The organism is Paenibacillus sp. FSL M7-0420, from assembly GCF_038002345.1.
Classification (GTDB): Bacteria; Bacillota; Bacilli; order Paenibacillales; family Paenibacillaceae; genus Paenibacillus_AQ.
On sequence record NZ_JBBOCJ010000001.1, the window covers coordinates 6,170,237 to 6,285,579 of the forward strand.

90 protein-coding genes, 1 rRNA gene, 1 pseudogene and 1 riboswitch (1 of these 93 cut by a window edge) are annotated in these 115,343 nt (G+C 54.0%); of the genes and pseudogenes, 18 read left to right on the top strand and 74 right to left on the bottom strand.

Going from position 1 to position 115,343, the window contains the following annotated elements:
• A 16S ribosomal RNA gene (locus MKX51_RS26415) occupies nucleotides 1–286 on the bottom strand (it extends 1,275 nt beyond the left edge of the window).
• Nucleotides 287–833: 547 nt separating this feature from the next.
• Nucleotides 834–1,709 carry a nucleotidyltransferase-like protein gene (locus MKX51_RS26420; protein ID WP_340994452.1) on the bottom strand — a complete coding sequence of 292 codons (876 nt, stop codon included), beginning with the start codon at nucleotides 1,707–1,709 and terminating at the stop codon, nucleotides 834–836.
• A gap of 128 nt (nucleotides 1,710–1,837) precedes the next feature.
• Here MKX51_RS26420 and MKX51_RS26425 point away from each other — a divergent pair, with 128 nt between their 5' ends.
• The gene (locus MKX51_RS26425) at nucleotides 1,838–2,203 is read left to right on the top strand and encodes a DUF2614 family zinc ribbon-containing protein (RefSeq protein ID WP_340938068.1); all 366 of its coding nucleotides are present in this window, start codon (nucleotides 1,838–1,840) and stop codon (nucleotides 2,201–2,203) included.
• Between the two features lie 126 nt (nucleotides 2,204–2,329).
• On the opposite strand, the gene MKX51_RS26430 is transcribed toward MKX51_RS26425, so the two are convergent.
• The 21 genes from MKX51_RS26430 to MKX51_RS26530 all read right to left on the bottom strand — a co-directional run bounded on the left by MKX51_RS26430 (nucleotide 2,330) and on the right by MKX51_RS26530 (nucleotide 32,284).
• On the bottom strand, nucleotides 2,330–4,051 hold the full coding sequence (locus MKX51_RS26430) for a glycosyl hydrolase family 18 protein (RefSeq protein WP_340994453.1): 1,722 nt from the start codon (nucleotides 4,049–4,051) through the stop codon (nucleotides 2,330–2,332).
• Between the two features lie 194 nt (nucleotides 4,052–4,245).
• Nucleotides 4,246–4,677 (bottom strand): peroxide-responsive transcriptional repressor PerR, encoded by a 432-nt coding sequence (perR, locus tag MKX51_RS26435; protein ID WP_340938063.1) that lies wholly within the window; start codon nucleotides 4,675–4,677, stop codon nucleotides 4,246–4,248.
• Nucleotides 4,678–4,802: 125 nt separating this feature from the next.
• A complete protein-coding gene (locus MKX51_RS26440; protein WP_340994454.1) occupies nucleotides 4,803–6,731 on the bottom strand; it encodes a DUF4097 family beta strand repeat-containing protein in 1,929 nt (642 codons plus the stop codon).
• Between the two features lie 37 nt (nucleotides 6,732–6,768).
• Complete coding sequence (locus MKX51_RS26445) at nucleotides 6,769–7,242, bottom strand: GNAT family N-acetyltransferase (protein ID WP_340994455.1); 474 nt, start codon at nucleotides 7,240–7,242, stop codon at nucleotides 6,769–6,771.
• Between the two features lie 89 nt (nucleotides 7,243–7,331).
• Nucleotides 7,332–8,777 (bottom strand): Asp-tRNA(Asn)/Glu-tRNA(Gln) amidotransferase subunit GatB, encoded by a 1,446-nt coding sequence (gene gatB, locus MKX51_RS26450; RefSeq protein WP_340994456.1) that lies wholly within the window; start codon nucleotides 8,775–8,777, stop codon nucleotides 7,332–7,334.
• 31 nt (nucleotides 8,778–8,808) lie between these two features.
• Nucleotides 8,809–10,266 (bottom strand): Asp-tRNA(Asn)/Glu-tRNA(Gln) amidotransferase subunit GatA, encoded by a 1,458-nt coding sequence (gene gatA / locus MKX51_RS26455; protein WP_340994457.1) that lies wholly within the window; start codon nucleotides 10,264–10,266, stop codon nucleotides 8,809–8,811.
• Nucleotides 10,267–10,292: 26 nt separating this feature from the next.
• Nucleotides 10,293–10,580 carry an Asp-tRNA(Asn)/Glu-tRNA(Gln) amidotransferase subunit GatC gene (gatC, locus tag MKX51_RS26460; protein ID WP_340751676.1) on the bottom strand — a complete coding sequence of 96 codons (288 nt, stop codon included), beginning with the start codon at nucleotides 10,578–10,580 and terminating at the stop codon, nucleotides 10,293–10,295.
• 174 nt (nucleotides 10,581–10,754) lie between these two features.
• A complete protein-coding gene (araA, locus tag MKX51_RS26465; protein WP_340994458.1) occupies nucleotides 10,755–12,248 on the bottom strand; it encodes an L-arabinose isomerase in 1,494 nt (497 codons plus the stop codon).
• A gap of 19 nt (nucleotides 12,249–12,267) precedes the next feature.
• A complete protein-coding gene (locus tag MKX51_RS26470) occupies nucleotides 12,268–13,317 on the bottom strand; it encodes an aldose 1-epimerase family protein (protein WP_340994459.1) in 1,050 nt (349 codons plus the stop codon).
• 34 nt (nucleotides 13,318–13,351) lie between these two features.
• Entirely contained in the window at nucleotides 13,352–14,230 is an 879-nt protein-coding gene (locus tag MKX51_RS26475) for a class II fructose-bisphosphate aldolase (RefSeq protein ID WP_340994460.1), read from the bottom strand.
• Nucleotides 14,231–14,243: 13 nt separating this feature from the next.
• Nucleotides 14,244–15,761 (bottom strand): FGGY-family carbohydrate kinase, encoded by a 1,518-nt coding sequence (locus MKX51_RS26480; RefSeq protein ID WP_340994461.1) that lies wholly within the window; start codon nucleotides 15,759–15,761, stop codon nucleotides 14,244–14,246.
• A gap of 9 nt (nucleotides 15,762–15,770) precedes the next feature.
• Nucleotides 15,771–17,840 carry a TIM-barrel domain-containing protein gene (locus MKX51_RS26485; RefSeq protein ID WP_340994462.1) on the bottom strand — a complete coding sequence of 690 codons (2,070 nt, stop codon included), beginning with the start codon at nucleotides 17,838–17,840 and terminating at the stop codon, nucleotides 15,771–15,773.
• Between the two features lie 34 nt (nucleotides 17,841–17,874).
• Entirely contained in the window at nucleotides 17,875–18,756 is an 882-nt protein-coding gene (locus MKX51_RS26490; RefSeq protein ID WP_340938047.1) for a carbohydrate ABC transporter permease, read from the bottom strand.
• 14 nt (nucleotides 18,757–18,770) lie between these two features.
• The gene (locus MKX51_RS26495) at nucleotides 18,771–19,679 is read right to left on the bottom strand and encodes an ABC transporter permease (RefSeq protein ID WP_340994463.1); all 909 of its coding nucleotides are present in this window, start codon (nucleotides 19,677–19,679) and stop codon (nucleotides 18,771–18,773) included.
• An 18-nt stretch (nucleotides 19,680–19,697) separates the two neighbouring features.
• The gene (locus MKX51_RS26500) at nucleotides 19,698–21,320 is read right to left on the bottom strand and encodes an extracellular solute-binding protein (protein ID WP_340994464.1); all 1,623 of its coding nucleotides are present in this window, start codon (nucleotides 21,318–21,320) and stop codon (nucleotides 19,698–19,700) included.
• Nucleotides 21,321–21,361: 41 nt separating this feature from the next.
• The gene (locus MKX51_RS26505) at nucleotides 21,362–24,604 is read right to left on the bottom strand and encodes a DUF6259 domain-containing protein (protein ID WP_340994465.1); all 3,243 of its coding nucleotides are present in this window, start codon (nucleotides 24,602–24,604) and stop codon (nucleotides 21,362–21,364) included.
• 36 nt (nucleotides 24,605–24,640) lie between these two features.
• Nucleotides 24,641–26,059 (bottom strand): family 43 glycosylhydrolase, encoded by a 1,419-nt coding sequence (locus MKX51_RS26510; protein ID WP_340994466.1) that lies wholly within the window; start codon nucleotides 26,057–26,059, stop codon nucleotides 24,641–24,643.
• Nucleotides 26,060–26,068: 9 nt separating this feature from the next.
• On the bottom strand, nucleotides 26,069–27,712 hold the full coding sequence (locus MKX51_RS26515) for an extracellular solute-binding protein (protein WP_340994467.1): 1,644 nt from the start codon (nucleotides 27,710–27,712) through the stop codon (nucleotides 26,069–26,071).
• A 97-nt stretch (nucleotides 27,713–27,809) separates the two neighbouring features.
• Nucleotides 27,810–29,480: a response regulator transcription factor gene (locus MKX51_RS26520; RefSeq protein ID WP_340994468.1), complete on the bottom strand. Its 1,671-nt coding sequence runs from the start codon at nucleotides 29,478–29,480 to the stop codon at nucleotides 27,810–27,812.
• Nucleotides 29,477–31,138, bottom strand: a complete 1,662-nt coding sequence (locus MKX51_RS26525) for a sensor histidine kinase (protein WP_340994469.1) — start codon at nucleotides 31,136–31,138, stop codon at nucleotides 29,477–29,479. The genes MKX51_RS26520 and MKX51_RS26525 overlap by 4 nt, the downstream gene beginning before the upstream one ends.
• Nucleotides 31,139–31,324: 186 nt before the next feature.
• Nucleotides 31,325–32,284 (bottom strand): acetylxylan esterase, encoded by a 960-nt coding sequence (locus MKX51_RS26530; protein ID WP_340994470.1) that lies wholly within the window; start codon nucleotides 32,282–32,284, stop codon nucleotides 31,325–31,327.
• A gap of 100 nt (nucleotides 32,285–32,384) precedes the next feature.
• Here MKX51_RS26530 and MKX51_RS26535 point away from each other — a divergent pair, with 100 nt between their 5' ends.
• A complete protein-coding gene (locus MKX51_RS26535) occupies nucleotides 32,385–33,248 on the top strand; it encodes a PocR ligand-binding domain-containing protein (RefSeq protein ID WP_340994471.1) in 864 nt (287 codons plus the stop codon).
• Between the two features lie 246 nt (nucleotides 33,249–33,494).
• Here the strand turns inward: MKX51_RS26535 and MKX51_RS26540 are convergent, their stop codons facing one another.
• The 11 genes from MKX51_RS26540 to MKX51_RS26590 all read right to left on the bottom strand — a co-directional run bounded on the left by MKX51_RS26540 (nucleotide 33,495) and on the right by MKX51_RS26590 (nucleotide 39,346).
• Entirely contained in the window at nucleotides 33,495–33,878 is a 384-nt protein-coding gene (locus MKX51_RS26540) for an ATPase (RefSeq protein ID WP_340994472.1), read from the bottom strand.
• Nucleotides 33,879–34,036: 158 nt separating this feature from the next.
• The gene (locus MKX51_RS26545; RefSeq protein ID WP_340994473.1) at nucleotides 34,037–34,810 is read right to left on the bottom strand and encodes an ABC transporter permease subunit; all 774 of its coding nucleotides are present in this window, start codon (nucleotides 34,808–34,810) and stop codon (nucleotides 34,037–34,039) included.
• The gene (locus MKX51_RS26550) at nucleotides 34,807–35,721 is read right to left on the bottom strand and encodes an ABC transporter ATP-binding protein (RefSeq protein ID WP_340994474.1); all 915 of its coding nucleotides are present in this window, start codon (nucleotides 35,719–35,721) and stop codon (nucleotides 34,807–34,809) included. The genes MKX51_RS26545 and MKX51_RS26550 overlap by 4 nt, the downstream gene beginning before the upstream one ends.
• Nucleotides 35,721–35,918 carry a PLD nuclease N-terminal domain-containing protein gene (locus tag MKX51_RS26555; protein ID WP_076080487.1) on the bottom strand — a complete coding sequence of 66 codons (198 nt, stop codon included), beginning with the start codon at nucleotides 35,916–35,918 and terminating at the stop codon, nucleotides 35,721–35,723. Before MKX51_RS26555 ends, MKX51_RS26550 begins: the two co-directional genes overlap by 1 nt.
• A 50-nt stretch (nucleotides 35,919–35,968) precedes the next feature.
• Nucleotides 35,969–36,196, bottom strand: a complete 228-nt coding sequence (locus tag MKX51_RS26560; protein ID WP_340938028.1) for a hypothetical protein — start codon at nucleotides 36,194–36,196, stop codon at nucleotides 35,969–35,971.
• A gap of 2 nt (nucleotides 36,197–36,198) precedes the next feature.
• Complete coding sequence (locus MKX51_RS26565) at nucleotides 36,199–36,519, bottom strand: YxlC family protein (RefSeq protein WP_340994475.1); 321 nt, start codon at nucleotides 36,517–36,519, stop codon at nucleotides 36,199–36,201.
• Nucleotides 36,509–37,051, bottom strand: coding sequence for an RNA polymerase sigma factor SigY (sigY, locus tag MKX51_RS26570; RefSeq protein ID WP_340938024.1), 543 nt, complete (start codon nucleotides 37,049–37,051; stop codon nucleotides 36,509–36,511). Before sigY ends, MKX51_RS26565 begins: the two co-directional genes overlap by 11 nt.
• 58 nt (nucleotides 37,052–37,109) lie before the next feature.
• The gene (locus MKX51_RS26575; RefSeq protein WP_036726218.1) at nucleotides 37,110–37,316 is read right to left on the bottom strand and encodes a hypothetical protein; all 207 of its coding nucleotides are present in this window, start codon (nucleotides 37,314–37,316) and stop codon (nucleotides 37,110–37,112) included.
• A gap of 217 nt (nucleotides 37,317–37,533) precedes the next feature.
• On the bottom strand, nucleotides 37,534–38,163 hold the full coding sequence (locus MKX51_RS26580) for an MBL fold metallo-hydrolase (RefSeq protein ID WP_340938021.1): 630 nt from the start codon (nucleotides 38,161–38,163) through the stop codon (nucleotides 37,534–37,536).
• Between the two features lie 5 nt (nucleotides 38,164–38,168).
• Complete coding sequence (locus MKX51_RS26585; protein ID WP_076080477.1) at nucleotides 38,169–38,735, bottom strand: thioredoxin family protein; 567 nt, start codon at nucleotides 38,733–38,735, stop codon at nucleotides 38,169–38,171.
• On the bottom strand, nucleotides 38,732–39,346 hold the full coding sequence (locus MKX51_RS26590) for a DedA family protein (protein ID WP_036726220.1): 615 nt from the start codon (nucleotides 39,344–39,346) through the stop codon (nucleotides 38,732–38,734). The genes MKX51_RS26585 and MKX51_RS26590 overlap by 4 nt, the downstream gene beginning before the upstream one ends.
• Nucleotides 39,347–39,590: 244 nt before the next feature.
• On the opposite strand from MKX51_RS26590, the pseudogene MKX51_RS26595 reads away from it, so the two are divergent.
• Together MKX51_RS26595 and MKX51_RS26600 are read left to right on the top strand one after the other, a co-directional pair.
• A pseudogene (locus MKX51_RS26595) lies at nucleotides 39,591–39,851 on the top strand (autorepressor SdpR family transcription factor); the annotation flags it as partial.
• Between the two features lie 110 nt (nucleotides 39,852–39,961).
• Nucleotides 39,962–40,615: an SdpI family protein gene (locus MKX51_RS26600; RefSeq protein ID WP_340994476.1), complete on the top strand. Its 654-nt coding sequence runs from the start codon at nucleotides 39,962–39,964 to the stop codon at nucleotides 40,613–40,615.
• 854 nt (nucleotides 40,616–41,469) lie between these two features.
• On the opposite strand, the gene MKX51_RS26605 is transcribed toward MKX51_RS26600, so the two are convergent.
• The 3 genes from MKX51_RS26605 to MKX51_RS26615 all read right to left on the bottom strand — a co-directional run bounded on the left by MKX51_RS26605 (nucleotide 41,470) and on the right by MKX51_RS26615 (nucleotide 46,682).
• Complete coding sequence (locus MKX51_RS26605) at nucleotides 41,470–44,022, bottom strand: O-antigen ligase family protein (RefSeq protein ID WP_340994477.1); 2,553 nt, start codon at nucleotides 44,020–44,022, stop codon at nucleotides 41,470–41,472.
• 758 nt (nucleotides 44,023–44,780) lie between these two features.
• Entirely contained in the window at nucleotides 44,781–45,962 is a 1,182-nt protein-coding gene (locus tag MKX51_RS26610; protein WP_445322036.1) for a class I SAM-dependent methyltransferase, read from the bottom strand.
• 57 nt (nucleotides 45,963–46,019) lie between these two features.
• The gene (locus MKX51_RS26615) at nucleotides 46,020–46,682 is read right to left on the bottom strand and encodes a DUF6483 family protein (RefSeq protein WP_340994478.1); all 663 of its coding nucleotides are present in this window, start codon (nucleotides 46,680–46,682) and stop codon (nucleotides 46,020–46,022) included.
• 238 nt (nucleotides 46,683–46,920) lie between these two features.
• Here MKX51_RS26615 and MKX51_RS26620 point away from each other — a divergent pair, with 238 nt between their 5' ends.
• Both MKX51_RS26620 and MKX51_RS26625 read left to right on the top strand, forming a co-directional pair.
• On the top strand, nucleotides 46,921–47,478 hold the full coding sequence (locus MKX51_RS26620) for an ArsR/SmtB family transcription factor (RefSeq protein WP_340994479.1): 558 nt from the start codon (nucleotides 46,921–46,923) through the stop codon (nucleotides 47,476–47,478).
• Between the two features lie 3 nt (nucleotides 47,479–47,481).
• Nucleotides 47,482–48,786, top strand: coding sequence for an MFS transporter (locus MKX51_RS26625; protein ID WP_340938008.1), 1,305 nt, complete (start codon nucleotides 47,482–47,484; stop codon nucleotides 48,784–48,786).
• Between the two features lie 85 nt (nucleotides 48,787–48,871).
• On the opposite strand, the gene MKX51_RS26630 is transcribed toward MKX51_RS26625, so the two are convergent.
• Nucleotides 48,872–49,657, bottom strand: coding sequence for an alpha/beta fold hydrolase (locus MKX51_RS26630; RefSeq protein ID WP_340994480.1), 786 nt, complete (start codon nucleotides 49,655–49,657; stop codon nucleotides 48,872–48,874).
• Nucleotides 49,658–49,724: 67 nt separating this feature from the next.
• Entirely contained in the window at nucleotides 49,725–50,252 is a 528-nt protein-coding gene (gene yyaC, locus MKX51_RS26635; protein WP_340994481.1) for a spore protease YyaC, read from the bottom strand.
• 162 nt (nucleotides 50,253–50,414) lie between these two features.
• Between yyaC and MKX51_RS26640 the strand changes: the two genes are divergently transcribed.
• Nucleotides 50,415–50,639, top strand: a complete 225-nt coding sequence (locus MKX51_RS26640) for a DUF1128 domain-containing protein (protein WP_340751658.1) — start codon at nucleotides 50,415–50,417, stop codon at nucleotides 50,637–50,639.
• A 116-nt stretch (nucleotides 50,640–50,755) separates the two neighbouring features.
• Here MKX51_RS26640 and MKX51_RS26645 read toward each other — a convergent pair whose 3' ends face one another.
• Nucleotides 50,756–51,475 carry a pirin family protein gene (locus MKX51_RS26645; RefSeq protein ID WP_340994482.1) on the bottom strand — a complete coding sequence of 240 codons (720 nt, stop codon included), beginning with the start codon at nucleotides 51,473–51,475 and terminating at the stop codon, nucleotides 50,756–50,758.
• Between the two features lie 323 nt (nucleotides 51,476–51,798).
• Between MKX51_RS26645 and MKX51_RS26650 the strand changes: the two genes are divergently transcribed.
• Both MKX51_RS26650 and MKX51_RS26655 read left to right on the top strand, forming a co-directional pair.
• Nucleotides 51,799–52,323 (top strand): YtxH domain-containing protein, encoded by a 525-nt coding sequence (locus MKX51_RS26650; protein ID WP_340994483.1) that lies wholly within the window; start codon nucleotides 51,799–51,801, stop codon nucleotides 52,321–52,323.
• Nucleotides 52,324–52,452: 129 nt separating this feature from the next.
• Complete coding sequence (locus MKX51_RS26655) at nucleotides 52,453–52,782, top strand: DUF5665 domain-containing protein (protein WP_036694977.1); 330 nt, start codon at nucleotides 52,453–52,455, stop codon at nucleotides 52,780–52,782.
• A 166-nt stretch (nucleotides 52,783–52,948) separates the two neighbouring features.
• On the opposite strand, the gene MKX51_RS26660 is transcribed toward MKX51_RS26655, so the two are convergent.
• From MKX51_RS26660 to MKX51_RS26705, 10 genes are all read right to left on the bottom strand, one after another.
• Nucleotides 52,949–53,719: a sigma-70 family RNA polymerase sigma factor gene (locus MKX51_RS26660; protein WP_036730293.1), complete on the bottom strand. Its 771-nt coding sequence runs from the start codon at nucleotides 53,717–53,719 to the stop codon at nucleotides 52,949–52,951.
• Nucleotides 53,716–54,168 (bottom strand): anti-sigma B factor RsbW, encoded by a 453-nt coding sequence (gene rsbW, locus MKX51_RS26665; RefSeq protein WP_036730295.1) that lies wholly within the window; start codon nucleotides 54,166–54,168, stop codon nucleotides 53,716–53,718. Before rsbW ends, MKX51_RS26660 begins: the two co-directional genes overlap by 4 nt.
• Before the next feature lie 18 nt (nucleotides 54,169–54,186).
• The gene (locus MKX51_RS26670; RefSeq protein WP_340937997.1) at nucleotides 54,187–54,525 is read right to left on the bottom strand and encodes an STAS domain-containing protein; all 339 of its coding nucleotides are present in this window, start codon (nucleotides 54,523–54,525) and stop codon (nucleotides 54,187–54,189) included.
• Between the two features lie 96 nt (nucleotides 54,526–54,621).
• A complete protein-coding gene (locus tag MKX51_RS26675) occupies nucleotides 54,622–56,292 on the bottom strand; it encodes a response regulator (RefSeq protein WP_340937995.1) in 1,671 nt (556 codons plus the stop codon).
• A gap of 17 nt (nucleotides 56,293–56,309) precedes the next feature.
• Nucleotides 56,310–57,179 (bottom strand): CheR family methyltransferase, encoded by an 870-nt coding sequence (locus MKX51_RS26680; protein ID WP_036730299.1) that lies wholly within the window; start codon nucleotides 57,177–57,179, stop codon nucleotides 56,310–56,312.
• A gap of 81 nt (nucleotides 57,180–57,260) precedes the next feature.
• Complete coding sequence (locus MKX51_RS26685) at nucleotides 57,261–60,929, bottom strand: response regulator (protein WP_340994484.1); 3,669 nt, start codon at nucleotides 60,927–60,929, stop codon at nucleotides 57,261–57,263.
• The gene (locus MKX51_RS26690) at nucleotides 60,926–62,098 is read right to left on the bottom strand and encodes a fused response regulator/phosphatase (protein ID WP_340937990.1); all 1,173 of its coding nucleotides are present in this window, start codon (nucleotides 62,096–62,098) and stop codon (nucleotides 60,926–60,928) included. The genes MKX51_RS26685 and MKX51_RS26690 overlap by 4 nt, the downstream gene beginning before the upstream one ends.
• Before the next feature lie 213 nt (nucleotides 62,099–62,311).
• Nucleotides 62,312–62,659, bottom strand: a complete 348-nt coding sequence (locus tag MKX51_RS26695; protein WP_076080447.1) for a general stress protein — start codon at nucleotides 62,657–62,659, stop codon at nucleotides 62,312–62,314.
• 91 nt (nucleotides 62,660–62,750) lie between these two features.
• Nucleotides 62,751–63,287, bottom strand: coding sequence for a hypothetical protein (locus tag MKX51_RS26700; RefSeq protein ID WP_340994485.1), 537 nt, complete (start codon nucleotides 63,285–63,287; stop codon nucleotides 62,751–62,753).
• Between the two features lie 67 nt (nucleotides 63,288–63,354).
• Nucleotides 63,355–63,861: a DUF948 domain-containing protein gene (locus MKX51_RS26705; protein ID WP_340994486.1), complete on the bottom strand. Its 507-nt coding sequence runs from the start codon at nucleotides 63,859–63,861 to the stop codon at nucleotides 63,355–63,357.
• A 187-nt stretch (nucleotides 63,862–64,048) separates the two neighbouring features.
• On the opposite strand from MKX51_RS26705, the gene MKX51_RS26710 reads away from it, so the two are divergent.
• On the top strand, nucleotides 64,049–64,216 hold the full coding sequence (locus MKX51_RS26710; RefSeq protein WP_036694965.1) for a DUF1328 domain-containing protein: 168 nt from the start codon (nucleotides 64,049–64,051) through the stop codon (nucleotides 64,214–64,216).
• A 322-nt stretch (nucleotides 64,217–64,538) separates the two neighbouring features.
• Nucleotides 64,539–64,943: a hypothetical protein gene (locus MKX51_RS26715; RefSeq protein WP_076080441.1), complete on the top strand. Its 405-nt coding sequence runs from the start codon at nucleotides 64,539–64,541 to the stop codon at nucleotides 64,941–64,943.
• Between the two features lie 268 nt (nucleotides 64,944–65,211).
• Here MKX51_RS26715 and MKX51_RS26720 read toward each other — a convergent pair whose 3' ends face one another.
• Both MKX51_RS26720 and MKX51_RS26725 read right to left on the bottom strand, forming a co-directional pair.
• Entirely contained in the window at nucleotides 65,212–66,309 is a 1,098-nt protein-coding gene (locus tag MKX51_RS26720; RefSeq protein WP_340994487.1) for a C40 family peptidase, read from the bottom strand.
• Nucleotides 66,310–66,521: 212 nt separating this feature from the next.
• Nucleotides 66,522–67,391: a cation diffusion facilitator family transporter gene (locus tag MKX51_RS26725; protein WP_339251314.1), complete on the bottom strand. Its 870-nt coding sequence runs from the start codon at nucleotides 67,389–67,391 to the stop codon at nucleotides 66,522–66,524.
• A 131-nt stretch (nucleotides 67,392–67,522) separates the two neighbouring features.
• Between MKX51_RS26725 and MKX51_RS26730 the strand changes: the two genes are divergently transcribed.
• Nucleotides 67,523–67,708, top strand: coding sequence for a hypothetical protein (locus MKX51_RS26730; RefSeq protein ID WP_340937983.1), 186 nt, complete (start codon nucleotides 67,523–67,525; stop codon nucleotides 67,706–67,708).
• 111 nt (nucleotides 67,709–67,819) lie between these two features.
• On the opposite strand, the gene MKX51_RS26735 is transcribed toward MKX51_RS26730, so the two are convergent.
• Nucleotides 67,820–69,445 carry an ABC-F family ATP-binding cassette domain-containing protein gene (locus MKX51_RS26735; protein WP_340994488.1) on the bottom strand — a complete coding sequence of 542 codons (1,626 nt, stop codon included), beginning with the start codon at nucleotides 69,443–69,445 and terminating at the stop codon, nucleotides 67,820–67,822.
• Between the two features lie 117 nt (nucleotides 69,446–69,562).
• The gene (locus tag MKX51_RS26740; protein WP_339251317.1) at nucleotides 69,563–70,561 is read right to left on the bottom strand and encodes an MBL fold metallo-hydrolase; all 999 of its coding nucleotides are present in this window, start codon (nucleotides 70,559–70,561) and stop codon (nucleotides 69,563–69,565) included.
• 621 nt (nucleotides 70,562–71,182) lie between these two features.
• On the opposite strand from MKX51_RS26740, the gene MKX51_RS26745 reads away from it, so the two are divergent.
• Together MKX51_RS26745 and MKX51_RS26750 are read left to right on the top strand one after the other, a co-directional pair.
• Complete coding sequence (locus MKX51_RS26745; protein WP_340994489.1) at nucleotides 71,183–72,316, top strand: virulence factor; 1,134 nt, start codon at nucleotides 71,183–71,185, stop codon at nucleotides 72,314–72,316.
• Nucleotides 72,317–72,413: 97 nt separating this feature from the next.
• A riboswitch (Lysine riboswitch) is annotated at nucleotides 72,414–72,631 on the top strand.
• A 152-nt stretch (nucleotides 72,632–72,783) separates the two neighbouring features.
• Nucleotides 72,784–74,271, top strand: coding sequence for an amino acid permease (locus tag MKX51_RS26750; RefSeq protein WP_340994491.1), 1,488 nt, complete (start codon nucleotides 72,784–72,786; stop codon nucleotides 74,269–74,271).
• Nucleotides 74,272–74,434: 163 nt separating this feature from the next.
• On the opposite strand, the gene MKX51_RS26755 is transcribed toward MKX51_RS26750, so the two are convergent.
• Nucleotides 74,435–75,085, bottom strand: coding sequence for a nitroreductase family protein (locus tag MKX51_RS26755; protein ID WP_340994492.1), 651 nt, complete (start codon nucleotides 75,083–75,085; stop codon nucleotides 74,435–74,437).
• Between the two features lie 122 nt (nucleotides 75,086–75,207).
• Here MKX51_RS26755 and MKX51_RS26760 point away from each other — a divergent pair, with 122 nt between their 5' ends.
• Together MKX51_RS26760 and MKX51_RS26765 are read left to right on the top strand one after the other, a co-directional pair.
• Complete coding sequence (locus tag MKX51_RS26760) at nucleotides 75,208–75,573, top strand: MerR family transcriptional regulator (protein WP_340994493.1); 366 nt, start codon at nucleotides 75,208–75,210, stop codon at nucleotides 75,571–75,573.
• 85 nt (nucleotides 75,574–75,658) lie between these two features.
• Nucleotides 75,659–75,976 (top strand): DUF3889 domain-containing protein, encoded by a 318-nt coding sequence (locus MKX51_RS26765; RefSeq protein ID WP_340994494.1) that lies wholly within the window; start codon nucleotides 75,659–75,661, stop codon nucleotides 75,974–75,976.
• Nucleotides 75,977–76,016: 40 nt separating this feature from the next.
• Here the strand turns inward: MKX51_RS26765 and MKX51_RS26770 are convergent, their stop codons facing one another.
• The 11 genes from MKX51_RS26770 to xylA form a co-directional block, all read right to left on the bottom strand.
• Nucleotides 76,017–77,156, bottom strand: coding sequence for a transglutaminase domain-containing protein (locus MKX51_RS26770; protein WP_340994495.1), 1,140 nt, complete (start codon nucleotides 77,154–77,156; stop codon nucleotides 76,017–76,019).
• A 288-nt stretch (nucleotides 77,157–77,444) separates the two neighbouring features.
• A complete protein-coding gene (locus MKX51_RS26775) occupies nucleotides 77,445–77,852 on the bottom strand; it encodes a hypothetical protein (RefSeq protein ID WP_340994496.1) in 408 nt (135 codons plus the stop codon).
• 11 nt (nucleotides 77,853–77,863) lie between these two features.
• On the bottom strand, nucleotides 77,864–80,017 hold the full coding sequence (locus tag MKX51_RS26780) for a deaminase domain-containing protein (RefSeq protein ID WP_340994497.1): 2,154 nt from the start codon (nucleotides 80,015–80,017) through the stop codon (nucleotides 77,864–77,866).
• A 549-nt stretch (nucleotides 80,018–80,566) separates the two neighbouring features.
• Nucleotides 80,567–82,948: a glycoside hydrolase family 95 protein gene (locus MKX51_RS26785; RefSeq protein WP_340994498.1), complete on the bottom strand. Its 2,382-nt coding sequence runs from the start codon at nucleotides 82,946–82,948 to the stop codon at nucleotides 80,567–80,569.
• 109 nt (nucleotides 82,949–83,057) lie between these two features.
• Entirely contained in the window at nucleotides 83,058–84,800 is a 1,743-nt protein-coding gene (locus MKX51_RS26790) for an ABC transporter substrate-binding protein (RefSeq protein ID WP_340994499.1), read from the bottom strand.
• Between the two features lie 188 nt (nucleotides 84,801–84,988).
• On the bottom strand, nucleotides 84,989–85,888 hold the full coding sequence (locus MKX51_RS26795) for a carbohydrate ABC transporter permease (RefSeq protein ID WP_340937964.1): 900 nt from the start codon (nucleotides 85,886–85,888) through the stop codon (nucleotides 84,989–84,991).
• Nucleotides 85,889–85,902: 14 nt separating this feature from the next.
• A complete protein-coding gene (locus MKX51_RS26800; RefSeq protein WP_081751337.1) occupies nucleotides 85,903–86,889 on the bottom strand; it encodes an ABC transporter permease in 987 nt (328 codons plus the stop codon).
• Between the two features lie 114 nt (nucleotides 86,890–87,003).
• A complete protein-coding gene (locus tag MKX51_RS26805; protein WP_340994500.1) occupies nucleotides 87,004–88,794 on the bottom strand; it encodes a cache domain-containing sensor histidine kinase in 1,791 nt (596 codons plus the stop codon).
• A 338-nt stretch (nucleotides 88,795–89,132) separates the two neighbouring features.
• Nucleotides 89,133–90,680 carry a response regulator transcription factor gene (locus MKX51_RS26810; protein WP_340994501.1) on the bottom strand — a complete coding sequence of 516 codons (1,548 nt, stop codon included), beginning with the start codon at nucleotides 90,678–90,680 and terminating at the stop codon, nucleotides 89,133–89,135.
• Between the two features lie 119 nt (nucleotides 90,681–90,799).
• On the bottom strand, nucleotides 90,800–92,296 hold the full coding sequence (gene xylB / locus MKX51_RS26815) for a xylulokinase (RefSeq protein WP_340994502.1): 1,497 nt from the start codon (nucleotides 92,294–92,296) through the stop codon (nucleotides 90,800–90,802).
• A gap of 866 nt (nucleotides 92,297–93,162) precedes the next feature.
• On the bottom strand, nucleotides 93,163–94,482 hold the full coding sequence (gene xylA, locus MKX51_RS26820) for a xylose isomerase (protein ID WP_340994503.1): 1,320 nt from the start codon (nucleotides 94,480–94,482) through the stop codon (nucleotides 93,163–93,165).
• Between the two features lie 300 nt (nucleotides 94,483–94,782).
• Between xylA and MKX51_RS26825 the strand changes: the two genes are divergently transcribed.
• Together MKX51_RS26825 and MKX51_RS26830 are read left to right on the top strand one after the other, a co-directional pair.
• Complete coding sequence (locus tag MKX51_RS26825) at nucleotides 94,783–95,943, top strand: ROK family transcriptional regulator (protein ID WP_340994504.1); 1,161 nt, start codon at nucleotides 94,783–94,785, stop codon at nucleotides 95,941–95,943.
• Nucleotides 95,944–96,085: 142 nt separating this feature from the next.
• Complete coding sequence (locus tag MKX51_RS26830; protein WP_036694925.1) at nucleotides 96,086–96,280, top strand: hypothetical protein; 195 nt, start codon at nucleotides 96,086–96,088, stop codon at nucleotides 96,278–96,280.
• Between the two features lie 173 nt (nucleotides 96,281–96,453).
• Here the strand turns inward: MKX51_RS26830 and MKX51_RS26835 are convergent, their stop codons facing one another.
• The 8 genes from MKX51_RS26835 to MKX51_RS26870 form a co-directional block, all read right to left on the bottom strand.
• Nucleotides 96,454–96,690, bottom strand: coding sequence for a glutaredoxin family protein (locus MKX51_RS26835; RefSeq protein ID WP_036694922.1), 237 nt, complete (start codon nucleotides 96,688–96,690; stop codon nucleotides 96,454–96,456).
• An 83-nt stretch (nucleotides 96,691–96,773) separates the two neighbouring features.
• Nucleotides 96,774–97,715, bottom strand: a complete 942-nt coding sequence (trxB, locus tag MKX51_RS26840) for a thioredoxin-disulfide reductase (protein WP_340937956.1) — start codon at nucleotides 97,713–97,715, stop codon at nucleotides 96,774–96,776.
• A gap of 162 nt (nucleotides 97,716–97,877) precedes the next feature.
• Complete coding sequence (locus tag MKX51_RS26845) at nucleotides 97,878–99,845, bottom strand: heavy metal translocating P-type ATPase (protein ID WP_340937954.1); 1,968 nt, start codon at nucleotides 99,843–99,845, stop codon at nucleotides 97,878–97,880.
• A 545-nt stretch (nucleotides 99,846–100,390) separates the two neighbouring features.
• On the bottom strand, nucleotides 100,391–102,922 hold the full coding sequence (locus MKX51_RS26850; protein ID WP_340994505.1) for a GH36-type glycosyl hydrolase domain-containing protein: 2,532 nt from the start codon (nucleotides 102,920–102,922) through the stop codon (nucleotides 100,391–100,393).
• Nucleotides 102,919–107,295, bottom strand: coding sequence for a glycoside hydrolase family 2 TIM barrel-domain containing protein (locus tag MKX51_RS26855; RefSeq protein ID WP_340994506.1), 4,377 nt, complete (start codon nucleotides 107,293–107,295; stop codon nucleotides 102,919–102,921). The genes MKX51_RS26850 and MKX51_RS26855 overlap by 4 nt, the downstream gene beginning before the upstream one ends.
• A 2-nt stretch (nucleotides 107,296–107,297) precedes the next feature.
• On the bottom strand, nucleotides 107,298–107,963 hold the full coding sequence (locus MKX51_RS26860) for a hypothetical protein (protein ID WP_340994507.1): 666 nt from the start codon (nucleotides 107,961–107,963) through the stop codon (nucleotides 107,298–107,300).
• A gap of 942 nt (nucleotides 107,964–108,905) precedes the next feature.
• Entirely contained in the window at nucleotides 108,906–111,179 is a 2,274-nt protein-coding gene (locus MKX51_RS26865) for a helix-turn-helix domain-containing protein (protein ID WP_340994509.1), read from the bottom strand.
• 82 nt (nucleotides 111,180–111,261) lie between these two features.
• Nucleotides 111,262–115,341, bottom strand: a complete 4,080-nt coding sequence (locus MKX51_RS26870) for an Ig-like domain-containing protein (protein ID WP_340994510.1) — start codon at nucleotides 115,339–115,341, stop codon at nucleotides 111,262–111,264.
• Between the last annotated feature and the right edge of the window lie 2 nt (nucleotides 115,342–115,343).

Genomic DNA, 115,343 nt, shown 5'->3' on the forward strand with positions numbered 1-115,343 from the left:
TTGGTGGGCCGTTACCCCACCAACTAGCTAATGCGCCGCAGGCCCATCCCCAAGCAGCAGATTGCTCCGCCTTTCATTCTCTCCTCAGGAGAAGAAAGAAATTATCCGGTATTAGCTACCGTTTCCGGTAGTTATCCCAGGCTTGAGGGCAGGTTGCCTACGTGTTACTCACCCGTCCGCCGCTAAGTTTGAAAGGAAGCAAGCTTCCTCTCACACTCCGCTCGACTTGCATGTATTAGGCACGCCGCCAGCGTTCGTCCTGAGCCAGGATCAAACTCTCCAAATTGGTATTTAGAAAGAGCGATTGCTCATTTTGAAACATCTGACGAGAATTTACATTCTCACGATGAATTTCTAAAGCGTACAAGACGCTGTGAAACTCATCACTGTTTGGATCTCACCGAAGTGATCTCCAGATACTCACTCGTTGTTCAGTTTTCAAAGATCAAACTCATCTTTCGTCGCCGTTTTTTGTCTCAGCAGCGACCTTTATAATATATCACAGCGCCCTCGTTTTAGTCAACCTTTTTTTTAATTTCTTTTTTCGGCTGATTTACGACTGCATTGCTGCGCATCGTTATGTCAGAGGGACGAGTTATAATTTATCATAAGAACTGCACCCTAGTCAACCCTAAATATTCAGCTTCCCTGCAAACCCGGGCAAATAAAATAACCCCACAAAGTGAGGCTTTAGCGTAGGTGATGACTCAGGTACTTTGCGGGGGCCCCCAAACATATAAATTCTATAAAAAAAGAGAGTAGATTCACCCTCTCCATTCTCCCGCTAATGCTATCTATATAGAGCTGTTACCGCCAGTAGGCGATATGTTATCTTAAAGGGTATAACGTATGGCATGACCATCCCCGGCATCAACTGCCCACGAGGCGATCTCCCGGATTAATGAACGGGATACCAGCTTGCGAAGCACAAGCGGCAACTCTGCCTGGAGCGGGCTGAGCCCCGAATGCTGCAGAAGCTCCTTAATGCTCCACGCCTCCTTACGGCTGCCCAGGATATGAAGCAGCATGATACAGCAATCCTCCATTTTTGACATAAGGGCAAATTCACAGGCAAGCAGGATCAGTTCGATTCTCTGGTCCAGTGTCTCTGTGCTGATAGTCAATTCTTCATATAGCTTATGGACCGGGGAGTTCAAGCTTTTCACCTGTCCCCATACTGCCGGTTCCGGGAAATACCCCGATTCACTCACTTCAATGCGCGCCCAATGATACAAGGCAATGAGTACGCAATTATAGGCATCCATGGTACAGCCTGCTTCAATATAACGCTTGGACTTAATATACATATGTAAAAAACGGGAGAATTCCATGAACAGCACCCGTTCTTTAAGCGGGCCCTCAAACTGGGTGAGCTGCTTACGCATCTCCGCCAAGATCCCCTTCGGGTCCCAGAGTACCTCTCCGGATATCAGGCTGCTAAGAAGCTCGTTGTTATCTCCGGCCATGACAGCACGTTCCAATGCAGATAGACCTACATGCACCGATTGTGTCCGCTTATCACCGGCAATGCTATGGGTTATGATGCGTTCCGTCTCCTGTTCCTCATGCAGCAGAAGGACCACCATATCAAAATCGTGCAGCAGCGCACTTTGAAACGTGGCATCTCCTCTTTGCCGCCAAGCAACGGCTCCAAGAACATTCTCCTCAAATGTCTCCCCGCTTAATAGGGTCAAATTGGACAGTTCCATACTTCCCTCCATCAAATTTGGCGATTTTGCGTCCGTCAGTTATAATCTCTATACATAAGCTTATTCTACATATTCATGCCAGTTCCTCCTGAACAACCGAACTATATTTCAGTTAGGAGATCGTACTCATGAAATTTAAATCGGCCAAAATCAATGCTTTTCGCACCTGGGGACTGCTTCTGACCATGCTTGGCATGGGTCTCATGATCATGGGAACCGCAGGTATTGTATTCTGGGGATCTGCCGGCAAAGTCGTTGCTGCTGTCGGTCTTGTCATTGGACTCGTCTCCATGATGGCCAGTCTGGCTATTTATTTCTGGGCGGGCATGCTCTCAACCAGTGCGGTTCAGGTGGAATGTCCGGAGTGTCATAAGCTGACCAAAATGCTGGGCAAAACCGACCGCTGCATGTTCTGCCACACCATCCTCACCATGGACCCTGCACAAGCTACCATTACTGCCGAGGAGCTTGAAGCCCAGCAACTGAAACACTAATCCTATCCAAGCCGTGCTTACTGACATTATGCATTTATTAAGAGACAAGGTAATGTAAGAATAGTATTGTCTGCCAAAAAAGGTGTTGTCCACTGTAGGACAACACCTTTTTATATTGAGATCATCTTATTTTATAATTCCCTTCAATGCTTCCCATGCCTCCGGACTGGCGAAGCTGCGGTTCCAGGCTGCCACACCGCCCAGCTTCAAGGACTGGGCCAGCTCTACCCTGGCTGTGAGCGAGGTGGTGTCCTCGATCCAGATTTTGCGGAGAACATCATCTTCCTTATACTCCACGTAGTTCTGTCCGGCTTCCTTATCGAATACGGGTGTCAGCTTCTTCTCGGCGATAATCTCCTTGACCGCATTCATGCTGACAGCCTTAGAGCTTACCTTGGTCTTCCCCTTCTCGGTAGCTTCCGTCCAGATCCGCGTATAGAGCGGCACTCCCAGAATCAGCTTCTCAGCCGGCACCTCATCCTCCTCGATAATCCGGTTCATAGAGGTCTTAACCCACGGTAGAGATGCTACTGATCCTGCAACCGGACTGGCTGCCCAGTGCTCGTCGTAGGCCATTACAACCAGGAAGTCGGATACGGCGGCAAGCGCCCGGCGGTCGAGGAACAGGGACCACATCTCGCTCTTGGACTTCGGCGTAACATCAATAGAGACAATCAGATTCCGGCTCTGGGCCATCGGCTTCAGTTCCCGCATGAACTGCGTTACGTTCGGTCCATCCTTGGTGTACACATTCTCGAAGTCGATATTAATCCCGTCTAAGTTATACAGGTCTGCATACTTTAGCATCTGAACAATGGCATTCATCCGATTGTCATATGTGGATAAGGCTTCAGTAGTCAAATCGGGTTCAAAGCTGTTGCTGAGCAGCCCCCATACCTCCATCCCTTGATTATGCGCCCAATCCACATAAGAGCGGTCTGCCTGGCTGCGCACATTCCCCTTCACATCAATAATGCTGAACCAGGTGGGGCTAACCACATTAATTCCAGGCAAGGCTGCGAATTTGGCGGGATTCGGCTTGCGTTCGTACACAGCTTCCCAGAACATATTAACCGGCTTATCCTTCCAGCTGCGCTGCGCACGTGTAGGTGTTTCGGGCTTTTTCTCTACAGTTCGGGTACCGTCTTCGGTAATATCATCCGCCTGGGCGTAACCCGAATAACCATTATCAAGCTGAGCGAATACCCAGTCCTTCGTGTCCGTGTTCCAGATTCGTACGACATCCCCGGGGTTCATATCAGCAAAAATCGGTGCATGCACCGAGGGTTCACTGCGCAGGGCTTTCGTTTTCCCGCCTTCTTTGCCCTTCACCTTGCCAAGCGGCACCGATTCACCTGCAGTCATTAGCAGCACTGCACCGGTATTCGTATCCTCTTCGATCTCGAAGCCGTACAGATTCTCCAGTGTATCTGCCGGAAGATAGGTCACTTTATCTTTAACCTCGGGAGCAAGGCGAAGCTGCAGAGGTTCATTGTTCAGCGCTGCGGCTGTTGATTCCTCCTGCATGTACAGTAGACTGCTGTCCGTTGAGAGAATAACTGATTTGCTTTCTTTTTCATAACGGATAGAAGAATCTACATATTCCTGCAAAAAAGGCAGCGGTAAAAGCAGCCCGTCCCCCGTACCCGATGCTGAATAGCCGGTAAGCTGTCCCTTCACAAAAATCGGCTTGTCCAGCCCCTTCCAGTCCGGGTCCACATGCTGGCGGTTCGGCAGTACATAATAAACAACCCAAAAGGCTGCGGCGGCTATGATGACAAGTCCCAATAAGCGGCGAGTAAGACTTCCACGCTTCGTGACGCGTCTTTGTCTCTGTCTTCTGTCCAAAATAGGTCCTCCAAACCATTCGTTGATTTTTAAAAGCAGGCATCACTTCTGTTAAGTATACGCCATGCAGCCGAGCTTGGTTGCGCGAATCTCTTGGAAGGTTTGTATTTTTGTAACAGCATCTTTCTCTCTCCTTACAAAAAAGCGTGCAGAATCCGCATTCGGACTCTACACGCTTATAGGTGTTATTCCATTCAGTGCTGCTTCTCGCTGCAGCCTTTGCACACACCGTACAGCTCCATACGCAATCCATGAATCTTGAAGCCCGTGGCCCGTTCGGCCTGCTGCTCTACCTCATGAAGAGTAGAATAGCTGAAATCCTCAATCTTGCCGCATTCCTGGCAGATAACATGATAATGATCAGATACATTGGCGTCGAAACGGCTGGAATTATCACCGTAGGTCAGCTCACGGACCATACCTGCTTCCATGAACATCTTAAGATTGTTATACACAGTTGCCACACTCATACTCGGAAACTGAGGCTCAAGTGCCCGGTAGATATCGTCTGCCGTAGGATGATTCATCGCTTCCATCAGATACGTTAGAATCGCATGACGCTGAGGCGTAATACGGACACCGGTTGTCTTGAGTTGCTCCAATGCATGCTGTACGCCACTACCCATCCATGCCACCGCCTTTGATTATACAACTTAATAATAATTCTAATGTAATTGTATGACTCTGCTTTCAACGTTGTCAATGACGTCATTACATTATATTCATTATTATATAATAAAAATTCCTTATTTCAATATTTGCTCACATTTAAATTGCTGTTTCCGTCTACACGCAGCTTGAATTCACCGGTTCCGATCTGGCCGGAAAGCACCTTTTTGTCAATCACGAGCCCTGGCAGGTCTGTTACGATATCTCCATATCCGCTGGAGCCCTCCACCGTATAATTACCTGTTAGCGGCAGGAACAGTTCAATATCCCCCACGGCACTGTATACATCCCAGTCTCCCCCGAAATCCCCGGAGCGGATGCTGATCCGGCCGTTCAGGGATTCGGCATGCAGCTTGGATCTTGCTCCGGATACCTCTACATTGCCATTCTTCGTGGACAGATCCAGCGTATCCCCGCTGTCATATGCCGTGATGTTGCCGACCGCCGTTGACAGCTTCAGGGCCCCTCTAACATCCCAAGCCCCCATATCGCCTCCGCTTGTCCCCAGCTCCACATTGCCCAGGACATCTCTGGCGCGCACCGCGCCGTTTAAGGTTTTACCTTTTACATTGCCGTAAATGCGGTGCAGAATCAGCTCCCCGTTCCCGGTCTCCAGCGAGATGTCGGCAATGGCTTCCACATTCTGCAGGGTAATTCCGCCATTCATCGTACGGACGTTCAGGTCGAACCGCCGGTCTTCCGGCAGGGAGATATCCAGGTTGATCCGCGGCTGGCGTTTGCCGGATTCACCGTACGCCTTACTCTGGGGTGTGATCTTGATCGTTGCTCCCTCTGTCACCTCGACAAAAGACTGGTCGGCTATAGATTCAGCCAGTACCCCGTCCAGCTGGTCCACCCATACGGTTGCGGTAATCTCGATATCCTCCACAGCAGCCCGGTGAACGAGAATGTCTCCATTAATAGCGTCAATATTGACCTTGGAGGTGTTCAGTTCGACCGGAACCATCAGCGTATCCTTCTGATAAGAGCTTCCTTCCGCTTCCCCGTAATCGACTGCCGCCACGGTCAGGTTAAGACTCACCTTGTTCCACAGATGCAGATAGTGCTCCTGCTCGGTTACGATAAACACACAGGCTGCCAGTATTACCGCAGAGAACAATCCCCGCAGATCCATCCGCGCTCTTCCGGCAGTACCGCTCTGCTTCAGACGGCGGAAAAGAATATAGATCAGCAGATACTCTACTCCCCATAATACCGGAATGATAGGCCACCATTTGAGCAGCAGCATCATATAATCTGTTCCATCACGCCAGTCCAGGAGAAGCAGGATTCCGACAGCAGCCAGCGTTACTGAGGCCGTATATCTGCCGATCCGCCGTTTCTTCCGCTCCTTGTCCTGACGCGCCATGGAGTCCCTGGCCATCTCTCTGATCCCCATAAGAAGGCCGAGGCCTATCAGCACCACGGAGGCGGCAGCACCGGCAGAGGTCTCAATGAATCCCCGAAGCCAGGGCGGCTTTTGCTGGAAAAGAAAGAGCATCGCCCCGCCGATAAGCAGCAGGAGGCCAAAAGATATCCCCGGCTCGCTGATCCTTACCCGGCGTCTTGAGGTTGTTGTACTGGACTGGATGGTCTCCAGCTCTTCAAGATCATGCTCATCAGGGAACCGCAGAATCCGGTCTGCGTTCTGAAGCGCGTCAAACACATTATAGAAGTATAACACCGGAATCAGCAGCCCCAGTAAAATCAGCAGCGGTACATTAATTTGCATCCCGATCGATGAGAAATACAGCAGTGCCACAATATCCAGCACAATAAGGAAAATGACAGAAACCCCTTTGCGGAGCAGCCCGAGATAGAGATGTCCCGTGCCGGGAAGCACTGCAGCAAGCAGGCCGGCTATAAATTTACGTTTACGCGGACGGCGTTTGGGACGGGGAGGGATGTAGGGATGGTTCAATTCTACGTCAGCTTCAGACAGCGGCAAGCCTGCCTCATTCTCTTCTTCCCGCACGGGAAGCTCCTCATGATTCTGATGGCCGGAACTCATTCTCGGTACTCCTCCTTTCTAAAATGGGATGTACTTGTCATTTCAGCCTGCCTGTCCGGTGGAATTCCAGCAGCTCTACTCCCGGAACCACCTCTTCGGACCCGGCAGGAATGAACCCGTGCTTGGTATAGAGCGTCACTGCCGGAAGGTTCAGCTTCCCCGTAGATACGATAAACTGCTCCATCTCCGCATAACGGTCAAAGATAAATTCCAACAGTCTTCCGGCCACGCCTTGGCGGAAATGGTCCGGGCTGACCATCATCCGGGTAACGGTTAGCTTGCCGGGAGACTCCTCTATGACTGCAACAGCGCCGAGCAGCTCCTCCGTCTCATCGAAGCAGCCGTAGAACTCCTCTGTAACCCGGCTGAGCATGTCCCTCGTCTCCAGCAGCGGCGGTATGTCACGAAACCCGATGATCTCCGCCTCCAGGCGGTATGCCTTATGCTGAAGGCTCCACAGCTCATCCAGTGTGAACTCATCCTGCAGATTCAGCTTCACGATTGTATCCATCCGTATATTCCCCTTATATACCGCACAGAGCCTGCCGTTGCCGACAAGCCCTGTGCCCAAGATTCTATGATCTATTACCCAAAAACAGTCTATCTGTTCAGCACTTCTGTGAGCAGAGTGTTCGCAAGCCCCGGGTTAGCCTTCCCTTTGCTTGCCTTCATGACCTGTCCTACAAGGAAGCCGATCGCTTGTTTCTTGCCTGCCTTGTAGTCTTCGACCGATTGCGGGTTGGCCGCGATCACTTCCTCCACAATCCGCTTGATCGCCCCTTCATCGCTGATCTGAACAAGGCCTTGCTCTTCTACAATTACCGCCGGCAGCTTCCCGCTCTCCAGCATTTCTTTGAATACGGTTTTGGCGATTTTGCTGCTGATGGTTCCGCCTGCGATCAGGCCGATCATCTCGCCCAGTCCCTGCGGCGTAATCTTCACCTGGGATAACTCCAGATTATTGCTGTTCAAATACCCCAGCAGATCGCCCATCATCCAGTTGGCGACAGCCTTGGCATCCTGCGTGAAGGCAAGACTGCCCTCGAAAAAGTCTGCAAGCGGCTTGGAGGAGGTAAGTACTCCGGCATCATAGGCAGTCAGACCAAACTCCGCACTGTACCGGGCCTGCCGGGCATCCGGCAGCTCAGGGATCGTGGAGCGGATCGCTTCCTTCCAGTCCTCGCCAATATGCAGCACAATCAGATCCGGGTCCGGGAAATAACGGTAATCATGGGCTTCCTCCTTGCCGCGCATGGACAAGGTCTTGCCTCCGGCTTCATCCCAGCGGCGGGTCTCCTGTACAACAGTTCCCCCGTCATCCAGAATCTCCCCCTGACGGAACTGCTCATACTCCAGCCCGCGCAGAACCCCGCGGAAGGAGTTCATATTCTTCAGCTCCGCACGGATACCGAATTCCTCCTGCCCTGCCGGCCGCAGGCTGATGTTGGCATCACAACGCATGGAGCCTTCCTCCATCTTCACATCGGACACATCGCAGTACTGCATAATGGCGCGGATCTTCTCCAGGTAAGCACGCGCTTCCTCCGGTGAACGCAGATCAGGCTCAGAGACAATCTCAATCAGCGGCGTCCCCACACGGTTGAAGTCAACGAGCGAAGCGAAGCCTCCATCCACATGAGTCAGCTTACCGGCGTCCTCTTCCAGATGAAGACGGGTGATCCCGATCCGCTTGGTCTCGCCGTTCACTTCAATATCAATCCAGCCGCCGAGGCCGATAGGCTGATCATATTGCGAGATCTGGTAGGCCTTCGGGGAATCGGGGTAAAAATAGTTTTTGCGGTCGAATTTGCTGACATCGCCGATCGTACAGTTCAGAGCCATTGCCGCTTTCATGGCATACTCCACCGCTTGGCGGTTCAGTACCGGCAGTACACCGGGGTGACCAAGACAGACCGGACAGGTGTGCGTATTAGGCGGCGCGCCGAATTCAGTAGAGCAGCCGCAGAAGATTTTGGACTTGGTATGAAGCTCCACATGAACTTCCAGCCCGATGACCGTTTCATATTTAGACATAGATAATCTCATCCCTTAAAAGTTTATGGTCAACTACTTCAAGCTACAGTTGCGGGCGGGCCTTGTGATGCTCTGTATGCTGTTCAAAGGCATGCGCAACGCGCAGTACCGTACTCTCATCAAACTCCTTGCCGATAATCTGCAAGCCGACAGGCAGGCCCTCGGCGAAGCCGCAAGGAATGCTGATGGCAGGAATACCGGCCAGACTGACAGGAATGGTCAGAATATCATTCAGATACATTGTCAGCGGATCTTCGGTCTGCGAGCCCAGCTTAAAGGCTGTGGTTGGCGCAGTCGGACCAATCACGACATCATATTTCTGGAATACTTCATCGAAATCCTGCTTAATCAAGGTGCGTACCTTCTGCGCCTTCAAATAATAAGCATCATAATATCCGGAGCTGAGCGCGTAGGTGCCGAGCATAATCCGGCGTTTGACTTCAGGACCGAAGCCTTGACTGCGGGAGTTATGGTACAGATCCAGCAATCCGCCTCCATCATCCACACGCGTCCCGTAACGGACACCGTCAAAGCGGGCCAGGTTGGAGGAAGCCTCCGAGGAGGAGAGCAGATAATAAGCGGCTACGGCATATTCGGTATGCGGAAGGGAGACCTCTTCCCATACTGCGCCAAGGCCTTCCAGTACTTTGAGCGCTGCGAGCACCGATTCACGGACCTGGGCATCCACACCTTCGCCGATGTACTCCTTCGGCACAGCAATGCGCAGACCGGAAATATCACCGGTGAGCGAGCTCAGGTAATCCGGGATGCTGACCTTCGCCGAAGTGGAGTCCTGGGCATCATAACCGGCAATTGCCTGCAGGACGTATGCGGAATCCTCCACAGTACGGGTAATCGGACCGATCTGATCCAGGGAGGAAGCAAAAGCGACAAGTCCGTAACGGGAGACCAGGCCATACGTAGGCTTGAGGCCGACCACTCCGCAATAGGAGGCTGGCTGGCGGATGGAGCCGCCTGTGTCTGAGCCGAGAGTGAAGAAGACTTCCCCGGCTGCAACCGCTGCTGCCGAGCCGCCGCTCGAACCGCCGGGAACACGTTCCAAATCCCATGGATTGCGCACAGCGCCAAAGCTGGAATTCTCATTGGAGCCGCCCATGGCGAACTCGTCCATGTTCAGCTTGCCGATCGTTACCGCATCGGCCTGGCGCAGCTTGGAGACTACTGTGGCATCATAGATTGGCTGGAAATTGGCCAGAAACTGGCTGGCACAGGTGGTGCGCAGACCTTGGGTCACGATATTATCCTTAATACCGGCAGGCAATCCGAACAGCAGCCCTCTTGCAGCACCGGTTGCCAGCTTGTCATCAAGCTCGCGCGCCTTAGCACGGGCCCCCTCTTCATTCAGTGTCAAAAAGGCATGAACCTTGCTGTCACGCTCCGCAATGACGGACAGCGATTCCTCGGTCAGCTCACTGACCGAGACCGCTTTGGTGTTCAGCATGTTATGTACTTCAGGTAATCGGTATTGAAACAGGCTCAACTTGCTTCCTCCTCTCAGGTATGGGGTTATTCCAGAACAGCGGGAACCTTGAAATGTCCTTCTTCGTCTTCAGGTGCGTTAAGCAGGGCTGCCTCCTGGGTCAGGCTCTCCTTCACCACATCGTCACGCATCACATTGCTGACCTGCAGCACATGGGTGGTCGGCGGAACGTTCTCGGTATCCAGCTCATTCAACTTCTCGGCATATTGTAAAATAGCATTCATTTGTTCGGTGAAGGTAGCCTCTTCTTCCGGGCTTAATTGCAGGCGGGCCAGCTTGGCCACATGCTGCACATCTTTGACGGTGATGCTCATAATGAATATCCCTCCTGTTTAAAGGGCTAAAGCGCCCGGATAACGTTTTTAATTATAGGGTAGACGGCCTTACAATTCAATGCGCTTGTCGATTGAGGGAGATATATGCAGCAAAAGACCCGCACCTGCTGATTGTGGCAGGAAGCGGGTCTTGACGGATGAAGCTTACTCCGTCTAATGATTCAACCGGTAATACAGGTCATTCCAGCGCAGCTCATTTTCGAGTGAGGTAAAGGTACTGGAGGCGTCGATGACGAGACACTCGATTCCTGCCATGCGCGCCCAATCCCGGAGCTGTTCACTTGTTGTATGGAAGGAAAAGGCGAAGTGATGTGCACCCCCGGCCAGAATCCAGGCTTCCGATGCACGGGTCAAGGACGGCTCCGGCTGCCAGAGGAGACGCGCTACCGGCAGATGAGGCATTCTATGTTCATTCTGTACGGCATTCACTTCATTGACGATCAGGCGGAACCGGTCGCCCATATCCACCAGTGTGGCATTGATTCCTTTGCCGCTGGCTCCGTTAAATATTAGACGCGCAGGAGCTTCCTTGCCGCCGACAAACAAGGGATGCACTTCAATCCTTGGTCTGTCCGCAGCCAGGGACGGGCAGATCTCCAGCATATGGGAACCCAGTACCAGTTCATTGCCCTTTTGCAGATGATACGTATAATCCTCCATGAAAGAAGTCCCTTGATTACCGGCCATAATCTTCATCATCCGTACCAGCGCGGCCGTCTTCCAGTCGCCTTCACCGCCGAAGCCGTAGCCTGCCGCCATCAGCCGCTGAGCCGCCAGCCCCGGCAATTGCTTCAATCCATGCAGGTCCTGGAAGCTGGTCACGAACGCTGTATACCTGCCCTCCTCCAAAAATTCGCTCAGCGCAATCTCCATCCGCGCCTGTTCACGAATGGCTTCCCGTTCAGCGCCATCGGCGCGACCCTGATCCGTAAAGTCATATAATTCGGCGTATTCATCCATCAGCGTACGCAGCTTGGCATCACTTACACTCCGAACCCGTTCAGCCAAATCGCCGGCCGGATAACCGTTGACCGTCCACCCCAGCTTAATTTGCGCCTCCACCTTATCGCCTTCCGTCACCGCGACATCACGCATATTGTCACCGAACCTGGCGATTCTCATCGTCTGGCTCCCGGTATAGCCCGCCGCCGTCTTCATCCACCCTCCGATTCTTGCACGTACCTCTTCATCCTTCCAGTGGCCTGCAATAATCTTTCTGGGCATGCGCAGGCGGGCGCCGATGAACCCGAACTCACGGTCACCGTGCGCCGCCTGGTTCAAGTTCATAAATTCCATATCAATACTGTCCCAGGGAATCTCAATATTGTATTGGGTGTGCAGATGGAGCAGCGGCTTGCGCAGCTGGGCCAGCCCCGAGATCCACATTTTGGCCGGCGAGAAGGTGTGCATCCAGGTAATCACCCCTGCGCAGGTCCCGCTGGAATTGGCTTCAAGGCAAACCCGCAGAATCGCTTCCGGGGCCGTGACGGTTTCGCGGAACTCAATCGGATACGGAAGGCCTCCTTCGCGGTTTAGCTCCTCCACCATTTTCCTGGAATTCTCTTCTACTTGCGCAAGTACATCCTCTCCGTACAAACCTTGGCTCCCTGTTACAAACCAGAATACATATGGCTTAGCTTGCAGCATATCTAATTCCTCCGTTAGTTCAGTTCGTTTTGAATTTCATTTCAATCCCGTAATGAACGACTTCTCCAGGCTCCAGCAGTTGCAGCGAATCTGCTTCGCGTTCTTCCGCTCTCCCCCGTGTCCAGCAATTGGACGGCTCAAGTCCCAGCACATGTTCACCTGCTCCGGGCATTCTCCACTGCACCAGTCGGGGCAGCGTCCGCTGATCCCACTTCAGCTCTACCGTCAGCCCTCCCGCAGATGAGGATAAGCCGGGTACAGGAAAAGAAGGGCTGCTGATTTGTGCGCAAATGTACGTTTGCCGTTCCAATGGCTCATGGTAATACACTTGTTCCTTAAAACTCTGATCCGGCGCCTGCCATTCATCTATCCGCGACATCTCCATGCTGCCGTCTCGCGGAACACTGTTACTCTCCGGCAAGATGATCCTGGTATCCTCCGCAAGCAAAGGAAAACCAAAGTTGAAATGATACAGCATCAGATGCGGGGCAGGTGTGAACCCTGTATTCTCCACAATATCGCTAAGCTGCAAGCTGTTCTCTCCAAGCCTGCTTGTAATCGTGCGGGTCAACCGCAGCTTATGTCCAAAAATAGATGTTTCCTCTACGACTCCCCGCAGGCGCAATTCATATTCATTGCCTTGCCATTCCGCCTGATACGAGGCCTGGCGTGCCGGCGTATGGTGGATTTGTCCATGCAATCCATAAGCTCCGTATTCGTCCTGGCCAGCTGCACCTGCTTGTGATAATCCGCAAGTCATCAGCAACCCGCCGGAAGCCGTGTGTAGCCAGTGATTCCCCTCATCCCTGAAATAAGCGGCATGGGGATCGCCGTTGGCGGCAGACCAGCTAACCGGAATCCCGCAAAATTCAGCCAAAGAGATATCCATTCCCTTGCCGGGATGCACCCAATAGGAGAGGCCAGAGCCGGTCCGCACACGGAACACTTCCTGACCGGCCTCCGGCCCTTCTCTCATTACAAAGGGCTGCACTCCCGCAAGCTGCTCTATCCGGCCAACTCTGGCCTCCAGCTCGCGCCGGGTCCATTCTCTGCCATAAAGTCTTGCCATACCACCATTCCTCCTGCACCCGGGAAGGCAAGCCTCAGGCTTGTCCGGCACTCCCGAAAATTCTCATCGTGCGCACAATATCCTGCTGCACTGCTTCCATAGCCCATCTGGATATGTCATGATAATAGCTTTTGTGCTGCTGCGCGCTGTTGGCCGCCAATTTTGCCTGGAGGGTATTGGCCACTTCATGCGCCATATTGGAATAATAGTTAAGCTTGCGGATGCCGCACTGTATGGAAGTTACATAGGCGGCTTCATCCAGTCCAGACCCGCCATGCATCACCAGCGGCAGGCCGGTAAGCTCTTTGATGAGCTTCAACCGCTCAAAATCCAGAACCGGTTCTGTCAGATAAACACCGTGCGCGGTCCCGTAAGCAACGGCGAGCGCATCGACATCGGTATGTGCAATAAAGGTTTGTGCCTCTTGGGGATTGGTGTAAACATCGTCCGGATCATACTCTTCTATCTCTTCCTCGTCTCCGCCGCCTTCCGGACGCAGAATCTTGCCAAGCTCAGCCTCTACTGAAACGCCGAGCGCCTTGGCGATTTTGCTGATCTCATTGGTCTGGCGGATATTCTCCTCCAGCGGCAGATGCGCACCGTCGAACATCACTGACGAGAACCCGAGCTGCATCGCCCGGATCAGAATTTCGTGATCCTGGCCGTGGTCCAGGTGTACTGCAACGGGAACCCGCGCTTGCCTCGCAGCTGCCAGTATAATAGGAGCGATCACCTCCAGCGGAACAAGCGGAATATGTACTTCCGCAAAGGACAGAATGACCGGTGAGCGCGCCTCCTCAGCCCCGGCAATGATTCCCCGGATCATCTCCAAATTAATCACATTGTACGCGCCGACGGCATAACGTTTGGCTTCGGCATCCTTCATTAACTCTTTCAGGGTCACTAATGGCATTCTTCAGCATCTCCTATGGGTTCGACATGACGTTATTCACTGCTTGATACAGCCGTTTATATTTGGCGTAATTCTCGTCATAGTGCCTGCGGTTCTCCGGGCGGGGATAGAAGGTAGTGCCCGCCTTCACCAGACAGCGGGCAGCTTCTGCATAGGAAGGGAACACTCCCAGCGCCACCCCGGCCAGAATCACCGCTCCGAGAATACCTGCCTCTTCGATATCAAGGGCGATGACGGCCCTGTTCATGATGTCCGCCTTGATTTGCAGCCACAGGGCGGACTTGGCACCGCCGCCGCAGGCTTTTAGTTCCCTGATACTCATACCCGCCTGCTCCAGGCAATCCAGATTGAGCCTCATCTCATAGGTGACGCCTTCCATCAAGGCTCTGTACAGTTCACCCTTCGTGGTGTTGAAATTCAAGCCCGCGATGACCCCAACCGCAGCCGGATTCATGTATGGAGTGCCTGAGCCGGCAAAATGCGGAAGTACCAAGATGTCCGTAGGACCTTCTCCGGCGCTCTCGCCCATAATCTCATAGACACTCCGGCCGGACTCATCTGCCGCACATTTCTCTTCATAACCGAACTGGTCCCTGTACCACTTGAGCAGGGAGCCTCCGGTGAAATTAAAGGCATAGGTGGTATAACTCCCCTGGATATAAGGAACCAGTGCCAGCTTGCTGGCAGCAAGCGCCTTGTCATTGACCCGCATTTTATGGAAGACCGGCGTGATGCACTCTACGGTACCGATGCCGTCCACCGCCGAGCCTTCTTCCGTAATTCCCGCGCCTATGGTGGCACATACCTGGTCATGTCCGCCGAGCACCAGCTGGAGGTGCACAGGCAGCCCCAGCGCCTCAGCCGCTGCGGGTGAAATCCGGCCGATCCGTGATCCAAGCTCCAGCGCCTGGGGAAATATCCCGCTCCTTAAGCCTGACGCCCGGATAATATTTTCATCCCACTCAAGCCGGTGGACATCAAAGGCCATCGTTCTGGACGCCAGTGAATAGTCGATTACCGGTCCTGCACCCAGCTTATAGAGAATAAATGATCCAAACGGCAGAAAGGTATGAAGCCGCTCATAAATGTCCGGCCGCTCTTCCCTGTACCACATCAATTTGGAGAGGGTGTACATCGGATGGGGATGAAGACCCGTCTTGCCAATGATATTCTCTTCTCCGATATGCTCCACCAAAACCTCCAGTTGCTCGCTTCCCCGCTTGTCAATATACAGCAGGCTGTTGCCAAGCACGCATCCCCCGCTGTCGAGTAGAACGGCAGCCTCCCCAAAGGAAGAAACGGACAGGCCGGCAAGCATGGCAGGCGGCCTGTCATACTTGTTCATTGCGGAACTTATCACAGCTGTAACCGCTTCCCACACCCGCTGCGGATTCAGCTCATAACAGCCGCTTTCCGGCGATTCCATGGGATATTCCCTGTATGCCTGGGCCAGCACCTCGCCCGTTGGAGCCATGATGAGGCATTTCGTGCCTGTTGACCCGATATCCAGGCCTATGAGATCGACGGCCATGTCCCCGATTCAGCCCCTCTCCCCATCCGGGACGTATTTCACACCGGCTAGATTATAGCGCTCAGAGATTTTCTTCTGATCCTCTATGCTCAGACCACCTGCTTGAGTTACCTGTATCCGGGCAAAAGGCAGGCTCTCAGTAATCACCGCATAGCTGACTGCATCATCACATAAAAGCGAGCATTCCCCTGCTTCCGCACCGTACAGAACAGGCTCTACATTAAAAACGGTGTCGTCCCGGACACACAGAACGGGCTCTGCCCAAGGAATCAGCGCGCCGCGCTTGATATATAGAGGCACTTCATCCTCTGCAACCTGGCGCGAAACCCATTGTCCGCCGCTCAGCCACTCCCCGGTCAGCCATTCGTACCAGCGTCCTTCGGGCAAGTAAATTTGACGGGTGCTGCCGTTGCCGTAGACCACAGGAGCAGCCATCAGATCGTCTCCCACCATGAACTGGTCGAAGCAATCCAGCACCTCAGGGTCAGCGGGGTAATCCATCACTAAGGGACGTATAGGCGGTACCCCCTGCTGGCGGTATCTGCCAAATGCGGCGTACAGGTACGGAATGAGACTCATCCTGATTTGCATAAGCTTTCTGCATTGCTGCGCCAGCTGCGGCCAATCCTCCAGCCATTCACCGGCATGGTTCTTGTCATGATCGAATTGTTTCCATGGCGGCGAAGGAATCATATAACAGTTAAGCACCGCCAGAGGCGAGAAAATCACAGCGCCAATCCGGCGCAGCAGCTCCTCCCTCGTAGCTGTCTGGCGGACCTCCGGCGACCAGAGGAGACCTGAGAAGGACGCTGTGGCCAGCCCCCGTACGAAGTCTTCATGGTCGTACAGGTCGCTGTACAGTACATAAGGATAGGGCGCCGCGAGCGCGTGGGAAGCGCGCACCTGTCCATAGGTCCGGCGGTCCGCTGCCTTGAACGGGGCGAGCATCGTCTGCTGATAGAGCTGGCCGAATAAGCTGTGCATCTGCTCACCGTCCGCGCCTCCCGGAAAACGGGCGAAATCAGGAAATCCCCAGTTGCCGATATAATCGCCATTGTCGCATTCATCCAGCTTGAAGCCTGACAACCCGGCCTCAATGAAGGGCTGATGGATGTCCGTGAAGGCTTTCCGGGCCTCAGCTTGCGTGAAATCCGGCACCAGACCGTCCCATACATAGCTGTCGGCCGAATAAGGCTTCAGCTCCGGGAAGACAGGGCTATCAGGATGCACATACGCATGCTCCCACAGATTGAGCCGGTACCCCATGCCATTAAGATCCTGGATCAGCTTTTTCTCATCCGGAAATCTGCTGCTGTCCCACACATAGGTACAGGAGTAGGCGTTCGTCTGCCAGCCGGGCTCCAGGCCAAACATGTCGCAGGGCATTTCATCTTCTCTGATCTGCCGGGCCAGCTGCAGGACATCCTCCTGATCCGCATGCCAGTCGGCACGGTACATCATACCCAATCCCCACATCGGCGGTAACGCCCCGCCGCCGCTGAACAGATTATAGCGGCAGACCGCGTCCTTCATATCCCCGCCGCAAAACACATAAATATCTACTCCTTGCGCCGCAGGGATGTCCACCAGCATATTGCCGCTTCCTTTTTTCACTTCCCAGTGGCCCTTCTCGGTGCCTGCCGATTCGAAGCCTTCCAGATCCTGCTTGCTGCCAACTCTCTTGCACCCTCCGCTGAAAAAGGTGGCGTACCGGGCTGTATCCACCAGAATTCCATAACCGGCAGTGCTTACATAAAAGGGAACCGGCGCATGGGAATCGCCCAGATCCGCAGAGGGGTCGGAATTCGTGCGCAGCTTCTTCTTGCTGCCGCTCTGCCTGAACGATTTAAGCTGCAGGCCGAGGCCGTATACCTCCTCTTCCGGCTCCAAGGGAATCTCCAGCAATACGGAGCCCTGGCGCGGTTGAAATTGAATGTCCTCCCTAAGAAAGGGAAGCGGATGATCTTCAAGCGCATTCAGCGCTTCGAGGCATGTGACAGGCTTCAATACTGATACCGGTGTAAATTCTTCGGGTGTTCCGAAGGTCAGCTTAAAGATTCCGCTGGCAATTTTCTGCATAATCCACTTCTCCTACTGTAAATAGTTTTTGGAACTATCCCTTCACGCTTCCCAGGACGAGACCAGACACGAAATAACGCTGTAAAAAAGGGTATACACACAAGATGGGCAACGTGGCCAGAATGATCTGCGCGCTCTTGGTCGTGCGCGGTGAGATGCTGGCCAGGAGTGCGGCATCCTCAGACCTCACATTGCTGAAATCGAAGCTGACAATAATGGAGCGCAAATAGGTGGCGAGCGGATAGTTCTCGGTCTGGTTCATGAAGATCATTCCGTCAAACCAGCTATTCCAATGCCCTACCATAGCCAGCAGCAGGATGGTCGCAAAGGCAGGCAACGACAGCGGGAAATATAACCGCCACAGGATGGTCCAGTGTCCGGCTCCATCTATGCGGAAGGACTCATCCAGTTCCCGGGGCAATCCTCTGAAGAAATTGATCATCAGAACGATGTTGAAGACCGCCAGGGCTGTCGGCAGAACCAGTACCAGCATGGTATCCAGCATGTGGAGGGATTTCACCTGCATGTACAGGGGAACAATGCCGCCGCTGAACAGGATGGTGAACATGAAAAACCATACATAAAACGTCCGCATGCTGAAATCCCTGTTCTCCCTGGAAAGGGGATAAGCCGAAATAAAGGTAACCAGCATCTGCAGGGCGCTGCCGATAAGCACCCGGATCACAGCCACGCCCAAGGATCTTAGAAATTCCGGACGGGTAGCGATAAATTTATAAGCGTCCAGTGAAAAGTCCGACGGAAAAAACCGTACCTTCCCCATCGCCACCGCCGAGGCGGAGCTGAAGGAAATGGCTAACGTATTGACAATCGGCGCAATGCAGAGGATTCCCAAGAGAATGAGAAATACTGTGTTGAATACTGCGAACACGGTGCTGCCGTTCAAACGATATTTCACCCTTGCTCCCCCTTTCAGAAAATGCGGTAATCGGCAAACTTATAAGCCATATAGTATGAAACTGAAATCAGCACTCCGGACACCAGCGATTTAAACAGTCCTACAGCAGTCGCTACACTGTACTGTGCCTGATTGAACGCCAGCCGGTAGACCAGTGTATCCAGAATATCGCCGGAATCGACAACCAGCGGATTGAGCAGCATAAATACCTGCTCAAACCCGGCGTTCAGGACATTGCCCAGACTGAGCGTAGCCAGCAGAATGATCGTGGGCCGGATGCCGGGCAGCGTAACATGCCAGATCTGCCGCCAGCGGCTGGCTCCGTCAATCATGGCCGCTTCATATAAATCGGGATTGATGGAGGTTAGCGCAGCCATATAAATAATCGTATTGAAGCCAAAGTTCTTCCACACTTCAGTAGTGACCAGTACACCGGGGAACATCCGGTTGCTGGACAGGAAGCCCACCGGCTCTCCCCCAAAGGCCTGGATGAGGCTGTTAATCACCCCCTCCAGACTGAGGACATCCAGAATGATGCCGCCGAGCACCACCCAGGATAGGAAATAAGGCAGGTACATCGCAGTTTGCAGCACCCTTTTCAACCTATGGCTGCGCATTTCGTTCAGCAACAGGGCAACCACAATGGGCACAAGCAATGAAAATACGATTTTTAAAATGGAGATATAGATCGTGTTATACATGACTTGCCCGAAGCGGGGCATGGAAATAATATATTTGAAATTGTCCATCCCGACCCACGGACCCGCAAGCCAGCCCTTGAACACGCTAAAGTTCTGGAAGGCCATGACAATCCCCATCATCGGAATATAGCAGAATAGAACGGCCAGAATAATTCCCGGTATCAAGAACAGATGGTACGGTAATTCATGTCTGAAGCGGCTCTTCAGGTGCAAAGCTCTCACAATAGGCTACCCCTTTCATCACAAGCTGGCGTTGATCTCGTCCAGAATCTGCTGGCCGCCCAGCTTGTGCCACTCGGATACGAAGGTATCGAAGGCGTCAATAGGCTCCGCACCCATGATGATCTTCGTGAAAATTTCACGTTCATAATCGCCCAGAATGCCCATCTTGTTCAGCATCGTTTCCGTGGTGCCTCCATAAGCCTGGGGAATCAGACGATCCGTGCCATAGCCCTCCACAATCGTTTTGAAGGCTTTGACCTGGTGATACTCCATATAGCCGGTCCCCTTGCCGTCCAGATAAGCTACACTCGGTTCGTATTTCCCCGTCTCGGTCAGCGCCTGATCCAGCTTGCTGGGATCGCGCTTCTCGATGGCTTCGATCAGGTATTCCAAAGATTTCACGGTGGCATCATCGGTCGTAAGGGTCCGGGCCAGAGACAAGTGCCCCTGTTCCACAATGGTCTGCCCTTTTTCGAAAGCAAAGAATTTCTTGACCTCGGGATCATTCCGGTTCGGACCATAAGCCATCTCGTTGTAATCATTCAATAATTGGACCAGGATCTCCGGATGCTTGTAATCTTTGTTCACGGCATAGTAGCTCACCACGGTTGTACCTACATTGGCGAACACATCCTGCCCGTCGGCGCTCGGGGCCGCCACTGGAGTCCAGACCATATCCGGCTGGCCCTCCAGGCCCGTACCGTACATGTATACATTCCAGCAGCGTCCATAGCTGATGCCATATTTACCGCCGCTGACCTCCTCCGTCACCTTGGTCGTATCCTTCATGCCGAACTCCGGATCAATCAGGCCGGCCTGATACATTTCTCTGAGCTTCGCTAAGGCATTCTTCATTTCAGGCTGCACACTGCCGTAGGTGATCTTGCCGTCATCTCCTTTGAGCCAGCTCTGCGGATAGGCATGATAGCCGTTGAAGAATCCGGTGGTGGAGGTAATCCCGTCGAATAGCCAGTTGCTGAATGCCAGCCCGCCGGTATCGTCGATGCCGTTGCCGTCCGGGTCCTGCTCCTTGAAGGCCTTGGCCACCGCAATCACATCGTCGATGGTCTTCGGCACAGGCAGGTTCAGCTTATCCAGCCAGTCCTGCCGCACCCACAGCAGGCTGGGTTCATAGATGACCGAGGTCGTGTAAGGCAAGGCCATGAGCTTGCCGTCGAAGGTGGCCGAATCCATCGCCAGGCCGCCGTCACCGGTGAGAATCTCTTTGGTCAAATCAGAAGCATGCTCCTCGAAAACATCAGTCAGATCCGCTGTCATCCCGGCCTTTACCATGGTCTCCAGCTGGTTGGTTGAAGCTTCGATGACGATATCCGGAATTGATCCCGAGGCAATGACGATATTCAGCTTCTCATTGTATTCATTCTGCAGAGCGGTCCATTCGTGTATGACATTCAGATTGAATTTGTCTGCATAATGCCGGTACCAGATGTTGTTCGCAAAATCATCCCCTGCGGGATACCCCCACGTGGGCAGGGAATAACGGCCTACCCGCAGGTCAATGGGTTGCTTCGGATCGGCACTGGAACTGGCAGTGTCTTTGGTATTAGTATTGGATGGTGAGCTGCAGGCTGTCAGGGCCAAAAGAACGGTGCTAATAGATAAAGCGGCAATTTTTCTCATGATTTTGCTTCCCCCTCATATTCGGTTTCTGCATGATCTCTTTATTGCACAATCAGAGCCGGCTGGCCCCAGAAGGCCCTGTCATATCCGTAGTCGCCCAAAGAATCAGTGATCAGGGTGATAATGACCGAAGTTCCGGCATATTCGGCCAGCGGGATACTGAACGGCGTCCAGGCCCCGCCCGGCATGATATCCTGCGACCACTGTACCGTTCCGTTCACCGCTATGCGGAAGCCGGCGCCCTGGGAGTCATCCGATCCGTCCTTAATGCCGGCGAATCCCTGCAGTACAGCCTGCGTGTCTGCGGGCAAATTCAAGGCATATTCAATATGCGTCTGCCCGTGCTGCGGCGGGTGGGCATCCAACCCCTGCTTCTCAATGCCGAGTACAGAGCCGCTTCCCGGGAATCCGCCGAACGGAGACTGGGCTTGCCCTTCGCTTCCATCCTCAAACACCAGGCTCGAATGATATGGAGCTCCGGGTAACGATAACGGCAGCTGCACAGGAGCAGACACGTTGTGAAGCAGATATACCGTACCCGAGGCAGGTGCTGTAATTTCGTAGTGATTGTTACCTAGACTTACAGATGAGGCTGCTCCGTAGCTGGATTGCACCACAGTTAAGGGCAGCGGGCTGTTCACCTTGAAGCTTACGCTGCGGTTGCCGCCGTAAGTTGCAACGGCTACCGTAGGTGCCACCCATACGGCAGAATCGTTGTCCACCGTTACTCCAGGATGCGTCTCCAGCCTGAGGGTTACTTCTTTGCCTGCTAATTCCGACAAATCCAGTTCCATGGCTGTAGGTGAGGCACTTCTGCTGAACTGCTCTTCACTCAGCACCGTACGGTCCCCGGGCGCTTCTGCCTTATCCCAAGCGGATACCTTGAAGGTGACACCGTCACTGCTCGCGACGTTCTGCTCGGAGCCCAGCTGTACACCGGCTTGAAAGCTCGCAGCCGCTGCTGCGGGCAGACTGATGTCAAATTCCAGCCAGGTATGCCCGCCTTGCCACTGTCCTGCATAAGGCGGATGGGCCAGAATCCGGTCGCCCCAGTGCTGCACAGTTCCTCCTCCGGGGAAGGAGTAGGAGAATCCGCCCGTGGTAGGGAACGGGGCTGCGGTCGTATGGACAGTACCGTCTCCCAGGACCTCTCCTGCTCTCACCGGTCCTTCGTAATTCAGCAGATCTATATCCCCGGACTGAAGCTTGTCGTCCATAACGATGGTGGTGTGGGTGGACCGGCTGGACAGCCGTTTTAGCGCCACATCCTCCGGCCACTCATAGACATGGAATCCCTCGGGATCGCGGACCTGGTTCAAATACAGATACGTTTTGTCCGGGTCCAGCCCGAACAGCTTCTGTTCATCATAGAGCAGCCACCCCGGAATGCTTCCGGGCAACGTATAGGTCTCTGCCCCGTACAAATAACGCATGATGTCGGTGCCCCCGCCGGAAGGGTTCCCGTCGTAGGCGGTCAGCTTCTCGCCATAGGAATCGCGCACATATTTGGCACTGCCGCCATTAGCTGTCCTGAAAGCAAACAAAGTGGGATCTGACATATTGCTGAAATCAGCTGTAGGCTGTGCACTCTGGTACCAGCCCGCTTCATCCAGCAATTGTTCCATCAGCGGGGTAGGATTGGCGATCTGGCCCAGATTGGGTCTTGTCAGCATCGGAATAGCCCCGAGCCGGTTCTGAACAACCTTATGCCAGGCCATGAAATAATCCTCCGTGATCGGATTCGCATGATCGGGATGACCGTAAATGGTCGTATATGGGGCAAAAATCGCTGAGCTGGCCGGAACCACCTGATTGATTTTGCTGTCATCCCACGTTCCGCTCGCGGAGAAAATGCCATAGGCATGGCGCTGCGCAAAGGACTCATACCGTGTCGTGATTTCGTTCAGGCTCTCCCCGCCCAAGGCGATATCCGGCAGCGCTTCTCTAAGCTCGCGGTGCAGGGCGATATTGCCTTGCATCATGTTGTTGCCGTCAATCAGGCCGTTGGCATCGTTATACATGAGCAGCGACTGGTCCAGGTGCAGCGCGTCCGGTCCGACCTCATTCACCAGGGCAGTCATCTTGTTAACGAAGAGTTCCCGCCATGCCTCCGCCGCCGGATTAATAACGGCGAATGAAATCTGTTCCGAGCCTGCGGTATACTCCCAGCGCTTCCGCTCCAGCGTGAACGGATCTTTCACCTGATAGGGCTGCATCTGTGTGTAATTCTCGTTGTTAAATGATGTTCCGAATATGTTTACATACAGCATCACGCGGAATCCCAGCGCCTGGGCGGCATCGATCCTGGCTGCGATATCCGGCTTAGGCTCATAATTGGGAAAATTCACATCATAGGGGTCCGCCCTCCAGCCAGGAACCACCAGCAGTGTCCGCTCTGCATCTACCCGCTGTGCAAGCTCCTCCAGCATCGGCTGGTCTTCCAGATCCGTCAGCACCGTGAATCCGATATCCTTGGCCCAATCCGGTGCGTTCGCGGAGGATTCAGACAACCCGAAGGCACCATCTGCCCAATCCCGGTACATCGCCGATCCGTTTGCCCAGTCACCGGCGTAGGCTTTAAGCCGCCAATCGGTGGATGCCGCCTTAGTCGTCTGCTGAAATGGAGCGGGCGCTTGCGTCTCTATCCCTACATAGAAGCTGCCGTTCTCATGCTTCACATGCAATGTTTTGAAGTACGCCGCATTGTCATCCGCATGAACCAGCAGCCCGCCATCCGCCCCCTGCACAAGAAACATCTGTGCCTCCCAGACATCGGGGTAGGTGAACTGGGAGAAGCCATAGGCGGCGTCCGGTGATTCGGCAGTGAGCCGGATCCCGCCCAGTGCGGGAATAATCAGATCATACGTATCCGGGATAATGAATCCCCATTGCACGCCCGATATGCCGGGCTGCTGAGTCTGCGCATACTGGCTGACAGTCAATGTACCATCATATTTACGGGCAACCGTCGTCTCCAGTTCAGCCAGCGAAGAACCTGAGCCCCAGGTGTGTTCATAAGTGACATGCCCCTTCTTCGCGGACACGGCGGAAGCTGCTGCATCATTCCACAGATTGTTCTGCGCCAGATGGCGGATACCGGTCAGCTTGCCTTCGTTGCCGCGGGCCAGAGTTATCGTTCCATAGGTGAAGTCGATGGCTGCTGTGCCGGAATCAATCGTCACCTTCACATTAGCTGTATCTGCAAAACTAAGACCCGGCAGACTGCCACACAAAAGGATACACGCCACACATACCATCACTGTTCTTCTGACAACATTGATCATTACCTATCCCCTCTCTTCATCCGGATTGGAATGGACCTACATTGCAAACTGCCTGGTAATGAATTCCGCACTCCCCTCACTCACGAACAGCCCCATCCCTCCTTGCTGGAAATCGTACAGCCGCGTGCTTAACGCGAGTTCTTCGTTTACATAGACTACGCATACCTGATCCTCCAGATATATGCTTAACGAGCAGGCGGTTCCGGGCAGCAATTGCAGCGGCCGCTCCATGCCGACGGCGTAGGGGACATCTCCCTTCCTCGGCCACTGGTCAACGACAATCCGGTTCCGGCCCGGCTCCAGCCGGATCATATACCCCTGCCCGAACTCCTGATCGGTCCGCAGAACAATGCCGCAGCCCCGGGTGCCGGGAGCGAACGTTACCGTTACCTCCAGCTTGCAGGGGCCGTCCGGTAATACCCCTGCATAGGCACCGGCGAAGGAATCGGCTGCCGTAACCGCGGCCGTGCTGCCGCTGAACTTCCAGCGTCCGAGCACTTCGGTGAAGGATAAAGCGCTTTCCTCACTGAACGCAGCATTCAGGGTATCCGGCGCTTTTACAAGCAGTGCACCGTCCGCGCCCTGGACTATCTCATGCACAACCAGATGCCCGCCCCATTGCCAGGTGCCCCCGTCATGCTCGCCTTCCCGTGTCGGGTTCCATCCGAATGCATAACGCCGCTCACCGTCAGTCCAGGTCTTGGCGGCATAGAATGCCCGCGTATCAAGTGCATCGTTCTCGGGCGCCAGCCAAGGCCCCTGCAGTGAGCGGCTCATCCGGTAATGCGTGACCGTACGGTCCGAGAATGTCGAGTACAGAAGGTACCACCAGTCCCCCATCCGGAACAGATCCGGGCATTCGTGAGTCGTATACAAGTAGGGAGCCCAGAACGGATCGCGTACCTCCCAGCCGGTCAAGTCCTTGGAGGCGCATAGGGCTACGCAGCCGCGGCGACCCGCGGGACCTTCCTTCAACCGGGCGGCAAGCAGCATCCAATATTCCCCCGCCTCCTCGTTCCAGAACACAAACGGATCACGCCAGTCATGCTCCTCGTAGCCCTCCGTTGGTGCATAGAAGGCATCCTCCGGCCGTTTCTCCCAATGTACAAAATCGCTGCTGACCGCATGCATCACTGCCTGCTGCGCCTTGCCCTCCGCCGGATAATGAAAATTGTTGCCGGTATAGAAAATATGATAAAGTCCGTCTTTCTTCAGCACGCATCCCGTATAGATATACAGGTCCTGCTCGGATACCCCGCCCCTCGGCAGAACCTCTCCGTATTCCTTGTAGTGAATAAAATCCTGGGTCCCCAGCAGAAACCAGGGTGTACCTTCACCGTGTCCTTCCCTGTCGCGCCAATCTTTCAGATACAGCAGCTTGAACTCGCCGTCTTCATAGAACGGGATAACGTCGGCCAGCCAGCCGTCTTCAGGCTTGTAGAATAATTTGCTCATGCTGCTCGTTCACTCTCCTCCATACGGTTCATTAATTTCTTCCAGGATCGCCTTACCGCCAAGCCGGTTCCAATCCGTTACGAATCTATCGAATTCATCAATGGAAACCGCACCCATAATAATTTTGGTGAAGGTTTCTTTCTCGAGTCTGTCCAGCATGGCCCACTTCTCTGTCATCGTAGGGGTCTGTCCGCCGAAGGCAGTCATCAGCAGCCGGTCGCCGCTATAGTGGTCCATGGTCGTCTCGAACCCGAAGTATTGATGGGCAACGGCCCAATTGTCCATATTCCCGGTTGTTAGGTAATCAAGAGTTGGCCCGTATTTGTCGGTTTCGGTGAGCGCATCCTTCAGCAGGCTTCCATCCTCGTTCCTGATGGCCTCGCGCAGTAACGACAACGACTCTGCCACATCCTCGTTGGATACACCGGATTGGACAAAGGACAGCCTGGAGGTGTTGATCCGTCCGCCGGCTTCTTCCACGGTAATGAATTCGCCTTCGCCGCGTCTTGCGCCGTGAACCACCTCTTCATGCAGGTTCAGCATTTTCACCACAGCCTCCGGGTGCTGATAGCCTTTGCGCACTACGACATATCCGCTGGCCGAGAAGCCTACACTGGCCTTGGCCGGCACGCCATCCACAGAAGGCACTGCATACGGCTTCCACTCCATTCCGGGGTTTTGCCGTACAGCATCCAGGAATACATAGGGATTCCAGTTGGCGCCGAACGTCATGCCGAGCTTGTTCGCGGAGATATCCTCCACCACCTGGTCGCTGTCCTTGACACCGAATTCCCGGTCCAGCTGTCCGCTCCTGTACATCTCCTGAAGCTTGCCAAGCGCACGCTTCATCTCCGGCTGAATGGAACCGTACATCACTTGACCGTTCCCGTCCTTGATCCAGGTCTGGGGATAAGCGTGATACGCATTGAAGAATCCGGTAACCGAGGCAATGCCGCCATACAGGTAATTATTGATGGCCAAGCCAAAGGTATCCTGCTGGTTGTTGCCGTCGGGATCTTGCCCCGTAAATGCATCGGCAATCGCAAACACCTCCTCCAGCGTTTTGGGCTCAGGCAGACCTAATTTGTCCAGCCAGTCCGTACGCACCCACAGCAGATTGGCTTCGTAGATCGGAGCATTGACGATGGGAATGGCCAGCAGTTTGCCGTTGAACGTAGCGGAAGCCAAGGCTGCACCGCCGTCTCCCATCTGCAGTTTTTTGGTGCGGCCGGAAGCGAAGCGCTCGTATACTGCCGTCAAATCCTCCAATTGATCCGCATCCGCCAGCTGTTTGAGCTGGCCTGCCGAGACGGAGAACATCTCCGGCAGACTGCCCAATGCGATCAGGACATTCAGCTTGCGGCTGTATTCGCCCGGCAAGGCGGTCCAATCGTGTATAATTTCGATGCCCAGCAGCTTGCGGTACTCCCGGTACCAGATATTATCTTCAATGCTGTCACCGCGGGGATACGTCCAGGTCTGATCGACGGGACGCGCGATGTGAAGCTGAATCGGCGGATCGTATTGTCCAAACGGGTAGGTCTCATGTTCCGCAGAGTTCAGGCTTCTGTTCGTTCCGGGACTGCTCGCGCTCAGCAGAAGCGACAGAACGATTCCATAAGACGTCAAGACTGCTAATCTCTTTCCCTTCACTTCTTATCCCCCTAATCTTGGTGGGCCGTTCGTGAAAGTTCGCCTTATTTAGCATTATTATAGGCTCGCTTCCCCTGGACCCTCTACTCGCCGATTTTCACTTTTGATTATCCGATTTGGATAAGGTATGCCGCTCTCTGTATTCCTGGGGAGTAATACCGGTCTCCTTCTTGAAAAAGCGGTAGAAGGATTGTTCCGTCATAAAGCCGACCGCTTTCGAAATGTCCTGAACAATCAGACTGCCGCCCTCCAGCAGCTTCCGGGCTTCAGCCAATCGGGAAGAAGCCACGTAATCCGGCAACGACTGGCCCGTTAAACGCTTATACAACCGGGTCAAGTAATACGGATTGTAGCCGACGACATCACCGATCCGGGTCAGTGACAGATCACCGGCCAAATGGTGCTCCACGTACAACCGGACACGGGTAATCAAATCATGCTCGCGGTAGACATGGTCATCCTGCTTTTGTTCAAAGAGCTGCATGGCCAGCGCCGACAAATAATCTTCCGCGCTCTCCCAAGAAGGGTGGGCCTCATATCTTGTAAGCTTGTCCAAATCAATGGACTCTCCGATGACCTCATGCAGTTCCCAACGGTTCATATAAGACAGCAACAAACACATGAGCGAATAGTAGATCTCCAGCTTCAGCCGGTTGTCGGTGCCACGCGCAGTGGAGGCCAAAGCTGACAGTTTGCCGAATTCGAGAAAAAAATGCTCCTGCTGTCCGTTGTCCAAATAAGCCGCCATGGCTCCCAGCTTCCCCAATTGGCTGCTAATTTCATGATTGTGCAGCTCTGCCTGCTGCGCCTCCTCTCCAGCTTCCTTGCGCTGTTCGATCAGAACAAGCTCCTTGCCCATGCCGAGTCCCCGGCCCAGCAGCGCCTTCAGGGTGCTGAACTGCCGGGGCGCCTCGTCCCAGGGGCGAAATGCTGCACCGGCCGAGAACGACAGCCGCAGCTTCAGCAGCCGCTTGCAGCTCATGGCGATCGTCTCAAGCGTCCCATGGATGAACCGGAGCGCCCGCGCCCTGTCCTCCGGAGCGTCTGCCATAGGCTGCAGCAGCCACAGCAGCTTGTTCTTCTCATAACGCAGACTGAGGCAGCGCACGGAGGGGAGCCAATATTCTTCGGCAATATTCCGGATAGCGTACAGCATCAGCTCCCTGTCTGCTACACTAAGCTCGTCCCGCCAATCGTCCACACGCCCGATCGTGAGCAGTACGCCGCGGGCGGCATCCAGCGGACACTCCAGCTCCTGGAATTTATGTGCAAGCTGGCTTACGCCCGGGCTATCCCCCTGCATCAGCTCCAGCAAATAATCGCCCAGCAGCAGCGGACGGACAAGCTGTAGCTGCCGGTGCGCGCGCTCAATCAGCTCCTCTGCTTCCACCGCCGCATCCAATTGCGCAGCGGCCTGCTCCACAGCGTGAAGAATCGCTTCCTCGCCTTCTGTCTTCAACAGGTAGTCCACCCCGCCGCCACGCATGACTTGCTGTATATAATCAAATTCGTTATATCCGCTCAAAAAAATAATTTTGCACCACGGCCAGTGACGTCTGATTTCCTGCTGCAGCTCCAGCCCGTCCATTCCCGGCATACGGATATCGGACAATACAATATCGAACTTCATCTTTCCGAGCTGCTCCAGTGCCTCCGCAGCGGAATACGCACCGTATACCTCCAGCTCCAGCTTGTCCCAATGACCGAACAGATCAAGCAGGTTCCGTACAATCCACCGTTCATTATCGACAATCAGCAGTCTGATCATGGCTGTCTCCCTTCTTCCCGTCTTATCATTAGCAGCACCTTCAATCCGCCCAGCCCGCTGCGTGACACCTCAATTCCGAACGCCGGACCATAGTTCAACTGAAGCCGGCGGTGCACATTGAGGATTCCTGTCGTCTCCATGGCTTCTTCAGCAAGAGCCAGCGTGCTGCGCAGCGCATTCAGCTGTTCATCGTCCAGCGATTCGCCGTTGTCTTCCACCCCGATGACCAGCCGGTCCGCCTCTTCCTCCCGGAAGGTTACCCGCAGCATCCCTTCAGCCAGCTTGTTCTCCAGCCCGTGGGCATAAGCATTCTCAATTAATGGCTGGACAATGAGCCGAGGCACCATGGAAGCCTCCCACCCCTGCGGTATGGGCTCCAGTTCGGCTGTGACCGTACCGGCGAAGCGTATATTCTGAATCTCCACATAAGACCATGCGTGCTTCATCTCGGCAAGCAGACTGACCTGTTCTGCTCCACTACGTGTAATAAACTGAAAATAGCCGCTGAGATGGTGAAGCATCCGCTCAGCTACTTCATGTTCCCTCATACGAACGAGACCCTGCAGAATGAAGAAGGTGTTGTAGAAAAAATGGGGGTTAATCTGCGATTGCAATTGCTTAAGCTCGGATTGCTGGGATCTGATTCTCTGCTCATACACCTCATGAATCAACTCCTGAATCCGCTCCAGCATATGGTTGAAGTGGTTATATACATAATTGAATTCATCCTGATTGCCGTGATACAGCCTGACGCTCAGATCACCCATCTCCACTCTCCGGAAGGAAGTAATCAGCCGCCTCATCGGCTTATGAATAAACCTGTATATCCAGTAAGAGAAAACTACGGCGAGCAGCAAAGCGACCAGCGACTCTCCCCAAATCCAGTTGCGGTGCTTGTTCAGCGGCTGGAGAACCGTTTCCGCAGGGACAAACACGGCCAAAGTCGTTCCCAGCAGCGGTGAATATTCACTGGCTCCAAAATAATCAATGCCTGCTGACTCCAGCCGGTATTGGCCAGACTCGCCGCTGTCGTCGAGCAATTCTCCCCGCAGTGCTTCCCCGAACGCAGCCAGCAGCGAGCCCTCCACACCGGAGGCAATCTGCCACTGACCGCCGGTGTCCATCCATACAGCTCCTCCGCCCTCCCCCTCCGCCATGCTGGAGAGTGAGCGGAGAATCTCCGGGCGTGACAGCTCAATTTCGATGGCCAGCACAGGCGCCCGGCCGGCGTACACCGCATCGGGGTACACGCCGCTCATCAGCAGCTTCCCGCCCATGCCGAAGATCGGTGATTTCATGTGGGCCGGGTTCAGAATGTCCTCCAGTTCTTCAAGCGGCATCGCGCTGTCGAAATTGTTGGCATTGATGCTTCGGTCCAGGGAAGGAATATACAGCTTAACGTTCTCCACGAACGGACTGGAGCTTTTGAGCAAATACAATTTACTCTTGGCGGATAACAAGGCGCGGGTCCGTTCATAATCGTTCAACTGGTTCGGAACCGTCGCCAGCAAGAGCAAATCATCGTCATTGACATACTCCAGCTTCAGCCGCGTAAGACGGGTAAGCTCTGTCTCCAGCGAAGTCAGATAGAAGTGGACACGGCTGGCCATGGATTCGGATATTTGCTTCTGGACAACCTCCTGTCCGGATTGATTCATGACCAGACCCCACAGGTAGAGCGGAATAATGACAAGCAAGAAAGCCATAACAAGTTTGGGATAAATTGAAAGCGTTCTCATAAATCTGATCAACAGCATCTCTCTCCTTCCACAAGCCTCCCCTGTAGTCCCATCATACCTCTGCAGCAGGCCCTTAAACAATAATAAAGAGAGGCGATTAGCCTCTCACATTTCAAGCAGAAATTGTATGGTCTTGTCCTCGAAGCCCGGCAGCCGTTCATGGATAAAATCGGGATAGATCTCCAGTTTTTTGTCGCAGCGGAGGCGGTTATAGGCGGCGAATTGCGTCGAAGGCGGACACACCGTATCCAGTAATCCTACCCCCATCATCACTTTCCCGCTGATCCTGTCCGCCAGGTGTTGAACATCAATATAGCCGAGCCGTTCAAAAATCTCATCCTCCCGCAGGTGCTGGGGATCGCGGTGACGGAAAAACGTCCGCAGTTCCTCGTAGGCATCTCGGGCCAGGTCCATTTCCCATACCCGTTTATAATCACACAGGAACGGAACACTGGGTGCAGCCCGGTTGATCCGCGGCTCAAGCGCCGCACAGGCCAGCGCCAGCCCCCCTCCCTGCGATCCGCCGATGGCACCGACGCGGGCGGCATCCACTTCCGGCATGTCCATTACAATTCCAGCCAGCTGCGCCGCATCAAGATAGATCTGCCGGAACAGCAGCCGTTCGGCCGCATCATCCAGTCCGCGGATCAGATGCCCTTTAAATGTAGTTCCTCTGACCCCGCCAATATCTTCGGACAGTCCTCCCTGGCCTCTGCAATCCAATGTGGCTATAGTAAAGCCCAAGGAAGCATAGATCAGCTTGTCGGCCCAGTCATCCGAATGGTGGGCGTACCCATGGAACTGCACGACCGCGGGGTGCGGACCGGCAACATGCTTCGGCTTGATCAGCTTCGCGTGGATACGCGCTCCGCCTGTCCCTGTAAAATACAAATGGAAGCATTCGGCGAATGGAACCTGAAATTCGCTCCTCACCAGTTCAGCGCAGGCATCCGTATTTCTCATCTCTTGCAGTGCCTGCTCCCAATAAGCCTCGAAGTTGGCCGGACGGGGATTCCGTCCCTCATAAGTTAATAATTGCTCTAGCGGCATATCAATTAGCGGCATTAAAAAGCACCTCCGTCACTCTTTGTTTGTGTGTCCTATATCAAATACAGTACAATGTTGCCAGCAACGCAGATCCACCGGAAGAAGAGGAGGCCGCACCATGAGCTTGTTGTTCAACCTGCCCGAAGTCAAGGAATTACTGCGCAATTTCTATACATTGACCGGTATTCGCACCGTGATTTTCGACAATTCCTTCACTGAGCTAGCTGCCTATCCCACCCGCCATTCGACATATTGCCATATCATCCGCAGTGATCCGCGCGCGGAGGCCCAGTGCATCCTCTGTGACCAGGCAGCCTGCACCCAAGTGAAAAAGGAGAAAACCCTTTACACCTATCAATGTCATGCTGGACTTACCGAAACGGTGGTTCCTATTCAAACGGACAATCAGGTCATCGGATATATTATGTTCGGCCAATTGCTGCAGACGGGGTCCCGCGATGAGTTATGGGAGAAGGTCTGTGAGAATATAAGCCCCTATAATGTGGATATGAACAAACTATACAGCGCCTTCCAGCGCAAAAAATACATCTCCAAGGAAGTCATTGATGCTTACGCCAAAACCATGGAGATGAGCGCCAGCTACCTGTATCTATCCCGGATGCTGGTGCTGAAGGAGGATACGCTGGCACTAAAGATCGAGGGTTATATTACAGAGCATATTAAGGAACCGCTGTCCGTTCCCGTTCTGTGCAAAGAATTCAGCATCAGCAAATCCCATCTCTACAAGCTCTCGGAGCAGAATTTTGGCATGGGCATGGCGGAATATATCCGTAGCCTCCGTATCCAAATGGCCAAAAGGCTGCTGGGTGACACCGATAGTCCGATTTACGAAATTGCGGAGCAAGTCGGCATTCCCGATTATAATTACTTTACCAAAGCCTTTAAAAGGGTCACCGGCACATTGCCCAGAGTCTACCGTAAAGAACACACGTTACAAGGACGCACTCTGGACCGGTTCTGATTGCACCCATGTGGAAGCGCATACAGCAAAGTAGGGCCATGTCGGCTTCCTGTAATAGCCACTGTTCATCACCCCCGGCCTATAGCAATATTGCTCTGCTCTTTGCTGATCTTATCATCCGGTCCATAGACCGAAATAGTAATAATCGTCTCAAATAATAGTCATTTTGTTCTCGAAGGTGTGCACTCCAGACGGCGTGCCTGGCTTGTCACGGACAAAAAAAAGCCGGCATTCGCCGGCTCTTACTTAAATCCAAGCGCGAAGATTCACCTGCTTGATGAAATCCGCCTGGGACAAACTCTCTTGGGATGCAGCCTCTACCTCTTCAACCTCAACTTCTTCACCGTTCATCAGATGATGAAACAGCTTCTCGTTGTACGTTGACAGTGCATAATCTATCAGCGCTTCGTGCGTGGCTCGTTCAGCTTCCAGTACCAGCAATTGTTCTTCAGCCTCAATATCCTCTGCCGTAACATAGAAATTTCTATTGGCCTCGGGAACACGAATGACATAATCAAACGCATTATCTGGATTGCGGTCGTAAGCTATAAGGTAACCATAGTCTCCGATAGGAAGACTCTGCTCAAAAGCGTCCGCGACAATGACAATCTTCTCTCCTAAACGCAGCATCGTCCTACCTCCTGACCAAAATCTATCATGATTCTGCTTGTTTCAACAGTCTACTAAAAAAAAATAGAGCTGTCCAGTCGCAGGAGAGTAGTCGAATGAATTTCCGCGGAAAATACTCTGAAAATTCTTGAAAGATTGCTTGCTTATTGCAAAGCTCGCTAGACTGGCAATTTATTCCTTCCAGCCAGCAGTGAGGCACCGGCAATACAAATAATAATCAGGAGCACTGCGGAGACAATGGGCGCCAAGCTCACTCCGGTGCCTCCATCTGCAAGCACACCGGCAGACATTCCCGGCAGTGAAGCAGGCATCCAGTTCAGCTTAACTGGCAACAGGCCATGAACGAGGCTCATGACCGCTGCCAGCAGGAGAGATAGGCCGGCAGCAGCAGGCCCGCGCAGCCAGGCACTGAAGAGCAGCGTAAGCGACACCGCACAGAGCAGCCACAGCGCATACAGTCCGGATGCTGCAATCACATCCCGCCAGGATAAAGCCCCCATAAGCTGTACTGTATAATAAGCCGCTCCCGCTGCCCCCAGCCCAATTGCAATAACCAGCACTGTGAAGTTCGCGGTCCATTTGGCTGCAACAACGGATATAGAGGAGACCGGCTTCGCCATTAACAGTTCAGAGGTGCCGCTGCTGCGCTCTCCTGCCAGGCTGTTCATCGTTCCCAGCACCAGAATCAGCATCCCAATTGTTCCATACTGGCCCAGGGCCTGAGCCATTACAGAGGACGCGGCCGGTCTCTCCATATTCTCCATCAATCCAGCCGGAACATTGGAAGACAACGCCAGGATATCCGCCATATAAAAGCTGACCAGCGGCTGCATAATTCCCAGAACAATAAACACCACCGGAATCCAAATCAGCTTATAGCTGCGCACACTCTCCAGCATCTCCTTCAAATACAGAGCCCAAAGCTTCCTCATGTTCCCACCACCTTCATGAACAGGTCCTCCAGTGTTGATGAGCCTGCTTCAAATTGCAGCAGCGGAATATCCAGCTCCACAGCTTCCTGCAAGAGCGTCCGGCGGGCGAGTTCTACATCTGTGACGTTGAACACGGCCTTGCCATCCGAAATTAGCGCTTCTTCAATAAAATCCTTGTGTCTAAGCGCTTCAAGCCAGCGGATAGCCGAATCCTCCTTCCCTGTAGTGAGTCGGATTACCGGCAGGCTGTACTCTGCGCGGAGACTGGACAAGGTTCCTTGAACGGCTATAGTCCCCTTGTTCATCAATACGACATCGTCGCATATCTCTTCCGCATCATGCAGCACATGTGTGGAGAAAATAACAGTTGTCTCCTCCCGGATGTCCCTAAGTAGCTCCATGACTTCCCGGCGTCCGATAGGATCAAGCGCGGAGACAGGCTCATCCAGCAAAAGCAGGCGCGGTCGGTGTACCAGGGCCTGGCCCAGCCCGAGGCGCTGCTTCATTCCCCCGGAATAACCGCCAATCCGCCGCCGTGCCGCAGAGCCTAGTCCCACACGCTCCAGCACAGCGCCCGATGCCGCCGCAGCCTCCCGTGCACTCATGCCGCTCATCCTGGCGGCAAATAAGATGTATTCGTGCCCGCTCATCCAGTTGTAAAAAGCCGGGGCTTGGGGAAGATAGCCCAAATACTGACGGTAATCCGTCCCCGGAGAGCTCCCGCCAAAAGTGATCGTTCCGGCAGACTGCGTCAGAAGACCGGCAAGCATACGCAGCGTTGTAGTCTTCCCGGCTCCATTGGGTCCGAGCAGCGCGACACAGCGTCCTGCTTCAATATCAAAGCTGATGCCGTTCACCGAGGGATGCCCCTTAAAGCTCTTGTGAAGATCCTTGACCTCAAGCAGCGGCATCAGAATTCTTTCCTTCCCAGTGTGAAATAAGCCACGCTGCCCAGCAGGTTGCCAAAAATCAGGAACAGAACCCACATCCATTTCGGTCCGCGTACTTGCTCTGTCTTGCTCAATGAAATCAGACCGATGATTGCCAGCACTACCTGCAGTGCAAGCAGCGGCCCAATCAAACCCCAATTCAAATTCAATTCATTCATAGCCATATCCTCCCTTATCTCCCGTATCTCCCGGACAATGGGCTATAGTCTCAGCGGTTCCTTCCAGCCTTCCGTTTGCGCTTATCTGGAAGAACTACAAACAGCAGGTAACATACTGCCGGTGACGGTGCACCGGTAAGCCCCCAGATTCCCCAGAACCAAGCCTTCATCCCCTGACCTCTGTCCCTGGCATCACGGAACAGCCAGGTTCCCTGCAGCAGCAGCACAGCTGCAAGTATTATCCAAATCCAAACAGGTATCTCCTGCAGCTCCTTCACGCTTATGATTCCTCCCGCCCGTGTCTGATCCGCGCTGCTCCCAGGCTGCCAAGTGCGCTCAGAATGAACACTGCCTGCAGACTCCAATACAGCACCGGCGCCGTACTTAGAATAGAAATCACTATGGTAACCAGCACAAGAGCCACTAGAATGAATAGCAGCAGTTCCTTACGGCGCCGCTTCCTCCGGCGGACAGCTTCCCCGGCAATTAGCTGCTCCAGCTCCGGCAAGGAGGGCGGAGTAACATCGGCATACAGCATATCCAGGTGATCCAGCTCTGCGGACAGCTTATCCAGCAGCTCCTCGTCACTCTTAAACCTCATCCTCATTCAGCTCCTTTCGCAGTTGACCCAGTCCGGCAGCTACCCGTGATTTGACCGTTCCGGAAGGGATCTCCAGCATCTCCCCGATCTCATCGTAGCTGTATCCGTAATAATGCTTCAGCAGCACAGCTATCCTATGCGCAGTGGATAGGCGCGACAAGGCATCGAGCACTTCACTCCACTCCATATTCCGGCTCTCAAAGCTCCAGCGTACCCTGCGGTTCCCCTGCTCCTGCATCTGCCCTTCCCGCCACTGTGCCTCCCGGCTCCAGCGCCGCTTACGGTCAATGTACAACCGGCTGCCAATGGTAATCAGCCATGAAGAGAATGCCGAGGTCCCATTATAAGTCCCGATCTTCTCCATGCATCTGACCATCGTGTCCTGAGCAATCTCTTCGGCAAGCAAAGGGTCAAGTGTCGCTTTGATCAGATACTTGTACAGGAAGGGATAATGCTCCCGCAGCAGCACGGCCAGTGCAGCAGCGTCACCCTGCTGTGCCTGGCTGATGATCTCCAGCGTCCTGTCGCCCATAGCCCCTCCCCTTATCTCTTCTGTCACACCTGTAATACGTCTATGTAATAGTTATCGTTCATTCCGAGTCAGAATTATTCTGCAGCTCCCACAGTCTGCGTCTCCATGGCTGAATAGCCCCCTTGCCTCCCGGAAAGCTCCAGAACAGCGTATACTTAGTATCACTCTTCCCGGCCAGATCATTCACTTCATTCCGCTCCGCTATCAATGAATCTTTCGCTTCTAATTCTCCGTAATCCAACTGGCAATGCATATTATCCTTCATTCTGCTTCCCCCAATAAAATTCATATCTATAGGCAAAAAAAAGAACGCAAACCGGGATTATTCCACAGTCTGCGTGCTTCGCGAGGTAAATGTTACATTTAATTAACCATATTGTAACAATCCGGCCCCGGCTTGTCTACCTCTAATTTCCCGGTTTGTGTCAAATCTGGCCAAAAGATGTCGTTACACGGCAAACGGAAACGGCTTGGGCGTCCTCTTACATCGGGACATAAGGGTTGTGAAGCTTCTCATAGCCGATTGAGGTTCGCGGACCATGTCCGGGGAACACTCTCACTTCCTCATCCAGCCGGTAGAGCTTGCCGCGGATCGAGTCAATCAGATCCCGTTCTCTGCCGCCCGGAAGATCGGTACGTCCCACTCCCATTTTGAACAAGACATCACCGGCGAACAAATCATTCCCGCATAAAAAGCTGACGCTTCCGGGTGAATGTCCCGGCGTATGCAGCACCCGGAAAGAAAGGCCCAGCAGCTTCAGAATCTGGCCTTCCGCCAGATCGTATTCTGCCGGATCTGTGCTGATGGGAGGCGTGGTATCAGGCCACATCAAGGAGCCGTTCAGCTTCGGGCTGCCCAGCCACTCGCTCTCCAGCGGATGGATATAGACCGGGCAATTCTTCGCTTTGCGGACCTCGTCCAGTCCGGCAATATGGTCGAAATGGGCATGCGTCAGCAGAATCGCTTCAATCTCCATTCCCTCAGCACCGCGCAGAAGACCCGCAGGATTAGCACCCGGATCGATGATGACACCGCGCTTAGGGTCTGCCCCCGTCAGAAGGTAGGCATTGGTCTGGAGTGCCCCCAGATTATAAGAACGAATATTAAGCATCGGCATTAGAATCCGGAGATCAGAGCGCGCAGCTCTTTGGCGATAACTGCGTGTGATTCCGTTCCTTCTCCGTAGGCTTGCCCCATTGCTTTGCGCACTTCGGTAATTTTGCTGTCATAGTCCGCTGCTTCGCGGTCCGGGTTCTCCCGTTTGAATTCTCTCATCAGGGTCTGGACATGCTCCGGACGCGGTCCCCACTGCCCCAGCACATAACCTCCGGTGTCCGCAAAAATCACGATGGGAACGGAACGGCCGCCCATGGTCAGGAAGTTGTCCATCAGCTCCTGGTTCTCTTCGAGAATCAGCACTTCCGTCTTGATACCCGCAGTCTCCAGAATCCGGAAGACCACCGGGACATTACGGACCACATCTCCGCACCAGTCCGCAGCCAGAATCAGCACACGCAGATCATCACGGTGATTCAGGCTCTCGAAATATTCGCGGTCACTCTCGTCTTCCCAGGCGAACTTCTCATACCAGGATTCAAAAGCCTGCTGGTTCTTCGTCATGGCTTCCACGAACTGGCGCGGAGTCAGGCCTTGGCCAAATTTGGATGCTACATTCTGCTTCATACTGCACTACCCTTCTTTTTGGATTTGTACCACTTGAACAGGAAATACAGAATAATTACCGCAATAGCGCCAAGGAGAATCTCATGAGTGTACTTGGCTGCAACCTCATCAATGGTCTCCCACTTGTCTCCAAGCGTATACCCCAGATAGACAAACAACGCGCTCCATGGAATGACTGCAAGGGTTGTCAGCAAAGTGAATTTGCCCAGCGGCATGCGTGAAATACCGGCCGGGACCGATATGGCATGGCGGACAACCGGGATAAAGCGGGCTGTGAAAATCACACCGGTTCCATACTTCTGAAACCATTCTTCAGAGTGGTCAATATGCTTTTTGGAGATGAAAATGTACTTGCCGTACTTCTCCAGCACAGGTCTGCCGCCATAACGGCCAATCCAATACACAAAGATCTGGGCGATCACTCCCCCGACGGTACCGAACAGCACGGCGCCAAAAAAGTTAATATCGCCTTGTGAGACCAAATAGCCGCCAAAAGCCAGGACAATCTCACTTGGAATGACTTCAATCATGAGCCCGATCATAATCCCAAAGTAGCCCAGAGACTGAATCCATTCAAACAAATGTGAAATGACATCAGATATAAAGTGCACTGCAGGTCTCCTCCCGTATGGCGTAATAGCCTGGTATTCTGCTGGCAGAACCCATCTGCTTAGCCGCTCTATGTATCCAGCTTCTCCTAGCCTATTCTAGCATATGCAGGCTTACGACTTCTACTTAAGGAATATGAACAACCCCCTCCTGAAACAGATGTGAGTTTCTGTATTGACAAAGATTGGAATCGAGTCATATTATATATTTAGATAATTATTTAAATATCGAAAGGAGGACATGAAGTTGAATGAATCGTTCAAAGCGCTCGCCGACCCGACCCGGAGACAAATTCTCCGGCTATTGCGTGAAAAGGACCGGACGGCCGGGGAAATCGCTGATTTTTTCAATATGACGAAGCCCAGCATCTCTCACCACCTCAATGCGCTCAAGCACGCCGGGCTGGTGCAGGACGAACGTAACGGGCAATTCATCGTCTATTCGCTGGACTCCACGGTACTTGAAGAGGTGCTTGGCTGGTTCCTGGAATTGACGGGTGCGGGCAAGAGCAATACGGACAGCAAACCGGAGGTTCAGGCGGATGCTAACCCAAAGGGCTTGCGGGCCAAGGGGAAAAGTGGTCCGGGCACTATTAAACATACGGAGGATGAATCTCGATGAAGAATTTCACATGGAAATGGCAGGATACGCTGGTTGTCATTCTTGGGTTTCTCTCACTGGGCTATGCGCTGGTGAATTACGGCAGGCTGCCGGATCAGCTGCCCGCTCAATTCAGTATAACCGGCAAGGTCAATACTTACTGGAGCAAGGGTTCGGTTATTGCCTTGTTCTCTTTTATGGGCTTGATTTTTCCGCTCGCTACGCAGTTCATTCGCAATATTGACCCCAAGGGAGAGAATTACAATAAGTTCCCGGGGGCTTACAAAATGGTCCGTCTCACCGTTGCCGTCATCTGTGATGCCGCCCTTGTCCTGTCGGTCAGTTATGGGCTGGATGTGCAATTTCCTGCCGGAAAATGGGCTACTGTAAGCATAGGGCTGCTGCTGGCTGTAATCGGAAATTTCCTGCCGCAGATCAGGGATAATTATTTCACGGGAGTCCGCACGCCTTGGACGCTGCATAACCCTGCCGTATGGCGGAGAACTCACCGTTTCTCCGGAAGAATGTGGGTGACCGGCGGTCTGCTGATTGCGCTTGCAGCCTTCATGCCCGCTACGCTGTCGAACAGCATGATCATCACCGCTCTGGTAATCATGACTATTGTCCCTATTGTGTACTCATGGCTGATCTCACGGCATGTTAAAGCCTGAGATTAGTCGGGGGATGGCTCGGGTGATGGGAAGACAACGGGCAGTCCTAGTATAGCAGTCATTCGGATGCTGCAGGCGCTGGAACGATAGTAACTGCATTTTGTACAATGGAATACTATAAAAAAGGCTTCGAAATAGAATCTATTGTATTCGGTACAATTGAATGTTGAACAAAGGCCAGTTTTCACCCAAAACACATGATTCTACTGTATGAAATACAATAGAATCTCATTCTACGGTCAGTAATCCATTTTCTATTGCAGGAAATACAATCACTTTCTTGAATGCAAGAGTAGAAGGCTGCAACGGGTGCAGCATCAGCTTAATATCAGCTCGACGTTCATGGATGTTCATGCTCAGACGTTAACACTCCTGAGGTCTTTCTTACAGTTTTAAAGCTGATGGGCTACTAGTACAGTGTCAGATTTAAAAGGGTAGATAAGCTTGTGAAACTCAGGGGTTCGTGTAATGAAACTCTATCATCCCAAAAAATCTAACGGACCGAAAAGACCTTATTCCCACAAGAACGCCACCTTTTGCAGCGTAACGGACTCAGGCGACCTTATCGTCCTTCTACGAGTCGTTTTGGAGCTGAATGGCAGGGGATATGGACCTTGCGGTCCGTTAATCGCCCAAGTGACGACTTTCTTCCCGGATAAGAGCACCTCTGTCCGTTACGCTAAGCCAAACGCCCCTAAAAACAACCCCCGCTTGGAAAAGTTGCAATTTGAAGGGGAGTTGCTTCTGCTCCACTATTTTAAAGCTGATGGGCTTCTAGGTCGAAGCTGCGGTCATTGTGCTGATAGTTTTACCTCAGTCGCGATCAAACTTCGGGTTCCATACTGAGGTACGTCTTATTTATTATTGGAGCTAAAGGCCGCCTGGGACTGTAAATGTGTTAACTCAAGATAGATCCCTTCGCTCTGCGGAAGTAAGGTGAAGCTGCGGTCATTATGCTGCGGTCCTCTGTCCTGCTCCTTGGTGGTCAGCAGGCTGTATTGCCGCAGCAGCTCTAGTCCCGCAGCCGCGCTGTCCGCCGCTATACGTCTGTCTCCCTCTGCCAAGCTGCGTTCCCCCATCTCAAGCATTCCTCTTAATGCAGCAAGCCTTCTGGCAGCATTAAAGTGATCCGTCTGTTGACTGCGGCGGACCCAGTATAGCGCTTCTCCAGGATCACTGCCCCGCAGATAACTTGCCGCAAGCTCCCCGTGCAGGGCGACGTCCCCCGGAGAGAATAACAGGCTTCGCAGGAGCAGATCAACCCCCTGCTCCTGTGGAAGCAGCCGCGATAATGCAACCGCAGTCTGCGGCTCTCTCGGGTTCCAGCTCAGTGATTGCTGCAGCAGCGTAATTCTTACGGCAGGATCACTCTCCCTGAACGCCTGCTTGAATAGGGCGGCCCCCTTCATGGCCTGGAAGGAAAGACCGCTGCATAGGAGGGTCAGCCCGCAGAGAACGGTTATGCCTGCGTATCTCCATAATCGGCAAAGCCGGTTCCTTCGCTGGCCAGCCGGCTTGCTGCGCCACCAACGGGAGTCATGCAGAACTGTAGGGACAGCCGTACTAGCAGTCCGGCTGTTTGCTTCGGCCATTGCCCAGGCGGGCAGCAGGAGCAGCAGCAGCCAGACCAGTCCATAGCTCCAGTCGAAATCGGCTGCGCTATGCAGAATAATCACCAGCAGAGGCGGAAGCAGCCTTGGTGACGCCTTGAATACCAGCCCTCCTGCGGCCAGAAGCAGCAGGAGGACCGCAGCCAGACCCGCCATCCCGAGGTTCAGCAGGATGTCGAGGTACCCGCTGTGCACCTGGCTGCCCACGTAGGGGCGGGACTGGGCGGCAAGGTACGTATGCCGCCAGGTCTCGCCCCCGCGCCCCAGCCAGGGCGCTTCTGCCGCGAGCTTCCAGGCGTCGCGGTAGAACAGCCCGCGCGCGTCGGCCGTCGGTGACGGCCCGGTGATCCGCGCGCGTACCAGCAGCAGGACGGCGCTGGCCGCCGCCGTCCAGCCCGCCGCCGCCAGCGCCAGCAGGGCGGCGTGGTGCCCGCCCGCCGCACGGCAGCTGCGGCGGTGCAGCCACAGGCCGGCGAGCCACGCGCCGGCCCAGAGCCCGGCCAGCAGCAGCAGGCCGGGCAGGGGCTCTGCCGCCAGCCCGGAGCGGGCCAGCTGGCGGTAGAGCAGCGCCGCCGCGGCAACGGGGGCGGCGCCGGTGATTAGAAGCGGCACGAACAGTTGCCGCTTCAGGAGAAGGGCTGCGGCACCGGCGGCAGCCGCAGCCAGCCATGCGCCGCGCGACTCGCTGAGCAGCAGCGCGGCGGCGTACGGGAAGAGCGGCAGCAGGCACGCCGCTCTTAGCCAGTGCGCAGCGGACCAGTTTCCGGTCCGCTGCGCACTGGTGCCTGCATCTCCTGCACCTGACTCACCCGCTCCGCCGACACCCGAACGTACCGAATTATTGCCCGCACCCGCACTTTCTGTACCTACCTCACCCGCTCCACTTACATCCGAACTTACCGCACTATTGTCTCCACCCGCACCTTCTGTATCTACCTCATCCGCTCCGCTGACACCCGAACGTATCGAATTATTGCCCGCACCCGCACTTTCTGCACCTACCTCACCCGCTCCACTTACATCCGAACTTACCGCACTATTGTCTCCACCCGCACCTTCTATATCTACCTCACCCGCTCCGCTGACACCCGAACTTACCACATTGCTGCCTTCATCTCCCTGAGAAACTCCAGGCCAGAAGCTATAAGCAGCAGCAAACAGCCGTTCCAGCAAATACACAGCCATTACCGCACCAAAGGCATTCGGATACTGAAGCAGCCCGGCCAGCCTAGCACCAGTGGCACTGACTCCGGGGGATTCAGTATACGCCACCGCATAAGGAACCGGCAGCCCTCCGCATACTGCCAGTAGGGCCGACAAGCTGATAGTGATTCCAAGCAGATGCCACACTGCTGCAAGAAGAGTTCCTCCCCGGCGGGTTCGCGCCGCCAGCAAAGCGAATGTAACAAAGCTAGTGTAGAAGCCCCAGCGCAGCATCTCATTCAGTGTTCCTTGCGCAGATACGGGACTGCCCAGTGCCTGGATAGCATACAAGAAACAGAGGAGCACACAGCTGCTAAGCAACCCCCATACAACCAGCCTGCTCCCGCTCTCGTTCCCTCTCCTCCTACTGCCCGCCAACTCCCGTGTATTCTCTATGTATTCAGACTGCTCCTCTACTTGCGTCCTATTCGAGCAACTACCAGACCACTTCGGATCTACCCGATGCAGCTTAATCCCAGCCCCTCTGCCAGCCACCATATAGATAAGTACCAATCCCAGCAAGACTCCGCACATGCCAAACCACACCGTCAGGAACCCATACATCTCCCCGGTGAAAAAGAACCCTCTCAGCACACAGGACGCCATCCCAGCTGATATCAAAGCCAACGCGCAGACCAAAGTAACCAACCAATCACTTTGCCGTCCGTACCTGTTCACCCGCATCCTAAATCTCCTACTGCTCATGATGCTTAACAGTCTGCCCATATTTACCGGAAAACAGAAGAGGGAGCTGATTCCCCCGACTAGCTCACACGCTCAAATGAAGAGCACTTATGCACCTGATTCCACCCAAAGTAGCTCAATCACTCAAAATGAAGAGCACTTGTGCTCCTGATTCCACAAGAAGTAGTACCAACGCTCAAATGAAGAGCACTTGTGCTCCTCATTCCACCCGAAGTAGCTCACACGTTCGAATGAAGTGCAATTGTGCACCTGATTTTGCTCATTTGGCCTCCCACGCCGGTGGAGGAGCATCTCGCCTCTCATGTGCTATCCTAGCCAGGATACGACCCACGCAACACCACATTGTATACGGTTTTCCACTTACATTTGCCCCACTCACCCGCACACAGCCAATTGTGTTCGGTTTTCCACACACATTTGCCCCACTCACCCGCACACAGCCAATTGTGTTCGGTTTTCCACACACATTTGCCCCGCAACCGGTAAAAGCCGTAGGCAGGGGCACGCCTGCCTACGGCTCTCCTCCAGCTCTACCCCCGCTTCTCCTTCGGCCCATTCCGCCCCCATTTCCACAAACCGCAAATAAAACAGCCGCCCCCATCAGGAAGCGGCCGTTCTGTCATACCCTAAACTATTCAACACATAAATTAACCTTCCGCACTGCCGGCGGGCAGCAGGTCGGAGCAGACGCGTTCCAGGTAAGGCTTGGCACCGAGGAAATCGCGGAATGCGGTGTATTCGCGCCATTTGGCGGCCTGATCGCCGCTGTCGCTGCGCACGGCGCGGATCAGGATGTTCTTCGGAGTGTGCTCCATGTCGATGAATTCCAGCAGCTGGCTGCGGTAGCCCATCAGGTCCAGCAGCTTCGCCCGGATTGCATCGGTGGCGAGCGCCGAGAACCGCTCCTTCAGGATGCCGTGTGACAGCAGCGGATTCAGCACCTCGCTCTCGACCTGCGCGAACAACTCATGCTGGCAGCAGGGCACTGAGAGGATGACCGATGCGCCCCAGCGCACTGCCTTCTCCAGTGCAGCATCGGTGGCGGTATCACAAGCATGCAGTGTGACCACCATGTCCACCTGATCCAGCTCATTATAGTCGGCGATATCGCCCACCAGGAACTTCAGCCGTTCATAGCCCAGCTTAGCAGCCAGTGCATCACAGTGCGCAATGACATCTGCCTTAAGGTCAAGGCCTACAATATTCAGCTCCCGCTGCTCGCGGACGGCGAGATAATGGTACAGCGCGAAGGTCAAATAAGACTTGCCGCAGCCAAAATCCACAATTGTCAGCGGCCGGCCTGCCGGCAGATCGCCCAGCACATCCTGAACCATCTCCAGGAACCGGTTGATCTGGCGGAACTTATCATATTTCTTCGCCAGCACCTTGCCCTCGCTGTTCATAATGCCAAGCTCGACCAGGAACGGCACCGGCTCGCCCTCATCCAGCACATACTGCTTCCGGCGGTTGTGGGCCAGATCCGGCGCTTCCTGCTTGCTGGCTGATTTGGTCAGAATAGATACCTTGTATTTCTTGCTGATCAGCACCTGATAGTCGGCACCGGCAGTACACAGCAGACCTTGGCGGAAGGTGTCCCTCAGCAAAGAGAGCATCTCTTCAGCGGCATCCTCTGCCGGAATGTTACGGTGCTCCACCTTAGGGCCGATATAATAGGCAAACTGATAATGCAGCTTTCCTTTTAGCTCAACAGGCTTGACCTGCACTTTATTGTAGGGGGCATCGCCCTTGCTGCGCAGTTGGCTTAATGTAGCCGTAATCAGAGTGCGGCCGCTCATCACTTGCTCGATCAATTCCTTCAAAGCTTCCAAATGGGTACATCTCACTTTCCGGGTTATAAAATAGAGCACTTAGTCTCCTGAATATCGTTACATTATAGCATTAACCTTAAGCCTGCTCCATTCTTCCATGCCCTGCTGCACTTCCTCTAGTGGAAGACCGCCCTGGGCTAACTGCTCCGGCTTTAAAAGCAGCAGCCGTCCGTACAGCTCCCGGCCTTCCTCCGCCACATTCTCCCCCTGCTCCCAGAGCCGGTAGAGACTGTTCTCCGCCTTGGCGTAATGTCCCCGGGATTCGTGGTAAGCCATCAGGAGGCGTTCGGTCTTGGCGGGAAGGCGGTACGGCTCCACTTCCTCCAGCAGCTCATGGATCTCTTCCGTCATGTTCAGCAGCTCACGGTCCGCGCCATGAAGACCGGCATAGATGAATAAATGCAGGGAACGCATCGCCCTGAACAGGGCTGCATCCCGGTCTCCTTTGGCCGCGTAAATCCCGCCTTCCTCCTTCAGCAGCCGGGCTACCCCTTGCAGCTTGTCGGCCTCAAGCACGCCCCCAAGACGAAACATATCAATAATATCCTCTACAGACAACGAATTGAGCAGACGCGAATTCAGGCGAAAATGCCGCATCAGCAGCTCATCTACCTCCCACAGGGCCTCCGTTGTTTTTTTATCCTGCTTCAAGGTCAGCACCTTGGCGACCATTGCCGTCATATCCTCAATCATCCGTACAATATAATCTCTCCGGAACATACCGAGCTCCTTTCGTTACGCAGCTGCTTCTCCTTTGTCTCCTCTGCTTGCTGTTGGACTCATCTTAAACCATTCGTCTCTCCGGCGCCACTCTGCGAAGTTAAGTCTTGACCCCACTATAATGATGAACTATAATTCAGCTATCCGATCTGTATTACAGATTGAACTATTTAACAGATCGATAATTGGATACAGACTGTATACATGCTAATACTGACCCTACATAGGAGGTTAATTGATGACCAAGCCAACCGGAAAAATGCAAGACTCCATCACAGCAGCCGTTTCAGGTCAACCGGATCTGCAGACAAGCAACCGGCTTTTGAACGTTACGCCGGAACAGGATAAGCTGCTGGAGAGCGCCTTACGGATTAAGATTATGCACACGCTGTCGGCAGAGCCGCTTACATCCAAGCAGGTTGCGGAGAAGCTGAACAAGACTCCGGGTAATATTCACTACCATATCGTCAAGCTCTATGAAGGCGGTCTGCTGGAGCTTGTCCGTACAGAAGCCGCAGGAGGCATCATTCAGAAATTTTACCGTTCCAAAGGTACGATGTTCCACTCGGAGGCGCTTCGCAGCCTTCACTTCCGCAAAGAAGACCAGACCCGTCATTTCACTACCAGACTTACTCTCTCTCCTCAGGAGCTTGCGGAATTCCACCAGGAGCTGCTGGAGCTGATTACCGCCTGGGAGTCCAAGGTAACGGAAGGTGACGAATACGGTGTGGAAGTGATGCTGGGTCGTCTGCAGTCTGCCGATGCAGCTGCACAGCCGGAAGGGGAGGCACAGTAATAGATGAGCACCGCTGGCCCTTCCGGACAACCGAAGCATCATCCGCTTGAGGGCTTCGCTGCCCCTTTCCGGCAATCCCGCGCCTTTCCTTACCTGTGGCTGGGACATTTAGTTTCTTTTTTGGGCAGCTCGGTAACCATGGTTATCCTGCCTGTCCTGGTCTATTCCCTGACCGGCTCCACCACCATTATGGGGATGGTCATGGCCGCCTACATGCTGCCTAATGTAATCATGCTGCCGGTCTCTGGACATATTGTCGACCGCTACGACCGTGTACGGATTATGATGCTGGCCGATATTGCCCGGTTCATCGTTATGATTACGACTGCTGTGCTGTCCTTGACCGGAGTGCTGAGCATTCCGTTGCTCTATGGACTCGTTGCCTGCTACGGCCTGCTGGACGGCTTATTCCAGCCCGCCTACGCTGCCGTCCGCGCTACCGTATTCACTCCGGATATCCGCGTAGCAGCGAATTCTTTAACTCAGATCACAACCCAATCCGTGCGGCTGATCGGTCCCGCGTTAGGGGGACTGCTGATTACCCACCTGTCCGCGGGCTTCGGCTTCGGAATTGATGCCTTCACCTATCTTATCTCCCTCATCTGCCTGGTCTATCTGCGCAGAGTGATGATGACCCGGCTGCAGTCTGCTGCCGCTGAGACTGAAATCCTGGCTAAGCCTGCTGCCGGGACCTCTCCCGCTCCGCACTGGAGGAAGGATTTCGCCGAAGGAATACATGTTCTGCGCAGCCAGCCCTGGCTCTGGATTACCATTCTCGCCTTCTGCTTCGTCAATATATGTTATACGGGCGTAATCAGCGTCCTTCTTCCCTGGCTGTTCAAGGTCCATCACGGCTGGCCTCCTTACCTCTATGGCCTGGCCGTTACGTTCTCCGGTGTCGGGGCCATAGCGGCCGGCCTGCTGTACGGCCTGCGGGCGAAATGGTATCACCGCGGCATCCTGGCTTACGGCGGCGCCATGATCAGCGGGGCTGCTCTGCTGCTGCTCCCGTTCGCAGGCACTCCGGCAGCAGCCATCACCTTATTTGCCGTGGAAGGCTTCGGATTAATGATCTTCGGGCTGATCTGGGAGATCAGCCTGCAGGAGCTTGTTCCGAAGGAAGCCTTCGGACGGGTTGCCAGTCTGGATATGTTCGGGTCCTTCGCCCTGCTGCCGGTCGGATATATCTTAGTCGGCTGGCTGGCCGACCTGATCGGAGGAGTACCGACCATTATTATTTTTTCCAGCCTGGGTCTCTCCTGTGTTGCCCTGGTGCTGTGCGTTCCGGCGATCCGTAAGTTTCAATAAAATATATATATTTGCACAGCAAACAGAAGGCAGCACCCGCCGGAGAGCGGAAGTGCTGCCTTCTGTCCCTATTACCTGATGTAATTTACTTCTTCACAGGCGAATATACGAAATCCTTAATAATCTTCGCCAGCTGCTCCGGTGCTTCGAACATGCCCATGTGGCCTACACCCGGCAGCGTCACCTTGGTGATGTTCCGGTTATCTGAGGTGAAGGTACGCTCCGGTGTCACCTTAGAATCCTCTGCTCCCGCAACCAGCAGCACCGGCAGCGCCGTTGCCGAGATCACATCGCGGCGGTCCGGGCGCTCCCGCATAGCCAAGGATGCGCCAACCGCGCCTTGCGGCGGAGTCTTATAGCCAATCTCCTTGGCACGTTCCAGCAGCCGGGGGTCCGCTCCAGGGGCAAAGAGTCCAGGCACCAGCTGATCCACAAAAGCAAAGATGCCTTCGCTCTGGATCATGGTGACGCTCTTCAGCCGGTTCTCCTTGGCTTCTTCACTATCCGGATAACCGGAGGAATGAATCAGCCCGAAGCCCTTCAACCGGGAGGCATGGCGCTGGGCAAACGACAGGGTAATATAGCCTCCGAGCGAATGTCCCAGCAGATAACATTCCGGAATCTCCAAGGCATTCAGCAGCGACAGCACATCATCAGCCATCTGCTCGATGGTATAGGCTCCAAGCGGAGCATCCGAAGCCCCGTGCCCGCGCAGATCCGGGGCAATGACCCGGTAATGGGCAGCCAGGCTTGGGATCACCTTTTCCCAGTACTCGGCACTCCCGCAGAATCCATGCAACAGTACGATTACATCCCCTTTGCCTTGATCACTGTAGCAGATGTTGCTTCCCTCGCATCGAACATTTTCCATGGCTGCTTACCCTCTTTCTATGTAGTGGTCTATATTAATAAGCTAGAACAGCTGATTTGAAACGCTCTCAATCCGTAAGTCCGAATCCCTGTGCGGCTGCCTTGGCAATCTGCTCTGCCATAACCATTACCCGGTAGAGCGGGGTAGTCTGTATCGTCCGGTAAGGACGCGGACTATTCACATCAACGATCGCCGCCAGACTGTAATTCCCTACAGCAGGCAGGAGTCCTCCTACCGATTCTGCCGGACGCAGCGGCTGCGCTGCCGCAAAATAACAGCCCAGGGCGGCCGGCGGTCCCAGGCAGGCGTCGACAGCGATAATAATCTGCCCTTCCGGAATCTCTGTTATCCGCTGAACTAGATTATCCGCATCACAGGGCGCCGGAAGCGTACCCGTTACATTCGGAAATCCGTACTCCAGCAGGCGGCTTCCCGTCAGCGGCCCCAGTGCATCTCCGGTGGAGCGGTCTGTTCCGATACAGAGGAAGGTCAGCTGCTCAGCGGAATACTCGTCTGCGATCCTGCGGAAGAAAACCGCCAGTCCCCCGGCATCCATTTTACGCCGTTTTCTGCTCTCTTCTTCTCTGATGGCCAAAGACTCTCCCCCCCTTACTCAGCAACCCGTTATATTTACCTTTAATTTAACATGTTTGCGTGATCTGGACAAAAAAATGGTCATCCCCTGCCCAAACATGATAAGATATTTGAACTATACCAGTTCACATTCTATATTACTCAGGGAGGATGGTTATACTCAATGGATTTGTCAAACCCAAGCCAGGAGAACGTTGAATATATGATTGAAGGCATCAAAAACAAGCTGAAAATGGCCAGTGCCGCTGCGATGCAGGCGTCAGCCTTCTCGGTGGAGCAGTATGAGGATATTCAGGATATATACGAGGTTGCGATGGGCAGTGACCGGCTCAGTATCTCCCAGGTGGAGGCGCTCGTCTCAGAGCTTGGCCGCCTGCGCAAGAAATAGCACCAGCAGTCCGTATACAATATAAAGCCCTTCAGCTTCATTGTCCGTAAGACGGGACGTTGAGCTGAAGGGCTTTTGTCTGCTGCAAGAATAATCTTACTGTCATGCTCCGGCGGCTACGGGAGATCAATCAGAATGAATTCTGCATCTCCTGAGCTGCTTATGCCTTTGAGCGTAAGCTCACAGCTCTTGCGGATGCGCGCCGCATCCCCCTGCTGGAGCTGGAATACACCGTCCGCGCATGAGATCTCCAGATTCCCGGAAATGACATACAGATGGGTTCGCCGCTCCTCCTGCTGGGGATAGCGCAGCTCCCGGTTCGTCTGCAGAACGGACAAGTAGATGTTAACATCATTGTCCAGCTGCAGCGAGCCCTGGGTCCCTTCTCCTGAAGCAACAGGCAGCAGGTGGTTGAGCTTAAGCTCAGCCGGAAAGAACCGGGCATCCCATTTCGGGGTCTTACCGGGCCGGTCGGGCAAAAGCCAGATCTGCAGGAACCGGACATCCACATGATCTGACGGGTTCGTCTCCGAATGGTTAATGCCTGTTCCTGCGCTCATCAGCTGCACACTGCCTGCCTGCAGATCTGCATGATTCCCCAGATCATCCTGATGCTTCAGCACACCGGATACCACATAAGTGATAATCTCCAGATCATGATGCGGGTGCTCATGCATGCCTTGCTCAGGCTTCAATTCATTGTCGTTATGCGCCAGCAGTGCGCCGAAATGGGCATTGCTGGGATCATCGTAATCGGCAAACGAGAAGCTGAATTCACTGTGTATCCATTCTCTATTCGAAGTATGACGCTCGGCTGCTGTGACTACTTTTATCATAATATTGCACCTCCATAGATGTTGGAATCTTATCAATATCCTAAACAGGGGAATGAATGCTCTTCAATATGGGATGTATAGATGCGCTATGATTAACTATTTCTTACCCCCTTCCCTTCGAGATCAATCAAACTTGTAAAGCCGCATATTCACCGAATTAGGTATGAAAAAACACGTTTTCGGCTGGGATGCTCCCTTATGCTCCGGCAATCTTTGCCAAGCTATTCCGCTGTTTCAGCACATAGCCCAAAGTGTATATACGAAGTAAGAACATTCAGGCTCACCTGAATTTGAATGACAATTCTGATAAGGAGTGATTGATAATGAATAAAGCAGAGAAGGAATTTCCGGTAGAAAGCGGCAGCACATTCTTTAAAGGGATCTTCATCGGCGGTCTGCTCGGAGCAGCAGCGGCACTGTTATTCGCACCGAAGCCGGGCCGTGAAATGCGCAGTGACCTGTCCGATAAGTTCACAGTAGCTACAGATAAGACAAAAGAGGTTGCAGGAGCCGTAACTGACAAGACCAAGACGATTGCTACGACCGTAGGTGAAAAAGCTACAGACCTGGCAGGCACCGTATCGGCCAAAGCCTCCGATATCTTCACCACAGTCAGTGACAGCAAGCAACAAATTGCAGCTACTCTGGCGGAAACCGGCAAAAAGATTGGCGAAACGGTAAGCGATGCCTCCCAGGACATTACAGGCAGCGTTAAGGATGCCTCCCAGGACATAGCGGTTGAAGCCAAGGATACCTCCAAAGAGGTTGCCGACAAGGCGAAGGACGCTTCCAAGGAAATCGCAGGCGCAGCGAAAGATGCCAAGGACGAAGTTAAATCCTCTTATTAATCCCGGATGTTCAGGCTGATTATACATTGAAGGGAGCGGCCAGATCTTCCGTAGCTGGCCGCTCCCTATTTATGCATGTCTTATATTTCAATAAAGCCTGATTCAGGCTACAGAAAGCAGGTACGCCTTATGGGAGAAGCGGACAACAGAACCAAAGCTTATGACGTAGATGAGCATCCCTTCGAGCTGCGGCATGAGGTCAAACGCTTGAATGCGAGGCTCGACAAGATCGCCGACTCACTGGAAAAATCGGAGTTCAAGGATATCCTGGAGAACTATACAGACCCCAAGAAGCGGATTATCACCAATCTGATGGCCGGGATCTCCAGAGGCCTGGGCCTCTCACTCGGTACCTTTGTCATTCTTGGTATCCTCGGCTATATCCTCAGTTTGTTTCTCAATGTACCGGTTATCGGGGAATATCTTGGAGAAATCAAAAAGTATATAGATGCTAACTAAACACATTTCCCGCGCATCCCTCCTGCAGCCTACTCTACCGCGAATAGACTCCAGGAGGGATGTTGCTCATGGCCGAATAACCCTGCCTTGCGGCGGGGAGCCCGAAAAAGGGCAGGTTCCATCCCAAAGGGATAGAGCCTGCCCTGAATTATAATGACATTGATATTTAATAGGATGAATTAGCCATGATCTGCTTCAGCTTCTCGGTGGCCCGCTTCTGGATACGGGAGACACTCATCTGCGAGACACCCAGCTTCTGGGCAATAGCCCGCTGGGATTGGCCATCCTGGAAGGCCAGCAGCAGCACCTGCTGCTCCTGCTCCTTCAGCTGTCCGAGCGCCTGCTGGAGATCCATACGCTTCTCCACCGTCTCGTAGTCATTCGCATCGGAGCTGATCAATTCACCGAGTGTGGCCCCGCTCTCTTCCTGGGAGAGCGGGGAATCCAGGGAGACATAATGATAACATTCTCTGCCGGCCAGTACTTCCACAGTTTCCTCTACGGTGAGATCCAGATAGTGGGCAATCTCTTCAACCGCCGGAGAACGTTCGAGCCGAATGGTCAACTCATCAATGGCCTGCTGAACAAGCGCGCCTTTTTCCTTAATCCGCCGTGGAACCTGTATGTACCAGGATTTATCACGCAGGTAGTTTTTCATATGTCCAATCATGCTCTTCATCGCATACGGCTCGAAGGGAATCCCCAAGCTGATGTCGTATTGCGCCAGTAGCCGGATCAGCGCCATTTGCCCTACCTGATACAGATCCTCATAGAGATCCGGACGGTTACGGGCAATTTTGCCGGCTGCCATCTTCACCATAGGTTCATATTTGCGGATGAGCACTGTTGCGATTTCATTGTCTTTCGTCTGCTGGTATTCCCAGATCAGGCTTACTGCTTCATTCATGGACTCTGGGGGAGTCACTTTGTCATTCATACTTTCTCCTCGCTGAAATTGAGCCGTTTAGTCAGGGTAACGACTGTCCCTTTCCCTGATTCGCTAACAACGCTAACGTCATCCATCAGCGCCTGCATTAGATAGAAGCCCAGTCCGCCCACTTGAACATCATTCAGCTCCTTGTCATGAAGCGTCAGACGTTCCCCGGACGCATCCAAACCGTCAAAGCTCTCCCCCTCATCTTTGACAGTAATGGATAAGACACTTGATCCTACCTCAAAGATTACATCAACCATACCGTCCGCTTGCCCATAGGCATAGAGCACGGAGTTATTACATGCTTCCGAGACGGCTACCTTCATATCTTCAATGTCTTCATAAGTAAAACCCATTTTGGAGGCAATGCCGTATAAATTAAGTCTGACAATATCGACATATTCTGCACTGGCGGGTAACTGAAGAACTACTCTTTGTATGTCATCACTCATTCTTAGTTCGATCCTTTCCTAGTGGGTATTCTCTTGGGAGGCAAAAAACTTGGAAATGCCGGTCATGTCAAAAAGCTTCTGTATTTGCGGGGGAACTTCAGCAACGGTGAACTTGACGTCCATTCCATGTCTTGCTTTGAGGATCGACAACAGAATTCCGATACCTGTGCTGTCAATATACTTCAGATCCTTCAGATTAATCACGAGATCAAGCCCCGTGTCTCCCACTAGCGGTTCCATCACCAGACGAAAGTCAGGCGCCACAGACAGATCGAGTTCACCTACCAGATAAACAGTGCATACCGAACCAACGGTTTCGGTCTTTGCGTGAAACTTTTCGCTTTTATGTGTATTCATAGACAACTCTCCTGGTTAAATGTTTTCTTTACCAATAACCCTAATAGCACAGGGTTGAAACAACAAAGAGACAATACGGCACTGGTAATTCATGGGTCATGCGTTGAAAAGCGAAGTGTTCCGTGCGGTTGCGGGGTTATCTCTGCCTGAATATCTGGAGATCATTTGTTTGATGCTGCTTAGCTTGAGCGGCTTGCTGATGTAGCCGTCCATTCCGGCAGCGGTGCAGCGGTCCTGAATCCCCTCCATCACATTCGCAGTCATCGCAATGATCACCGTCTTGTCAGGCGAACCGCTGCTCTCCTCACGAATCAGGGAAGTGGCTTCAAGACCATCCATCACCGGCATCTGCAGGTCCATGAAGATAAAATCGTACTCGGATTGCCGGGCCAGTTCTACAGCCTGGTTCCCGTCCTCAGCAACATCGGCACGATATCCGAGCTTATCCAGCATGCTAACCATAAGGCGCTGATTAATCGGATGGTCATCCACAATCAGCACTTTGCTCCGGCTTGCTTCATCTACCTCGTCCGCTGTACCTTCCTCTTCCGGGCAGCCGCCTTCCAGCTCTTCCTCCGGCACGGCAACCTGGATAGTGAATACAAAGGTAGCCCCCTTCTCTTCCATCGACTCTACACGGATATCTCCGCCCATCATGCCCACGAGGGACTTGCAGATGGCGAGGCCGAGACCTGTGCCTCCGTATTTACGCGTCATGGAGGAATCAAGCTGGGAGAAGGGCTGGAACAGCCGGTCACATTTCTCCGGTGAAATTCCAATACCTGTATCCTTAACGGTAAATTCTATTACCAGCTTATTATCCACTGCAGGCAGAATGGAAGCAACTAAATAAACGCCGCCCTGGTTGGTAAATTTCACCGCATTGGATACGAGGTTGATCAACACCTGGCGCAGCCGGGCCATATCTCCATAAATCAGCCGCGGCAGCTTCTGGTCGATGAAATAGGCCAGCTCCAGATTTTTTTTGCCGGCTTCCGCCGAGAACAGACTAAATACCTCCTGAATGGTGGTATGCAGCTCGAATAATTGCTCTTCCATTTCCATTTTACCCGATTCCATCTTGGTGAAATCAAGGATATCGTTAATCACGGTTATTAGTGTGTCCGCACTTTTACGGATAATCTCGGTATATTCCTTCTGCTCAGGAGCAAGCTGGGTCTCCATCAAAAGATCAATCATGCCCACTACGCCATTCATCGGCGTGCGGATCTCATGACTCATCATTGCCAGAAATTCGGTCTTGGCCTTAGCCGCGATCTCCGCCTCTTCCTTGGCTTTGATCAGTTCACCGTTCATGCGCTCAAGCTCCAGCGTCTTTTGCTGCAGCTGCATCGCCTGAATCTGCTGCTTCTTGCTGGTCAGATGCATATTCACAAAGCCTTCAATCTTCGACTTCAGAATCTGCGGGATAAACGGTTTGACCATATAATCAATAGCGCCGGCAGAGTACCCTGCGAAGAGATGCTCCGACTCCCTGCTGTTGGCAGAGATGAAGATGATCGGAATATCCTTGGTTTTCTCCCTGGCCTTGATTAGCTTGGCGGTTTCGATCCCGTCCATACCCGGCATCTGAACGTCCAGAACAATCACGGCGAATTCATATTTCAACAAGCACCGAAGTGCTTCTTCTCCAGAATTGGCTTTGACAAGCTTGTAATGCTGACTCTCAAGGACGGCTTCGAGTGCCAGCAAATTCTCGGGACGGTCATCAACCAGCAGTATATGAATCGGTTCCTGAACCCCCATAGGTCCCTCCTTACCCGCTATTTATTTTTGCGGTATATTTTCTCTACCCGGTCCAGAGGCTCATAGCTGTCACTGTAGCGTGTGAAATGAATAGATTCCTTGGAACCGAGGACCAGCACTCCGAACCGGCTGAGGCTCTCATGGAACAAGCCATGCACATGATCGCGGAGCTCGTCGTTGAAGTAGATCATTACGTTCCGGCACAGGATCACATTGAATTCGTTGAAGGAAGTGTCCGTTGCCAGATTATGCTCTGCAAAAATGATGTTCTTGCGTAAATACGGCTGCAGGATCACTGAGTTATATTTCGCTGTATAGTATTCCGAGAAGACACCCGTGCCTCCGGCCTCAAGGTAGTTCTTGGTGTATTGCTTCATCTTCCCGATCTCGTACACGCCTTCTTTGGCCTGCTGCAAGGAACGGGCGTTCATGTCCGTGGCATAAATTCTCGCCTTGTCATATAATCCTTCCTCATGCAGCATAATTGCCATCGAGTAGACCTCTTCGCCTGTCGAGCAGCCGGCATGCCAGATCCGGATATAAGGATAGGTCCGCAGGAGCGGAATGACCTTCTGGCGGAAGGTCAGGAAGAGTCCGGGATCACGGAACATCTCTGTCACAGGGATCGAGAGGCTATACACGAACCGCTCGAAGCATGCACGGTCATGCAGCACCTTTTCCTGCAGGGCAGAAATAGTGGGTAAGCTCTCCGCATGGACATGATGCCAGATGCGCCGCTTCAAGGAAGGCAGGGCATAATTCCTGAAATCATATCCATACAAACGGTGTACTCCGTTCAGAAGCAGCTCAATCTCAATCTGTTCAAGCTCCTGCTTGCTCTCCGGCGGATTCCCCTGACCCTCATATCCGTGCTCCATCGCTGCCATTGTCATCAATACTCCCTTGCCTGCGCCTTATTTCCGTACTTGGTTTGAACCTGCTGTATAGCTATTACCCCGAAATCACCCTTACGAATACAACCAGACGCGCATTAACGAAAGAAGCTGATCCGTGCTGATCGGTTTCTTCATATAATCGGAGGCTCCGGCTTCAATACACTTGGCCCGGTCCTCCTTCATAGCCTTGGCTGTGAGGGCGATAATCGGCAATTTCTGGTACTGCGGCATCTGCCGGATGCGGCGCATAGCTTCATATCCGTCCATCTCCGGCATCATCATATCCATCAGCACCAGATCATAATCACTCTGTTCGACAAGCATGTCGATGGCCTCGCGGCCGTTCTCGGCAAATTTCACTTCCATATGATAGCCTTCGAGCACGCTGGAGAGGGCAAAGACGTTGCGGATGTCGTCATCGACGAGCAGAATTTTTTTGCCTTCAAACAGTTCCTCTTTATTGTGCAGCTTTTGCAGGATTTTACGCTTATCTTCCGGCAGATTTGCTTCTACCCGGTGCATGAACAGCGTTGTCTCATCCAAAAGCCGTTCCGGCGAGCGGACATCCTTGATGATAATGGATTCCGCATATTTGCGCAGCTTGGTCTCTTCCTTGCTGTCCAGATCTTTGCCGGTATAAATAATAATCGGCAGATCGTTCAGCTCCTCATCGTCGCGGATCTGATCCAGCAGCTCGAAGCCGGTCATATCATCCAGCATCAGATCAAGCACCATACAGTCATATCTCTGCTTGTGCAGCTCATTCAGCGCCTCTTGGCCTGAAGACACCGCCGTAATCACTACATCGTCATGTCCGATAAGCTCCTCGATGGAACGGCGCTGGATATCGTCATCCTCGACAATCAAGAGATGCTTCATCGTACTCGCGGTGTAATTCTCAATCTGCGAGAAGGCCCGGTCCAGCGCTTCACGGGAGGACGGCTTTCTGAGGTAGGCCATCGCTCCCATCATGAGCCCCTGCTTCATCTCATCATTCACAGAGATCACGTGCACCGGAATATGGCGCGTCTGGGAGTCGCTCTTAAGCTCCCTCAGGATCGACCAGCCGTCCATAACCGGCAGCTGGATGTCGAGGATGATCGCGTCCGGCAGCAGGGTCTTGGCCATCTGCAGGCCGATATCGCCCTGCAGGGCTACCAGTCCCTTGAAGCCGCGTCCGCGGGCCATGCCCAGCAATATCTTGGCAAAGCTCTCATCATCCTCAATAATCAGCAGCACCTTGTCGCCGCTGGCAAGGGATCCCCGGTCATCTTCCACAACTACAGGCTTAGCAGGTGTAGGCGTGATATCCCCTGCCTGATCCCATGAAAGTTCCTCCCGGAACTCCTCAAGCTGCAAGGGCTCCCCGGCAGGAGCGGCTTCAACCGCTCCCGGCAGCAGGCTAAAGTTCCCCTGAACCGGCAAATACAGTGTAAATATGCTGCCTTGTCCTTCACGGGACTCCAGTCCGATGGCCCCGCCCATCAGGCGGGCTAATTCGCGGCTGATCGACAGGCCAAGCCCCGTGCCGCCATATTTGCGGCTCGTCGTACCGTCAACCTGCTGGAACGCCTCGAAGACGATATCCATCTTATCTGAAGGGATACCGATCCCGCTGTCCTTGACGGATATGGCAATATAATCATAATCATGCGGCAGATAGGCAGGCAGCCGCTTGACGTCCGCTCGGCTGACAGAGAACTCAACATACCCTTCGCTCGTGAATTTGAAGGCATTGGACAGCAGGTTACGCAGGATCTGCTTCAGTCTGTGACTGTCGCTATATACGCTGTCCGGAAGCGGCTCGTCAAAGGACAGGCGCAGCGACAGCCCCTTCTGGGAAGCCAGCGGAGCAAAGTTCTGCTTCACGAAGGTCTTCAGCTCGACGAGCGGAATTTCTTCATGATTCAGCTCCATTTTGCCGGCATCGACCTTGGACAGATCGAGAATCTCATCAATCATCTTAAGCAAATCCGCACCTGACATATAGATGGTATGGGCGAATTCTACCTGCTTCTCGCTCAGATTGCCTTCCTTATTCTCCGTAAGGAGCTGGGAGAGGATCAGCAGGCTGTTCAGCGGAGTGCGCAGCTCATGGGACATATTGGCGAGAAACTCGGATTTGTATTTACTGGTTACTGCAAGCTGCATAGCCTGCTTCTCCAGCTGCATACGGGCATGTTCAATTTCATCCTTCTTCTCTTCAACCTCTTGCACCTGATCCTGCAGGGCACGTGTCTTGGAGACCAGCTCTGTATTGTAATGCTCCAGCTCCTCCTGCTGGCGCTGCAGCAGCTCCTCTGAACGCTTCAGGGCATCCGTCTGCTCCTCCAGATTCTCGTTGGAACGGCGCAGCTCCTCCTGCTGGGTCTGCAGCTCCTCCGACTGGCATTGCAGCTCTTCCGTGAGCGCCTGCGATTCGCGCAGCAATTCCTCAACCACAAGCCTGCGGCTGATGTTGTTCAGAATAATCCCCAGATTATTGGAGAGCTGATGCAGCAGTTCATTCTGCAGCACCGAGAATGGTGTGAAGGAAGCGAATTCCACAACACCCAGAATCTCATCCTCGAATAAAAGCGGGTGGATCGATATATAGCTTGGATGCGACTCCCCGAATCCCGAAGACACCGAGATATAGTTGTCAGGCGCCTCCGTCAGCTTGATCGGCAGCTTATCCAACGCGCTCTGTCCGACCAGTCCCTGACCGATCTCGAAGCTCTCCTTGGGCGTAACCCCCTCCTCACCGGCATAAAAAGCGCTGCTGACCAGCAGGTTCGGATTATCCTGGCTCTTCAGATAGACGGCACCATACTGCGCTCCAAGCACAGGCGTGAACTCACTGATGAAGGTCTGGGCTACCTGATCCAGCGAGCTGACACCGCGCAGCAGCTCCGTAATCCGGGCAATATTGGCATTCAGCCAGGCCTGATCGCTCTGTGCCTGGGCATAGGATCTCTCGAGCTGCTGCTTCTGCTCAATATCCTCGGCCATCCGCTGGAATACCCGGGCCACATCGCCGATCTCATCCTTCGACTTCACCTTGATCCGGCGGATCGCCCGCATTTTACCGTTGCCGAAGCTCGTAATCATCATGGAGACGACACTTAGGCCGCGCGTGATGCTCGGTATCACCCACAGAATGACACCCAGCCCGAGCAGCAGCCCCAAGACCATGATCAGGGTGACCATCTGAATCGATCGGCTCGAAGCCTCCTGGGCGTTAGCAGTCTCCTCCGTCATCCGGAAGGCATTGTAATCAGACAACGCATTCAGGCTGTTCAGCACCTCGTTCTGAATATCCTGTCCTTCTGCATTGCGGTACGTATTGGCATTCTGAAAGTATCCGGCACTCAGCATCTCCAGGACCTTGTCCTGATACTTCAGATAGCCGGAATAGGCATTCTCAATCCGGGATAACATCTGCAATTCCTCTGCCGTCTTCAGCGAGGCCTTAATATTCTCCAGATGTTCCGCAGACTTCAGCACCTTGCTGTCAATTTCCGCCTTCTGCGCTTCCAGGGTTACAGTATCGGCATTAAGCATGGAAGTGGTCAGTATCCGTGCCATGTCGTTCACTTCCCCGCGAAGTCCCGAAGAAGCACGGCCTTTGCTATATCTCTCCTGGTAGCTATCCAGCTGATTGCTCATATAATGGAGCCTGTCATACCCGATCAGGGTAAGCGCCAGCATAATCGCCAGCATGGCACTGAATCCGATCAGCAGCTTAGCCTTAATCTTCATTCCTTATCGGTTCCTTTCTTCAGCGAGATCCACACCAGGCATTTATCGTCATCACGTTCCGAATTGACCGGCTCGCTCAGGAAGGCAGCGCGCACCAGGTCTTCCTGCCAGTCATGAGTGGCATTCAAATGCCCGACCATGAATTTCAGCTGCTCCTCCTGCTCGCCCTCCACCATCTCCATGAGGCCGTCCGTGAACAGCACCAGATGACCCTCGTCTTCGTAGCTGAGGCTCTGCTGCTGGATATCGATCCGGTCAAACAGCCCGACAGGGTGGCCGTTGCTCTCAAGCAGGACAGGCGTCTTGGCCTCCCCTTCAAAAAACAGCGCCGGCGGATGCCCGGCATTCACATAATTAATCCGCTTCATGCGGGTATCAATGACAAGATAGATCGCCGTGAAATAATACTGGACCAGCTGCTTCTCAATGTGTAGCTGGTTAAAACGCCTGTTAAGCTCCTGAATGACCTTCTCCGGCTCCACATAGGTGGTTACGGTATCCTTCAGGACCGAGGCCAGGAACATGGTAAACAAGGAGGACGAGATACCGTGGCCCATCATATCCAGCAGGATGACCGCATAGCGCCCGTCTCCCAGCGGATACCAGGCATACAGATCCCCGGCCAGCTCGAAGGAAGGCTGGTAAATCGCATGTACCTCCAGGGTCTCCTCGGCAAGCGGCAGACTGAGTACCGCATTCTGCACCAGCGCAGCCAGCTTCAATTCATCCTGTATCCGCTGGTCCCGCTCCTTATGCCAGTCCTTCTCGCGCTTCAGCCGCAGCGCGAGGCGGATACGGGCCATCAGCTCCACCTTGTTAATCGGCTTCGTAACATAATCCACCGCTCCGGCATCCAGCGCCTCCGCAAGCTTCTTCGAGTCACCTACAGCCGTAACCATAATAATAGGAATATCCTTCAGATGCTCATATTGCTGGACCACACGGCAGGCTTCAATCCCGTCCATTTCCGGCATCATCATATCCAGCAGAATGAGATCCACATCGGACGGCCGGGGCTGCCCGCTCTCTTCCCCTGCACCGACGCCCAGCAGCTTCAGCATATCTTTGGCGGACGAAGCCGTTATAAAATTCCGGTAATCTTCCTTCTTGAGGATCTCACGGATAATAATTACATTAGTAGGATTGTCATCTACGATTAATATTCTCAAGCTCCCTCACCTCACGCGAATAATGTGTTAAGGCCATACACCCGCAGCACTCTCATTCTATCATACGATATTTATACGGCCTGTTACCAACCAGCTAGATATTGGCATAAAGCAGGTCCCGGCTTCAACAAAGTAACCTCCAGCTCCACTAACATCTAGTGGGACTGGAGGTTACGCTATTGTACTATTAAGGTCAGCGAAGACGACCCGCGATTATTGTGGGTTTCTTTTGGCAATGACCAGAACCTTGCCTGTATCAAGCTCTTTCTCGTAAAATGCCGCCTCCGCTGCGCTGAAGCCCAGTGAAGTAATCTTGAAGCGTAAAGCGTCGCCGCGCGAACGGAAAAGGTTGGCAATGGCACCGAACAGCCCTTCTTCACTCAGCCCCACTTCATTAGTATCTGCGGCGTCCACGATACGCCCTTCGCGGTCTTCATCGTGACTGATCACATAAAGATCCTCTCTGGTGTAGCCGCTGCTACGGAGCCGATTCACTTCTTCGATCGCCTGAACGCCGTTCTCCAGCAGCTTGGCATAAGCCTGTGTACCTGTTGAATCCATGAGATCACTCTCCTTCATAATGAATAAAGGCCCAGCCACCGGATGGATGACTGAGCATTCATTAACCCAAATCGCCGCGCTTGAAACAGCTTCAGAAGGAATAAGCGTCGAATAAATCCAGCCCGGCCCATTCGCCGCTCTCCGTATTGCGGTAGATCTTGAGCGCAGCCTCTCCTCTAATATAAACATCCCCATCCTCAGCTTCAAAATCAGGCGCTCCCAGCATATCCTGCACGTTCATGGCCTGCGGATCAAGCACCCGTCCATTGAGGCTCAGACCGTATTGTCCGGCCTGGGAAGGCGAAGCATGAACATACAGGACAACACCGCCGCATACCCCCGCCGAGCTATCGGCATACTGATATTCCAGGCAGCCCGCCCAAGGATCTTCAGTAATCTGCTGAGGAGTTCCCTTAGCCTGCCGCAGCTCCTCTTCCGTCATATATAAGCTAATACCGGACAAGGAGTCGAAGCTGCTTATGTAGAGATCGGCAACTGCGCTATGCTCGAAGGCGAATATTACCGGCAGCTGTGCAGCGGTACTAGGAGCGGGAGAAACAGTCTCATCCTGCGGCGGTGCAGAGATGAAGGGAGCAAGCAGACTAAGCAAGAGAATAACCATTTTCATAGGGTTCCCGCCTTTCATGAGCTGGTATTGCCCCGTCCTGAGCCCCGCCGTATTTCATTCCATTGTATTAATGGCGGAATTTCTGCCAGATTGCAGCGGCTGCATCCACGCCTTTGAGGGCTGAGGCTATCTTGCCCTTGGATTTGCTTGAACTCACTGCCTCATAGGATTGCACGGTTCTCTCCTCGGCCGGTGTTAACGGGGATTCTGCGATGGATACCGATTTTGCCTTATCCTTCAGTTCACGTGATTTACGGAATTTCTCAATTACTGTTACAGATACCTGCTTCACGGTCAATGTCAGCTCGTTCATGACATCGCCCAGATTCTTCACGGAATCCACGATCGGGTCAATCTTCTGAATTTTACCCTGCACATCCGCTGTGATGTCATTGGCATGCCGGACGGTTGTTTTGACTTCATAGGTAAGCTCATCAATCGTCTTCTGAACCTCCTGCAGAGTCTGACTGACCTTGTCGAGCGATTCCTTCGCTGACTTCAAGGTTTTGATTAAGAAAAATACGAGTACTGCGAATGCGATAGCAGCCAGTGCTACGCTAAGTTCAATGATCATTGTGGATAACCCCTTCCAAGTGTCTAAATTATCGGTTTGCACTGTCTGATACTGCATAGTTACCCTTACAGAATTGGGCCGAAACAAAGGCCAAGCCCCTGGAATCCTCTTCCTTTCCTTCCTGTTTCAAATGGATAAGCCCCGTTTAAACAATGATTACATCAACGCACAGAAAGGATGACATCTCATGCTAAGATGGTCAATAATTCTGCTGGTAGTGGCCCTGATTGCCGGTATCTTCGGATTCTTCAATATTGTGGCGGCGGCTGTCGGCATCGCCAAAGTATTGTTCTACATCTTCCTGATCCTCTTCGTGGTCTCACTCTTTATGGGGCGCAGGGGACGATCTATGTAGGCAAGCCCACGTTAGCTGACTGCCAGGCAGGCAGTGCTGCAGGCCCGGAGGCCTCCGTCAGGAGATCTCCGGGCCTCTTGCTGTTCACGCCAGTCTTATGTAGTGTTGAAATGGGCTTCATTCCCCTTCAAAAAGTATAGGCCTTTCCGCTCAGGTTGTCATCCGTGATTCAGTCCGTAATGAGGCGTTCCCCGCTAAGGCCGTACAAGAAAAATAAAATTTATTGATGCCGCTGGTTCATTCAATGCAATTTATGTTTACATCCTTATTAGCACAGCATGAACATAGAACATCTCACCATCATACCTAGGAGGAATCATCGATGAAAAAATTAGCCAGTTTAACAGTAGCAATGGGTCTTATGGCTTCCTTGGCAGCAACAGCTTCCGCAGCTGAGGTAGTAACAGGAACAACAGAAACTACCAAAACCACTTCTTCCGATGCAGTAACTACTGTAACCGGAGTGACTTACCTGAACCCGGCAGACCCGATAATTACACAAGCTGACATCAAGCCAGCAACACCTCAGATCATTCTGACCAAACTCACAGCATTCCATCTTTCTGCGGGAAGCACAACTGCTATTGGCTGGTTGGGTGCACAGACTGTTGATACTACTGGTGTGATCACAAAAGACGCTATGGGCAACGAATGGAGAGAAATCTACACTTGGCTGGGTAAAGCCTGGATCAAGGTTCCTGCCTCTGCATACGTAATCAATCCATAAGCGATTGGACATATAGGAGTCATAGCTGCTCCACTCATATGTTGCAGCTATGACTCAACGGATGTACCTAACAAGGCACGTGGACGCCAATCCAAACGGCCTTTTTTTGCGTCTAATGGATGCTAAATCCCCCACAAAAGCATATAAAAAGGGTTATCCCTTCAGTAGAAGATTCTACTGAAGGGATAACCCCGCCATACATCCGCTTGTAGTTCACCCGTCACAAACTTGTATTGCCTGTCGCTTCTTGCTGTCCTAGCTGTATATATTAGCGGATGACCGAGCCTCCGTACAGGAAACGGTTCATCCAAGAAGCGCTAAGATTATCCACTCTTACACCGCCGGAGCTTACTGAATAGGTATGCAGCAGCTTCCCGTCACCCAAATACATGGCGACATGCGTAATTCTTGCCGTAGATTTGTTGATTCCGGTATAAGCAGAGGGAGAAGTTCCTTTATAATCCATGAAGAACATCAGATCTCCCCGCTTCAAGCCGGATACATCCGTAACTGCACCACTGTTCTGCTTCACCCAGTCCCCTTGCTGCCGGGAATCGGCAGGCAGCTTCAAGTCCGCTGCATCCATGAAGATCTGGCGGATGAAATCCGAGCAGTCGAAGGTACGCGTATCATTACGGCTGGAACCGAATTCATACGGTGTTCCCAGATAACCCATCCCCGCTGCGATCACACGTTCAATCACAGCAGTCTGCCCGGCTGAAGGTACAGGTGCCGGAGCTGGTGTTGGAACCGGTGCCGGCACCGGTGTCTGAACAGGTACAGGTGTTGGAGCTGGAGTGGCTGGAGCAGGCGGCGATGAAGCACCCGCTGTAATATATTGATCGGATGAGCTTGTATAACCCACCGTCCCATTTGCCGTTCTTATTTTGTACCAATAGCTGTTAGTCTCTTCGAGAATGGTTACCTGATCATTCTTATAGAGATATCCAACCACTTGACCGCTGGTTGCAGGGGTCTCCCTTACACGGACCGTGGCCTGAATCACCGCTGTCCGGGACGCAGGTGCGGAAGCTGTAACTACCCGGATATAGGAATCCCCCGAGCTCATATACCCCACAATTCCCTCTGCCGTTCTTACTTTGTACCAGTAGCTGTTCGCAGCTTCCAGAATAACGACCCGGTCGCCTTTATTCAGATATTTCAGTACCGTGCTGCTGGTAGATGGATCTGTACGCAGCCGTACCGAAGCTTCAATAATGCCTGTCTGTCCAGCGGACGCCGCCAATGTTGTAATCGAAGAATCCGTTGCAGCGAAAGCCTGCCCGGGACTGAACACTCCCAAGGATAATGCCAGTGATGCGGAAACCCATAACGATGCTGTAATTTTCTTGCGTGATACGATCATAGCGTTCCCCCGCTTAGCGTATTAAGAAATACAACAACGGCGCGCGCTACGTTTGTTGCTTTCTGCCCTCATTATAGGCTGGCCCGGGATTTGGAACATGCTCCAAATTTCACAAAAAACCTTTCCATCTTATGGTAACATGCAGGTCTATAGTCGCGATTTCTCCTTGGATTTGGTGGAAATTACAGCTAACTAGGAGAAATCATGGAATGTTAGTCCTTGGGCTCCACGTGAACTTGCACATGCATGATGTTGTGCAGCTTGGTCATCCGTTCTTCAATAGAGTCGCTGATCTCATGCCCTTCCATCACCGTCATGCGGGCATTCACCTCTACGACAACATCCACCAGCACATGATTGCCGTGTACACGGGCCTTCAGATCCTTGATGCCCTCTACGCCCGGTGTACGGGCAATGGTGCTGCGCAGGTCCAGCAGCTTGTCTTCGTCAAATCCGTCAGTCAGCCGGTACGTCGAATCGCGGAAAATATCCCAGGCGGTCTTGATAATCAGCAAGCCGACTCCGATGGCAGCCGCGGAATCGATCCACGGCAGTCCGAACTGTGCCCCTACAATCCCTACAGCTGCACCTACGCTTACGATAGCATCCGAGAAATTATCCTTAGCAGCAGCCATCAGCGCATGATTATTGATCCGCTTCGCCAGACGCTTGTTATATATATATACCCCCATCATCGCTACGGCACACACCAGCGCCACTCCGGCCGACCAGAGCTGCGGTACAGCCTTGCTTCCCTCAAACAAAGAGCGTACCGCTTCCACTATCACCTGGATGCCTACCAGCGCCATAATGAAAGAAGCCATCAGCGCGGCAACCGTCTCGGCCCGGAAATGTCCGTAGGTATGATCGGAATCCGGCGGCTTCCGCGAGATGCGCAGCCCGATCAGCACCGCCAGCGAGGCTACAATATCGGTTAAGTTATTGAAGCCGTCTGCCAGGAGCGCACTGGAAGCGAACAAGTAGCCGCAGATCAGCTTGAAGGCAGACAGAACCAGATAAGCAGCAATGCTGACCATCGCACCCTTTTCACCCTTGCGTATATCCTCATAAATATCGGTCATTTCTGCCGCCCCTCCTATCCTTTGCCGCATAATTACAGGAAAACTTTCTTTGAGTTATTCTTGCCCTTGTAGCAGCATTTAAAAACAATTAGAATAAGGAATAAGGACTTGCTGCCTAAGGGGGTAACATAATGAGCGAGAACACTGAGAAACCAAAAATTAATTTGGCTGATGCCATCCGCCAGAAGCTGGAGCAGAAGAAACAGCATGCTTCAGGAAAACCGGGTTCAACCTTCCAGGCCGGCTCCGCGAAGCCGCTGAAAAGCCAGAATAACAAGAAGCCTAACAATCAGCGCCGCCGGACTGGCGGTTCCTAGACTTCCAGGTTGTTGCCTATGGTGAACATAAACGGCTGCGTAATCCCTCCGGGGACGACGCAGCCGTTTTCATATGAACTCATAACTGTTCATTCTGCCTATATCTAGTTCTTAAGCCTCTACAGGGTACATCCGGGCACGCATTTCCTTGATCTCCGGGTTCTCCAGATACTCGTCATAGCTCATCGTACGGTCAATGATTCCAGCCGGAGTAATCTCGATAATGCGGTTGGCAATCGTCTGGATGAACTGATGGTCATGGGAGGTGAACAGGATCGTGCCGTCAAAGTCGATCAGGCCGTTATTGAGCGCGGTGATCGATTCCAGGTCCAAGTGGTTGGTAGGCTCATCGAATACCAGCACGTTGGCTCCGTTCAGCATCATCTTGGCCAGCATACAGCGGACCTTCTCGCCCCCGGACAATACGCTTGCCTTCTTCAGCGCTTCTTCGCCGGCGAAGAGCATCCGGCCCAGGAAGCCGCGCAGGAAGGTCTCATCCTGATCCTTGGAGTATTGGCGCAGCCATTCGACCAGGTTCATGTTCACCCCGTCGAAGTAGCTGGAGTTATCCTTAGGGAAATACGCCTGGGTTGTGGTCACTCCCCAAGTGTACTCGCCCGCATCCGCTTCCTTCTCGCCCATAATTACATCGAACAGCAGCGATTTAGGCTGGGAATGCGGCCCTACAAAAGCGATCTTATCCCCTTTGTTGACTACAAAGCTGACTTCATCCAGCACCTTCTCGCCGTCCACCGACTTGGTAAGGCCGCTGATCGTAAGCAATTGCTTGCCGGCTTCACGCTCCGGCTTGAAGTTCAGGAACGGATATTTACGGTTGGACGGACGGATGTCATCCAGGGTAATCTTCTCGAGCTGCTTCTTACGGGAAGTCGCCTGCTTCGATTTCGAGGCGTTCGCCGAGAAGCGCTGAATGAAGGCTTGCAGCTCCTTCATCTTGTCTTCCTTCTTCTTGTTGGCATCGCGCTGCAGCGCCTGGGCCAATTGGCTGGACTCATACCAGAAGTCGTAGTTGCCGACATACATCTGGATTTTGCCGAAATCGATATCCGCAATATGCGTACAGACCTTGTTCAGGAAGTGACGGTCATGGGATACCACGATAACGGTGCCTTCGTAGTCCATAAGGAAATTCTCCAGCCAGCCAATCGATTCAAGATCCAAATGGTTGGTAGGCTCATCGAGCAGCAGGTTGTTCGGACGTCCGAACAGGGCCTGGGCCAGCAGGACCCGCACCTTCTCGTTGCCGCTGAGTTCGGCCATTTTCTTGTCATGCATCTCACGCATGATGCCAAGACCGATCAGCATGGCGGCTGCGTCAGGCTCGGCGTCCCAGCCGTTCAGCTCCGCGAATTCGCCTTCCAGCTCACCGGCACGAAGTCCGTCCGCTTCGGTGAAGTCGCTCTTGGCGTACAGGGCGTCCTTTTCCTTCATAATTTCATACAGGCGGGTATGACCCATGATTACGGTCTCCAGCACCTGGAACTCGTCATACTCGAAATGGTTCTGCTTCAGTACGGCCAGACGTTCACCGGGTGTGATGTGCACATCGCCGATGTTCGCTTCGATCTCTCCGGACAGAATCTTTAGGAAGGTCGATTTGCCGGCGCCGTTCGCGCCAATCAGACCGTAGCAGTTGCCGGGTGTGAATTTTATGTTTACATCCTCAAATAGTGCGCGTTTTCCGTAGCGGAGTGTTATACCGCTTGTGCTAATCATTAAGCATTACCATCCTTTTCACATAGGTTCCGGCTCATTATAGCATAAAATCAAGCAAAATGGCCCTTATTACGGCTCTTATTTAAGTAGAAGTGTTCAATACAAGCCTTCTCCGGGTTATTGCCCCGCCGGGCGTTCCTCGGGCTGGACGACCAGCGTCTCACCATAGCCCAAAGTACGGATACGCTCCTCACCAAGCCCCTGCGCCACCCTCGCCTGCTCCATCCGGTCCAGCGCTTCGCGGGCGGTATCATCGGCCAGCCTGAAGGTTCCGAAGTGCATCGGAATCATCAGCTCTGCCCCTACATCCAGGAAGGCCTGCACGGCCTCCTCGGGATTCACATGCTGGGAGTTCATGAACCATTCAGGCTCATAAGCGCCAATCGGCATCAGCGCAACATGCAGCTTGAAGCGTCTGCCGATCTCCTTGAAGCCCGGGAAGAAGCCGCTGTCTCCGGCAAAATAGAGATTCGGCGGAAGCAGCTTATGCTGCGCCTTGCCCTCCTCCCCCTCCGGGTGCTTCTGCGGGTCTGCCGGCTGAAGCACATAACCGCCCCAGTGCGAGGAATTCGTATCGAACGGCGTTCTCCGCGTCCAGTGCTGGGTCGGGACAAACGTCAGCTTGACAGCGCCAAGCGTAATCTCCTGCCACCACTGCATTTCCCGGCAGTTCGGGAAGCCTTTGCGGAGCATTTTGCGCTTAAGTCCGGCAGGCACGACAATGGTTGTTCCTGCCCGGTACAGCTTGCGGATGGACGCAATATGCAGGTGATCATAGTGGGAATGGGAGATCAGGATCAGATCGATGGGCGGAATATCCGCGAGCGGAATGCCCGGCTGCCCGATCCGCTTCTCGAAGCCCAGCCGCCGCGCCCAGATCGGATCGGTGATGATATTAAGCCCTTCGTATTGCAGAAAAAAAGTCGAGTGCCCGATCCACGTGATCGTCGTCTCCAGCCGGTTCCCGGCCAGATAGTCGAGCCGCGGCGGATGATTCGGCACCTTATAGGTGTAATCCTTCTTCTTCCGGCGGCGTTCCTCGCGCCATTGGCGGAATTCCTTAAGCGTTTTATCGGTGCTTACATTGTCGATATTGTTATAACGTATTCTGGCCATAGCAAGAACCACTCCTTATAACAGATTTGCCATTTCTGTTGCCGGGCGGCAAACCACATATCTTAACTATAGGGTTCCGCAGAATCATTTGCAAAATTGCAGGGCCCTGCAAAACCTGCAAACCCCATAGAAACTACAGGACACTCATTACAAATTGTACCCAAATGGCTGAGCGGGAAACGTCCGGGCTTCTTTTGTCAGGCAGGATGGTAAATGATGCGGATTTAGCGGGCGGTAAGGGAGAGATAAGGGAGCAAGTAGTGACTTTGGCAGCTGCTTCGACTGATGGATTCGATAAAATCCTGCACGAATTGCAACCCCCCCCTCCCAATCTTGGCCTCATATCCAGGATTGTTGCATAAATGTCAGCAATTCTCCTCCACCATGAGGCTAAGCGGGACAATTCCTGCATTTCATGCAACATTCCCCTAACACCCCGGTTATTTAAGAAGTCAAAATTGCAAAATGTGCAACATTTCCGTTTGCGTTGCTGTATCAACTAATTCAACTATTTAAAATTTTAGCGGGTTCAGGCCTCCGCCCTTTGTATTCACCTGCTCAAATGAGGTAAAATGCGGGTAAAGCAAACGGTGCTTACTACTTCAAACGAGGAGCTGACGTATGAAGATTACATTTATTGAACCGACACCGAGTCCAAATACGATGAAGCTTCACCTGGACGAAAGTCTTGAACCCGGCATCCGCCGGACGTATACCCCGGAGACCCGGCGCTCCGCCCCTTCCTGGGCGCAGGAGATGCTGGAGATTCCGGGCGTGACCAGTATTTATCATGCCGCTGACTTCGCCGCGCTGGAGCGCAAAGGCAGCGCGGACTGGGCTGCAATTCTGCGCGAGGTCCAGAACCGCTTCGGAGCGGACGGCCTCAGCGCGGAATACAGTCTCGGCGATGAGAATGACGGCGCCCACTTCGGGGAGTCCCAGGTGTTCGTGCAGATGTTCCGCGGCATCCCGATCCAGATCCGCGTCAAGACCGGCGCGAAGGAGGAGCGCATCGCCCTCTCCAGCCGCTTCACCCAGGCGGTGACCGATGTGGCCAGCGCCGTGATGATCAAGGAGCGCAGGCTCAGCGATTACGGCGTACGCTACGGCGAGCCGCCGGAGATTGCCCGCGAGGTCGAGCAGGAGCTGGAGGCGGCGTATCCGCAGGAACGCCTCGACTCCCTCGTGCAGCAGGCCATCGCGCACGGGGCTGCCGGCGAGTTCGTCGAGCAGCGGCATAAGAAAGAGCAGGCCGAGCTGCTGCGAGACCTGCAAGCTGAGGATTGGCGCGTGCGCTACGCCGCGCTGGAGGATCTGGCGCCGGGCGAGCAGCTCCTGCCGGAGCTGCGGGCGGCGCTGCACGACCCCAAGCTGCAGATTCGCAGACTTGCGGTCGTGTACCTGGGCGACATCCGCACGCCAGGTGCGATGGAGCTGCTCTATGAGGCGATGCAGGATCGCGCCCCGGCCGTGCGGCGCACAGCCGGGGACACGCTCTCAGACATCGGCGACCCGGCGGCGACGCCGGTGATGACGGCGTCGCTCAGTGATGCCAGCAAGCTGGTGCGCTGGCGGGCGGCACGCTTCCTGTATGAAGTCGGTACAGCCGAGGCCCAGGACGCGCTGAGCGTTGCTGCCGAAGACCCCGAATTCGAGGTGGGGCTGCAGGCCAAGATGGCGCTGGAGCGGATTCTGTCCGGCGAGGAAGCGGCGGGAACTGTCTGGCAACAGATGTCAGAGCGCCGGCGGAGCTGACGCCAGCCTGCCGTATTTTGTCATTGCCTGAGAAGCCGGTATGCATTATACTGATTCCTGTTGTTCATATCGTTCAAAGATAGCCTCATCATACCTAGGATGAGGTAGAGGTCGCGGATAAGAAGAGTAAGCGCGTGGAGATGCCTAAGAGCCATCGGTGATACGCGCCCAAAGGAATATCCGCCGAAATCGCAGCTGCTGCTCTTAGTCCGCAGCTGCGATTGGGGCCGTTTGCCGAAAGGCGCGGAACTGTCACTGTGTATTGCCGCCTGCCAGGAGACTGCGGGAGCTGCACTGTGTTGCGCTATCTTAACAGGGAGTATGATGCGGAGCCTATAATCAGGAAACCGCAGCGTCCGTCTGCGGTTTTTTTGCGTGCAGCATGCCGGGAAGAAAACACTGGCACATGCAGGCAGCGGCACTCCCCCTGTGAACAGAACCATCAATCTAAAGGGAGTGTCTTATTCATGCAAGCACAGCAGCCTAAACGGCCGGCAGTACAGGCGGGCAACGCCAATACGCCGGGCCTGCGCAAATCCTTCAAAGCAAGACATCTGACCATGATCGCCCTCGGCGGCTCGATCGGAACCGGATTGTTCCTCGCCAGCGGCGGGGCCATCGCCTCCTCCGGTCCGGGCGGAGCACTGCTCGCCTACACGGCCGTCGGTATTATGGTCTATTTTCTGATGACCAGCCTTGGGGAGCTGGCCACCTATCTGCCCGATTCCGGTTCCTTCAGCACCTACGGTACAAGGTTCGTCAGCCCCGCCTTCGGCTTCGCTATCGGCTGGAACTTCTGGTACAACTGGGCGGTGACCATTGCAGCCGAACTGTCAGCAGCCACCGTTATCATTAAGTACTGGTTCCCGGACAGCCCTTCGTTCCTGTGGAGTCTGCTCTTCCTGGCGCTCATGTTCGGCCTGAACTTCCTGTCTGCACGGGGGTACGGCGAGTCGGAATACTGGTTCGCCATTATCAAGATTATTACGGTGGTCGTCTTCCTGACGGTCGGCGTCCTGATGATCTTCGGGATTCTGGGCGGCAAGGCCGTGGGCTTCAGCAACTTTCAACTCGGAGGCAGCTCGTTCCATGGCGGCTTCTTCGCCTTCGTCGGGGTCTTCATGGCCGCCGGGTTCTCCTTCCAGGGAACAGAGCTGGTCGGTGTCGCCGCCGGAGAGAGCGAGAATCCGCGCCGCAACGTGCCGATCGCAATCCGCCAGGTATTCTGGCGGATCCTGATCTTCTATATTTTCGCGATTGCCGTCATCGGCCTGCTGATTCCTTATACGAATCCCGACCTGCTCCGCGGCGGTATTGATGATATTGGCGTCAGCCCGTTCACCATCGTCTTCAACAAAGCAGGGCTGGCGATTGCCGCCTCAGTCATGAATGCCGTGATCCTCAGCTCCGTGCTGTCTGCCGGGAATTCCGGAATGTACGCCTCCACCCGTGTCCTGTACGCCATGGCCAAGGATGGAATGGCACCGCGCGCGCTCGGCAAGCTGAACCGCAGAGGAGTTCCTGTAGGCGCACTGCTCGTGACAACCGCTGTCGGCATGCTCGCCTTCCTCGCCTCCTTCTTCGGGGACGGCGCGGTGTACAATTGGCTGCTTAACGCTTCCGGGATGTGCGGCTTCATCAACTGGCTCGGAATTGCCGTCTGCCATTACCGTTTCCGCCGGGCCTTCGTGAGGCAGGGCCATTCGCTGGAGGAGCTGCCTTACCGGGCAAGATGGTTCCCGTTCGGTCCGCTGTTTGCCTTCGCTCTGTGTATGGTCGCCGTATTCGGCCAGAACATGGGCGCCTTCACCGGTGCGAAGATCGACTGGTACGGCATTCTGGTCTCCTATGTCAGCGTGCCGCTGTTCCTGCTGATCTGGCTGGGCTATGGCTGGTTCCGCAAGAGCAGCCTTATCCCGCTGGAGAAGTGTGATCTGAGCACGCACGCAGACTGATTCATTGCAGCAGAAGTGGAAACGGTATTGCCGTCCTTCTAAAGGACGGTACCGTTTCAGCAAAAGACCGGTTTTGATCCCGCAGCAACGGGCCAAAACCGGTCTTTTGAGTATCGGTAGCTTAAGTTAGCTTCTATTCCTGAGGAACCCCTGCTACTGCTGTTTATGCCCAGGTTGTAATCGTCTCGACTGGCAGACGGTAGGATGGATACCCCTCTTTGGCGGCTTTGCCGATCGAGATCAGCATGACCGGCTGGAACCGTTCTTTGTCCAGGCCAAAAGCTTCTGCAATATGCTCCTTGTCATACCCGGCCATCGGATTGGTATCGTATCCGTGCGCACGGGCTACAAGCATCAGTTGCATGGAGATAAGCCCCGAGTCAATCAGATTCATATCCCGCAATTCGGATGCGGAGATTTTGGCATAATAAGGTTTGACCTGCTGCAGCTGCATGTCCATTACCTCGCGTGGCATGTACCCAAGCTCCACAGCTTTACCGAAAATTTCGTCCATATATTCAACGTGGTTCGTATCATAAAATACCGCAATCACAGCCGAGGAGGTGAGCGCCTGGGTCTGGTTGAAGGTGGCCAGCGGTGCAAGCTTCGCTTTTCCTTCAGTGCTGTCAATGACCAGGAAGCGCCATGGCTGCAGGTTAACGGCAGAGGGGGCGCGCGAAGCTTCCGCCAGAATCTCTGCCAGTTCCTCTCTGCTGATTTTCACCTCAGGATCATAGACCTTCACGGAACGGCGCTCCAGGACAATTTCATTGAAATCATTGGTTTTATGGTATTTCCCCATCATTGTGCTCATGTGCATTTCTCTCCCTTTATATATGTGTAATGGTGCTGTAGAACGTTGAACATATTCACCACTAGGAGAATTGTAAACTATAAAGTATACTTCATAGCAAGAACAATAAATGGGGGATTGCCATGAAAACCAATGAAGTCGCCAAAAGAGCTGACCTTCCGATATCAACCCTGCGCTACTATGAGAAAATAGGCCTTATTACGGAGGAGTACATTCTCAGAGAAGAGAATAATTACCGGAATTATGCCCCGGACATTATTCCTTACCTTGAAGTCATAAAGAATAGCTTAGCTGTTGGATTCTCAATCCAGGATATTAAATCGATGATCTCCAAGCAGAGAATATCGAAAGATGAACAAAAAAGGATCATCACCGACAAAATTACGGAAATTGAAGCGGCGCAAAAAAACCTGGAGGCTTCCAAGCAGTCTCTTTACAAGCTTCTCGAAATGAATATTACCTGTGAGAACGGGTACGGAAAATACTAAAACCCGGAGCTGTGCTCTAGGGAGTCGTATAAAGACATGGGTGCCGGGGGACGCTAACCTGTAATTCCAGCTCAAGGAGGCCTTTATGAAAAAAATATGGACAGTAGCCTTGTTGACGTTAGTCCTGGTCCTGAGCAGCCCGTTAAGCCGGAGCTCCGCTGCACCTGACTATGCCCGGTGGGGCACCATCGCCGTGAAGGAGACGCAGCAGAAATACAACGCCGAGATCATCGATTACAAGCACATCGGCCGGACCCAGATCAAGCCGAAGCTTGCAGAAGAGAAGTTCAAGCTGCTGGTCCGCAGCAAGGCGGGCCGGGAATTCGGCGTAGTCGTGATGGTCCGCTTCAATCCTTCAACAAACAAGCTTCAGACCATCCAATTCCTGGAGACCAAAGCCTGAAGTGCACCCTGGCTGGTTCGCAGGGGTAGCTGACACTATTTTATTTCCAGGTCACATATACCTTAAGATCTCCTGTATTCTCGAACGGCGAACTGTTGAAGGCCAGGTTATTCAGTCCCAGCCCGTATAGCACCTGCAGATCCTGCCTCAGCAGTTTGTCGCTTCCGCGATAGCGGAAGAGCAGCGACTGCTGTCCGGCCTCTGCCGCCTGCTTAGCAAGCACCTTAAGCTGTTCCGCCGACGAAACCACCTGATTCTCCTCGTACAGCCAGTAGTTCAGGTCCTTCTGTAACGTCTTGTATGCCTCCACCCCTTGCCCCCCTTGATTGACCAGCTTAGTTAAGGTCTGGGCATAACTGGTGGAGGCCGCCGGATAGGACTTCGTCCAAGTGTGGTCAAGCCGCATCTGGGCATCCGTCCTCATATAATAGAGCGTGCTGATTCCGCCCTCCGGACTCGGGTCCGGGTCATCCCAGGTGGTGTCGAGATGATACCATGCCCCGTTCAAGAGCACCAGATTCCAGGCATGCGACTGGGTCACACCGTCTGCCGCCCTGGCCGTCCCTTCTACAATTCTGTTCGGAATCCCCGCCCCCAGCAGCAGCTTATAGGTCAGCAGGGTATAGCCCTGGCAGACCGCACTCCCGGTCTGAAGTCCCTCATAAGCGGTGTATTTGCGGTGCGAGTGATCATATTCCAGATTCAGCACGACCCAGTCGTGGATCGCTTTTACCTTCTGGTGATTGTTCATCCCCGGTGTTATGATCTGCTGCAGAATAGCCTTCACCTGCTTGTTCACATAGGCCGTCTGCTGCAGCGTCTCCCGGTATTCCACCTGAACCGTCACATGAACAGCCCGCGTGCTTCCGCGGTATGAGAAGGCATAGCTGTCAATAATATAATACAGGTACGGGTCGCTCCCCATTGCCTGATTGATCGCTGTCTGGATCTCACTCTTCAGCTTGGCGGTCTTGCCCTGATAAGTGAAGGTAATTGTCTCTCTGCGGTTACTCATCGCTCCGGCCAGCTTCTGCGTCATCCCTTGCGTGGTCTGCACCACCGCCGAATCCGATGCAGCATACGCATGCTCGTATCCCCAGTACGTCGCAGGCGGTAAAGCAGCAAACACAAGCATAAGTCCAACCGCCGTCTTCATCAGCGATCCCTGTCTTTTCCCCATATGATCCGCGCGCCTCCTGCAATCTATATCATCGGCCACAGCCGTATACTCTATAGTAAATGCCGATCATGCCATGTTTACAACCCCAACTGAAGAAAGGGAATTCATACCTTGTCCGTCACGCCCATGACGACCTCTTTCACCAACCCTACGGTAAACGCCCGCACTACTTCCATTGTAAGCGAAGATAACAAAAAACAGGTCAATCTGGTTGTATCTGACCATAATCAACCTGATTTATGTAACGGACTGTTATTTGGGTTATATGTGTTATTGTTTGAATGAACTTTAATCAACCTTCAAACCTAAGATGTATTCTACTCTTGACTTAGTAGCAAAATTTGTTTCCCTAATTTTATATTCATCTTTACTATTAATTAGCCTTTTACAAATTTGAATGTCTTGAAACAGCTTTTCAATGTCATTTTTATCTATGTTTTCTTCAAACTCAGTGTTTTTGAGGTAAACATCCAATTGGTTATATATAAAATCAGCAATTTCTTTATATTTCAAACTCTCAATGGCTATAGAAATAAAATATAATGTTTTAGTAAATGAACTATCGTTTACTCTTCTCCATTCTTCTTCTAAAATTTTCGCTGAAGCCTGTGCTACATTTAAACCCTCTTCATCTATATATTCCTCAAAGCCGAATACTACTGAATCTTTAATCCTTTCATAGCCCATAATGTTCATACTATCACTCCTCATCTCATACTTTTAGAATTAACATTTAACTGAATATTCGGGAACTTACGTCTAAATTCCATAATTAAGTTTGAGCAACTTTGACATGCATCTAATTCAGTAAATAAATCTATTTGACCTTTAACATTAGGGTCTTTTATTTGAGAAGCAATATCCTCAAGAATCTTTGCCTCCGTGTCATTAAATCGTGGAAATTGATCATCGACATAGCTTTCCAATGATTTATCTACTTTGGCATAACTTAAATCTCCAACATTACTTCCCACGCCATCAGAGGAATGAATTTGACTATGTGCTTGAAACTCTTTCTTAATACCCGGAATGTTTACATCTGCTACAGCGACATTTCCAAAAGTTAGATTATCTAGTTTCCTATCAAGTTTTTTTCTTTGTGTATTTGAAAGGTTCATGTATTCGTCAGAATTTCTTATTTTTTCAATTTCTTTATTAATATCATTTCTGATATTTTGCGTTCTCTCATAAAGACTGTCAATTAATTCATTAGATATCTTATCTTTACTTGTCCCCTCAACCCTACCACCCCCACCATCCACCGCATCCATATACTTCTGCTGCACCGGTGTCTTCGGCAAGGCCGGTGTATCGGGGATCTCTCCTATCTTAAACACAAACCCTTCCGGCGTCAGCACTACCGGACCCAGATCCGGGAGCTTTTGCCTGATCCCTTGCAGGGCATCCTTCGCCGCTTGGCTGACGACCTCTTCAACCTCACCCAGGACTTTACCCACTTTACCGGCTTTCGTGACCTGGAGTCCAGGAACCAGGATGGAAGCGACCGCACCCAGCATCTTCGCCTTCTCTTCCGGGGTGCCCTCATCAAATTGATGATACGCCATCTTCGCCGCTTCCACCAGCACTTCAGGATGGTCAATCAGATATTTCGCCTGATTCTTCATGTCTGTGGTGGTCTTGACCGGGTCCACAACTAATTTGAAAGCAAAGGTTGCCGTGCCCGCTACACCCATGACGACCTCTTTCACCAAGCCTTCGGTAAAAGCCAGCACCACCGTATCCGCCTGACGAACCCGACTCTCCCATTTCGTCAGCCCGTAAGTATCCTCCAGCCACCCCAGATAACTGGTGTACATCGGGGTGAGAGATTCATTTGGCACATAGACTTTCGCCTGATAAAAGTCCCAGGTGGTCTCATTTTCCTTGTTATCTGCGGTAATTGGCGTGCCGTCCGGCAGCGTGAGAGGTGGCCCGTTCAACCGCCGCTCCGCTTCGATCTGCTCTTGAACCTGCTTAAGAACCGCAGCAAGCTCGACCTCCTGCCGCTTCGTTGCAAGCTGACTACAAGCATACGCTCCGGCGGCGGTCTTCTCCATGGCCAGCCGCAAAAGCAGTAAATATTCTTCGTTATGTAATAAGGGAACCTTCTCCGCCGTAATTGACGGATCATACTCACAGGCGGTAACCGCTGGTTGCTTATAATGGGCGCTTAGATCCTTGCCGGGTTCATAGTAGATCTTGGCTACGTCTAGAGAAGCCAGCTTCTGCCGGGCCTCTTCGGCCTTTGCATGAACAGCCTCCATCTGCGCCTGATTGCCGAACGCCTGATACACCTTGAAGGCCATCTGGGCCTTGGCGATCTGATTCCGCGCTGCGAAGATATCGTTCAGCTTACTTTGCGCAGCGATACTCTCTACGGTCAGCAGGCCGGAGGTCTGAATGACATTCCTGAGCTGCTGCACCACCGGGTCCCTGCTAAGCTCATCTTTTCTGGGTAGAGCAGCAATCGAAGTGATGAGGTTCGTCGCACTTCGCTGCACAATTTCGGGGATGGAGAACCGTCCGGCGGCTGGTTGCAGCCCCAAACTTCCGAAGGCCGCGAGCAAAAGATTAAATTGCCCCGTCAGCTTGTCCGCCTCCCGCTTATTCTCTTCCTGCAATTCCGAGACGCCTCTCAGGGCGACCCGGATGATATCTTCTAACTTTTCCGCTTCTACGGTTAATTCATTGATCAGAACCTGGGCCTTGACCAGATGATCGCCCATGGGAATGCCGCCCCAGCCGCTGGACTGGCCCTTCAATTGAAGGTACAGCCTGTTGGTGTCCTGGCTCACCTGGCCGATCTTCGTCTGCAGGCGCCGGACTTCATCTTCGTTAAATACTAGCTTCGTTGACGCCATAGCCACCCTCCCCGCCGGACACTAGTAGAGCATCAGATTTAATTCTGTGCATAGGCTTAAATCCCGGAAGCTCCGAAAAACGGAACTACACCGGCTGGACGAGTGTGCTCCTAACGGACCTGAGGGACTCTATTCCCAGGAAAACGTCACTTTTTGCGGTTTAACGGACGGAGTGGACCTTATCGTCTCTCTACGAGAGGTTTAAGAGTAGAATTCCAAGAATAAGCGCTCTGGGGTCCGTTATGTTGCCCAAGTGGTGACTTTCATCCGGAATAAGCGCGCCTCAGTCCGTTACGCCGGGCCAAATGCCCTAATGAACAACTCCCATCTTGATCTGGGAATGGCATCTGAAGGGGGGAGCTCCACTCCTGTACTCCTTCAGGCATTATAGAGCCCCATCCACTTGTTTAAATCTGACTTTGTACTAGAACTCTGGCTTCCACTTCATCTATAAATATCACTCAGTTATACAGGTTACCTCCTTTTATTATCGGGTTTATTTCCCACTAGATTTATAGTTTTCCATTTTTCCTTCAATTCCCCTAATCATCACGGCCCCACCGAGTAAACCCCGCCAGCCGTAACCTCAATCGCACCGTTCAGCGGCTGGACACTCCCATCTCCAAGCTTCAGCTTCAGCTCTTGCGAATAGCCGAGGCGCAGTGTTCCATCGAACCGGGCTGTAATCCGCGCGGATACCAGAACCCCAGCCTGCCATTCGATGTCCACCTCATACCCTCCGCGCGCCTTTAGGCCGCTGATACGGCCGTTCTTCCAGACTCCCGGAAGTGCCGGAAGCAGCGTAAGCTCCCCCAAATGGCTCTGCAGCAGCATCTCTGCAATGCCGGCGGCCGCGCCGAAATTACCGTCAATCTGAAACGGCGGATGCGCATCGAACAGGTTGGGATAAACGGAGCGGGTTAGCAGCGTTCGTACATAACCGTAAGCTGCATCGCCGTCTGCGAGCCGGGCGTAGAGGTTAATCAGCCAAGCACAGCTCCAGCCCGTATGCCCTCCACCGGAGGCAACCCGCTGCTCCAGCGTTAAACGGCTAGCCTCCAGCAGCTCCGGCGTGTCCCGCCGGTTAATCCGGTTGCCCGGATACAGGCTGTACAGGTGGGAGACATGGCGGTGCCCCGGCTCGGCTTCAGCGAAGTCATAGAGCCATTCCTGCACCCGTCCATCCTTGCTAATCTTCAGCGGAGACAGCCGGGCGAGCGTCTGCTCCAGCTCCTCCTGAAGCTCAGCGTCCACGCCGAGAATGCGCGCAGCCTCCAGGCAGTGCTGCATCAACTCAGCGATCAGGCTCATATCCATGGCTGAACCCATAGATATACTGCAAGCTCTGCCATCCTCCGTGATGAACCGGTTCTCCGGCGAAGTAGACGGACTGGTAACCAGCCGGCCCTCCGGTCCTTCCACCAGCCAATCCAGGCAGAATAGAGCGGCTCCCTTCATTAGCGGATAAGCGGTCTCACCCAAAACCTTCATATCAGGGTTGAATTCATAATGCTCCCACAGGTGGCGGCATAGCCACACCCCGCCCATTGGCCAGAAGGCCCAGCTGGCATCTCCGCCGGACGGTGTGGAAGTCCTCCACAGATCCACATTATGATGGGCTACCCAGCCGCGCGCCCCGTAATGAATAGCTGCGGTTCTGGCACCGTTCTCACTAAGCTCCTTAATCAGCTCAAAGAGCGGCTCATGGCATTCGCTGAGATTGCAGACCTCCGCCAGCCAGTAGTTCATCTGTGTATTGATATTGGTCGTGTAATTGCTGTTCCATGGCGGCTGAACATGTGGGTTCCAGATCCCCTGCAGATTCGCTGCCTGGGTTCCGGCCCGTGAGCTGCCCATCAGCAGATAGCGGCCATATTGGAACAGCAGCGCTTCGAGCGCCGGATCTTCCGCTCCGTCCTGATATGCGGCCAGACGTTCATCAGTGGGCCGCTCATCTGCCTCGTGACCGCCGAGATCCAGATCCATCCGGCGGAAGATCGCCTGGTGATCCTCAGTATGCCTTCTCCGCAGCTCCTCATAAGTCTTACCAGCCGCAGCACTTAATCTGCCGGCGCATAGCTCCGCCGGGCTTACCACTGCTTCCAAATGTTGAGCAGCCGAAGCAGTCCTATGGCTTGCTCTGGAGCGCACCTCCTCATAGTCCGTTCCGGCAGCCAGCAGCAGCAGCACACGGTCCGCGCCACTGATTACCAGCTTGCCTGCGGAATACCGGATACTTCCCCCGGTTACCTGTACATGCAGGTGCAGCTCGAATGCTACTCCAAGCCCCGCTTCATATAGCACCGCGAGCGGATGATCCTGGTGGTAATTATCGGCAATATGCGAGGGGCAGCGGCCCTGCATCACAAGCCCGTTCCCCTCCCCCGGACTGACGCTATGCTGTAATTGGCTGTCCAATTCCAGCTCTACCTGAATTCCCCCCGGTTGACCGCTTGTCAGATGCACGACACCGACCTGGTCTGGTGTGCTGATGAACACCTCACGGGTGAAGTTGCCCTGCTCCGTCTGATAGGTCACTCTGGCAACTCCGTTATCCAGATCAAGCTCTCGTTCATAGGCTGTGCAATGCTTTGCGCCCGGCTGCGTAAGAATCAGGTCCCCGAGCGGCATGTAGGCCTGGGCGTTGACCCCCAGCATATGGGCATTCACCATATCCTCAGCCTCTCCATACTGACCTGCAAAGATTAACTCCCAGGTTCTCTTCAGGTACCTAAGTGCTTCATAGTTATTGGTATCCCGGGGAAACCCCGACCATAAAGTATCCTCATTCAGCCGGATCAGCTCTCTACCCGTTCCGCCGAATACCATCGCCCCCATATGCCCGTTCCCAAGCGGCAGCGCCTCTTCCCAGACGGCTGCGGGCTGGCGGTATCTAAGCTTCCATGTGGAGTTCCTTTGTTCAGTTTCCATATTCTACTCACCCTTCGTACTAAGTTCTGAATATAGCAAAAGGCCCTGACCTAAGTCGGGCCCTTCTGCCTTCTGCTGTACATTTGATCATGCTACATCTTATTAGGATTTACAGATTTTTGCCTGTCCACAGGGATACTCTCTTCTTCACAAGCTCAGTGAATTCTTTTTCCATATCCTGAGCGCCGGCTTTATCCAGTTCAGCCAGGAAGGCGTCATAGACTTTATCGAAGTCAGCCGGTTTGGACAGAATCGCTTCCGGGATACGTTTACGTACGATATCCTGGGTCTTTTTGAAGATGACCTGATATTTACCGTCTGTCGGAACCGGCAGGTTGTACAGGGCGCCTGTTTCTTTTACAGGGAATTCATCCTCTTTCGGGAACAGGTCCTTCCAGGTAGTCGCCTTATATCCGGCAAGGGATTCCTTCTCAGCTTCTGAGTACGAAGCAACAATCTGCTCAGGGAAGCTTGTGGTGTAGTAGTTGTCTGTTGAATCCTTCACCCCGTCGCCATACCGTGCACCGAAGATCAGGTACTGGCCGATCCCGGTTGTTTTTTGAGTGTTCGCGGTATCATTGGCTAAGCCGTCACGGATCTCAGGCAGAACCTCGCGCTTGCCATTCGCATCCACAGTATAGTGCTTGTCTTTAATCCCCCAGGTTCTCAGGATCTGGCCTTCATCGGAGGACATCCAGTCCAGCCATTTGATGATCCGCTCAGGATCTTTGGCAGCCGTAGTGATTGCAATCCCGTAGCCGTCGATACCGGTCTGCATGAAGGAATGATCCTTATACTCTTCGGTCAGGGTTACAGGGAAGTGTCCATAGGTGTACTCATCTTTGCCGGCAGCTTTCAGGGCATTCTCACCGTCGGAGTATTCCCATTCCTGGGAGATCAGACCGAGCACACGGCCGCTGGCCACTTTCGCTTTGTATTGGTCATCCTTTTGTACGAAGGTATCCTTGTCGAGCAGGCCTTGATTGTACATACCGTTCAGCCAGCGGAAATATTCCTTTTCTTCGGCGCGTTTGTAGTGGAGCTTCGCTTCGAAGGTCTCAGGGTCCACATAATATTCACCATCATCCGGTGCGCCGGTTGTAGTGAAGGCCGGGTTCGTCACGGTGATCATAATCTTCCAGTCATCGGCGTTCAGCGTCAGCGGAATGGTAGGCTGTCCATCGGTTTCCGGATGCAGAGCGACATAATCCTTAAGCACCTTTTCAAAATCAGCTACAGTCCGCACTTTCGGATAGCCAAGCTCTTTGAGTACACGATGCTGGATTTCAAATCCGCCTGTGGCATCGAAGGATTTCTGGCCGACACCCATATTCGTAGGAATCTGATAGATACTCTGGTCGTCCAGGCTGTACTTCAGACGGTTCATATTCTCGCCGTAGACTTTCTTGAGGTTGGGGCCATATTTGTCAATCAGGTCTGTCATATCAAGGATTAGACCGGCATCCACCAGGGTACTTAGACTTCCTTTAGCGAAAATAATATCAGGAACGTCGCCGCTCGCCGCCATCATCGCAATCTTCTGGTCGCCGCCGCCGCTGCCTACATCGAATTCAGCTTCAAGGGTGACGCCTGTCTTTTCCGTAATAGCTTTACCGACATCATCCTGCATCTTGTTCCAGTTAGGGCTGGCATCCGCTCCGAAGAAGGTGAAGGTAGCCGGTGAGGTATCTAGAGCCGTATCATCTGCTGCTGCAGTAGCATCAGGTGTAGTTCCTGAGTTGTTAGGCGTCGTATTGTTGGCTGCATTATTGCCGTTCGCTCCACAACCGGCGATCAGCATCGAGCTCATCAGCAGGAGTGTGAAGATCGTCTTGGTACTCTTGCGGTTCATTGTGTATCCCCCTTGTATCTTAATATGTTGCCTTTATGCATATCAGGTGAGACCTGAATATACCATTGTGAACGCTTGCAAAACTACCACAAATATAAATTTCCATAAATTAACACTTGGCTTAAGCGGGTTGGCTGCCAGGTTCTGCACTGAACCCGGCAGCTTCTCCTGCCCTGAGGAATGAAGGCTTAAGCCTTGACTGCACCCAGCGTCATACCTCCGACAAAATACTTTTGCAGGAACGGATATACCACGAGAATCGGCACGGTTACGACAATCGTAATCGCCATCTTGATCGACTCCGGTGAAATCTGCGCCATCTGTCTGGCCATATCATTCGCATTTGCCATGCCGCTGCCCTGATTGGTCGAAGACAGGACCTTCATCAGCTCGAACTGCAGCGTAGTCAGATGCGGCTTGTTGCCGTTGTAGAGATAAGTGGTGAACCACTCATTCCATTGCCCCACGGCCAGGAACAAGGCGATGGTAGCCAGCACCGGCTTACAGAGCGGAAGAATGATTTTGTAGAAAATCATAAAGTCATTCGCGCCGTCCAGCTTGGCGGATTCCTGCAGAGCAAACGGCAGCCCGTCCATGAAGGAGCGGATAATGAAGACGTTGAACGCGGATACCATACCCGGCAGGATGTAGATCCAGAACGTTCCGATCAGATTCAGGTCCTTCATGAGAATGTACATCGGCACCATACCGCCGGAGAAGTACATGGTCAGGGCCAGGAATACCGAGACGAATCTTCTGGCTCTGAACTCCGGACGGCTGAGCGTAAAGGCCAGCATGGAAGCACTGATCAGCCCCAGAAGAGTACCGGAAAGGGTACGCAGAATCGATATTTTGAAGCCTTGAATCAGGCCCGTATAGCTGAAGATCCGCTGGTAATTCTCCAGAGTCCAGACCCGCGGGAAGATATAGATGCCGCCCCGGACTGTATCTGTAGATTCATTGAAGGAAATCGCCAGCACGTTCAGAAAGGGATATAACGTCACAATCATAATCAGAATTAGAGCGATGTAGAGAAAAATATCGAAAATACGTTCACCTTTTGACATTTGAAAAGCTTTGCTGCTCATGGATGATCCCCTCCTTACATAATGCTTTCTTTGGCAAATTTCTTCATCAGACCGTTGGCGGTAAACAGCAGGATGACACTCACTACAGAGGTAAACATGCTTATCGCCGTGCCGTAGGAGAACCGTCCAATCTGTATCCCGTATTTAAGCGCATACAAATCCAGCACTTCCGAATAATCGGTAACCATATTGTTCTGCAGCTGGAATTGCTTCTCGAAGCCGATGCCGACCAGATGGCCGATATTCATAATCAGCAGCACCATCACCGTTGTGCGGATACCCGGCAGCGTAATATTGAACATCTGCTTAACCCGTCCTGCACCGTCCACTTTGGCCGCTTCATACAGCTCTTTATCAATGCCTGTAATCGCTGCCAGATAGATGATCGCGTTCCAGCCCGTTTCCTTCCAGATGTCAGCAGCCGTTAAGACTCCCCAGAAGTATTTCCCTTTGGCCATGAACTGAATCGGCTCATCAATCACATTCATCCAGAGCAGCAGATCATTCACGATCCCCCCGTCAATTGCAAGCGTCTTGTAGACAATCCCGCCTACAACGACCCAGGATACAAAGTGGGGCAGGTAAGATATCGTCTGGACCGATCTCTTGAAGACGTTGCCGCGCAGCTCATTGAGCATCACGGCGAACAGGATAGGAACCACGAAGCCGAAGATCAGTCCCAGCATGCTCATCGCCAGTGTATTTCTTAATACGAGGTAGAAGCGTTCATCCTGGAACAGCTCCCTGAAGTTGTCCAGTCCGACCCATTTCTGCTCGCTGAACGACCTGACTGGCTTATAATTCTGGAAGGCCATTAGCCATCCCCATATGGGCACATAGCTGAATATAAATACCCAGATTACGAATGGAAGGGACATCAGGTATAAGTACTTTTGCTGGAGTACGCTTTTCCAAAATCCACTATTCCGTTTCGCAGGTGGGCGGGGGGTTACGCTTTCATTTGCTGTAACACCGCTTTCAGTGAGCGCTTTCACGATCATTATTCCCCCTTCGCTTTGATAGCTTTATCTTATCCCAGCGCCGGGGGCGAGAATACCCAACAGATTTCACGTAAAAACCTATAGAAATTAGACATTCTCCCCGCCTGTATCCCCTTAAGCCTTCAAATCACTGCCCTTAGGGATTGAAAATGTAATCCGGGTCCCCTCTCCCTCCCGGCTGGAGATGTTCAGCCCATGCTCTGCTCCGTAATACAGGGTCAGTCTCTGCTGCACATTGCGCAGCCCGATCCGGCCCTGCTCTTCTTCCTCCGCCTTGGTGATGACCTCCATAATCTCGGACAGCCGTCCTTCCTTCATGCCGATCCCGTCATCCATTACAATCACCTGAATCTCCTGATTCTCCCTGAGGGTAATGGCGATGCTGACATGCACCGTGCCTTCCTTGTTCTCCAGACCGTGAACGACAGAATTCTCCACCAGCGGCTGGATAATCAGCGGCGGGATCATCACCTCAGCGGCGGCGGGATCGAAGGTAATCTCATACTCCAGCCTGTCCTCGTACCGGAACTTCTGAATCTCCAGATAGGAGCGGATCATCTCAATCTCTTCCTTGATCGGCGCTCTCTCCCGGCCTACTTCCAGATTCTTGCGCATCAGCTTGCCCAGTAGCCTGACTATATTGGCGATCTCCTTCTCTCCCCGCAGATGGGCGTTCATCCGGATCGACTCCAGTGCGTTGAACAGAAAATGCGGATGAATCTGGCTGGCCATCATCTTCAGCTTAATCTCCCGCTGCGCAATCTCCAGCGTGCTGTTCTTCTCATTGCTCTCTATCACCTGGGTAATCAGCTGGTTGATGCTGGCTACCATGTAGTTGAACTGGCGCGACAGCTGGCCGATCTCATCTGTTCCGTCAATGTGGGAGACGACGTTCAGGTTCCCGAGGGCCACTTGATTGAGCTGGCGGCTCAGCCGCAGCAGCCGGTTGCTCGTCAGCAACGAGATAGTATAGACCAGTACAAGCGCAACCAGCAGCACCCCGATTACGATAAACAGACCCAGCTGACTCACCTTGTTGGCATCGCTCAGAATGCTTTTGGTCTCAAATACGGAAATGATCTTCAGCTTGCTGACACTCAGCTCAGGGATCATCTCATCAATCATGACGTAGGAATCCTTATCCTTCACCTGGGTCATGAACACACCTTTGGATTGCGACTGCACATTTATCCCTATGTCAAAAGTATCCACCGTGCTGCCTACCAGCTGCGGGTTTTTGGCGGACACAATATAGCCCTGCTCATCGACAATGATGGTCTCGAACGGCTCCTGGTGCAGCATCTGGTTCAGCTCATCCTGATTCACCTGCACCATCAGCACTCCCGACTTGCTGTATTCAGGGTAGGGCACCTGGCGGACCAGGCTCAGCTTGTTGATGGTCCCTTTGGGGCTGTTGATATAAGGGTCCTTGTCGTGGATATACATCCAGTAGATCTGATTGTTCTGCATAGCTTGTGTATACCAGTTTCTCGTACGGATCTCCGGCGTTACCGGCGCGATGGACATATCATCCACCAGTGTGGGATTATCGATGAAAAAGCGGATATTGGAGATTTCCCGGTACCGCAGCACATATTCCTTGAGGTCGGTATAATTCAGATAAGCCTTGGTCAGCTCCAGGATACTCGGATAATGCGTATTGACCAGCCGCTCCAGATCCTCATCGAAATAGAGCAGATTCGAAATATCTGTAGGGACACGCAGCTTGCTGTACAACTGGCTTTTGATCTTTTCCACGTTGTTGGTGGCCTGATCTATCGCTCTGTTCAAGGCCCCTTCCCGAAAATAATTCGTCAGAATTACCCCTGCAATCAGCACGGGAATCATCACCACTATGATATAAAAGAAGATCAGCTTGTATTTCAGCTTCATGTTATTGACCATCCGCACCAGCTTCTTGATATCAATCTCCCCTCTCTATACAAACAGGCTGCTCCCGGTCTTTTGCAAGAAGGGGAACAGCCTGTATATCATAAGCCTCATACCTGATTTTCTGCAAGCTTGACGCTGGTCTAAATAAGGCCCACTAAAAGATTTGAACTCTAAGCTTGGTCGTCACTGCGGTGAACATTTGGACTTCCGGCCGCTGTTGTCTCCAGATGTTGTTAATTATATTGCTTGCAGCAGATAACATCCGGAGACAAAGGCGGTCGCTAACGCTCCTACAGTTCCAAATTTCCCCTCCGCTTCTTTTTGCTTTTCGTTAATTAATTGCTTTATATTTAGTTCTCCTTGCGGTAGGCGCTTGGGGAGACGCCGACATATTTGCGGAATTTGGCATTGAAATAATCGGAATTCATGTATCCCACCTGCTCCGCCACCTCATAGACCTTCATGCCCTGGGTCAGCAGCTGCTTGGCCTTCTCGATCCGCACCTTATCCAGATAGGTGTTAAAGTGCTCACCCACCTGGTTCTTGAACATTTTACCCAAGTAGGCGCTATTGTAGTTAAAAATCTCCGCAAGTGTGCCCAGCTTCAAATTCTCCTTATACCGCCGCTGGATCAGATCCGTGATCCGCTTAATCTCATCACCGCGTCCGCTTCCGCTGCCCGTCAGCCTGGAGAGCTGCTCCATATAGCCCGACACCAGCCGCTCTGCATCATGCAGATACCTGCTGCTGTAGACCTCGCCCATCGGCGAGGCTTGTCCGGCAATCAGCGGGCGCAGCTCGGGACTCGCCGCCTCCAGCCGGGCAATCGTGCTGCTGACAATCCGCAGCAGCTGGTCCTTGATATAAGTCTCGTCCCGCTGGGTATGCACCAGCTGGCGGATAATCTGCAGCGTAAGCTCCCTGGCCACCTCGCTACTGCCAGCCTCTACTGCCAGCAGCAGCTGCACCTCGATATCACGCTCGGGGTCCAGCTCCTCCTCCGGTTCAACCGCGCCTTGTGCAGACTCCTCCCACAGGTCCGGCATTCCACAGAGCAGTGTGTTCTTCTGCCCGAAGAAGGCATCCTCCAGCCGGGCGCGCGCAGCCCCGAAGGACTCTCCGGCCTCCTCCGGCCGTACAGCCGCTCCGCCCGTTGCGGCCACGAACTCCAGCCCCTCCTTCGAGATCAGGTAGTGCAGCTCCTGCCAGAGCGCCTCCCGGGCGCGTTCATCCCCGAGCGGCTCCTTCAGCAGAATTCCCATATACGGGGGGAGGGTGAAGAAGAAACCGCGCTCCTCCTGCTCCTGCCAATGCCGCTCCATCAGCCCCTTCACCGACTCTTCGCGGGCATCCTCCCCCTTGTTAAGCCCTTTCAATTCCAGCAGCACTACTTCGCAGCTGCTGTCCCCCAGGCCCAACTCGGCAGCCGCCTCTCCGGCTTCCTTCGACTGCAGCAGCTCCCGCACCAGCACCTCGGTGGTTCTTGCCGGCTCCAGAGCCTGCCATTCGTTGATCCGTTCTTCCAGGCTGATCTTCTCCCGCAGCTCCTGCAGATAGCTGATCAGCTCCTCCTCATCCACCGGCTTGAGTAAATATCCGTCAATATGATAGGAAATAGCCTGCTTCGCATATTCAAAATCGGCATAGCCGCTCAGAATCAGCACATGGCAGCCCGGATTCTCCTTGCGCAGCTCAGCAATCAATTCCAGCCCGCTCATCCCCGGCATACGAATATCTGCAATTACAAGTCCAGGGTCCAGCTCACGGAATTTGTCCAGCGCTTCATAACCGTTAGCCGCTGTCGCCACCACGGTATACCCCTCTTCCTCCCAGGGAATCAAGGTGCGCATCCCTTCCCTCAGCTTGGGCTCATCATCCACAATCAGTACTTTGATCAATAGGGTGCCTCCCTTCACAGAGCTTATAACAGATTCTACAGCAAAGCTTATACCATAACGCGTATAAAGAAAACAAGCTGCCACCCTATACAGGATGGCAGTCATTCCATGCGGATATTCTATTTGCGGTAAGAGGCCAGCTTCTCATTCAGCCCGCGGGTCTGTCCGTATACATCCTGGTACAAAGCGAAGATCCCGTCATATAGTGCCGCCTGCTCTGCGTTAGGAGTATAGGTCTCTGCCGGACGGATGAAGGCTTCCGCACATTCACCCAGGGACTCGAACCAGCCTGCGCCATAGGCTGCCAGCATAGCTGCGCCCATAGCCGGACCCTGCTCGCTCTCCAGCTTGATGATCGTAGCGCCGAAGATATCAGCCTGCATCTGCAGCCAGGCTTCATTCTTCGCACCGCCGCCGATCGCCACGACCTCGGTAATCTCTTTGCCGGATTCACGCACAATCTCAATCGATTCACGCAGCGAGAACGTGATGCCTTCCAGCACAGCCCGGGTAAAGTGGGACAGGGTATGTCCGGAATCCATACCGATGAAGCTGCCGCGGATGCTCGCATCCGGGTGCGGTGTACGTTCCCCGCTGATGTACGGGGTGAACAAGAGACCGCTGCTGCCAGCCGGGATTTCGTTCACTCCCCGCAGTAATTCGTCGAAGCTCTTGTCTGCTGCAAAGGTCTCCTTGAACCAGGTCAGGCTGTGTCCTGCTGCCAAGGTAACACCCATAATATAGAAGGCATCCTTCTCACTGTGGTTGAAGAAATGCACTTTGCCTTCGAGGTTAAGATCCTTGTTACTCTCGTAGGACAATACCACACCGGAAGTGCCGATGCTGCACATCGTCCGGCCTTCACCCAGAATGCCGGCACCCAGTGCGCCGCAAGCATTGTCTGCCCCGCCGGCGAACACCTTGGTGGTAGGAAGCAGACCGGAGGCTTCGGCCACCGCCGGAAGCAGGGTTCCGGTCTGCTTGAAGGATTCCACGAGTCTCGGGCAGAGAGAGACCGGCAGATCGAACGCTCCGGCAATCTCCGCACTCCACTGCTTCGCTCCTACGTCGAGCAGCAGGGTTCCGGCTGCATCGGAGTAGTCCATGGCGTAGTCACCTGTCAGGTGGTAGCGCACATAATCCTTCGGCAGCAGGAACAATGCAGCCTTCGCGAGCACCTCAGGCTCATGCTCCTGGACCCACAGAATCTTCGGAAGCGTGAAGCCTTCGAGCGCGCGGTTGCGGGCGATATCGATCAGCTTGCTGCCGAGCTTCTTCTCAATCTTACGGCATTCCGCAGTCGTACGCGTATCATTCCATAGAATGGCGGGACGCAGCGCCTTGCCTTCACTGTCAACAAGCACAAGCCCGTGCATCTGGCCGGAGAAGCTGATGCCGTCGATCTGTGCAGGCTCTGCACCCGATACTTCCATCAGACGCTTCAGGCTGGCGATGGTTCCCTTCACCCAATCCTCCGGGTTCTGCTCACTCCAGTTCGGCTGGGGTCTGCTGAGCGGATACGCTTCAGAGTGCTCGAAAGCCACCTTGCCCTGGGGATCTACCAGTACAGTCTTTACCGCGCTGGTTCCAAGATCGACACCGATTACATATTTCATAGTTAGCCTCCTAAAAGTTTTGCGAGCTTCTGCTTCCTGTAGTCACATCAAGCAAAACTCGCTTCGTAAGCATCTGCTTAGTTATATGAAGCATTACTTCTCTTGGAACATCTCCGCAATATAACTGGTACAACCTCAGAACTATAGAAGTGAATTCAGTTCAGCCGTACAGCTATTTATGGATTGTGGTTCCAAGTGAACATGCAACGATAGTTGCATAATGTACACTTAAAAACAGCGAAAAGGAAGGTTTGCCTCTTCTAGCTGTAGTCTGTACAACTAAATCTGCCCCAAATGCTGAAAACCAGGGAACGCGGGGATTTTAATTGTACGAATTACAACTAAACGGACAATAGGTAGAAAACCAGACGTTTTAGTTGTACAAAGTACAATTAAGCCTACCACGTATGGACAGCTACGATAATCGGAACGCTGCAACCCCTCAGTAAGCGGTTTACCAAAGAGGTATTTAAACCAACAACCCTAATCTGTGAATAGATGATGCTTCACCTTATAACAAGCGCCTCCACATAAGGGTCCGGCTAAGTCGATTGTATTTCCTGCAATAGATTCCACTTAAATCAGCCGAAAATCATGAGCTATTGCATTTTGTACACTAGAATTCCTTGAAAAGGCTGTTCTGAACGTCATCCTCAAACATCTATTGTACGAAATACAGCAGAATGCTATTTTCCAGCGAAAGCAGGGCATTCTATTGCACAAAATACACTCACACATCCCTGCTCCTCAAGTAACCCCGCTATTCCGTATTAAAAAGGGGCTGCCGAAGAATGCTCTCTTCAGCAACCCCCGTTGCGTGTATGCTCTAATGAATCTGCGGGCAATCCCGCAAATCCGGCAGCGTCTTACTCAGCAGTCAGGATGTACTGGTTAAGTGTAGCTCTCAGCAGTTCCTGACGTCCGGATTTGTTCGGACGCGGGCTCTCGTTGTTCAGCGCGTAGTCAGCCAGCGAAGCAAGTGTCGCTTTGCCGGATACGATGTCAGCGCCAACGCCTTCGTTGAAGCTGCTGTAACGCTCAGCGATGAAGTTCTCGAATACGCCGTCTTCAAGCAGCTTGGCAGCTACCTTCAGGCCCTTAGCGTATACGTCCATACCGGAGATGTGTGCCAGGAACAGATCCTCAGGCTCGAAGGAAGGACGGCGTACTTTGGAGTCAAAGTTGATTCCGCCTTTGCCCAGACCATCGTTCTTCAGTACTTCATAGAGAGTCAGTGTAGCATCATAGATGCTTGCAGGGAATTCATCTGTATCCCAGCCGAGCAATGGATCGCCCTGGTTCGCATCCAGTGATCCCAGCATGCCGTTGATACGGGCTACATGCAGCTCGTGCTCGAACGTGTGGCCAGCCAGTGTAGCATGGTTAGCTTCAAGGTTCAGCTTGAAGTGCTTATCCAGGTTGTACTTCTGCAGGAAGGCGATGCAAGTTGCTGCATCGAAGTCATACTGGTGCTTGGTAGGCTCTTTCGGCTTAGGCTCGATCAGGAACTGGCCGTCGAAGCCGATTTCCTTCGCATAATCAACAGCCATGGTGAACAGGCGGGCAATGTTGTCCTGCTCCAGCTGCATATTGGTGTTCAGCAGTGTCTCATAACCTTCACGGCCGCCCCAGAATACATAGTTGTCAGCGCCCAGACGTTTACCCACTTCCAGACCCTTCTTCACTTGTGCAGCAGCGTGTGCGAATACGTCAGCGTTGCAGGTGGAGCCTGCACCGTGCATGTAGCGCGGGTTGGTGAACATGTTGGCAGTGTTCCACAGCAGTTTTTTGCCGGAAGCCTTCATGCCTTGTTCAAGGATGTCTACGATGGTATCGATGTTGCTGTAGAATTCACGCAGGGACGCGCCTTCAGGAGCGATGTCCACATCATGGAAGCAGTAGTACTGCAGGTCCATCTTCTCCATGAATTCGAATGCTGCTTCTGCACGGGCCTTAGCCTTGTCCAGTGTGCTCAGTTTGTCCCAAGCGCGGACTGCAGTTTCAGCGCCGAACGGGTCGGAACCGCCAGCTGTTAATGTATGCCAGTAAGCCATTGCAAATTTCAGGTGTTCTTCCATTGTTTTGCCGGCTACGATTTCTGTAGGATTGTAGAATTTGAATGCATAAGGGTTGGTGGAACGGCTTCCCTCGTAAGAGACCTTGCTCACTGTTTCAAAATAAGCCATTTGTAAAATCCTCCTCGATATTTTGCTTCGCCCGCAAGCGTTTACAGCATCATCTTAACACATCTCTTTGACTTTGTATATTGGTTAAACAAAGTTTTTTTATTTTTATATTTCCCGCCGCGGGATCGTCCTGATCCAACGGATATAGTTGCATTTTTACGCTCTTCATTCTAGACTAGGGGGCATACCCGCGCAGCGGAGAGCGGCTTCACAGCTACCCTCTTCCCGTCTGTGCAAGGGCCCCGTAATCTGTCGGTTCTATTCTGATAAATTCTTATATTGTAAAAGGAAGTGTGCTGCTTGAAAGTTACCGGTGATCAGGCGCTGGTCAAAAAAATAAACAAATCGATTATTTTACATACCATCCGTATGCATTCCCCCATCTCGCGGGCCAAGGTATCCGAGGTGACAGGCCTGAATAAAGCTACCGTCTCCAATCTGGTAGCCGAGCTATGCGGGCAGTCGCTGGTTACTGAGGCCGGACCCGGAGAATCCAGCGGCGGGCGTAAGCCGCTGATGCTGCATTTTAACGAAATGGCGGGAAGTGTGATCGGGATCGAGCTGCGCGTGAAACAGCTGAAGGCCGTACTCTGCAACCTGGGGGGCGGCATTCTTCATGAACGGGACAGTGTGCTGGAGAACCACGACTTTCCTTATGTGCTCGGGCAGATGCAGCAGATGATCTCGGAGCTGATCGCTACGGCTCCGCCTTCTCCTTACGGACTCGTCGGCATTGGTGTCGGCGTCCCGGGAATGGTCGATGAGCAAGGCGTTGTCCTGTTCGCGCCCAACCTGGGCTGGGAGATGGTAGACCTGCGTTCGATTCTGGAAAGCGCCTTCGCGGTGCCGGTCACCATTGATAATGAGGCCAATGCAGGCGCCCAGGGTGAGCTGAACTTCGGGGCGGCGCGTGATGTGCGCCATCTGCTGTATATCAGCGCCGGCTCGGGGATCGGGTCGGGGATTATTATCGGCGGAGAATTGTATAAGGGCGCGCGCGGTTATGCGGGTGAGACTGGACATATGACGATTGAAGCGGAAGGCAAGCCGTGCAGCTGCGGCAGCCGGGGCTGCTGGGAGCTGTACGCCTCCGAGAAAACCTATGATAACTCCGGCCTCGCCCTCCCGGCCCGCACAACGACCGGACTGGTCAAGTATGCGCTTGAGGGGCAGCCCGATACGCTAAGCCATTTCAACTCCATCGGCGAGTATCTGGGGATCGGAGTGACCAATCTGATCAACAGCTTCAACCCTGAGCTGATCGTGATCGGCGGCGCTCTATCGGAGGCGGAGCCATGGCTCGGCGAGCCGCTGCGCCGGGTCGTAGCTGAGCGTACCCTCCCCTACCACAAGCAGCAGCTTGAAATCACCTTCTCCAGGCTGGGAAGCCGGGGAACCATGATTGGAGCGGGTTTTTCAGCGGTGATGCATTTTCTGGGCAACATCCGCGTCACTCTATAGACTCTTAAACTCTTATATTTCTTAAAATCGCCGCATTTTTTTCTGCATTTCCTGCTCTAAAAGGAGTGGCTATCCTATATAATAAGGATACTTGTGTGACATTTGTCACCACACCCTTTTTTCTGAAATGGAGAGAGAATCCATGACTTATGTTGATACGTCTGATATTTCGGCGAAGATGTTCATCGCGGTGCTGCTGCTGCTGCTCATCATTGCTCCGCTCGTCAGCCTCGGTGTCCTGCGTCTGTTCCAGTCGCGGAAGAAATCGGGATTCCTCCTTATCGCCAGCGGCATTGCCGTCTATGCTGTCTTTCAGATGTTCATGTCTCTTACCTGAGGCCTGCAGGCAGACAGGAATGACGCAAGCAAGTGGAGAAGCAGCATTTAAGATTGTTCATATTCGCTGAAGCAGGCCAACGGGCAGATTTAAATGTTGTTTTTCCTTCGTACGCACGCAAAAAGCCGCCTCCCTCCGGGAAGCGGCTCTATTTATTTCAGGACTGCCGGCTATTATTCTGTTGCAGCCAAAGCCTTGTCGAACTTGGTCTTGTTCATACCGACGATCTTCATATCCCCGATCACCGTAATCGGCACAGCTCTCATGCCCATATCCCACACCTGCTGGGCGTACTCTTCATTCTGCTCGATGTTGCGTTCTTCGTACGCTACTCCTTTATCGCTCAGGAAGCTTTTCACCTGACGGCAATGCGGGCAATTCGTCGATGTGTACACAATTACATTCTCCATAGTATGATTTCCTCCTCGTATCTAAGTATTAGACTCTGAGCTCTATTGTAGCACCGGAATCCCTGCTTCTCCAAATGCAGGACTTACATAATTACTGCGCTGTGCTCCAGACTCTCGATATATTTCTCGGCATCCATAGCCGCCATACAGCCGCTGCCTGCCGCCGTAATGGCCTGTCTGTAACGGGTATCCTGCACGTCGCCGCAGGCGAATACGCCGGGAATGTTCGTCTCGGAGGTTCCGGGATTCGATACGATATAACCGTTCGCATCTGTAGTGATCTGTCCGCCCAGGAATGACGTATTCGGATGATGGCCAACCGCCACGAATACCCCGCTGGCTTCAATGAACTCTTCCTCGCCAGTCTCGTTGTTGATCACCTTCAGACCGGTTACCCCCTTGTCTCCGGCAATCACTTCAACAGGGGTACGGTTCAATCCCCAGGTCACTTTGGCGTTATCGCGGACACGGTCCTGCATAATCTTCGAGGCCCGCAGCTCTTCACGGCGGTGCACCAGGGTTACCTTGGAAGCAAAACGCGTCAGGAAGCCCGCTTCTTCAAGCGCGGAATCGCCGCCGCCGACCACCACGATCTCTTTGCCGCGGAAGAAAAATCCGTCACAGGTAGCACAAGTGCTGACCCCGCGTCCGATGTTATCCTGCTCCCCGGGAATGCCGAGATACTTAGCTGTGGCACCCGTTGAGATAATCAGCGTATCCGTAATCAGTGTGCCCATACCCTCCACGTTCAGCTTGAACGGACGGTCGCCCAGCTCCACGCTGTTCACCCAGCCGGTCACGAACTGTGCGCCGAAACGCTCAGCCTGCTTGCGCATATTATCCATCAGATCGGGACCCAGAATGCCTTCCGGGAATCCCGGGAAGTTCTCGATCTCCGTTGTAGTCGTAAGCTGTCCGCCTGGCTGCGGACCTTCGATCACGAGCGGGTTCAGGTTCGCCCGGGCCAAATATATAGCAGCTGTCAATCCGGCCGGTCCAGTACCGACAATAATTGATTTGTACATGATGATATCCCCCTTGAGATGGACGGAAAAGACGCCATTCCTTATTTAAAATAATTATAATCTAGTATTTATTATGATCACCTCAAGGGGAGTTGTCAATATGCCAGACCCGTTGTAAACGCTCCTTTTTGTGAACAATTCAATTTTAAGCAATCTAAAGTGTTAACGCAAAAGACGCAGGCCGTTAAGGATGACGAGAATCGTACTTCCCTCATGCCCGACCACCCCGAACGGCAGCGCAATCCCCTGCACAAAGTTGCTGATCATCAAGGCGGCAATGACCGTTACGGCAAAAATCATATTCTGCTTCACAATCCGCTGCGTCCGGCGCGCCAGGGCAATCGTCCCGGCAATCTCCTCAATGTTGTCATTCATCAGCACCACATCGGCAATCTCCAGAGCAGCCCCGCTGCCCTTCATCCCCATGCCCATGCCAACTGTTGCGGTTGCGAGCGCAGGCGCATCATTCACCCCGTCGCCTACCATGATGACATGACCGTATTGCTCCCGCAGCGCCTTGATGTGTGATACCTTATCTTCCGGCAAAAGCCCGGCGAACACGAGATCGACGCCGCTCTCACCCGCAATGACCCGGGCTGTAGCCTCGCGGTCACCGGTCAGCATCGCTACCTTGATCCCCAGATCATGCAGCTTGCGCACGGCCGCTGCCGCCTGGGGGCGCACCGTGTCCTGCAGAGCAATCATTCCGGCGATGGTCTCTCCGGCAAGGATCAGCGATACCGTTTTGCCTTCCTGTTCGAGCTTGCTGCGCAGAGTCTTCCAGTCTTCCGTATCCGCCCCGGCAGCCTCCCCTTCCGCTTCATCCAGCAGATTCGACTTGCCGATCCTCCACAGCTGGCCGTCTATGACGCCTTCAATTCCCCAGCCGGTGACCGACTGGCTCTCTTCAATATCCCGCAGTCCGATCTGTTCCGCTTCCGCCAGCGCGACAATGGCCTCTGCCAGCGGATGCCCCGACAGCTTCTCAATGGAGGCGCTCACGGCCAGCAGCTCTTCCCGCACATAGCCTTCTCCGGCGATGAAGTCCGTGACCTGCGGGATGCCTTCCGTCAGGGTACCGGTTTTGTCAAAAGCAACGACCGAGGTCCGCGCCATATTCTCCAGATGAACCCCGCCTTTGAACAGGATGCCTTTGCGGGCGCTCTTGGAGATGGCTGACAGCATAGCGGGCATGATTGAGGATACCAGCGCACACGGGGAAGCCACGACCAGGAACACCATGGCCTTGTAGAACGTATTGCTCCAGCTCCAGTCCAGCACAAACGGCGGCAAGGTGATCAGCAGGACTGTCGCAGCCACGACAATGCGGGCATACACGGATTCGAGCCGTTTGATAAAACGCTGCGAATCCGGCACTTCGTTCTCTGCCTCTTCCACCATGCGGATGATTTTGGCGAACAGCGTATTCTCGGCAGTCTTCGTCACTTCTATATAAAGAGGGCCTTCTCCATTAACAGTACCGGCGAATACTTCACTGCCGGCAGTTTTGTCTACGGGAAGCGATTCTCCCGTGATGGAGGCCTGATTCACAGACGACTCCCCCCGGCATACCTTGCCGTCAGCAGGAACCAGCTCACCCGGACGGATCAGCAGCAGATCTCCCAGCATGAGCTGATCAATAGCTACCTCACTCATCGCGCCCTGCTCAATACGGACCGCTGTGGCAGGCTTGAGGGCCAGCAAGGCGGAGATGTCCTTCTTGCTGCGCTCCATGGTGTAGCTCTCCAGCGCCCCGCTCAGGGCAAAGATGAAGATCAGCATTGCCCCTTCATTCCAGTACCCGATTGAGGCGGCACCCAGCGCAGCGGCAATCATCAGCAGATTGACATCCAGGTCACGTTCCTTGACCAGCGTCTCCACGCCTTCCTTCGCCTTCATCCAGCCGCCCAGGGTGTAAGAGATCACATAGAGAATTACGGATAAGACCTCCGACCAGCCGCTGACGGCCCAGGCTATGAGCATAATCAGCCCGCTCCCCAGAGCAGCCTGCATTTCGGAGTTGCTGAGCATCGCCAGCGGATCGAAGCGGCGCGGTCCCGGAGTGCGGGGCTGCTGCGCCCCTCCTTGACGCGCTATGGATTTGGGCATTGATTTCGAGGTTGCTTGCATGAACAATCACCTTCCTGAATGGTTTTGGTTAAGCGCACACTTGAGAATGAGAGCCATTATTAACACCCTTAAAATGACACATGCTGCCCCGGCATCGCCGGGACAGCATGTTGAATGGGTATGGTAGTTGAGGATAATGACTGAGAGATAAATGAGAATGATAATCATTGTTGCAATAGAGCAACTATATTTCCTTCACGCAACTTATAACTATACTATACCACGCTATCCGCAAATGTAAACCGGGGGATGAGCCTGATTTTTTGGGAAAGAGGGCTGGTCTGGAGAAAGAGTACAGATTGCTGGGGCGGATGAAGAGAATTCGGGTTAGGCGGGTACCCGCTCTCATGAGATTCAAAGGGATTTATGCACTTCATTGATCCAGCGATTACAAGCGGTGGGGCCATGGCTGCACCGTTCCTGGATAATTCAACCGGCTGATCGTTGAACGCCAAAAAAGTGCCCCGTACGGGCGCTGCTAGAGGCCGCCCACGGGACACTTTTATATGCTGCTTATACACTCTGGTTCTACAGGAAGCCTACCGTTATAATATGACCTCCACTTTCACTGATTGTCTGTGCGGGTATGCGGGGATAACCGTTCCTTCCAGCAGTTCGCCGTCCACCCGGATCTCCCGGACGCCTGAACAGACACGGCTGTTGTTCTTCACGGTAATCTCATACTCACAGCCACGGAACCGCCGGGTGACCGAGAAGCCCTCCCAGGAAGACGGGATGCACGGGTTAACGGACAGGCCGGCCAGCACCGGCTTGATGCCCATAATGTATTGCGTAGCAGCTACATACATCCACGCGGCCGTACCGGTCAACCAGGATACATTCGCCAGACCGAACCGGTCGGACTCCGGCCCGAACAGGTTCGAGGCATAGACATACGGCTCCGCTTTGTAGCGCCGGATTCCGGCCTGCTCCATGGCGATGTTCGGGATGAGCTGGCGGTAATATTTGTACGCCTGGTCCCCTCTGCCCAGCATACATTCCGCAATGATCGCCCAGGTATTGGCGTGGCAGAAGACGGCTCCGTTCTCCCCGGTTCCTTTGTTATAGTTGGTTAACGGATCGGCGGGATCGGGGAAGTTCGTGATGGACGGATGCAGTTTTCGGATGCCCAGCTCTGTATCGAGAATGTCGCGCACACTGTCCATCGCCTTCAACCCCTTGTCAGGCTCAGCCATCCCGGACAGGGTCGCCCAGGTCTGGGCATTAAGCCAGATCTGGGCCTCCTCATGCTCAGCGGTACCCAGATACCGCCCGTCATCCATCACCGCCCGCCGGAACCATTGCCCGTCCCAGCCCAGCGTGTTCACGAGCGACTTCTGCTCCCCGTAGAGCCGGTCATAGTCCGCCGCATGCTCCGGGTAACCGGAGGCCGCCGCCAGATCCTTCATCCGCAGCAGCACCGTCCCGAACTGCATCGCTGTCCAGATGCTCTCCCCTCTGCCCTCACGGCATACCCGGAAGAGCTGATCATTCCAGTCCGAGCGCAGCATCAGCGGGAACCCGTTCGGCCCCAGATTGGAGACGGTGAAGTCCACCGCCCGCTTCAAATGATCATAGAGCGGCGCCTCACCGCCGTCATAGAACGGAATATTTTCCTGCAGGAATGCCCAGTCTCCGGTCTCGGCAAGAATGTCCCATACGGCCAGCGCCGTCCACAGGTGATCATCCGAATGGATGCTGGTGACCGGGTCCCAGCCCTCATTCGGGAAAAAGTAATGATTCACATGCCCGTCCTGATACTGCTGCCCCAGGAGCAGGCGGACTTTATCCTTGGCTGCTTCGGGATCGTACGGTACGACTGCCAGAATATCCTGAGCGGTATCCCGGTAGCCTACGCCCCGGAAGGTGCCGGTGGCATAGTACGAAATATTGCGCGAGAAAAGGAAATTCCGCTGCGACTGGTACGGATTCCAGGTGTTGAGCATACGCTGCGCATCCTGATCCGGCAGCTCACAGCTCCAGGCCCTGAGGTAATGCTCCCAGTTCTCCTGAAGCGCCGCATAGGAACGGGTGACGAAATCCGCCTCCCGCGATTGATCGATGGCCCGTTCAATCTCGGCTTCGTTCATGGCTGTCCCGAGAAAAAAGTTCACGGTGCGGGTCTCGCCGGGCGCAAGCCTTACCCGGACCTGAAGTGCGCCGCAGGGGTCGCCTCCCAGAATCGTTGATCCAGTGCAGCCCCCCTGCTCAATAGCGGCCGGATTGGATTCACTGCGGTAGCTGCCGATGAATTCTTCACGGTCTCCGTCATACCCGGCAAGCGGTGCATCGGACATCATATAGACGAGCGGTGTTTCGTCCGGCTTGGGCTGATTTTCCACCCCGTATTTGTAGATCAGTGCTTCCTTGTCATGGTACTGCACCGAGACCTGATGCTTGTTATAGCATTGCCATTGCAGTTCGCGCATGAACTCCATCATCCCAAACTCGGCGTAGGCATACACGTTCAGCTCCTTGACCTCGCTGCTATTGTTCGTCAGCGTCAGATTCCAGATCAGGGAATTCTCATAGGGCCCGACAAAATAAACCGTCTTCGCCGCCAGCTCATCCGCCTGCGCTTCAAAGCGGGTATAGCCCATGCCATGGCTGCTCCGCCACTCCTGCGGCTTCCGGAAGGACGGCTCATACGTGGGACACCAGTAGCTGCCTGTTCCGGCATCCTGCAAGTAAATATACGGGCCGGAGCGGTCGGTGGGCAGATGGAAGAAACGGTAGCGGGTAATCCGCCAGATCTGCGGAGACTTATAGAATGATAGTCCGCCGCCCGCATGGGACAGCATGGTATGGAAGGTGCCGTTGGATAAATAGTTCAGCCAGGGGGTCGGCATATCATGCCGCTTGAACTCCACCTCCCTCGCCTCATCGTTGAAGGTGAAGTACTGATCCAGCTCATTTGTACGCGCAAGTAGACTGACCCCATAAGGCGGTTCTACAGCCTTGTTACTCTGTGCGCGGCCGGAAGGGCCTGCGGGTGGTGTGGATGATGCAGATGCTGCGGATGGTACCGGTTCATTGGCGTTCATATCGGTCTGCTCCTCTCCTTTGATCTTGCTCATTTGGGCTCCACCTCGTCCATTGTCAGGCGGAACTCCAGATCATTCATATACGTGCCGTCTGTATTCAGGAAAACCATGCCGAAGGCGATATCCTCCTGCGCTCCCCGGACGATGGCGATCAGGCGGTTGATCCCGCTGGCCAGCGTAATCTCTTGTTCAGGCTCCGGCACCAGCCTGCCATTCATATAGATGTCAAAAGCGCAGGCCGAGTTCACCCGGAGTCTGCCGGTTCTTGTGCCGCCCGGCTTCCCGCTGCCTGCGGCTGCTTCGGTTGCATCCGCCGTCTCCGGCAGATGCACGAAGCAGCTTAGGAACAGGGGCCGGCCCTCCGGTGCGGGGATGAGGAAGGTTCCGTCTGCGCGCCGTTCTTTTTTCTTCATCCAGCCATATAGGCCTTCCCCCAGATTGTTCAGAGAGAATTCGGGGTCGGTATAGTAGTCCTTCATCGCCTCGTAGTCGGTATGCGGCGGACAGAACAGTGTCATTACGGCCTCCACCGCCCACTGCGCATCTCCCTTGTCATGAAGCAGCAACTCATCGGCAAAAGCGGCTCCGAGATTGCCGAGCAGGCGCGTGTAGAGCCTGAGACTCTTGTCGCTATCCGGGTCGGCGAGCAGCTGCGAGCAGAGGATCTCTCCCGCTCCGGCCGCCTGCCGAATCACAAAAGCTCCCGGGGCAGCCGCCTTCCTGCGGTTCAGCTCGACCAGCGCCAGCCTGCTGTATTCCGCCGTATGCTGTCCGGCGAAATAGTCCTTCCAGGCTGTGCCTTCGACGCTGGTGCACAGCACCTCAGCGCCCGGCACCTCCAGCCTGTAAGCGGCCAGCTCCCGGTTGACGACATCCCGGGGCGAGAGATGCACCTTATCGAAGCCGAACAGGTCGACCGGGCTGATGCCCTGCACGGCGGCGTGCGCATAGTCCGCCGCGAGATGATACGTCCCGTGCGGCGCAATGCGCACGGGAGCGTCCAGCAGGCGGGCGAGTGCCTCCTGCCCGCCGGGCTCGGCCGGCAGCACCAGCACGCTGCCGCCGGCCAGGGCCGCCTGGCGCACGGCTTCCGCCGCGCCCGGCGTGCCCAGCAGTGCGGCCTCCACGACGAGGAGGCCGGGGGGCAGGCCGGACAAGCCTGCGGCGCTGTCCAGGCTCTGGCCCTTCAGGCGGAGCTTGCCGAGCAAGGCTGCCGCCGGACTGTTGCTGCGGACCCAGACCGCAGCGGATTTTGCCGCGGCTGACGCAGGCGCGGATACAGTAGCCGGCGCGGCGTGCCGGGCTGCGGCGCTAGCCTTGACGGCGGCGGCGGCGGTAGCCCCGGCGGCGGTAGCCCCGGCGGCGGTAGCCCCGGCGGCGGTAGCCCCGGCGGCGGTAGCCCCGGCGGCGGTAGCCCCGGCGGCGGTAGCCGGTGCGGTAGCCGCCGCAGCGGCGGAGGGCCCGGATATGGCGGCAGATGCCGGGGCTGCCGCGCGGCCCGCATAATGCAGCAGGCTGCGCAGCAGCAGCTGCGCCTGGGGAACCCGCTGGAGATGGTCCATGATCTCCAGCTGATTCGCCAGGAGCATGCCCGCACCGCTGCGGTATTCCAGCAGCGGCGACCACAGATCGCCGCCGTCTCCGAAGTCCCCTGCGCTGCATTCCAGCAGCAGGGTGAAGTCGCCGGTCACCGGCTTCTCGAACGCCGCCCGGATGATCGGCAGCGGCCCGTCCTCGCGCAGCTCCTCATGCCAGTACATCAGGTCCTCCGCGCCTAATCCCCGGAGCACCGGATGCCCGTAATCCCCGCTATGTGCGCGGATGAATTCCCGGCGGGTGAGTGGCAGCCTGCCGGGAGAGAGATGAAGCTGCTCCAGCAGCAGCAGCCGGCCTCCACGCTGCACGAATCCTCTCAGCCTCCGGTCCAGCGACCCGTCCTGATCCTCCACCTTGCTGCCGACAATCAGCAGGGTTCCGGCCGCAAGCTTATCTACAGCTTCCGGTTCTGCCCGGACCAGAGCGGGCTCCAGCGCGTGAATCGCCTGGAAGTCCCGGTCAGAGCCGATGTAAGCTGCTGACAGGGCGATCTCTACCGGCTCTGTCCGGCAGCTCCCGGACAGCAGGCGGTAGCTTACCTCAAGCTCATGCATCAGCTCGCCGCCATGGAACAGCCGGGCGGACAGAGTGGCTTCTCCTTCACCTACTGGTGCGCCTGCTCCTGCTCCCTCTCCTGCTCCAGCTCCTTCGCCATGGACTGCCTCCGGCATCCACTCCAGCCGGATGCTCTGGCGTGCAGCAGGCTCATGCCGGAAGTGGAAGGTCTCGCTGTGCACCCTGCGCCCGCCCTGCATGACTTCACATTCAATCAGTACTTCCTGCGCTGACAACGTATCGTTATAGACATCGAAGCTGCGGGAGACCGGCGCATCATCGAAGAAGCAGCGGTTGTATTCCGCAGCAATCAGCGTGACCGGCTTGAAGGCCGCGGCCATAATGGCAAAAGCAGGATTAGGCCTGTAGACCGGATACTCCTCCGGCAGCAGCCCGTTGTTCAGCGAAAGCGAGTAGGCCGGAATCACAGCAGGCTTGGGGCCGGGTGTGGTCAGGTCGGCCTGCGGCAGCTTCAGCTCCTGCTCCGGCATCGCCCGCATGAAGTAATGGACAAAGTTAAAGGTAGAGATGCCTGAGACGCCCTGCCGCCGTGCATATTCCACGAACAGCCGCTCCTTGTGGGCCAGCCCGGCAGCACTGGCATCCGAATCCTTATATACCTCCATTCCCGAGTACATGCTGCTGTTCTGCGGACAGATGTACCACCACCCGCCATGCTCGCCGAAGGTGAGCGGAACCTTCCGGTCCCACTGCGCGATCGTGCCGTCAATATTGTAATGACGGCTCTCCACCTCGGTCTGCTGCCTGGAGACCAGGCGGTTGTCCCCTTCCACCATGACCGGGCGGGTGGCATCCAGCGCCTTCATCAGCCCGATCAGGCCGGGGATATGCTGCTTGTAATGATCCCGTCCGTCCACCCAGCGCATCTCGTTCTGCACGCTCCACAGAATGACCGAGGGGTGATTCTTGTCCCGCTGCACCAGCCGCTGCACATGCGCACGGCAATTGTCTATGAAGTCGGGATGGGCGGCATCCATGCTTTTGCTGGAACCGTAGATGGCCGTCTCATCGACAATCAGCATCCCCTCCTCATCGGCAATCCGCAGATAATCGGAGGGATACGGCTGCGCATGCAGCCGGATGCTATTAATGCCCGCCTGCCGGCACATCCGGTACCAACCCCGGATATAGTCCTCTGTCTGCTGGGCCGCCCCCTGAAAATGCCAGGAGTCCCCCCGCAGATTAACGGGAATCCCGTTCAGCATAAACTGCGGCCCCTCGCACCAAAACTCCCGGAAGCCAAAGGTCTCGCTCCGGCGGTCCAGAACCACATCGCCCGATTGAAGCACAAGCTCCAGCTCATACAGGACAGGAGAATCCGGGCTCCACAGCATAGCCTCCTGCCAGGGCAGGTTGAATGCCGCTCCGCCCCACACCCGGCTGCCGGTATTGCTGCATAACTGCCGCCCGGCAGCATCCTCCGCAGGGCGGGGCGCTACTGCTGCTTCCGCTTCAAGGACGGGCAGCGAACGAGCGGCAGCCAGCGGCTGCGGCCGATTCGGCGGCTCTGCCAGCGCGGACAGAACGCCGGACTTCCGCTCCCTGACATGCAGGAGCACCCGCAGACCTTCCGGTAAGGGACCGTCTTCTGTGCCGCTTATCAATGCATCCACTTCCAGCCTTCCCTGCCGGACAGAGGTGCGGATCGTAAGATCCTCCAGCGATACTGGCGGATAGGCCTCCAGGAAGACATCCTGCCAGATGCCCCGGGCGATTCTGCCGAACCAGGAGCCGGAGAGTCCGGTGATTTTGGTCTCCCCGGAGGGAAGCACCGCCGTGTCAAAGCTGCCGCAGACCACATGCAGATGCTGCTCCCGGCCGGGCTTCACCAGCGCGGTGATATCCAGCCGCAAGGGCAGGAAGCCGTCCTCCCAGAGCGCAATCCGCTCGCGGTCCAGATAGATTGCCGCTTTTTGCATAATGCCCTCGAACCGAAGTACAATCCGCTGCTCCAGCATCGTCTCCGGCACCTGAAAGCTGCGGTGAAGCACCCCGGCTTCGGCTGCATTCCATTCCTCCGGGTAGCTGTATACATCAAAGGGCTGGAAATTATGGTCGGCGACTTCGCCGAATTTGCTGCCTGAAGGTGCAGTATAGCTGTAGCGCCAGCTCGATGGAACCTGTATTTTACGGGCCTCGTATTGCAATCTCTCCGGAAGGGCGCGAGTGCGCGGTTGGTCATAGAGCGGCATGAAATCCCACTCGCCATTGAGACATATGGATGTACGTAACATATTCATTCTCCTTTTCCTGTATGGGGGCGTGGGATGGCTAGGACGAGCACAAGCTTTTTCCAAATGGCCTGATCCGGCTGCATCCCACTCCATTTCCTGAAATGCGGGTCCATCACCTCACCCCAGTTCTCCGGCCGGAGATTCGTGGCAAGCTTCCCGGCGTACGGGGCAGGCTCCACCGTTGCAGGCAGCTCGGAATAAAAGAACAGCAGGTTCTCATGCAGCCCGATAATCCCATATTTGTCGCCGTCCCCCGGACGCTCCTCCTGATACTGATAATGGTGATACACATAGCTTGCGACCTGCTCCGGCTTCAGTGCCGCCACTCTTCCGTAGGGGGTTCCCGCCGCATGACTGCGCTTCCAATGCTCTGTGGAGACCGGCTGCTGATAATGGAAAATGTCCATCATAGGCACCCACAACCGGGGCTTCTCCCCTCCCGGCCACTCCTTGAGCATCTCTGCCGCACCCTGAAATAACTGCTCCGGCCCTACCTCCCGGCTAGTGCACTCATAGTACAGAAACAGCTCCTGACCATCCTGAAAAATACTCAGCCGTTCAAGGTCCAGCCTGTCCATGCGTTCATTCAGTAACTGGGTCTGTGCATCCCAGAACGCAGATGGATTAGCATCCTCCCTGCACTCGGCTCTATATAAACAACGCTGCATCGTGTCCCTCCAACCTTATGTCATCTACCCTTCTAGAGTAACGTATCCGGCGGGCCGCTTCCTTGACGATCATGCCCTTCTTTAGCATAATAACGACATGCGAAAATGGAGCTATAAACTCCATGTGATACGGCAGCGGAATCCGGCTTACTCTCAGCGCAATGCAGATGGCCCGGCGATGGTTGAGGAATGAAGGAGGGGCTAGTTACGGGAGAAAAATGAGATGCTGATCGAGGCTTGCCAACGGTGGCGTTGGGGGCACATATACACTTGGCTCGTGCGCCAATGGAGGATTTACGGGGATGTGGTGTATTTGTACCCTTCATTCGCGCACCAACGGCGGATTTCCGGAAATGTAGTGTATTTATACCTTTCATCCGCGCTCCAATGGCGGATTGGTGGAATTGTAGTGTATTTATACCTTTCATTCGTGGATCAACGATGAATTGGCGGAAATATAGTGTACTTATACCCTTCATCCGCGCTCCAACGGCGGATTTACGGAAATGTAGTGTATTTATACCCTTCATCCGCGCTCCAACGGTGGATTAGCGGAAATGTGGTGTATTTATGCACTTCATCCGCGCTCTAACGGCAGATTGGGAGATTGGGGGCTTGGGCTTGGGCTTGGGCTTGGGGTTGGGGTTGGGGTTGGGGTTGGGGTTGGGGTTCGCGGGTTTGCAGGTTTGCGGGTTGCGGGTTTGCGGGTTGCGGGTTGCGGGTTGCGGGTTGCGGGTTGCGGGTTGCGGGTTGCGGGTTGCGGGTTGCGGGTTGGCCCAATGTAGTGTATTTACAACAGCGCCTCCGAACATAGCACACGAATAAGACGGCCAGGTTCCCCGGCCGTCTTATTACACACCTAGTAGCTCCACCAACTATCCCTATAACCAACTATCCTTCTAGCTGTTCCATTACGCCCGCTAACGCCATGCATCCATGATCCTACCCCTCCCCATCACCATCACGCAGGGGACTGCCCTGGGCTTTACGGTATTCGCCCGGCGTGATGCCTTCGAGCTTCTTGAAGACGCGGATGAAGGACATGGGGTACAGATACCCCACGCGCTCCGCGATGCTCTGCACTGGTTCGGAGGTTCCGGTCAGCAGGCGCTTGGCCTCCTCCATGCGCAGGCGGGCCAGATAATCGACGAAGTTCTCGCCGATCTCCTCCTTGAAGATCCGGCTTACCGTCTTGGTGTTCATGGCGAAGCTGTCGGCAACATGGGTCAGGGAGAAGTCGGGGTCCGCGTAATTGCAGCCAATGTATTCGCGCACCTTATTGGCGAGCGTGTACTGCTCACGGTTCATCCGCAGGCTGCGCAGCGCCTCCTCCATCTCCTCCAGCGAACAGACCAGTTCCCCGTGCAGCTCCTCAATCCATTCAAAAGACTCCGGTGAATGCGGAATGCCCCGCAGCCGTCCGTTATTCCAGATCCCCTTCATCTCCGGCGGCAGCTCCTGCATCTCCCGGGACAGCCCGGTCTCCAGCAGCCTCAGCAGCCGGACGATATCCTCCTTGGAGTAGTTGCCGCCTGCCAGCAGCTCGAAAATCCGCTCGATCAGCGGCTTCCACTCTGCGTTCCCCAGCCGGTACAGCTGGGGAACGGCACCGATGGCCTGGACCAGCACATCCATTCCTTCAGCCGGAGGCAGCGGGCTTCCGGCAGGCGCCGCATAGACGCGGCCCGGGCCAGCGGTTATTTTGCGGTCCAGCGCCCCCAGGGCCTGGCGGTACGCACCCGATAAGCCGCCGAGACCGGCGGCAGGTCCGCTGATGCCGAAGGTAGCCGTGAACTTGAGATGCTGCTTCACCCAGGAGCAGGCACTCTCGGCAATCATTAGGGCCTTCTCCGCCGCACCATCAGCGTTCTCCCCGCCCGCAGGGCGGCGGAACAGCAGTCCCAGACGGCCCGGTCCGATCCACTCAGTCCACAGGGACACCCCTTCCTTCTCGGAGATCTCCTGAATCACACTGCGCAGGGTGAATTTGAACAATGCCTGATCCCGTGCCGAGTAACCTGCGGCAAAAGCCTCATAGAAATCAATCTCGGCAATGCCCACCACCGCACCTGCAAATTCACCGTCCATCCCGATCCGTTCCGCTTCCCTGACCCAGTTATCCGCCGACATCTGGCCGCTGTTCTCCAGCAGCTCCTTGAATAACTGATTCCGCCTGTGCAGAATCCCCTCGGCCTGCTGCTGCTCATAGCTGTTGGTCTGCTCGATCAGGCTCTCCAGCGCATGGCCGATGAAGGCAAATTCGTCGCCTTCCTTGCTCTGCGGCTTCCAGCCGAAGGAACGGTCCTCTCCGAACCTGTAGATCCGGCTCATGACCTGCTCAATCGGACGGTAATTCCGGTGGCTGATATAGGTCATGGCCGCAATCCCGCCAACGACAGCCGCAAAGCCCAGAATTGCCCAGATATTGGAGAAGGCCGACAGCAGCGAGAAGGCCTCCGCCCGCGCCATTCCAACCTTGATCGTCCAGCCGGTATAGGAGGACATCCGGCTAACCGCCCGATCCTGAACCTGCGGGTCAGAACAGGTATCCGCACCTGCAAAAGCACGCCCTCCGGCATCCTTCAGACAGATTTCTGTATTCGCCATGTTCATATCCTGAATCAGCGCCTGCAGAGATTCCTTGCGCACATTAATGACAATCAGCCCCTGCTCGCCGGAGAAGTAAGGCACCTGCTCCACAAGTGAAATGACCGATTTCGGCCGGTCCTCCCCGGAGAAAAGCTGCAGGTCACGGATTCCGCTCCAGGTATAGCTGGGGGCATTCCCCATCGCAGTCTCAATAAAGCTGCGGTCCCCGAAGTCCGTCAGGCGGGAGGCGAAATGCTGCATCAGCACCTTGCCGTCGGCTGCGCGGTACAGATAGACCGAATCAATCATCGGCAGCGGCGACATGAAATCGAGCAGCACCTCCGCGACCCCGTAATCCTGATAAGGGTCAAGCTTCCCCGGCCGGTCGAAATAACTGCCAACCTTCTCCTCCAGCAGCAGGCTTTTGATCGTGGTGGTCTCCAGGTTGCGCAGGGTGGTGTCCACAATCTGCAGCACATTTTCCGCGTACACTCCGTTTGCCTGAGCCGTCTGTCTCTCCATCGCTTCATTTAAGGTCAGGAAGAATAGAATAATGAGGCAAAATACTACGGCAAACAGAATCGGCAGGTAGGAAAGAATCAGTCGGTACAGCCATTTCTTATGCATCGGTGTCATCCCCTGTAAGTCCAGATGTTGGCTATCTCATTAATGATATGGGCTGCGCACCCGGATTCATAAGCTTATGCTGTCAATATCCCAGCTCTGTGCTCGCATTGCGGGAGACCAGCCCGAAGTACCCCGCTTCACCAATCGCCCCTGCGGCGGTGTCCAGATAATTAAAGATCTGCACCCCGTTAACCTTCAGGATCAGACGCACACCCCCGGATTCTTGAAAAGCACCCAGCTGAACGCGGCTCTGCACCCCGAAGGTTATCGCCGTATTCGGGATCGCCGGCCCGCCGAGGCTGGTCAGGCCGTCAATCTTGCCGTAGATCACGGTTCGTACCCCCTCGTTGAAGCGGTGCAGCTCGATGCCCGATGTCCCTATGACCACCAGATACATGCTGCCGGTGCTATAGCTCAGCTCCTTGCTCTGGTTATTGAGCATCAGGGCGTACCAGTTGGAGGAGGCCGCGCTGTCATTGATCTTCATTTTGAAATCCAGCAGCTCATTCTGATACTTGCGGTTCTGGTAGATGATATGCCCTCCGGGGGCCCTCAGCGTAAGGCTGTCTTGCCCGGTCTCCTTCAGCCCGTTCGCCGTTGCCGATACGTACCAGCCATCAGGGTCTTGCAGTTCCGCCGTCAGGGGATGTTCGTATTGGCTGGCCTCATTCCATACCTTAACCTCATATTGCCCCTGAGTCACGGTGCCCAGATATTCGGCCGATAACGTGAGGGTGGCCGAGCCGGTCTGATGCCCCGTCAACAGGCCGGTGCCGCTGACGCTGACAATGGAAGGATCGCTGCTCGTATAGGTGACCTCCTCCAACTCCTCGCGGTTGCCGAACAGCGTCTCGCCGTAAGGCTGCACTTGCAGTTCTGCGCCTTCACGGATATACGCCACATTGCCGTCATGCCCCTCCAGGCGGACCGTGGCTAAGGTATCGCCCACGTATACATCCGTTGTGATTGTCCGCAGAATGGAGCCGTTAATGATGTTCACGATAAGCTTCGTCTGTCCCTGGGTCAGTCCGGTGACCACGCCCCCGCTACTAACCGAGGCTACGGCCGGATCGAGAATGCTATAATAGAAGCTGCTGGTTTCCTTGCCTAGCGGCTGGTCTTTGCCGTTCATGGCATGGACGGAGACCTGTTCACTTCCTCCGGCTGCGAGCTTAACCGGTGCCAGTCTCCAGCGGCTGACCTGTCCCTCTGCTGTCCCGGCATATTCCGGCTGAAGCCCGGCTTGGTCAATAATCGTCATTGCCGCCTGAGGCCAATCGGCATCCGGCTGGACCGTATTGTCCGCAAACAGAACATTGCGCCCGTTGTTGGTATAGCCGTCTGTAGTTGTATAGTTGTTCACGAAATCTACATCATGGATGGTCGGCACATAGGCCATCGCCCAGCGGAGCGGGGAATGCCACAGCGGCGTATCCTTTAGGTCGATCACATTGTGCTCAAATTTCCAGTAGGCGGAGCCTTCATCCGTGTACAGGGCGGAATTGCCGTCCATCTGGTTGCGGATGTAGTTGCCGCTGACCAGATTTTTGTCCTCTGCGGTGGCTCCGGTAGGTCCGAGACTGTAGATGGCGCCTCCGTCACGCAAGCCCATTCCCATGAGATCATAGATCAGATTATTCTGAATCTTCACGTTCCGGGTAGCGGCATCGAACAGCTTATCCCAGCCATATCCGATATGCGTTCCGCTGTAGGGCAGATTGTACATTTCATTATGGCTGATGTCCATATCTACCGGATACCCCGCAGATACGGCGGATGCCGATTTGTAGTCAATCCCGATATCATGAATCACATTGTTCAGCACATCATTATTCTTCATCAGCAGCCTCGGGTCTGCCGGATGATAGATATTCCGGTCGGTGGAATTCGGCTGTCCCACGTTCAGCGCACTGCCCGAAATATCATAGAAGCGGTTGCCTTCCACCAGGCTGTTCTGAACGCCGTTCTGCATACGCAGGGCTGTAATGCCCAGCTTGGTGAATTCATTGTTGCGGAAATTCACCGTATTGGCCAGCTCCAGCATCACCGCCGCATCGGTCAGCTCATCGGGGATCGACGGATAACGCAGATGGTTGTTCTGGGAATCGGAGTGTCCCGCTGCTGTACTCGGACGGTTCCAGGTGGTGTACATGAATTTCAGGCCTTCAAAATTCAGATTGCGCACCGGCTCGCCGGCCGATCTGCCATAGACTGTGGCGAGCTGCTCCAGTACAGGAACCACAACCCCGGCCGTGGACAGATTCTCCCAGGCACGCGGTTTGTAATACAGCATACCTTCATTCCGGTTATAGTACCATTCCCCGGCCTCATCCAGCAGCTCCATAGCATTCTCGTAATAGACGGGTACAGTCGCCGAGGTTAATCCCCGGTTAAAGACCGCGCTCCGGCCCGGCTCCTGCAGGACGATCTGTGCTTTGCCGCCTGAAGCGGTTACCGACTCTACCTTAATCCGGGAATTCGTCCACAGCTCATTGAATACCAGCTCCATATCGGACGTATTGCTCCACCCGGCCAGCTCCGTATTATCCGAGGTATAGCCGGTTGCCGTCTTCAGCGGATTCACGAGTCCCGCTGTACTCCGGGCCCGGACTGCCCGGATACCGTCCACGAACAGCTGCCTTGTCTGAAGGCCGGTTCCGACATTCGCCCGGTAGATGCCCTTAGCGCTGTCGAACACCGTCCAGCCTGTGACGGACCGCCCGCCGCTGATGGCTGCCTGCTCCCCGGGGTAGCTGCGGTAAGTGACAAAATAGCCGTTCGTCCCCGAATCCTCCGGTGTGAACTCCAGCGGTTCCGTCAGCGTGTAGGTCCCTTCCCGCAGATTGACAACAATGTCGGAGTCCATATCCTCGTTCAACAGGCGCACCGCCTGCTGGGCCCGGGCAATCGTCCGGAAGGGCGAGGCTTCCGTGCCGTCATTGTTGTTGTCGTCCCCGCCCGGAGCGACATACAGCTCCTGTCCGGTTGTCCGCCCGGTGACGGTAACGGATGTCTCGGCCCGGACGCTTCCGGTCTCATCCGTGACGAACACGGTAGTTGTTCCGGCGCTTACCCCCGTCAGCTCTCCGTAGCGGTCAATCACGGCGATGCTCTCATCCTCCGTTCCCCACCGGATGCCTGTATCCGTATTGTCTTCCGGTGTTACTGTTGCCTGTAACAGCACACGGGAGCCTGCGGGAACCGCCCGCTGAAGCGGAGCCAATACAATATCCGTGATCGGATCTTCGTAGACGGCTACTGTCGCAGTGACGGCCGGAAGCTCCTCATTCGGCTGGGCTGTCACCACAGTCGTTCCCTGATGGATGCCTGTGACCAGGCCGTTGCCATCCACTGTAGCGACCTCCCCGTCGCCGGAAGACCACACAGCCGTCTGATCTGTAGCATCCGCAGGAGTGAACTGAAGAGGCAAGGACAGCTTCTCCCCCCTTCGCAGCCCGTAAGACTGCTGGGTGAAGGCCGCACTTACCGCCTGTTTGTATCCGCTTACAATAAAATTGTCAAAGCCTATCATCCCTGTGCTGTCTTTATAGAATCCCATATAGAAGGAGGTTAACGCCCCTCCCTCGGCCATCGGCTCCTTCGTCAGCAGACGGTTGCCGTCAATGGACAGATCGAAGGTGTGGCCGCCGCCGTCGAGCGACAGGCGCACCTCATGCCACACGCCTGCCGATACCGGCAGGACGGAGGTCCAGGAGCCGGCACCTTTTTTCATATAGCTGAACGCCCCGTTGTTAATGGCGAACTTCACCAGCGGCACGGACCCGCTCTGCGGGGTGGGCAGGTAGATCACCGCTCCGGTCTGCTCGGCTCTGAACGAATAGCTGAACATGCTTCTGTACGTCACATCTGTAACGGATTTGCTGATGCTGTAGCTGCTGGCAAGCTTGCTCGTCTGCTCTAGCTCCAGCAGCTTGCCGGGATACCCCTCCCAGGCCTGCACCCCCACACTCACTCCCTGGGGAGGTGTCTTGATCGTCCATCCGGCCGGCTTCGCACCGGTGCTATACGTCTCAAAGGTCTCTTGCAGCCTGTAATCACTGTCCGCCCGGGCAACAGATCCAAGGTCTGCCGGGAGAAGGCCCAGCAGCAGAACCATAATGATAGCGTATACATAAAACGGCTTTCGGCTTGATTGTCTCATAA

Coding starts and splice junctions, on each gene's coding strand:
- MKX51_RS26420 (WP_340994452.1), bottom strand. CDS start 1,709: ATGGAACTGTCCAATTTGACCCTATTAAGCGGGGAGACATTTGAGGAG.
- MKX51_RS26425 (WP_340938068.1), top strand. CDS start 1,838: ATGAAATTTAAATCGGCCAAAATCAATGCTTTTCGCACCTGGGGACTG.
- perR (WP_340938063.1), bottom strand. CDS start 4,677: ATGGGTAGTGGCGTACAGCATGCATTGGAGCAACTCAAGACAACCGGT.
- MKX51_RS26440 (WP_340994454.1), bottom strand. CDS start 6,731: ATGAGTTCCGGCCATCAGAATCATGAGGAGCTTCCCGTGCGGGAAGAA.
- MKX51_RS26445 (WP_340994455.1), bottom strand. CDS start 7,242: ATGGATACAATCGTGAAGCTGAATCTGCAGGATGAGTTCACACTGGAT.
- gatB (WP_340994456.1), bottom strand. CDS start 8,777: ATGAGATTATCTATGTCTAAATATGAAACGGTCATCGGGCTGGAAGTT.
- gatC (WP_340751676.1), bottom strand. CDS start 10,580: ATGAGCATCACCGTCAAAGATGTGCAGCATGTGGCCAAGCTGGCCCGC.
- araA (WP_340994458.1), bottom strand. CDS start 12,248: ATGCTGCAAGCTAAGCCATATGTATTCTGGTTTGTAACAGGGAGCCAA.
- MKX51_RS26470 (WP_340994459.1), bottom strand. CDS start 13,317: ATGGCAAGACTTTATGGCAGAGAATGGACCCGGCGCGAGCTGGAGGCC.
- MKX51_RS26475 (WP_340994460.1), bottom strand. CDS start 14,230: ATGCCATTAGTGACCCTGAAAGAGTTAATGAAGGATGCCGAAGCCAAA.
- MKX51_RS26480 (WP_340994461.1), bottom strand. CDS start 15,761: ATGGCCGTCGATCTCATAGGCCTGGATATCGGGTCAACAGGCACGAAA.
- MKX51_RS26485 (WP_340994462.1), bottom strand. CDS start 17,840: ATGCAGAAAATTGCCAGCGGAATCTTTAAGCTGACCTTCGGAACACCC.
- MKX51_RS26500 (WP_340994464.1), bottom strand. CDS start 21,320: ATGAGAAAAATTGCCGCTTTATCTATTAGCACCGTTCTTTTGGCCCTG.
- MKX51_RS26505 (WP_340994465.1), bottom strand. CDS start 24,604: ATGATCAATGTTGTCAGAAGAACAGTGATGGTATGTGTGGCGTGTATC.
- MKX51_RS26510 (WP_340994466.1), bottom strand. CDS start 26,059: ATGAGCAAATTATTCTACAAGCCTGAAGACGGCTGGCTGGCCGACGTT.
- MKX51_RS26520 (WP_340994468.1), bottom strand. CDS start 29,480: ATGATCAGACTGCTGATTGTCGATAATGAACGGTGGATTGTACGGAAC.
- MKX51_RS26525 (WP_340994469.1), bottom strand. CDS start 31,138: ATGAATCAATCCGGACAGGAGGTTGTCCAGAAGCAAATATCCGAATCC.
- MKX51_RS26530 (WP_340994470.1), bottom strand. CDS start 32,284: ATGCCGCTAATTGATATGCCGCTAGAGCAATTATTAACTTATGAGGGA.
- MKX51_RS26535 (WP_340994471.1), top strand. CDS start 32,385: ATGAGCTTGTTGTTCAACCTGCCCGAAGTCAAGGAATTACTGCGCAAT.
- MKX51_RS26540 (WP_340994472.1), bottom strand. CDS start 33,878: ATGCTGCGTTTAGGAGAGAAGATTGTCATTGTCGCGGACGCTTTTGAG.
- MKX51_RS26545 (WP_340994473.1), bottom strand. CDS start 34,810: ATGAGGAAGCTTTGGGCTCTGTATTTGAAGGAGATGCTGGAGAGTGTG.
- MKX51_RS26550 (WP_340994474.1), bottom strand. CDS start 35,721: ATGCCGCTGCTTGAGGTCAAGGATCTTCACAAGAGCTTTAAGGGGCAT.
- MKX51_RS26555 (WP_076080487.1), bottom strand. CDS start 35,918: ATGAATGAATTGAATTTGAATTGGGGTTTGATTGGGCCGCTGCTTGCA.
- MKX51_RS26565 (WP_340994475.1), bottom strand. CDS start 36,519: ATGAGGTTTAAGAGTGACGAGGAGCTGCTGGATAAGCTGTCCGCAGAG.
- sigY (WP_340938024.1), bottom strand. CDS start 37,051: ATGGGCGACAGGACGCTGGAGATCATCAGCCAGGCACAGCAGGGTGAC.
- MKX51_RS26575 (WP_036726218.1), bottom strand. CDS start 37,316: ATGAAGGATAATATGCATTGCCAGTTGGATTACGGAGAATTAGAAGCG.
- MKX51_RS26580 (WP_340938021.1), bottom strand. CDS start 38,163: ATGCTTAATATTCGTTCTTATAATCTGGGGGCACTCCAGACCAATGCC.
- MKX51_RS26585 (WP_076080477.1), bottom strand. CDS start 38,735: ATGAAGCAGAATGTAGCATCCAAATTTGGCCAAGGCCTGACTCCGCGC.
- MKX51_RS26600 (WP_340994476.1), top strand. CDS start 39,962: ATGAAGAATTTCACATGGAAATGGCAGGATACGCTGGTTGTCATTCTT.
- MKX51_RS26615 (WP_340994478.1), bottom strand. CDS start 46,682: ATGTTCCGGAGAGATTATATTGTACGGATGATTGAGGATATGACGGCA.
- MKX51_RS26620 (WP_340994479.1), top strand. CDS start 46,921: ATGACCAAGCCAACCGGAAAAATGCAAGACTCCATCACAGCAGCCGTT.
- MKX51_RS26625 (WP_340938008.1), top strand. CDS start 47,482: ATGAGCACCGCTGGCCCTTCCGGACAACCGAAGCATCATCCGCTTGAG.
- MKX51_RS26630 (WP_340994480.1), bottom strand. CDS start 49,657: ATGGAAAATGTTCGATGCGAGGGAAGCAACATCTGCTACAGTGATCAA.
- MKX51_RS26640 (WP_340751658.1), top strand. CDS start 50,415: ATGGATTTGTCAAACCCAAGCCAGGAGAACGTTGAATATATGATTGAA.
- MKX51_RS26645 (WP_340994482.1), bottom strand. CDS start 51,475: ATGATAAAAGTAGTCACAGCAGCCGAGCGTCATACTTCGAATAGAGAA.
- MKX51_RS26650 (WP_340994483.1), top strand. CDS start 51,799: ATGAATAAAGCAGAGAAGGAATTTCCGGTAGAAAGCGGCAGCACATTC.
- MKX51_RS26655 (WP_036694977.1), top strand. CDS start 52,453: ATGGGAGAAGCGGACAACAGAACCAAAGCTTATGACGTAGATGAGCAT.
- MKX51_RS26660 (WP_036730293.1), bottom strand. CDS start 53,719: ATGAATGACAAAGTGACTCCCCCAGAGTCCATGAATGAAGCAGTAAGC.
- rsbW (WP_036730295.1), bottom strand. CDS start 54,168: ATGAGTGATGACATACAAAGAGTAGTTCTTCAGTTACCCGCCAGTGCA.
- MKX51_RS26670 (WP_340937997.1), bottom strand. CDS start 54,525: ATGAATACACATAAAAGCGAAAAGTTTCACGCAAAGACCGAAACCGTT.
- MKX51_RS26675 (WP_340937995.1), bottom strand. CDS start 56,292: ATGGGGGTTCAGGAACCGATTCATATACTGCTGGTTGATGACCGTCCC.
- MKX51_RS26680 (WP_036730299.1), bottom strand. CDS start 57,179: ATGGCAGCGATGGAGCACGGATATGAGGGTCAGGGGAATCCGCCGGAG.
- MKX51_RS26685 (WP_340994484.1), bottom strand. CDS start 60,929: ATGAAGATTAAGGCTAAGCTGCTGATCGGATTCAGTGCCATGCTGGCG.
- MKX51_RS26695 (WP_076080447.1), bottom strand. CDS start 62,659: ATGGATTCAACAGGTACACAGGCTTATGCCAAGCTGCTGGAGAACGGC.
- MKX51_RS26700 (WP_340994485.1), bottom strand. CDS start 63,287: ATGAAAATGGTTATTCTCTTGCTTAGTCTGCTTGCTCCCTTCATCTCT.
- MKX51_RS26705 (WP_340994486.1), bottom strand. CDS start 63,861: ATGATCATTGAACTTAGCGTAGCACTGGCTGCTATCGCATTCGCAGTA.
- MKX51_RS26710 (WP_036694965.1), top strand. CDS start 64,049: ATGCTAAGATGGTCAATAATTCTGCTGGTAGTGGCCCTGATTGCCGGT.
- MKX51_RS26715 (WP_076080441.1), top strand. CDS start 64,539: ATGAAAAAATTAGCCAGTTTAACAGTAGCAATGGGTCTTATGGCTTCC.
- MKX51_RS26720 (WP_340994487.1), bottom strand. CDS start 66,309: ATGATCGTATCACGCAAGAAAATTACAGCATCGTTATGGGTTTCCGCA.
- MKX51_RS26725 (WP_339251314.1), bottom strand. CDS start 67,391: ATGACCGATATTTATGAGGATATACGCAAGGGTGAAAAGGGTGCGATG.
- MKX51_RS26730 (WP_340937983.1), top strand. CDS start 67,523: ATGAGCGAGAACACTGAGAAACCAAAAATTAATTTGGCTGATGCCATC.
- MKX51_RS26735 (WP_340994488.1), bottom strand. CDS start 69,445: ATGATTAGCACAAGCGGTATAACACTCCGCTACGGAAAACGCGCACTA.
- MKX51_RS26740 (WP_339251317.1), bottom strand. CDS start 70,561: ATGGCCAGAATACGTTATAACAATATCGACAATGTAAGCACCGATAAA.
- MKX51_RS26745 (WP_340994489.1), top strand. CDS start 71,183: ATGAAGATTACATTTATTGAACCGACACCGAGTCCAAATACGATGAAG.
- MKX51_RS26750 (WP_340994491.1), top strand. CDS start 72,784: ATGCAAGCACAGCAGCCTAAACGGCCGGCAGTACAGGCGGGCAACGCC.
- MKX51_RS26755 (WP_340994492.1), bottom strand. CDS start 75,085: ATGAGCACAATGATGGGGAAATACCATAAAACCAATGATTTCAATGAA.
- MKX51_RS26760 (WP_340994493.1), top strand. CDS start 75,208: ATGAAAACCAATGAAGTCGCCAAAAGAGCTGACCTTCCGATATCAACC.
- MKX51_RS26765 (WP_340994494.1), top strand. CDS start 75,659: ATGAAAAAAATATGGACAGTAGCCTTGTTGACGTTAGTCCTGGTCCTG.
- MKX51_RS26770 (WP_340994495.1), bottom strand. CDS start 77,156: ATGGGGAAAAGACAGGGATCGCTGATGAAGACGGCGGTTGGACTTATG.
- MKX51_RS26775 (WP_340994496.1), bottom strand. CDS start 77,852: ATGAACATTATGGGCTATGAAAGGATTAAAGATTCAGTAGTATTCGGC.
- MKX51_RS26780 (WP_340994497.1), bottom strand. CDS start 80,017: ATGGCGTCAACGAAGCTAGTATTTAACGAAGATGAAGTCCGGCGCCTG.
- MKX51_RS26785 (WP_340994498.1), bottom strand. CDS start 82,948: ATGGAAACTGAACAAAGGAACTCCACATGGAAGCTTAGATACCGCCAG.
- MKX51_RS26790 (WP_340994499.1), bottom strand. CDS start 84,800: ATGAACCGCAAGAGTACCAAGACGATCTTCACACTCCTGCTGATGAGC.
- MKX51_RS26795 (WP_340937964.1), bottom strand. CDS start 85,888: ATGAGCAGCAAAGCTTTTCAAATGTCAAAAGGTGAACGTATTTTCGAT.
- MKX51_RS26800 (WP_081751337.1), bottom strand. CDS start 86,889: ATGATCGTGAAAGCGCTCACTGAAAGCGGTGTTACAGCAAATGAAAGC.
- MKX51_RS26805 (WP_340994500.1), bottom strand. CDS start 88,794: ATGGTCAATAACATGAAGCTGAAATACAAGCTGATCTTCTTTTATATC.
- xylB (WP_340994502.1), bottom strand. CDS start 92,296: ATGAAATATGTAATCGGTGTCGATCTTGGAACCAGCGCGGTAAAGACT.
- xylA (WP_340994503.1), bottom strand. CDS start 94,482: ATGGCTTATTTTGAAACAGTGAGCAAGGTCTCTTACGAGGGAAGCCGT.
- MKX51_RS26830 (WP_036694925.1), top strand. CDS start 96,086: ATGACTTATGTTGATACGTCTGATATTTCGGCGAAGATGTTCATCGCG.
- MKX51_RS26835 (WP_036694922.1), bottom strand. CDS start 96,690: ATGGAGAATGTAATTGTGTACACATCGACGAATTGCCCGCATTGCCGT.
- trxB (WP_340937956.1), bottom strand. CDS start 97,715: ATGTACAAATCAATTATTGTCGGTACTGGACCGGCCGGATTGACAGCT.
- MKX51_RS26845 (WP_340937954.1), bottom strand. CDS start 99,845: ATGCAAGCAACCTCGAAATCAATGCCCAAATCCATAGCGCGTCAAGGA.
- MKX51_RS26850 (WP_340994505.1), bottom strand. CDS start 102,922: ATGAGCAAGATCAAAGGAGAGGAGCAGACCGATATGAACGCCAATGAA.
- MKX51_RS26855 (WP_340994506.1), bottom strand. CDS start 107,295: ATGTTACGTACATCCATATGTCTCAATGGCGAGTGGGATTTCATGCCG.
- MKX51_RS26860 (WP_340994507.1), bottom strand. CDS start 107,963: ATGCAGCGTTGTTTATATAGAGCCGAGTGCAGGGAGGATGCTAATCCA.
- MKX51_RS26865 (WP_340994509.1), bottom strand. CDS start 111,179: ATGCATAAGAAATGGCTGTACCGACTGATTCTTTCCTACCTGCCGATT.
- MKX51_RS26870 (WP_340994510.1), bottom strand. CDS start 115,341: ATGAGACAATCAAGCCGAAAGCCGTTTTATGTATACGCTATCATTATG.